The sequence below is a fragment of the Ruegeria sp. BHSC029 genome (assembly GCF_059613085.1).
Window position 1 is genome coordinate 509,220 of sequence record NZ_JBXWRU010000001.1, and the last position, 111,646, is coordinate 620,865.

The 111,646-nt window shown below is 60.2% G+C and carries 116 protein-coding genes and 3 tRNA genes (2 of these 119 only partly in view); 54 read left to right on the top strand and 65 right to left on the bottom strand.

From position 1 onward, the window contains the following. From AC2FML_RS02440 to rpsI, 3 genes are all read left to right on the top strand, one after another. A protein-coding gene (locus AC2FML_RS02440) for an aminotransferase-like domain-containing protein (RefSeq protein ID WP_496781827.1) crosses the window boundary here: on the top strand, positions 1–450 show its final stretch. It extends 954 nt beyond the left edge of the window; 450 of the gene's 1,404 nt are visible here — the last part of the coding sequence; the start codon falls outside the window, past its left edge; its stop codon occupies positions 448–450. 164 nt (positions 451–614) lie between these two features. Next, complete coding sequence (rplM, locus tag AC2FML_RS02445; protein WP_170339225.1) at positions 615–1,073, top strand: 50S ribosomal protein L13; 459 nt, start codon at positions 615–617, stop codon at positions 1,071–1,073. A gap of 6 nt (positions 1,074–1,079) precedes the next feature. Further along, positions 1,080–1,565 (top strand): 30S ribosomal protein S9, encoded by a 486-nt coding sequence (rpsI, locus tag AC2FML_RS02450; RefSeq protein WP_496781829.1) that lies wholly within the window; start codon positions 1,080–1,082, stop codon positions 1,563–1,565. 71 nt (positions 1,566–1,636) lie between these two features. On the opposite strand, the gene AC2FML_RS02455 is transcribed toward rpsI, so the two are convergent. The 9 genes from AC2FML_RS02455 to AC2FML_RS02495 all read right to left on the bottom strand — a co-directional run bounded on the left by AC2FML_RS02455 (position 1,637) and on the right by AC2FML_RS02495 (position 10,415). Next, positions 1,637–2,797: an ABC transporter substrate-binding protein gene (locus tag AC2FML_RS02455; RefSeq protein WP_496781831.1), complete on the bottom strand. Its 1,161-nt coding sequence runs from the start codon at positions 2,795–2,797 to the stop codon at positions 1,637–1,639. Between the two features lie 31 nt (positions 2,798–2,828). Then, a complete protein-coding gene (locus tag AC2FML_RS02460) occupies positions 2,829–4,715 on the bottom strand; it encodes an AMP-dependent synthetase/ligase (RefSeq protein WP_496781832.1) in 1,887 nt (628 codons plus the stop codon). 5 nt (positions 4,716–4,720) lie between these two features. Further along, entirely contained in the window at positions 4,721–5,494 is a 774-nt protein-coding gene (locus tag AC2FML_RS02465; RefSeq protein WP_170357796.1) for an ABC transporter ATP-binding protein, read from the bottom strand. After that, the gene (locus AC2FML_RS02470) at positions 5,491–6,255 is read right to left on the bottom strand and encodes an ABC transporter ATP-binding protein (protein ID WP_149775121.1); all 765 of its coding nucleotides are present in this window, start codon (positions 6,253–6,255) and stop codon (positions 5,491–5,493) included. The genes AC2FML_RS02465 and AC2FML_RS02470 overlap by 4 nt, the downstream gene beginning before the upstream one ends. Then, a complete protein-coding gene (locus AC2FML_RS02475; protein ID WP_496781834.1) occupies positions 6,252–7,349 on the bottom strand; it encodes a branched-chain amino acid ABC transporter permease in 1,098 nt (365 codons plus the stop codon). The genes AC2FML_RS02470 and AC2FML_RS02475 overlap by 4 nt, the downstream gene beginning before the upstream one ends. Before the next feature lie 4 nt (positions 7,350–7,353). Further along, positions 7,354–8,229: a branched-chain amino acid ABC transporter permease gene (locus tag AC2FML_RS02480; RefSeq protein WP_005983028.1), complete on the bottom strand. Its 876-nt coding sequence runs from the start codon at positions 8,227–8,229 to the stop codon at positions 7,354–7,356. A gap of 75 nt (positions 8,230–8,304) precedes the next feature. Beyond that, a complete protein-coding gene (locus AC2FML_RS02485) occupies positions 8,305–9,333 on the bottom strand; it encodes a zinc-binding dehydrogenase (RefSeq protein WP_170528548.1) in 1,029 nt (342 codons plus the stop codon). 232 nt (positions 9,334–9,565) lie between these two features. Next, positions 9,566–10,117, bottom strand: coding sequence for a hypothetical protein (locus AC2FML_RS02490; RefSeq protein WP_093962956.1), 552 nt, complete (start codon positions 10,115–10,117; stop codon positions 9,566–9,568). 208 nt (positions 10,118–10,325) lie between these two features. Beyond that, positions 10,326–10,415, bottom strand: a tRNA-Ser gene (locus AC2FML_RS02495). Between the two features lie 123 nt (positions 10,416–10,538). On the opposite strand from AC2FML_RS02495, the gene AC2FML_RS02500 reads away from it, so the two are divergent. From AC2FML_RS02500 to AC2FML_RS02540, 9 genes are all read left to right on the top strand, one after another. After that, on the top strand, positions 10,539–11,381 hold the full coding sequence (locus tag AC2FML_RS02500; protein WP_496781836.1) for a DUF2059 domain-containing protein: 843 nt from the start codon (positions 10,539–10,541) through the stop codon (positions 11,379–11,381). After that, positions 11,381–12,187, top strand: a complete 807-nt coding sequence (locus AC2FML_RS02505; RefSeq protein WP_496781837.1) for a DUF2059 domain-containing protein — start codon at positions 11,381–11,383, stop codon at positions 12,185–12,187. Before AC2FML_RS02500 ends, AC2FML_RS02505 begins: the two co-directional genes overlap by 1 nt. Before the next feature lie 208 nt (positions 12,188–12,395). Further along, entirely contained in the window at positions 12,396–13,010 is a 615-nt protein-coding gene (locus AC2FML_RS02510; RefSeq protein WP_170367097.1) for a 50S ribosomal protein L21, read from the top strand. A gap of 11 nt (positions 13,011–13,021) precedes the next feature. Next, positions 13,022–13,291 (top strand): 50S ribosomal protein L27, encoded by a 270-nt coding sequence (gene rpmA, locus AC2FML_RS02515; RefSeq protein ID WP_005983052.1) that lies wholly within the window; start codon positions 13,022–13,024, stop codon positions 13,289–13,291. Between the two features lie 96 nt (positions 13,292–13,387). Further along, on the top strand, positions 13,388–13,996 hold the full coding sequence (locus AC2FML_RS02520) for a LysE family translocator (protein WP_170363477.1): 609 nt from the start codon (positions 13,388–13,390) through the stop codon (positions 13,994–13,996). Next, a complete protein-coding gene (locus AC2FML_RS02525; protein WP_170339204.1) occupies positions 13,993–14,529 on the top strand; it encodes a GNAT family N-acetyltransferase in 537 nt (178 codons plus the stop codon). Before AC2FML_RS02520 ends, AC2FML_RS02525 begins: the two co-directional genes overlap by 4 nt. A 37-nt stretch (positions 14,530–14,566) precedes the next feature. Then, positions 14,567–15,601, top strand: a complete 1,035-nt coding sequence (obgE, locus tag AC2FML_RS02530) for a GTPase ObgE (RefSeq protein ID WP_496781840.1) — start codon at positions 14,567–14,569, stop codon at positions 15,599–15,601. Beyond that, on the top strand, positions 15,589–16,695 hold the full coding sequence (gene proB, locus AC2FML_RS02535; protein WP_170390083.1) for a glutamate 5-kinase: 1,107 nt from the start codon (positions 15,589–15,591) through the stop codon (positions 16,693–16,695). Before obgE ends, proB begins: the two co-directional genes overlap by 13 nt. A gap of 51 nt (positions 16,696–16,746) precedes the next feature. Continuing rightward, positions 16,747–18,009, top strand: a complete 1,263-nt coding sequence (locus tag AC2FML_RS02540; RefSeq protein ID WP_496781841.1) for a glutamate-5-semialdehyde dehydrogenase — start codon at positions 16,747–16,749, stop codon at positions 18,007–18,009. A gap of 9 nt (positions 18,010–18,018) precedes the next feature. Here the strand turns inward: AC2FML_RS02540 and AC2FML_RS02545 are convergent, their stop codons facing one another. Beyond that, entirely contained in the window at positions 18,019–18,615 is a 597-nt protein-coding gene (locus AC2FML_RS02545; RefSeq protein ID WP_496781843.1) for a histidine phosphotransferase family protein, read from the bottom strand. Between the two features lie 45 nt (positions 18,616–18,660). On the opposite strand from AC2FML_RS02545, the gene AC2FML_RS02550 reads away from it, so the two are divergent. The 5 genes from AC2FML_RS02550 to tsf all read left to right on the top strand — a co-directional run bounded on the left by AC2FML_RS02550 (position 18,661) and on the right by tsf (position 22,448). Beyond that, on the top strand, positions 18,661–18,843 hold the full coding sequence (locus AC2FML_RS02550) for a DUF3553 domain-containing protein (protein WP_170339192.1): 183 nt from the start codon (positions 18,661–18,663) through the stop codon (positions 18,841–18,843). Positions 18,844–18,951: 108 nt separating this feature from the next. After that, positions 18,952–19,707, top strand: coding sequence for an L-ornithine N(alpha)-acyltransferase (olsB, locus tag AC2FML_RS02555; RefSeq protein WP_170339190.1), 756 nt, complete (start codon positions 18,952–18,954; stop codon positions 19,705–19,707). Then, positions 19,694–20,548: a lyso-ornithine lipid O-acyltransferase gene (gene olsA / locus AC2FML_RS02560; protein WP_496781845.1), complete on the top strand. Its 855-nt coding sequence runs from the start codon at positions 19,694–19,696 to the stop codon at positions 20,546–20,548. The genes olsB and olsA overlap by 14 nt, the downstream gene beginning before the upstream one ends. Positions 20,549–20,716: 168 nt before the next feature. Further along, positions 20,717–21,496, top strand: a complete 780-nt coding sequence (gene rpsB / locus AC2FML_RS02565; RefSeq protein ID WP_093962056.1) for a 30S ribosomal protein S2 — start codon at positions 20,717–20,719, stop codon at positions 21,494–21,496. 76 nt (positions 21,497–21,572) lie between these two features. Next, entirely contained in the window at positions 21,573–22,448 is an 876-nt protein-coding gene (tsf, locus tag AC2FML_RS02570; protein ID WP_093962057.1) for a translation elongation factor Ts, read from the top strand. A 345-nt stretch (positions 22,449–22,793) separates the two neighbouring features. Here tsf and AC2FML_RS02575 read toward each other — a convergent pair whose 3' ends face one another. The 3 genes from AC2FML_RS02575 to AC2FML_RS02585 all read right to left on the bottom strand — a co-directional run bounded on the left by AC2FML_RS02575 (position 22,794) and on the right by AC2FML_RS02585 (position 25,121). Beyond that, complete coding sequence (locus tag AC2FML_RS02575) at positions 22,794–23,546, bottom strand: LuxR family transcriptional regulator (RefSeq protein WP_093962957.1); 753 nt, start codon at positions 23,544–23,546, stop codon at positions 22,794–22,796. Further along, entirely contained in the window at positions 23,546–23,995 is a 450-nt protein-coding gene (gene aroQ, locus AC2FML_RS02580) for a type II 3-dehydroquinate dehydratase (protein ID WP_170390094.1), read from the bottom strand. The genes AC2FML_RS02575 and aroQ overlap by 1 nt, the downstream gene beginning before the upstream one ends. A gap of 130 nt (positions 23,996–24,125) precedes the next feature. Continuing rightward, positions 24,126–25,121, bottom strand: coding sequence for an NADPH:quinone oxidoreductase family protein (locus tag AC2FML_RS02585; protein ID WP_496781848.1), 996 nt, complete (start codon positions 25,119–25,121; stop codon positions 24,126–24,128). 154 nt (positions 25,122–25,275) lie between these two features. Between AC2FML_RS02585 and AC2FML_RS02590 the strand changes: the two genes are divergently transcribed. From AC2FML_RS02590 to AC2FML_RS02600, 3 genes are read left to right on the top strand one after another with little or no spacing between them, the layout of a single operon-like run. Then, complete coding sequence (locus tag AC2FML_RS02590; protein WP_496781849.1) at positions 25,276–26,094, top strand: SDR family NAD(P)-dependent oxidoreductase; 819 nt, start codon at positions 25,276–25,278, stop codon at positions 26,092–26,094. Between the two features lie 32 nt (positions 26,095–26,126). Further along, entirely contained in the window at positions 26,127–27,152 is a 1,026-nt protein-coding gene (locus tag AC2FML_RS02595) for a phosphotransferase (protein ID WP_496781850.1), read from the top strand. Positions 27,153–27,162: 10 nt separating this feature from the next. After that, complete coding sequence (locus AC2FML_RS02600; protein WP_496781852.1) at positions 27,163–27,957, top strand: IclR family transcriptional regulator; 795 nt, start codon at positions 27,163–27,165, stop codon at positions 27,955–27,957. Between the two features lie 4 nt (positions 27,958–27,961). On the opposite strand, the gene AC2FML_RS02605 is transcribed toward AC2FML_RS02600, so the two are convergent. Continuing rightward, the gene (locus tag AC2FML_RS02605; protein WP_496781853.1) at positions 27,962–28,567 is read right to left on the bottom strand and encodes a 2-hydroxychromene-2-carboxylate isomerase; all 606 of its coding nucleotides are present in this window, start codon (positions 28,565–28,567) and stop codon (positions 27,962–27,964) included. Positions 28,568–28,785: 218 nt separating this feature from the next. On the opposite strand from AC2FML_RS02605, the gene AC2FML_RS02610 reads away from it, so the two are divergent. Both AC2FML_RS02610 and AC2FML_RS02615 read left to right on the top strand, forming a co-directional pair. Continuing rightward, on the top strand, positions 28,786–30,030 hold the full coding sequence (locus tag AC2FML_RS02610) for a serine hydrolase domain-containing protein (RefSeq protein ID WP_496781855.1): 1,245 nt from the start codon (positions 28,786–28,788) through the stop codon (positions 30,028–30,030). A 49-nt stretch (positions 30,031–30,079) separates the two neighbouring features. Continuing rightward, positions 30,080–30,949 carry an acyl-CoA thioesterase gene (locus AC2FML_RS02615; protein WP_170390108.1) on the top strand — a complete coding sequence of 290 codons (870 nt, stop codon included), beginning with the start codon at positions 30,080–30,082 and terminating at the stop codon, positions 30,947–30,949. Here AC2FML_RS02615 and AC2FML_RS02620 read toward each other — a convergent pair. Together AC2FML_RS02620 and AC2FML_RS02625 are read right to left on the bottom strand one after the other, a co-directional pair. Beyond that, positions 30,946–31,713, bottom strand: a complete 768-nt coding sequence (locus AC2FML_RS02620) for an SDR family oxidoreductase (RefSeq protein ID WP_496781857.1) — start codon at positions 31,711–31,713, stop codon at positions 30,946–30,948. The two genes, AC2FML_RS02615 and AC2FML_RS02620, sit on opposite strands and share 4 nt — an antisense overlap. Before the next feature lie 130 nt (positions 31,714–31,843). Beyond that, on the bottom strand, positions 31,844–33,073 hold the full coding sequence (locus AC2FML_RS02625; protein ID WP_496781859.1) for an acyl-CoA dehydrogenase: 1,230 nt from the start codon (positions 33,071–33,073) through the stop codon (positions 31,844–31,846). A 96-nt stretch (positions 33,074–33,169) separates the two neighbouring features. Here AC2FML_RS02625 and AC2FML_RS02630 point away from each other — a divergent pair, with 96 nt between their 5' ends. After that, the gene (locus tag AC2FML_RS02630) at positions 33,170–34,081 is read left to right on the top strand and encodes a LysR family transcriptional regulator (RefSeq protein WP_496781860.1); all 912 of its coding nucleotides are present in this window, start codon (positions 33,170–33,172) and stop codon (positions 34,079–34,081) included. A gap of 1 nt (position 34,082) precedes the next feature. On the opposite strand, the gene phoB is transcribed toward AC2FML_RS02630, so the two are convergent. The 7 genes from phoB to AC2FML_RS02665 form a co-directional block, all read right to left on the bottom strand. Next, positions 34,083–34,772 (bottom strand): phosphate regulon transcriptional regulator PhoB, encoded by a 690-nt coding sequence (gene phoB / locus AC2FML_RS02635; protein ID WP_170437530.1) that lies wholly within the window; start codon positions 34,770–34,772, stop codon positions 34,083–34,085. Between the two features lie 12 nt (positions 34,773–34,784). Further along, positions 34,785–35,486, bottom strand: coding sequence for a phosphate signaling complex protein PhoU (gene phoU / locus AC2FML_RS02640; RefSeq protein ID WP_093962068.1), 702 nt, complete (start codon positions 35,484–35,486; stop codon positions 34,785–34,787). A 16-nt stretch (positions 35,487–35,502) separates the two neighbouring features. After that, positions 35,503–36,282, bottom strand: a complete 780-nt coding sequence (pstB, locus tag AC2FML_RS02645) for a phosphate ABC transporter ATP-binding protein PstB (RefSeq protein WP_496781861.1) — start codon at positions 36,280–36,282, stop codon at positions 35,503–35,505. 70 nt (positions 36,283–36,352) lie between these two features. Then, positions 36,353–37,399, bottom strand: a complete 1,047-nt coding sequence (locus tag AC2FML_RS02650; RefSeq protein ID WP_170363459.1) for an ATP-binding protein — start codon at positions 37,397–37,399, stop codon at positions 36,353–36,355. Between the two features lie 16 nt (positions 37,400–37,415). Next, the gene (locus tag AC2FML_RS02655) at positions 37,416–37,949 is read right to left on the bottom strand and encodes a gamma carbonic anhydrase family protein (protein WP_170339158.1); all 534 of its coding nucleotides are present in this window, start codon (positions 37,947–37,949) and stop codon (positions 37,416–37,418) included. Beyond that, on the bottom strand, positions 37,946–38,587 hold the full coding sequence (gene gmk / locus AC2FML_RS02660) for a guanylate kinase (protein WP_170418868.1): 642 nt from the start codon (positions 38,585–38,587) through the stop codon (positions 37,946–37,948). Before gmk ends, AC2FML_RS02655 begins: the two co-directional genes overlap by 4 nt. A gap of 15 nt (positions 38,588–38,602) precedes the next feature. Further along, entirely contained in the window at positions 38,603–39,493 is an 891-nt protein-coding gene (locus AC2FML_RS02665) for a YicC/YloC family endoribonuclease (RefSeq protein ID WP_496781863.1), read from the bottom strand. Between the two features lie 237 nt (positions 39,494–39,730). On the opposite strand from AC2FML_RS02665, the gene AC2FML_RS02670 reads away from it, so the two are divergent. Beyond that, entirely contained in the window at positions 39,731–40,405 is a 675-nt protein-coding gene (locus AC2FML_RS02670) for a PAS domain-containing protein (RefSeq protein ID WP_496781865.1), read from the top strand. Between the two features lie 54 nt (positions 40,406–40,459). Here the strand turns inward: AC2FML_RS02670 and AC2FML_RS02675 are convergent, their stop codons facing one another. Further along, complete coding sequence (locus AC2FML_RS02675) at positions 40,460–41,830, bottom strand: class II 3-deoxy-7-phosphoheptulonate synthase (RefSeq protein WP_170339151.1); 1,371 nt, start codon at positions 41,828–41,830, stop codon at positions 40,460–40,462. A 169-nt stretch (positions 41,831–41,999) separates the two neighbouring features. Between AC2FML_RS02675 and AC2FML_RS02680 the strand changes: the two genes are divergently transcribed. After that, a complete protein-coding gene (locus tag AC2FML_RS02680) occupies positions 42,000–43,004 on the top strand; it encodes a GlxA family transcriptional regulator (protein WP_170338595.1) in 1,005 nt (334 codons plus the stop codon). A gap of 3 nt (positions 43,005–43,007) precedes the next feature. On the opposite strand, the gene AC2FML_RS02685 is transcribed toward AC2FML_RS02680, so the two are convergent. Next, positions 43,008–43,418 (bottom strand): hypothetical protein, encoded by a 411-nt coding sequence (locus AC2FML_RS02685; RefSeq protein ID WP_170418859.1) that lies wholly within the window; start codon positions 43,416–43,418, stop codon positions 43,008–43,010. A gap of 32 nt (positions 43,419–43,450) precedes the next feature. Continuing rightward, positions 43,451–44,548 (bottom strand): PQQ-dependent sugar dehydrogenase, encoded by a 1,098-nt coding sequence (locus tag AC2FML_RS02690; RefSeq protein WP_496781867.1) that lies wholly within the window; start codon positions 44,546–44,548, stop codon positions 43,451–43,453. Between the two features lie 167 nt (positions 44,549–44,715). On the opposite strand from AC2FML_RS02690, the gene AC2FML_RS02695 reads away from it, so the two are divergent. From AC2FML_RS02695 to AC2FML_RS02725, 7 genes are all read left to right on the top strand, one after another. After that, complete coding sequence (locus AC2FML_RS02695; RefSeq protein ID WP_170338589.1) at positions 44,716–45,897, top strand: ABC transporter substrate-binding protein; 1,182 nt, start codon at positions 44,716–44,718, stop codon at positions 45,895–45,897. Positions 45,898–46,028: 131 nt separating this feature from the next. Next, positions 46,029–46,817: an ABC transporter ATP-binding protein gene (locus AC2FML_RS02700; protein WP_093962961.1), complete on the top strand. Its 789-nt coding sequence runs from the start codon at positions 46,029–46,031 to the stop codon at positions 46,815–46,817. After that, positions 46,814–47,644 (top strand): ABC transporter ATP-binding protein, encoded by an 831-nt coding sequence (locus tag AC2FML_RS02705; protein WP_170338588.1) that lies wholly within the window; start codon positions 46,814–46,816, stop codon positions 47,642–47,644. The genes AC2FML_RS02700 and AC2FML_RS02705 overlap by 4 nt, the downstream gene beginning before the upstream one ends. Before the next feature lie 328 nt (positions 47,645–47,972). Then, positions 47,973–48,302: a hypothetical protein gene (locus AC2FML_RS02710; protein WP_170357867.1), complete on the top strand. Its 330-nt coding sequence runs from the start codon at positions 47,973–47,975 to the stop codon at positions 48,300–48,302. Positions 48,303–48,512: 210 nt separating this feature from the next. Beyond that, positions 48,513–49,523 carry a branched-chain amino acid ABC transporter permease gene (locus AC2FML_RS02715; protein WP_093962081.1) on the top strand — a complete coding sequence of 337 codons (1,011 nt, stop codon included), beginning with the start codon at positions 48,513–48,515 and terminating at the stop codon, positions 49,521–49,523. Continuing rightward, positions 49,520–50,833, top strand: a complete 1,314-nt coding sequence (locus AC2FML_RS02720) for a branched-chain amino acid ABC transporter permease (RefSeq protein WP_170357869.1) — start codon at positions 49,520–49,522, stop codon at positions 50,831–50,833. Before AC2FML_RS02715 ends, AC2FML_RS02720 begins: the two co-directional genes overlap by 4 nt. Positions 50,834–51,021: 188 nt before the next feature. After that, positions 51,022–51,276, top strand: a complete 255-nt coding sequence (locus AC2FML_RS02725) for a hypothetical protein (RefSeq protein WP_170371053.1) — start codon at positions 51,022–51,024, stop codon at positions 51,274–51,276. 42 nt (positions 51,277–51,318) lie between these two features. Here the strand turns inward: AC2FML_RS02725 and AC2FML_RS02730 are convergent, their stop codons facing one another. Continuing rightward, positions 51,319–52,866, bottom strand: a complete 1,548-nt coding sequence (locus tag AC2FML_RS02730) for a helicase HerA-like domain-containing protein (RefSeq protein WP_170403075.1) — start codon at positions 52,864–52,866, stop codon at positions 51,319–51,321. A gap of 468 nt (positions 52,867–53,334) precedes the next feature. On the opposite strand from AC2FML_RS02730, the gene AC2FML_RS02735 reads away from it, so the two are divergent. Beyond that, a complete protein-coding gene (locus AC2FML_RS02735) occupies positions 53,335–53,946 on the top strand; it encodes an invasion associated locus B family protein (protein ID WP_496781870.1) in 612 nt (203 codons plus the stop codon). 50 nt (positions 53,947–53,996) lie between these two features. Here AC2FML_RS02735 and AC2FML_RS02740 read toward each other — a convergent pair whose 3' ends face one another. From AC2FML_RS02740 to AC2FML_RS02755, 4 genes are read right to left on the bottom strand one after another with little or no spacing between them, the layout of a single operon-like run. After that, positions 53,997–55,205 (bottom strand): beta-ketoacyl-[acyl-carrier-protein] synthase family protein, encoded by a 1,209-nt coding sequence (locus AC2FML_RS02740; RefSeq protein WP_093962085.1) that lies wholly within the window; start codon positions 55,203–55,205, stop codon positions 53,997–53,999. A gap of 9 nt (positions 55,206–55,214) precedes the next feature. Next, entirely contained in the window at positions 55,215–55,472 is a 258-nt protein-coding gene (locus AC2FML_RS02745) for an acyl carrier protein (protein WP_093962086.1), read from the bottom strand. Between the two features lie 32 nt (positions 55,473–55,504). Beyond that, the gene (lpxD, locus tag AC2FML_RS02750) at positions 55,505–56,596 is read right to left on the bottom strand and encodes a UDP-3-O-(3-hydroxymyristoyl)glucosamine N-acyltransferase (RefSeq protein ID WP_170449969.1); all 1,092 of its coding nucleotides are present in this window, start codon (positions 56,594–56,596) and stop codon (positions 55,505–55,507) included. 37 nt (positions 56,597–56,633) lie between these two features. Then, positions 56,634–58,244, bottom strand: coding sequence for a L,D-transpeptidase family protein (locus tag AC2FML_RS02755; RefSeq protein WP_496737229.1), 1,611 nt, complete (start codon positions 58,242–58,244; stop codon positions 56,634–56,636). A gap of 354 nt (positions 58,245–58,598) precedes the next feature. Here AC2FML_RS02755 and mepK point away from each other — a divergent pair, with 354 nt between their 5' ends. Further along, positions 58,599–59,168: a peptidoglycan L,D-endopeptidase MepK gene (mepK, locus tag AC2FML_RS02760; RefSeq protein ID WP_170338571.1), complete on the top strand. Its 570-nt coding sequence runs from the start codon at positions 58,599–58,601 to the stop codon at positions 59,166–59,168. 131 nt (positions 59,169–59,299) lie between these two features. Here mepK and AC2FML_RS02765 read toward each other — a convergent pair. From AC2FML_RS02765 to iscR, 11 genes are all read right to left on the bottom strand, one after another. After that, positions 59,300–59,376: transfer RNA gene (locus tag AC2FML_RS02765), tRNA-Arg, on the bottom strand. 78 nt (positions 59,377–59,454) lie between these two features. Beyond that, entirely contained in the window at positions 59,455–60,675 is a 1,221-nt protein-coding gene (locus AC2FML_RS02770) for a cysteine desulfurase (RefSeq protein ID WP_496781872.1), read from the bottom strand. Between the two features lie 11 nt (positions 60,676–60,686). After that, positions 60,687–61,253: a Yip1 family protein gene (locus tag AC2FML_RS02775; protein ID WP_496781874.1), complete on the bottom strand. Its 567-nt coding sequence runs from the start codon at positions 61,251–61,253 to the stop codon at positions 60,687–60,689. Next, positions 61,250–61,735 (bottom strand): YIP1 family protein, encoded by a 486-nt coding sequence (locus AC2FML_RS02780; protein ID WP_496781876.1) that lies wholly within the window; start codon positions 61,733–61,735, stop codon positions 61,250–61,252. Before AC2FML_RS02780 ends, AC2FML_RS02775 begins: the two co-directional genes overlap by 4 nt. Then, the gene (gene sufD / locus AC2FML_RS02785) at positions 61,735–63,015 is read right to left on the bottom strand and encodes a Fe-S cluster assembly protein SufD (protein WP_496781877.1); all 1,281 of its coding nucleotides are present in this window, start codon (positions 63,013–63,015) and stop codon (positions 61,735–61,737) included. Before sufD ends, AC2FML_RS02780 begins: the two co-directional genes overlap by 1 nt. Beyond that, entirely contained in the window at positions 63,015–63,770 is a 756-nt protein-coding gene (gene sufC / locus AC2FML_RS02790) for a Fe-S cluster assembly ATPase SufC (protein ID WP_170357887.1), read from the bottom strand. The genes sufD and sufC overlap by 1 nt, the downstream gene beginning before the upstream one ends. A gap of 48 nt (positions 63,771–63,818) precedes the next feature. Further along, positions 63,819–64,022 (bottom strand): hypothetical protein, encoded by a 204-nt coding sequence (locus AC2FML_RS02795; RefSeq protein ID WP_496781878.1) that lies wholly within the window; start codon positions 64,020–64,022, stop codon positions 63,819–63,821. Beyond that, positions 64,022–64,291, bottom strand: a complete 270-nt coding sequence (locus AC2FML_RS02800) for a hypothetical protein (protein ID WP_170442732.1) — start codon at positions 64,289–64,291, stop codon at positions 64,022–64,024. The genes AC2FML_RS02795 and AC2FML_RS02800 overlap by 1 nt, the downstream gene beginning before the upstream one ends. Continuing rightward, positions 64,291–65,811 (bottom strand): Fe-S cluster assembly protein SufB, encoded by a 1,521-nt coding sequence (sufB, locus tag AC2FML_RS02805; protein ID WP_170455296.1) that lies wholly within the window; start codon positions 65,809–65,811, stop codon positions 64,291–64,293. The genes AC2FML_RS02800 and sufB overlap by 1 nt, the downstream gene beginning before the upstream one ends. An 18-nt stretch (positions 65,812–65,829) precedes the next feature. Further along, complete coding sequence (locus AC2FML_RS02810; protein WP_496781880.1) at positions 65,830–66,873, bottom strand: cysteine desulfurase family protein; 1,044 nt, start codon at positions 66,871–66,873, stop codon at positions 65,830–65,832. A 56-nt stretch (positions 66,874–66,929) separates the two neighbouring features. Then, positions 66,930–67,388 (bottom strand): Fe-S cluster assembly transcriptional regulator IscR, encoded by a 459-nt coding sequence (iscR, locus tag AC2FML_RS02815; protein ID WP_093962098.1) that lies wholly within the window; start codon positions 67,386–67,388, stop codon positions 66,930–66,932. Positions 67,389–67,566: 178 nt separating this feature from the next. On the opposite strand from iscR, the gene AC2FML_RS02820 reads away from it, so the two are divergent. The 5 genes from AC2FML_RS02820 to AC2FML_RS02840 all read left to right on the top strand — a co-directional run bounded on the left by AC2FML_RS02820 (position 67,567) and on the right by AC2FML_RS02840 (position 72,468). After that, on the top strand, positions 67,567–68,220 hold the full coding sequence (locus AC2FML_RS02820) for an alpha/beta hydrolase (protein ID WP_093962099.1): 654 nt from the start codon (positions 67,567–67,569) through the stop codon (positions 68,218–68,220). Next, on the top strand, positions 68,220–68,465 hold the full coding sequence (locus AC2FML_RS02825) for a hypothetical protein (RefSeq protein ID WP_093962100.1): 246 nt from the start codon (positions 68,220–68,222) through the stop codon (positions 68,463–68,465). The genes AC2FML_RS02820 and AC2FML_RS02825 overlap by 1 nt, the downstream gene beginning before the upstream one ends. Positions 68,466–68,831: 366 nt before the next feature. Next, complete coding sequence (locus tag AC2FML_RS02830; protein ID WP_170339109.1) at positions 68,832–69,167, top strand: DMT family transporter; 336 nt, start codon at positions 68,832–68,834, stop codon at positions 69,165–69,167. Between the two features lie 74 nt (positions 69,168–69,241). Beyond that, positions 69,242–71,059: a translational GTPase TypA gene (typA, locus tag AC2FML_RS02835; protein WP_170338557.1), complete on the top strand. Its 1,818-nt coding sequence runs from the start codon at positions 69,242–69,244 to the stop codon at positions 71,057–71,059. A gap of 437 nt (positions 71,060–71,496) precedes the next feature. Further along, complete coding sequence (locus tag AC2FML_RS02840; RefSeq protein ID WP_496781882.1) at positions 71,497–72,468, top strand: hypothetical protein; 972 nt, start codon at positions 71,497–71,499, stop codon at positions 72,466–72,468. A 119-nt stretch (positions 72,469–72,587) separates the two neighbouring features. Here AC2FML_RS02840 and AC2FML_RS02845 read toward each other — a convergent pair whose 3' ends face one another. From AC2FML_RS02845 to recA, 4 genes are all read right to left on the bottom strand, one after another. After that, the gene (locus AC2FML_RS02845) at positions 72,588–73,211 is read right to left on the bottom strand and encodes a transglutaminase-like cysteine peptidase (RefSeq protein ID WP_170339104.1); all 624 of its coding nucleotides are present in this window, start codon (positions 73,209–73,211) and stop codon (positions 72,588–72,590) included. 378 nt (positions 73,212–73,589) lie between these two features. Beyond that, positions 73,590–73,877 (bottom strand): DUF1330 domain-containing protein, encoded by a 288-nt coding sequence (locus AC2FML_RS02850; protein ID WP_093962104.1) that lies wholly within the window; start codon positions 73,875–73,877, stop codon positions 73,590–73,592. Between the two features lies 1 nt (position 73,878). Beyond that, on the bottom strand, positions 73,879–76,551 hold the full coding sequence (gene alaS, locus AC2FML_RS02855) for an alanine--tRNA ligase (protein ID WP_496781884.1): 2,673 nt from the start codon (positions 76,549–76,551) through the stop codon (positions 73,879–73,881). 141 nt (positions 76,552–76,692) lie between these two features. Continuing rightward, positions 76,693–77,757: a recombinase RecA gene (gene recA / locus AC2FML_RS02860; RefSeq protein ID WP_496781885.1), complete on the bottom strand. Its 1,065-nt coding sequence runs from the start codon at positions 77,755–77,757 to the stop codon at positions 76,693–76,695. 306 nt (positions 77,758–78,063) lie between these two features. Between recA and AC2FML_RS02865 the strand changes: the two genes are divergently transcribed. Beyond that, positions 78,064–78,657 carry a gamma-glutamyl kinase gene (locus AC2FML_RS02865; protein WP_496781887.1) on the top strand — a complete coding sequence of 198 codons (594 nt, stop codon included), beginning with the start codon at positions 78,064–78,066 and terminating at the stop codon, positions 78,655–78,657. Here the strand turns inward: AC2FML_RS02865 and AC2FML_RS02870 are convergent. From AC2FML_RS02870 to guaB, 3 genes are all read right to left on the bottom strand, one after another. Next, positions 78,654–80,945 (bottom strand): hybrid sensor histidine kinase/response regulator, encoded by a 2,292-nt coding sequence (locus AC2FML_RS02870; RefSeq protein WP_496781888.1) that lies wholly within the window; start codon positions 80,943–80,945, stop codon positions 78,654–78,656. The genes AC2FML_RS02865 and AC2FML_RS02870 overlap by 4 nt on opposite strands. 104 nt (positions 80,946–81,049) lie before the next feature. Then, positions 81,050–82,210 (bottom strand): RsmB/NOP family class I SAM-dependent RNA methyltransferase, encoded by a 1,161-nt coding sequence (locus AC2FML_RS02875; protein WP_496781890.1) that lies wholly within the window; start codon positions 82,208–82,210, stop codon positions 81,050–81,052. 28 nt (positions 82,211–82,238) lie between these two features. Then, positions 82,239–83,687, bottom strand: coding sequence for an IMP dehydrogenase (guaB, locus tag AC2FML_RS02880; protein ID WP_170359199.1), 1,449 nt, complete (start codon positions 83,685–83,687; stop codon positions 82,239–82,241). A gap of 215 nt (positions 83,688–83,902) precedes the next feature. On the opposite strand from guaB, the gene AC2FML_RS02885 reads away from it, so the two are divergent. From AC2FML_RS02885 to AC2FML_RS02900, 4 genes are all read left to right on the top strand, one after another. Next, positions 83,903–85,945 (top strand): ASKHA domain-containing protein, encoded by a 2,043-nt coding sequence (locus AC2FML_RS02885; RefSeq protein ID WP_496781892.1) that lies wholly within the window; start codon positions 83,903–83,905, stop codon positions 85,943–85,945. Between the two features lie 24 nt (positions 85,946–85,969). Next, positions 85,970–86,827, top strand: coding sequence for a class I SAM-dependent methyltransferase (locus tag AC2FML_RS02890; RefSeq protein WP_496781894.1), 858 nt, complete (start codon positions 85,970–85,972; stop codon positions 86,825–86,827). 78 nt (positions 86,828–86,905) lie between these two features. Beyond that, on the top strand, positions 86,906–87,934 hold the full coding sequence (locus AC2FML_RS02895) for a helix-turn-helix transcriptional regulator (protein WP_170600503.1): 1,029 nt from the start codon (positions 86,906–86,908) through the stop codon (positions 87,932–87,934). Then, entirely contained in the window at positions 87,931–88,425 is a 495-nt protein-coding gene (locus tag AC2FML_RS02900) for an A24 family peptidase (RefSeq protein ID WP_170600501.1), read from the top strand. Before AC2FML_RS02895 ends, AC2FML_RS02900 begins: the two co-directional genes overlap by 4 nt. A 75-nt stretch (positions 88,426–88,500) precedes the next feature. On the opposite strand, the gene AC2FML_RS02905 is transcribed toward AC2FML_RS02900, so the two are convergent. The 13 genes from AC2FML_RS02905 to AC2FML_RS02965 all read right to left on the bottom strand — a co-directional run bounded on the left by AC2FML_RS02905 (position 88,501) and on the right by AC2FML_RS02965 (position 99,738). Next, positions 88,501–89,487, bottom strand: coding sequence for a type II secretion system F family protein (locus tag AC2FML_RS02905; RefSeq protein ID WP_496781895.1), 987 nt, complete (start codon positions 89,485–89,487; stop codon positions 88,501–88,503). A 15-nt stretch (positions 89,488–89,502) separates the two neighbouring features. Further along, the gene (locus tag AC2FML_RS02910; protein WP_170359187.1) at positions 89,503–90,531 is read right to left on the bottom strand and encodes a type II secretion system F family protein; all 1,029 of its coding nucleotides are present in this window, start codon (positions 90,529–90,531) and stop codon (positions 89,503–89,505) included. 11 nt (positions 90,532–90,542) lie between these two features. Then, positions 90,543–91,937 carry a TadA family conjugal transfer-associated ATPase gene (locus AC2FML_RS02915; RefSeq protein ID WP_170338532.1) on the bottom strand — a complete coding sequence of 465 codons (1,395 nt, stop codon included), beginning with the start codon at positions 91,935–91,937 and terminating at the stop codon, positions 90,543–90,545. A 46-nt stretch (positions 91,938–91,983) separates the two neighbouring features. Beyond that, positions 91,984–93,189: a CpaE/TadZ family protein gene (locus AC2FML_RS02920; RefSeq protein WP_170359183.1), complete on the bottom strand. Its 1,206-nt coding sequence runs from the start codon at positions 93,187–93,189 to the stop codon at positions 91,984–91,986. Positions 93,190–93,200: 11 nt separating this feature from the next. Then, positions 93,201–93,839 (bottom strand): TadE/TadG family type IV pilus assembly protein, encoded by a 639-nt coding sequence (locus AC2FML_RS02925; protein ID WP_170437578.1) that lies wholly within the window; start codon positions 93,837–93,839, stop codon positions 93,201–93,203. Further along, positions 93,836–94,327, bottom strand: a complete 492-nt coding sequence (locus tag AC2FML_RS02930) for a TadE/TadG family type IV pilus assembly protein (RefSeq protein ID WP_170338526.1) — start codon at positions 94,325–94,327, stop codon at positions 93,836–93,838. The genes AC2FML_RS02925 and AC2FML_RS02930 overlap by 4 nt, the downstream gene beginning before the upstream one ends. Continuing rightward, entirely contained in the window at positions 94,324–95,844 is a 1,521-nt protein-coding gene (locus AC2FML_RS02935) for a pilus assembly protein TadG-related protein (RefSeq protein ID WP_496781896.1), read from the bottom strand. Before AC2FML_RS02935 ends, AC2FML_RS02930 begins: the two co-directional genes overlap by 4 nt. Beyond that, complete coding sequence (gene cpaB, locus AC2FML_RS02940) at positions 95,825–96,631, bottom strand: Flp pilus assembly protein CpaB (protein ID WP_254428886.1); 807 nt, start codon at positions 96,629–96,631, stop codon at positions 95,825–95,827. Before cpaB ends, AC2FML_RS02935 begins: the two co-directional genes overlap by 20 nt. A 180-nt stretch (positions 96,632–96,811) precedes the next feature. Next, a complete protein-coding gene (locus AC2FML_RS02945) occupies positions 96,812–96,994 on the bottom strand; it encodes a Flp family type IVb pilin (protein ID WP_093962121.1) in 183 nt (60 codons plus the stop codon). A gap of 237 nt (positions 96,995–97,231) precedes the next feature. Beyond that, positions 97,232–97,305: transfer RNA gene (locus AC2FML_RS02950), tRNA-Gly, on the bottom strand. Positions 97,306–97,414: 109 nt separating this feature from the next. After that, positions 97,415–98,479: a methyltetrahydrofolate cobalamin methyltransferase gene (locus tag AC2FML_RS02955; protein ID WP_496781897.1), complete on the bottom strand. Its 1,065-nt coding sequence runs from the start codon at positions 98,477–98,479 to the stop codon at positions 97,415–97,417. A gap of 9 nt (positions 98,480–98,488) precedes the next feature. After that, entirely contained in the window at positions 98,489–99,415 is a 927-nt protein-coding gene (locus AC2FML_RS02960; protein ID WP_496781898.1) for a methylenetetrahydrofolate reductase, read from the bottom strand. Between the two features lie 26 nt (positions 99,416–99,441). Beyond that, complete coding sequence (locus AC2FML_RS02965; protein ID WP_170359170.1) at positions 99,442–99,738, bottom strand: virulence factor; 297 nt, start codon at positions 99,736–99,738, stop codon at positions 99,442–99,444. A gap of 237 nt (positions 99,739–99,975) precedes the next feature. On the opposite strand from AC2FML_RS02965, the gene AC2FML_RS02970 reads away from it, so the two are divergent. Genes AC2FML_RS02970 through AC2FML_RS02980 form a run of 3 tightly spaced genes read left to right on the top strand, consistent with a single transcriptional unit; the run spans position 99,976 to position 102,209 of the window. After that, positions 99,976–101,088: a Ppx/GppA phosphatase family protein gene (locus AC2FML_RS02970; protein ID WP_170363420.1), complete on the top strand. Its 1,113-nt coding sequence runs from the start codon at positions 99,976–99,978 to the stop codon at positions 101,086–101,088. Further along, a complete protein-coding gene (locus AC2FML_RS02975) occupies positions 101,060–101,440 on the top strand; it encodes a hypothetical protein (protein WP_170442759.1) in 381 nt (126 codons plus the stop codon). Before AC2FML_RS02970 ends, AC2FML_RS02975 begins: the two co-directional genes overlap by 29 nt. 52 nt (positions 101,441–101,492) lie before the next feature. Beyond that, entirely contained in the window at positions 101,493–102,209 is a 717-nt protein-coding gene (locus AC2FML_RS02980) for an RlmE family RNA methyltransferase (protein WP_170339056.1), read from the top strand. Here the strand turns inward: AC2FML_RS02980 and AC2FML_RS02985 are convergent, their stop codons facing one another. From AC2FML_RS02985 to AC2FML_RS02995, 3 genes are all read right to left on the bottom strand, one after another. Continuing rightward, on the bottom strand, positions 102,210–102,416 hold the full coding sequence (locus tag AC2FML_RS02985; protein WP_496781899.1) for a hypothetical protein: 207 nt from the start codon (positions 102,414–102,416) through the stop codon (positions 102,210–102,212). A gap of 97 nt (positions 102,417–102,513) precedes the next feature. Then, positions 102,514–104,436 (bottom strand): multiheme c-type cytochrome, encoded by a 1,923-nt coding sequence (locus AC2FML_RS02990; RefSeq protein ID WP_496781900.1) that lies wholly within the window; start codon positions 104,434–104,436, stop codon positions 102,514–102,516. Continuing rightward, a complete protein-coding gene (locus tag AC2FML_RS02995; RefSeq protein ID WP_170339051.1) occupies positions 104,433–105,299 on the bottom strand; it encodes a YihY/virulence factor BrkB family protein in 867 nt (288 codons plus the stop codon). Before AC2FML_RS02995 ends, AC2FML_RS02990 begins: the two co-directional genes overlap by 4 nt. 171 nt (positions 105,300–105,470) lie before the next feature. Between AC2FML_RS02995 and AC2FML_RS03000 the strand changes: the two genes are divergently transcribed. The 7 genes from AC2FML_RS03000 to AC2FML_RS03030 all read left to right on the top strand — a co-directional run. Then, the gene (locus AC2FML_RS03000) at positions 105,471–106,547 is read left to right on the top strand and encodes an AI-2E family transporter (RefSeq protein WP_496781901.1); all 1,077 of its coding nucleotides are present in this window, start codon (positions 105,471–105,473) and stop codon (positions 106,545–106,547) included. A 141-nt stretch (positions 106,548–106,688) separates the two neighbouring features. Next, on the top strand, positions 106,689–107,666 hold the full coding sequence (locus AC2FML_RS03005; RefSeq protein ID WP_496781903.1) for an AAA family ATPase: 978 nt from the start codon (positions 106,689–106,691) through the stop codon (positions 107,664–107,666). A 20-nt stretch (positions 107,667–107,686) separates the two neighbouring features. Next, positions 107,687–108,634 (top strand): DUF58 domain-containing protein, encoded by a 948-nt coding sequence (locus AC2FML_RS03010; protein ID WP_170600486.1) that lies wholly within the window; start codon positions 107,687–107,689, stop codon positions 108,632–108,634. Beyond that, entirely contained in the window at positions 108,631–109,104 is a 474-nt protein-coding gene (locus AC2FML_RS03015; RefSeq protein ID WP_496781905.1) for a DUF4381 domain-containing protein, read from the top strand. Before AC2FML_RS03010 ends, AC2FML_RS03015 begins: the two co-directional genes overlap by 4 nt. Further along, positions 109,104–110,087, top strand: coding sequence for a vWA domain-containing protein (locus tag AC2FML_RS03020; RefSeq protein ID WP_496781907.1), 984 nt, complete (start codon positions 109,104–109,106; stop codon positions 110,085–110,087). Before AC2FML_RS03015 ends, AC2FML_RS03020 begins: the two co-directional genes overlap by 1 nt. Further along, on the top strand, positions 110,084–111,586 hold the full coding sequence (locus tag AC2FML_RS03025; protein WP_496781908.1) for a VWA domain-containing protein: 1,503 nt from the start codon (positions 110,084–110,086) through the stop codon (positions 111,584–111,586). The genes AC2FML_RS03020 and AC2FML_RS03025 overlap by 4 nt, the downstream gene beginning before the upstream one ends. Further along, positions 111,583–111,646: the 5' end (the start) of a hypothetical protein gene (locus AC2FML_RS03030; RefSeq protein ID WP_496781910.1), read on the top strand. 1,163 nt of this gene lie beyond the right edge of the window; the window shows 64 of its 1,227 coding nt (coding positions 1–64); it begins with the start codon at positions 111,583–111,585; the stop codon falls past the right edge of the window. The genes AC2FML_RS03025 and AC2FML_RS03030 overlap by 4 nt, the downstream gene beginning before the upstream one ends.

Here is a 111,646-nt window from a genome sequence, read left to right on the forward strand (position 1 = left end):
GCCATCGCTCCGCGGGAACGCAGCGGAGACCTGCGCCGATCGGCGGAATACGGGTACTTCGGGTTGGCGCAGCCATTGGCCGAACTGACCCGCTTGCTCCTCAGTCACCCTCAATCCCGGCAAATGGCGCGGGATGTTCGCGCGAAGATGGGTGAGTATGTACGGGTGGCCGTCAATGCACTGGGTGGCTTCAATCTGAACTGGGACGCCGACATTCCCTTTGTCTGGCTAAGCCTGCCCTCCGGCTGGCGTGCTGCAGCTTTCAGCAGAGCCGCCGAGCGGGAGGGCATTCAACTCCGATCGGCAGATGAATTCGCGCTGAGGGATGGACGAGCGCCAAATGCCGTGCGCATTGCCATGAACGGGCATGTCTCGCTGAAGCAGTTCGAATCCGCCATGCTGCGTCTGCGCGCCTTACTGGACAATCCGCCCGAACAAATCAGCGTTTGATTTGGGGTAAATAGATACCTATTTTATAAGCTGATGTTTTATAATAATTAATTGGACGCTACCATTCTTGACGTGCACTTACGGGCCGTCTAAATACCCATCCATCGAATTCGGGCCGGTCCACCTTTGGGGCGGCCTTTCACATCAAACAGGATTGTCCTGACATGAAAACCTTCTCTGCAACTCCTGCAGACATCGACAAGAAGTGGATCCTGATCGACGCCGAGGGCGTTGTTCTGGGCCGTCTTGCCTCGATCGTCGCCATGCGCCTGCGTGGCAAGCACAAGCCGTCGTTCACCCCGAACATGGACATGGGCGACAACGTCATCGTCATCAACGCCGACAAGATCCAGATGACCGGCAAGAAGCGAGACGAGCACTTCTACTGGCACACTGGCCACCCGGGCGGCATCAAGTCGCGCACCAAGCAACAGATCCTGGAAGGCGCGCACCCCGAGCGTGTGGTCTTTCAGGCCGTCAAGCGCATGCTGCCGGGCAACCGTCTGTCGCGTCAGCAGATGACCAATCTGCGCATCTATGCCGGTGCCGAGCACCCGCACGAAGCCCAGGCCCCCGAAGTTCTGGATGTCAAATCCATGAACAAGAAAAACACCCGGAGCTAATGACCGATGGCTGATCAGATCAATACTCTCGAAGAGCTGAGCGCCGTCGCAGGCGTTGCAACCGTGGCCGAAGAAGTTGTTGTGCGCGAGCCCGTGCGTGACGAACTGGGTCGTTCCTATGCAACCGGCAAGCGTAAAGACGCTGTTGCCCGCGTTTGGATCAAGCCGGGTTCCGGCAAGGTCACCGTGAACGGCAAGGACCAGGACGTGTATTTCGCACGCCCCGTTCTGCAGCTGATCCTGCGCCAGCCGTTCCAGGTTGCCGGTGTCGAAGGTGAATTCGACGTTGTGGCAACCGTCAAGGGCGGTGGCCTGACCGGTCAGGCCGGTGCGGTCAAGCACGGCATCTCGAAAGCGCTGCAGCTGTACGATCCCAGCCTGCGCGGTGCCCTGAAAGCCGCGGGCTTCCTGACCCGCGACAGCCGCGTCGTGGAACGCAAGAAATACGGCAAGCGCAAAGCCCGCCGTTCGTTCCAGTTCTCGAAGCGTTAATCGCTGCCGAGTTTTTCAAATGCAAAGGGCTCGCAACCGCGAGCCCTTTTTTTCGTTGAGTTTCTCTGGCCTTACTCTTCGTAGACCATTTTCCACGCGCCGTTTTCCACCACGTTGACGTAGACCGTATCGGCGCCCTGATGGTCATCGGGGCCAAAGGTCATGTGGTTGCCGACCAGTTCATCCTGATAGTCCAGCGTCTCCATTGCAGCGATAAAGCTTTCCTGGGTCAGGTCGGGGCCTGCCGCCTCCAGCGCCTTGACCATCATTTCGGCCGCGGCATAGCCCAGCATCGAAAAGCCCACCGGGTCTTCGCCGGTGGCGGCCTTGTATTCCTCGATGAAGGCCTTGGGGGCGGGTTCATCCGCGCGGGCCCAAAGGTCCTGCCACGAGGCAGCGGCGTAGAAACCGTCGGTCACGCCACCCGGCACCTGTGCCACCACGGTCAGGAAACTGGCCGAGGTGCCCAGGAACTTCATGTCGGTCAGGCCCATCTTCTTGGCGGTGCCGACCACGGTGATGGCCTGCCGCACACCCAAGGCGATTGTGACGATGTCGCAGCCTTCTTCCTTCAGCTTGCTGAGCGAGCCCACGAAATCGGTTTCGTCAGGTTTGTGAGTGGTTTCCGCGGCAAAGGTAATGCCAGCTTCCTTGGAGCCTTCCTGACTGCCTTCCAGGATTTCCTTGCCGAAATCGGTGGGCAGATACATCGTGCAGACCTTGTCGCCACCGAATTCCTGCGCCAGATATTTCACGCCCACGCGCGCCTGGTCGTAATAGCTGGAAAACGAGGTGAACTTGTTCTTCATCGGCTCCTGCAGCATCTGCCGCGCGGCCGACAGGGGGGCGACGTTGGGGATGCCTTTGGGATCCAGCAGTTTGAACCCGGCCAGGTTCATCGGCGTGCCCAGCGATTGCAGCATCGCAAACACCTTGTCGCGGTTCAGCAGCTTGTTGTAGCCCTGCATCGCGCGCGGCATCTGGTATCCGTTGTCCTCGACCACATAGCGGATCTTGCGGCCATGCACGCCGCCATTGGCGTTGACCCGGTCGAACACCACGTTCGCGCCCTTGGTGGCCGGAACCCCCACGGCGGCGAAAATGCCGCTGAGGTCATTGACCGAGCCGATGACGATTTCGTCGTCGGTCACGCCTTGCGTTTCGGCCCAGCCCATCGAGGCCAGGGCGGACAGGGCGGTTGCTGCCGCCAGCCGTCTGATTGCTTTGGTCATGTGTTTTCCTCCCTTGGGATTGATCCCTGTTCTATTTGTACATGTCTTCAATGAGATGCGCGTGTTTCTTTTCCACCAGGCTGCGTTTCAGTTTCATCGTCGCGGTCAGTTCGTCATCATCGGCGGTCAGCAGCACGTCGATCAGGCGGAAATCCTTGATCTGCTCGACCCGCGCGAATTCCTTGTTCACCGCGGCCACTTCCGCGCCGATCAATTCGCGCACCTCGGCCGCAGCGCAGAGCGAGGCGAAGTTCGAGAACGGCACCTTGCGGTCCTGCGCGAACTTCTCGACGTTTTCCTGATCTATCATCACCAGCGCCGTCAGGTACTTGCGGCGGTCGCCGATGATCACCGCGTCCGAGATGTAATGCGAGAACTTCAACCGGCTTTCGATCTCGGCCGGGGTTATGTTCTTGCCGCCGGCGGTGATGATGATGTCCTTGAGGCGGCCGGTGATCGTGACATAGCCGTCCGCGTCCACGTGCCCCATATCGCCGGTGCGCAGCCAGCCGTCGGCGGTGAAGGTCTCGGCGGTCTTGGCATTGTTGCGCCAATAGCCCTGGAACACGTTCAGGCCGCGGATCTGGATTTCGCCCTCGTCCGAGATGCGCAGGTCGATCCCCGGTGCGGGCTTGCCGATGGTACCGATGTGGTTGGCCTCGGGCGTGTTCAGCGTGGCGATGCCCGAGGTCTCGGTCATGCCGAAGCCCTCGACCAGCGGCACGCCGATGGCCCAGTACCATTTCAGCAGCTCGGGCGAGATCGGGGCCGCGCCCGACCCGCCGCGCCGCAGCCGGTCCATGCCCAGCATCCGGCGCAGGTTGCGTAGCACCAGCCGATCCCACAGCCAGAAATTCGCGGCCACCGCCGGCGGCACCGGTCTGCCCTGCAGGATGTATTCGGCACGCTTCATCCCGGCCTTCAGCGCCATGCCAAAGGCGGCGCGCCCGGCCGGGGTGGCCTCTTGCGCCATGATCAGCACCTGCGAATAGATCTTTTCCCACACGCGCGGGACGGCGGTGAAGGTCGAGGGCGACACTTCCTGCAGGTTGGCAAAGACCGTCTCGGGGCTTTCGGCGAAATTCACTGTGCATTTCGAAGCAAGCGGGAAATAGATCGACACGTCGCGTTCAAGGATATGACACAGCGGCAAAAAGCAAAGCTGTTCGTCCGTTTCCAGCGCGGGCAGGCAGCGAGCGCCGCATTCGATCGCGGCCATGATGTTTTCGTTGCTCAGCATCGCGCCCTTGGGCATGCCGGTGGTGCCCGAGGTATAGATCAGCAGCGCCGTGTCCTGCGGCGTGGCTTGCGCGATTTCCGCCTCGAACCGGCCTGGTTCTTCGCGCTCGACCTCCCGACCGAGGGCGTAAAGATCTTCGATCATCATGCAGCGGGGATGGGTCAGGTCGTGCAGGCCTTCGTCCTCGAGGATGATGACCTTCAACAGGCCGGGCACCTCGTCTTCGATGTCCAGGAATTTGTCCAGCTGCTCTTCGTCTTCGACGATCAGAAAGCGGCTGTCGCTGTCATTGACCAGGTATTTCAGCTGGCTGGCGGAATCGGTGGTGTAGACGCCCGAGGCGATTCCGCCGACGCATTGGATGCCAAGATCGAACCACGCCCATTCCTTGCGGTCCTCGGACAGGATCGAGACGACCTCGCCGCGCTGCAGCCCCAGTTTGCGCAGCGCCAGCCCGATCCACTTGGCGTGCTGCCAGTAGTCGGCCCAGGAATAGGATTTCCAGATGCCCAGATCCTTTTCCCGATGCGCGGTGCGGTCGCCCAGGGCGGCGCAGCGTTTCTGGAACAGCGCGGGGATGGTGACGCAGCCATCGACCCGCACGGGGCGCTGGCCGGGGGTGGCGTTGAACTGGACGCCGTTGATGGTGGTCTGCTGGGGCAGGGTGGTCATGTTCATCCGGCTCACCTCCACGTCTTCTTGCGTTTCCAGCGGCGGTTTTCCCGCGCGCCTTCCTCCTGCACGCCCAGATAGAAGTTCTGGATGTCCTCGGACCGCATCAGCACGTCGGCGGGGCCGTCCATCACGATGCGCCCGACCTCCATGACATAGCCATGATCGGCCAGTTCCAGCGCGGCGTTGGCGTTCTGCTCGACCAGCATCATGGTCATGTTCTGCTCGTCATTCAAACGTCTGAGGATGCCGAAGATCTCTTGGACCAGCAGCGGCGACAGGCCCAGCGAGGGTTCATCCAGCAGCATGATGCGCGGGTTGGCCATCAAACCGCGTCCGATGGCCAGCATCTGCTGCTGCCCGCCCGACAGGGTGCCGGCCTCTTGATTTCGGCGTTCCTTCAGAACCGGGAAGTAGGAAAACACCAACTCGCGGTCGCGCTCGATCTGGGCCTTGTCATGCAGGGTATAGGCCCCCAGGCTGAGGTTCTCGTTCACCGTCAACAGCGGGAACACCTCGCGCCCCTCGGGCACATGCACGATGCCCTTCTGGACGATCTTGTGCGGCTCCAGCCCCTGGATTTCCTCGCCGTCGAAGGTGATCGTGCCCTTTTCCGGGTCCATCACGCCCGAGACGGTCTTCATCAGCGTCGTCTTGCCCGCCCCGTTGGCGCCCAGGATCGAGACGATCTGACCCGGGCGCACGTCCAGCGACACGCCGCGGATCGCCATGATCGGGCCATAGAAGCTTTCGATGTTGCGGATGCTCAGGATCGGTGCGCTCATGAGGCTTTCCCCAGATAGGCTTCTACGACGGCGGGGTGCGATTGCACCTGCGCCGGTGTCCCAAGGGCCAGTTTCGCCCCGTCGGCCATGGCCAGCACCCGGTCGGACACGCCCGAGACCAGCCCCATGTCATGTTCGACCATCAGCACCGTGATCCCCATCTGCCGCCGGATGTCGTCGATCCACCAGCGCATGTCGGTTGTTTCCTCGACCGACAGCCCCGAGGCCGGTTCATCCAGCAGCAGCAGCTTGGGGTCGGTGGCCAGTGCGCGCGCGACCTCGACCACCTTGCGCACGCCATAGGGCAGGCCGGCGATCATCTTGTCGCGATAGGCCTGCAGGTCGAGGAAATCGATGATCTCTTCGACCTTCTCGCGGTTCTCCAGCTCTTGCCGGCGGGCCGAGGGGGTAAAGAACACCTCGGACAGCAGATTGGTACGCCGGTGGCGGTGCCGCCCGACCAGCAGGTTCTGCAACACGGTTGCATGTTCGAACAGCTCGATGTTCTGGAAGGTCCGCGCAACTCCATAGGCGGCCACACCCGAGGGCTTGACCTGAAGCAGATCGTGCCCGTCGAACCGGATCTGGCCCGCGTATGGGTCGTAGAAACGCGAGATCAGGTTGAACACCGTGGATTTGCCCGCCCCGTTCGGGCCGACGATGGCAAAGACCTCGCCTTCTTCGACCGAAAAGGACAGATCGTTCACCGCCGTCAGGCCACCGAATTTCAGGGTGACGTTCTCGAATTCCAGCAGGCTCATCTCAGGCGCTCCGTCTTGAGATAGGATTTCTGCCGCTTGAACATGTCCTTGCGGTAGAAGGGGAACAGCTCGAACCAGGTGCGGATTTTCAGCCATCGGCCGTAGATGCCCATCGGCTCGAACAGGATGAACCCGATCAGGATCATGCCGAAGATGCCGAATTCTAGCCCCGGAATGGCGACGGTTCCGCCACCGAACAGGGCGGCTGCGTATTCCTTGGCGATCGACAGGAACTGCGGCAGAAACCCGATGACGATGGCGCCCAGAAACGCGCCGTGGATCGAGCCCAGTCCGCCGATCACGATCATCATCAGCAGCTGGATCGAGATCACAACGCTGAAGGTTTCGTTGTTGAAGGCCCCGGCATAAAGGCCCATCAGCGCTCCCGCCCATCCGGTTACGGCGCAGGACAGGGCAAAGGACACGGTCTTGGTGCGCGCGATGTCGATGCCCATCGCCTGCGCGGACACTTCCGAGTCGCGCACCGCGATGAAGCTGCGCCCCAACGGCGTGCGCAAAAGGTTAATGTAGCCCAGCGTGACCAGAACCGTGACGACCAGCACCAGCCAGTAGAACTGCTCGGGCGTGCCCCAGCGATCGACCAGATGGCCGAAAATCTCGACCCCCCCCATGTACTTGCCCGCCACGCCGCCGGTGATCGGTTCCGCCAGAACGATGAGGTCGTCCATCAGGATCGACAAGGCCAGGGTGAAGATCGCAAGATAGATACCGTGCAGCCGCAGGGCAGGGATGGCAACCGTGACCCCGGCGATGCCGGTCAGAATGCCGGCAAGCGGAAAAGCCACCAGAAACGGCACGCCAGACTCGATCAGGATCACGTTGGCATAGCAGCCAAAGGCCAGAAACGCCGCGTGGCCCAGGCTGGCCTGGCCGGTATGCCCGGTCAGGATCATCAGCCCCAGCCCAGCGATGGCCCAGATCAGAACGTTGGTCAGCTCACCCAGATAAAACGCGTCCAGCCACCACGGCGCGGCAATGACCACCGCCAGCAGGATCAGGTAGAGTGACAACTGGTATCGGTCCTTCCACGGGCGGATGTCCTGCATGTAGTCGGTTTTGAAAACGATCCTCATGCGCTCAGACCTTCTTGACCCGGACCTGGCTGAACAGGCCGTGCGGACGGAAGATCAGCACCGCCAGCAACAGCGCATAGGGCGCGATCTGGCTGTAGCCCGCAGCGATGTAGCGGCTGGCGAAGGGTTCGATCACGCCGACGATCAGACCGCCCGCCAAGGCTCCGGGCAGGCTGCCAAACCCGCCGATGACCGCGGCCGCAAACGCCTTGATTCCCAGCAGCCCGGTGGTCGGATCGACCGAACCCTTGGCGGCGAACAGGATGCCCGCGATCCCGGCCACGACGCCGGCCAGACCCCAGATGAAACCCTGAACACGCTTGACCGGTACCCCCATGTAATAGGCCGCCAACTGGTTCTGCGAAGCGCCCTGCATCGCCAGCCCCAGCTTGGTCTTGCTGAAGAACACATAGAGCCCCCAGGTCAGCAGCACGGTCACGACGATGACCGCCACGTCCTCCATCCCCAGAACCAGCCCGCCAAAGCGGACCTCCTTGCCGGCAAGCGGGTTTTCCAGCGTCTGCGGCTCGTGACCCCAGATCAGCCCGGCGACAAAGCGGATCACGAAGCCCAAGGCAATGGTCAGGATGACCACGGCGGTCTGGCTTTCCCCGAACAGGCGGCGGATGATCAGCCTGTCCAGCAGGTACCCCAGCGCGCCCATGATCCCCAGCGAGATGGGCAGGGCCAGCCAGAAGGGCAGGCCCATATATTCGGTATTGGTCAGCCCGATGGTGACGAAGGCGCCCAGCATCATGAAATCGCCCTGGGCGAAGTTCACGGCCTCGGTCGCCTTGTAGATCAAAACGAAGCCAAGCGCGATCAGGCCGTAGACACAGCCATTCGCCAGCCCGCTGATCAGCAGCTGTGCGTTGTCCAAATTCTCCTCCCCATGCCGGTTTGCCCGGCGTCCTGACGCCCCGGATCTCCTCCAATCACCGGGGCGCCTGTTCTACTATGGCGTGATTATTACCTTACCGTCACTCTTTTTCAGTGCAACTGCCAGATCGGAAACGATTTTGTTCAGCGGGACATGCGCCGAGACATCCGTTTTCCACCGTCCGTCCGCAAAGCGGGCCTGCACCTCGGCAACCGCGCGCATCTGCTCTTCGGGCGGAGTGGACATCATCCATTTGGTCAGCCAGAAGCCCTCGATCCGTTTGCTCATAAAGATCAGCTGGCCCATCTGGGTCAGCTTCGGAGGCTCGCTGCTGAGTTTGCCATAAGACACCCAGCGCGCGCCGTTGGGCATGGCGCAGAAGACCTGCTCGGACAGCTGATCCGAGACCGCATCCAAAAACACCCGCGGCTTGAGCTGTGCGCTGATGGCAGCAAACTTGGAGACTGCATCGTCTTCGGTGGTTACGATGATCTCGGCCGCTCCGTGGCTTTTGAGCAGTCCGACCGTTTCAGGGCGCCGCACCATCGCAATCGGCTTCAGGCCAAGGTCTCGGCCCAGCCCGCACATCAGCTTGCCCAACTGGCTGGTGGCCGCGGAAACGACAAAGGCCTCTCCTTCGGAACGCGCGATCTCAACCATTGCCATCGCGGTCAGCGGATTGACGATCTGTGCGGCACCGTCATCGTCCGAGATCTCGGGCCGCAAAGGAATGCACATCTGCGCCTGTGTCAGGGCATACTCGGCCCATGCGCCGGACCCGGAGGCGACGAAGGCGACCCTTTGCCCCTTCAGCGCTTCGGCACCCGCGCCGGTGGCGACGACGTCCCCGCACCCTTCGAAACCGGCCGGGGCACCTTTGACCCGCGGCTGACCGTACTCACCCTTGATGAAATGGAGGTCCGAGGGGTTCACCGATGCGGTGCGCAATTTGATCAGCACCTGGCCGGGGCCAGGCGTGGGCACCGGGATCTCGGCATTCTCAACCCAGTCGGCGGCGTCCTCGATCGCCGGGCCCGTGGCGGTACCCGAGTATCCGTCAAATTTCTGGATCACGGCAAACATGGATTTGGGGAGGTCAGTCATTCTTTTTCCTTTGTTTCCGACACTTTCAAGCAAACGGGTCGATCCAAATGCACGCCCTGGGGCAGGGCGCACCGATGCCGACAATAGGTCGTCCCGACTTGATGCGACTGGTTGAGCCAAGCCAAACAAATGGCACCGGACACGTCAATCGACCAAAGGGTTAACGTTGGGGAATTGGGAAGCCGGTGCAGGTGTGACAAGGCCGGACAATTGCCGGCCTTGTCGAATGATCTTATTGCGTCAACAGGTTGCGCAGTTCCTGGATCTTGAGCGCAGCCGTTTCCGGCGCTTCCTTGATGCCATCGAGGATCTTGATCACCTGGTCCTGGATTTCCTGGCTCAGCTGGCTGTTTTTCACGGATTCAACCATCGCGTCATAGTCGAACTGCTCGGCCGACAGCATGCCTTCGTCAACCCAGGTATTCAGCAACTCCTGCCCTTGGGCAGTGAGGGCTGCAACCTGATCGCCTGCCTGGTTGGCCAGATCCGTCGCAGCATCGCCGGCCTGGTTAGCCAGATCCGTGGCTGTCTGACCGGCTTGCTCGGCGGCTTCACCGGCCTGTTCGACGGCGGCCGAGGCTGCGTCACCCGCTTGCTGCGTGGCCGTCGACAAAGCCTCGCTGGCAGCTTCCTGGGCTGCGGTTGCGGCCTCGCCAACGGCCTCGCCGGCTTCTTTGGCGGCAGATTGCAGTTTCTCGGCCGGGGTGGGCTCGGGCTGATTCAGGTAGAAATACGCGCCGGCACCCAATCCGGCGATGATAATCAGGATGATAATGCGGGACATTGGGGTCTCCTTTTCGGATGTGTGCCGCTGATGTGGGGAGAAACTACCTGAGATCAAAGGGGAAATCCCAAAGATTCGGCGCATGTTCGGGGTTTGGGCCACTCGGCGCTGATCAGTCAGACGATCGGCGGCAACAACACGCCACCGGCGAAAATGCACGCTTGCAACCATCAGGCGAACAAGAAAGGGGGGCGTCATTGGGAAGTAGTGGCGGAGAGACAGGGATTCGAACCCTGGGTGGGCTTGCACCCACAACGGTTTTCGAGACCGCCCCGTTCGACCACTCCGGCACCTCTCCGCGGGGGTCTGTGAGGGGGGGATTTAGTTGTGATCGCCGAGGGGTGCAAGCAGAAAATTCCCGAATTCGCCAAACCGTGGATTTTCCATTGCCAGTCCGACGAAATCTCCTAGGCTGACATGTATGAGACATCTTCTGCACCGCATTTCGCTTCTGCTCATCCTGCCCGTGTTCGCGTTCGCTCTGACGGCTCAGACCGCCTTGTCCGCCAGTCGGGATCGGATTGAGGCTTTTCTGACGACGACGGGTTTTGACGTGGCGCTGGAGAGCATCGCACTGGCCTCGGCTTCGGCGCCTCAGATGCTGGGGATCGACCCCGAGGGTTTTGGCTCACAATGGACGCGCCTGACGGAAGAGGTGTTCGACACCGATGACATGCATGAAACAGCGGTTGCGATTCTCGAACAGACGCTGAGCGACGAGGCCCTGGACCACGCGGTCGAGTTTTATGCCTCGGATCTGGGACAACGGCTTGTCGAGGCGGAAAATGCCTCGCACCTTGTCGAGGATGACGAAGCCAAGCAACTTGAGGGGCAGGAGATCATATCCGATCTGGTCAAGTCCGGTTCGAGCCGCATCGAAAGCCTGAAGCGGATGAACAGCGCCATCGATGCCAGCGAAACCTCGTTGCGGGCGCTGCAGGAGATCCAGCTGCGGTTCCTGCTGGCCGCCAGCGCCGCCGGAGTGATCGACCTGCAGTTGGACGCGGACGGGCTGCGCCAGATGATGAAGCTGAACGAACCCGAGATGCGGCAGTCATTGCAACTGTCCGCCTTGGCCAATGCGGCCTACACCTATCAGGATTTCTCTGACGCGGATGTCGACGCCTATACCAAAGCACTGGAACAGCCGCTGATGCAGGAAGTCTACGAACTGTTGAACGCAATTCAGTACGAGATCATGGCCATGCGGTTTGAAGTGCTGGCGGCGCGCATGGCCGAACTGCGTCCGGCTCAGGACATCTGATGCGGCTGTTTCTGGCTCTGTGGCTGGTTTTGGCCGGTTGGGCCAGTGCGGTCACGGCGGACCAGGTCGACCGTCTGACCAAGGCAATGCATTTGTCCGACGTGATGCAGATTCTGCGTGATGAGGGTGTCACGCAGGGGCGCGAACTGGACAAAAGCCTGCTGGACGGTGAGGGCGGATCGTTTTTCGAGGCCCAGGTTGAAGACTTGTACGACAAGGCGTGGATGCAGGCCAAGATTTATGACGCGCTGGCTGGCGGTATGTCCGAAGGGCAACTGGAGCAGGCTGCGCTGTTTTTCGAAAGCGATCTGGGCCGCGCCGTCGTGTCTCTGGAAAACTCGGCCCGTCGAACTTTTTCCGACGAAGCCATCGAAGAGATGGCCATGGCCGCCTATCGGGAGGCCGATCGTGATGCGGCCTATTTTCGTCTGATCGATGAGTATGTCGAGATCAACGACCTTGTTGATCGGAACGTGCGCGGGGCGTTGCAGGCCGACTACAATTTCTTCCGTGGGTTGGCGGACGGGCAGGGCATCACGGGCGACGACGGGGAAATGTTGGCCCAATTGCTGGCGCAGGGAGCGCAGTCCGAGCAACAAACCCGCGAGTGGCTGTACTCGTTTCTGCTGTTTGCGTACCAACCGCTCAGCGAGGCCCAGCTGCGCGAGAATATCGCCTTTTCACGTACCGAGGCAGGGCAGGCCTTGAACAACGCCTTGTTCGCAGGTCTGGACACCATGTTCAACGAGTTGTCATACCAGCTGGGCGTGACGGTGGCTCAGGTTCTGCAAGCGTCGGATCTTTAGGCCGGTTTGCTGTTGACTTTGCCGTGTGATCCGTGGATAAGCGCGCATCCCGGCCGGAACCTCCGCGCCGGGTATCGTTATTGTTGGCCTGACGGGTGCGCCCTGACGGTCGTTCATCCGCCCGAAAAGGGCGCGCTGTTCGAGGTGGCCTTGGCCGAAACACCCGTCTGACGGGGACCACAGAACGCGGTAGAAAAAGGAAAGACGCATGTTTGCAGTCCTCAAGACTGGCGGCAAGCAGTACAAGGTTCAGGCGGGCGACGTGCTCCGCGTTGAAAAGCTGGCTGCCGACGCAGGTGAAAAAGTCCAATTCAACGACGTTCTGATGCTGGGTGGCGACGCCCCGGTGGTCGGCGCGCCGTTCATCGATGGTGCGGCCGTTCAGGCGGAAGTGATCGAACAGATCAAAGGTGACAAGGTCATCAAATTCGTCAAGCGCCGCCGCAAGCACAGCTCGAAGCGCACCGTTGGCCACCGTCAGAAGCTGACCCTGGTCAAGATCACCGACATCCTGCCCTCGGGCGCGGACAAGTCGGGCGTCAAGGCCGCAACCGGTTCGGCTCCGGCAGGTGAAGTTGCGAAAGCAGCGAAACCCGCCAAGAAAGCCGCTGCCAAGGCAGAAGCCCCGGCCGCTGCTGCTGCCGCTGACGATCTGACCAAGATCACCGGTGTTGGTCCCGCAGCTGCCAAGAAACTGGCCGAAGCCGGTATCGAAAGCTTTGCCGCTCTGGCCGCCTTGTCGGACGAGCAGATTGCTGCTATCGAGACGGTCAAAGTGAAACCCGAATGGGTTGAGCAGGCCAAAGAGCTGGCCAAAGGCTAAGGAGAGAGAGAATGGCACATAAAAAAGCTGGCGGTTCCTCCCGTAACGGCCGCGACTCAGCGGGTCGTCGCCTTGGCGTGAAACTGTATGGTGGCCAGGCCGCCGTTGCAGGCAACATCATCGTGCGTCAGCGCGGCACCAAGTTCTGGCCGGGCGAAGGCGTGGGCATGGGCAAGGATCACACCATCTTTGCAACTGTCGATGGCGCCGTGAAGTTCCACAAGGGACTGAAAAACCGCACCTTCATTTCGGTCCTGCCAGTGGCGGAGGCCGCAGAGTAAGCCGAAACCCAGAAGGTTTAAGAAAAATTCATGGGGGACCGGCACAAAGTGCCGGTCCCCTTTCTCGTTTTGACGCAGATTTGATCGAAAGCCCCGATGCCCGTTGCAACCACCAGTTTCCTGATCTTTGCCGCCAGCCAGGTCGGCACGCCGGGACCGGCCAACATGGTCTTGTTGGGAACGGGTGCGCGCTATGGGTTCCGCGCTGCGCTGCCTTTCGTGGCAGGCGTGATTCTGGGCAAGCAGCTGATCATCTGGCCGTTGGGCTTTGGCCTTCTGCAACTGGCAGAACAAGCCCCCACCGCGTTTGCGGTTCTGAAATATGCTTCGGCGGCCTATATTTGCTGGCTTGCGTGGAAAATCGCCAACCTCCGCCTGTCCCATCAGGACGCGGGCGAGGCGGTTCCGGGTTTCTGGGCCGGGCTGGTGGTGCATCCGCTGAACCCCAAGGCCTGGGCGATGATCATCGCGGGATTCACCGGGTTCGTCGCGGCGGGAACGTCGGTGCTGAGTGCGACGCTCACGATCGCGCTCGTTTTGTTGACCTGCCAGTTGGTCCTGCACCCGATCTGGACCTTTGCGGGCGATAGAATTGCACGCGTGGTTGCGGGACGGCCGGCGGAAAAATATCTGATGTGGACTCTCGCGGGTCTGACTGTTGCATCCGTACTTTTCGTGTTGTTCGGAGGAGGAACACACCAATGAAACTTGAGGCAATCATAAATCAGCCGGTCATTGAAACCGAGCGGTTCGACCTGCGCCCGCTGCGCCGGTCGGACATGGGCCTGATCGAGCACTACGCCGGGGACGAGCGCGTGGCGCGCATGACCACGTCGATCCCGCACCCCTTGCCGCCCGGTTCGATCGAGGCTTTCGTGACCCGCGCCATGGCCGAGGACCGGGACGAGGACGTCTGGGCGATGGACGCCACCAAGGATGGCGGGCCCGAGTTGATCGGGGTGATCTCGCTCAAGCGGCTGGATCGCAACCAGTCCGAAGTGGGCTATTGGGTCGCGCCCTTGTATTGGAACACGGGCATCGCCTCGCTGGCGGTGGAAACGCTGGTTCAGGCGAATCCGTTGGAAAACGCCACGATGTTTGCCAGCGTGTTTCAGGACAATCCCGCCTCGGCACGGGTTCTGACCCATTGCGGGTTCCAGTATCTTGGCGATGCCGAAAGCTTCTCGGTGGCGCGCGACGCAAATGTGCCCACCTGGACGTACAGCAAAAAACTCTGACTTGTGGCCGATGGGGCCTTTGCAGTAGGGGACTGACATGAAATTTCTCGATCTTGCAAAGGTCTACATCCGGTCCGGGGCCGGCGGTAGCGGGTGCGTCAGCTTCCGACGCGAAAAGTACATCGAATACGGCGGCCCCGATGGCGGGGACGGCGGCAAGGGCGGGTCCGTCTGGGCCGAGGTCGTGGACGGGCTGAACACCCTGATCGACTTCCGTTATCAGCAGCATTTCTTTGCCAAGAACGGCCAGCCCGGCCGGGGCCAGCAACGCACCGGCAAGGATGGCGACGACATCATTCTGCGCTTGCCCGTCGGAACCGAGATTCTGGACGAGGATCAGGAGACGGTGGTCGCCGACCTGACCGAAGTGGGGCAACGTGTCCTGCTGGCGCGGGGTGGCAATGGCGGTTTCGGCAACCTGCATTTCAAATCGGCCACCAACCAGGCGCCGCGGCGGGCCAACCCTGGGCAGCCGGGTGTGGACCGTACGATATGGCTGCGTCTGAAGCTGATTGCCGATGTGGGTCTGCTGGGCATGCCGAACGCGGGCAAATCGACCTTTCTGGCCGCCACCTCGAACGCGCGGCCCAAGATCGCCGATTATCCGTTCACCACGCTGCATCCCAATCTGGGCGTCGTTGGCGTGGACAACGTGGAATTCGTTGTGGCCGACATTCCCGGCCTGATCGAAGGCGCGCATGAAGGCCGCGGCATCGGCGACCGTTTCCTGGGCCATGTCGAACGCTGCGCGGTGTTGCTGCATCTGGTCGATGGCACGTCGGAGACCATCGCGCAGGATTATCACACCATCATCCACGAGCTTGAGGCCTATGGCGGTGCGCTGGCTGACAAGCCCCGGATCACCGTGTTGAACAAGATTGACGCGCTGGACGAAGAACAGCTCGAACTGGCCAAGGCCGAGTTGAAAGAGGCCGTGAGCGGCCCTGTCATGACCATGTCGGGCGTGGCCCGGCAGGGCGTGACCGAAGTTTTGCGGGCCCTGCGCGCCCAGATCGACGAAAACCGCCTGCGTCAGAAACCCACTGAGGAGCGCGAGACGTGGCAGCCCTGACCGACGCAAAGCGCCTGGTGGTCAAGATCGGCTCGGCTTTGCTGGTCGATCGTGCGACCGGCAAGCTGCGTTCGGAGTGGTTGCATTCGCTGGCGCAGGACGTGGCGTGGCTCAAGGGGCAGGGGGCCGATGTGGTTCTGGTCTCGTCCGGTTCGATCGCGCTGGGGCGCGGCGTTCTGGGTCTGCCCGCAACCGCACTGTCGCTGGAGCAGTCCCAGGCCGCTGCCGCCGTCGGTCAGATCCGGCTGGCGCGGGCCTATGAAGAGGCGTTGGCCCCGCACGACATCACCACGGCGCAGGTTCTGGTGACGCTGGAAGACAGCGAGAACCGCCGCCGGTACCTGAACTCGCGCGCGACGCTGGAAACTCTGCTGGGGTTGGGCGTCGTGCCCATCGTGAACGAAAATGACACGGTGGCCACGGATGAAATCCGATACGGCGACAATGATCGACTGGCCGCGCAGATCGCCGTGACCGTCGGTGCGGATCAGTTGATCCTGCTGTCCGATGTCGATGGGTTCTACACCGGCAATCCAGCCGAAGACCCATCCGCCACCCGGTTTGACGTGATCGACGCGATCACGCCCGAGATCGAGGCGATGGCTGGTGACGCCGGTTCGGGGCTGTCCAAGGGCGGCATGAAGACCAAGCTGATGGCCGCGCAGATGGCGACGGCGGCGGGCTGTGACATGGCGATTACGGAAGGATCGCCTTTGAACCCGCTGAAACTGCTGAACAATGGCGCGAACAGCACTTGGTTCAAGGCCAAGCTGGACCCGCATGCGGCGCGCAAACGCTGGATCTCGGCGATGAAGCCGCGGGGCGAGATCACGGTCGATGCAGGGGCAGCGCAGGCGCTGGAGAATGGCAAAAGCCTGTTGCCGGCCGGCATCGTCGAAGTGACGGGCGATTTTGGACGGGGCGACCCGGTGGCCATCAAAGATCACGAAGGCCGGCGTTTGGGATTGGGCCTCAGCCGCTATACCGCGCACGAGGCCGACACCATCAAGGGGCGCAAATCCTCCGAGATCGAGGACGCACTCGGCTATCCCGGCCGTGCGGTGATGATCCACCGTGACGATCTGGCTTTGTAGCCGCGAAAACTGATAGATTTGGCTGGTCCGACGACCGGAAAGGCAGATGACATGAAGGACTTTGATAGCATTCCCGCCCTGATGGCCGATCTTGGCAAGCGCGCCAAGGATGCGTCTCGGGATCTGGCCTTTGCTTCGGCCGAGCGCAAACACGCCGCGTTGATTGCCGCCGCCGACGCTGTGTGGAAGAACCGTGCGCAGATCATCGAGGCCAACAAGAAAGACCTGGACTACGGCCGCGAAAAGGGTCTGAGCCCGGCTATGATGGACCGTCTGATGCTGGACGAGACGCGCATTCAGGGCATGGTCGACGGGTTGCGCGCCGTGGCTGAACAGGCCGATCCGGTGGGTGAGGTTCTGGCCGAATGGGACATGCCCTCGGGGCTGAACATCCGCCGCGTACGCACCCCGCTGGGCGTGATCGGCGTGATCTATGAAAGCCGCCCGAACGTGACCGCGGATGCCGGGGCGCTGTGCCTCAAGTCGGGCAATGCCGTGATCCTGCGCGGCGGGTCGGAAAGCTTTCATTCCTCGACCGCGATCCACGCTTGCCTGGTCGAGGGTCTGAAGGTCGCGAACCTGCCCGAGGATGCGATCCAGCTGGTCCCGACCCGTGACCGGGCGGCGGTGCAGGAATTGCTGACCATGACCGACTATGTCGACGTCATCGTGCCGCGCGGCGGCAAGGGGCTGGTCGGGTTGGTCCAGCGAGAGGCGCGGGTGCCGGTCTTTGCACATCTTGAAGGGATCGTGCACATTTATGTCGACAAGGCTGCGGATCCGCAGAAAACGCTGGACGTGGTGCTGAACGCCAAGACCCGCCGCACTGGCATCTGCGGGGCGGCCGAATGCCTGCTGGTGCATCAGGATATCGCGGAAACGCTAGGGCGCGACGTGATCGCGGCGCTGCTGGCCGCTGGCGTCGAGGTCCATGCCGCGGGTGCGCTGGCCATCGACGGCACCGTGCCGGCCACCGATGCCGACTGGGGCAAGGAGTTTCTGGACAGCATCATCGCCGCAAAACCGGTGACCGATATCGATGAAGCAATCGCGCATATCCGGCAATACGGATCGAACCATACCGATTGCATCATGACCGAGGATCAGTCCGCCGCCGACCGCTTCTTTGAACGGCTCGACAGTGCGATCCTGATGCACAACGCCTCGACCCAATTTGCCGACGGGGGTGAGTTCGGAATGGGCGCCGAGATCGGAATCGCCACGGGCAAGATGCACGCGCGCGGCCCGGTGGGGGCGGCGCAGCTGACCAGCTTCAAATACCTGGTGCGCGGCAACGGCACGACGCGCGCCTGAGGCGCTGCGTCAGAACCGCAGCACCACGCGGGTTGCGCCCGTCTCGGCCGAAACCCGGCGGCCCTGAGCGGCCGCCGTCTGCGGCAGCAGGGCGAACTGCACCTGCGCCGGCGTGACCTTGTTGGCGAATGTGCCGGTCGGGAGACCTTTCCACAGGTCGGGATCGACATTCATGCGGTCGGCCGTACCAGTGACCGTCCATTTGTCGCCCACGCTGTCGATCTTTACCTCGCCGCCCATCGGCATGGCGCTTTCGCAGCACATGATGGCCAGAAAGGCCAGTTTGATCTGATTGCGCGGCATCGCCTCGGTGACGTTCCAATGCACCCGGACACGGCCCGCGTGGTTGACATCGCGCAGCAGGTCCGTCACTTCGCCGCGGCCCAGCGGCTGATCGCTGGCCGCGCCAAAGGCCACGCGAAAGAACCGAATCCGCGCCCCGGCGCTGCCGACGCTGCCGGTGATCAGTTCCATCTCGGGGCCCTGGGTGCCGCCAACCATCTCCAACAGTTCCAGCCCATTGGTGATCGCGCCGATCGGGCTGATCAAATCGTGGCAGATCCGAGAGCCGATCAACTCGGCCAGGTTGACGTTGGTGTCGCCCATGCGTACCTCCTGTGGTATCCCCCATGCCCGACCCGGAGCCGTCGCATGACAGATCTGAATGCCATTCTTGCACCGGGCATGTTTGTCCGCCACCCAGATTTCCCTGACTGGGGCGTTGGACAGGTCCAGTCCAACATCGGGGGCAAGATCACCGTGAACTTTCGCGACCAGGGCAAAGTGGTGATTGACGGAACACGCATCGCCTTGATGCCGGTTCTTGATCCATGAAACTGGTTTAGGAAAGGTTAACGGGGCTCGCCACCCGGTTCGTGTTGCCATTCGCCGCGCAGCTGCGGTATCAGCGCTGGGATCGCAACAAGACGACGACCATTCCACATGCCGGATACGGGCCCTTCATTCACTGTCAAACTTGCCGAAACCGACGAGGAACTGCGCGCGGCGCAGCGGCTGCGTTATGACGTCTTCGTGCGTGAATTGGGCGGTGGCGGAGAGATGGTCGATCATGCAGAGGGCCTGGAACGCGACCAGTTCGACCCGTATTTTGATCACATGCTGGCCTATGACGACGTCACCGGAGAAGTGGTCGGAGTCTACCGCCTGTTGCCGGGTGACCGCGTAGCTGAAGTCGGACGGTTCTACTCTGAGGATGAATACGACCTTACCGTTCTGAAAAACAGCGGCCGCAAATTGCTGGAACTCGGCCGGTCCTGCCTGCATCCGGACTATCGCGGCGGAACCGCAATGTATCATTTGTGGAATGGCCTCGCGAAATATGTGTCCGAACGGGAGATCGAGGTTCTGTTCGGCGTTGCCAGTTTTCACGGCACAGACGTCAAGCACCTTGCCCAGCCTATGTCGATGCTGCATCACAACCACCTGGCTCCACCCGAACTGCGGGTGCGTGCGCAGCCGGATGTTTATCAGAACATGAACCTGGTTCCGAAAGATGCGCTGGATCGACGGAGTGCGATGTTGCAGGTTCCGGCCTTGATCAAGGCCTATCTTCGATTGGGCGGGTTTGTGGGCGAGGGGGCATTCATCGACCATGCATTCAACACCACCGACGTTTGCCTGATCCTCGACACCACTCGGATGAACGAAAGACAGAGACGCATCTATGGCGGAGCGTGACGTGCTAAACGGTGCTGTCTGGCACAGCTCGGACGACCCGGACCCGGTTGAGTTGGGCGTGTGGGGTTGGATTTTGGTGATCCTCCGGGGGCTTCCTCTGGCTGTGCTGGTGTTCGGTGGTCTGATCGTTCTTTTGCTTGTGCGCCTGGTCGAAAGACCCATCTTTGGCCTGCGTCGACCAGTAACGCCCTTCATTGCCCAATTCGTGTGTCGCAATGCGTTTCGAATTCTTGGGATCGGATTTTCAAGCTCGGGTGAGCTGATGCAGCATCGCGGAGCCGTCGTGGCCAACCACACGTCTTGGCTGGACATCTTCGCGCTCAACGCCCGCAAGCGTGTATACTTCGTGTCCAAGGCCGAGGTGGCGAATTGGCCCGGCATCGGTTGGCTGGCCCGTGCCACCGGAACCGTGTTCATCGAACGCAATCCCAAGAAAGCGCGCGAGCAGACCAGATTGTTCGAAGACCGTCTGAAGGCCGGGCACAAGCTGTTGTTTTTCCCAGAGGGCACATCGACGGACGGCCTACGGGTTTTGCCATTCAAAACAACGCTTTTTGCGGCATTCTTTGCAGATGAACTGCGTGATTTCATGTATGTTCAGCCGGTCTCGGTGGTCTACCACGCGCCCGATGGGCAGCCGGATCGGTTCTATGGCTGGTGGGGCGACATGGATTTTGCCCCGCATCTTCTGAAGACGCTGGGCGCGCGGCGGCAGGGGCGGGTCGAATTGATCTATCATTCTCCGGCGCGGGTCAGCGATTTCGACGACCGCAAGGCTTTGGCCGCGCATTGCGAGCAGGCCGTCCGTCACGGGCATGCCTTGGCGCGGCCAGAAAAATAGGGGCAAAAGCCCCTTGCACCATCAACAAACCTGCCGTATACGCGCGGCATTCAAATCCGCAGGCGGGGTTTGGTCGTTTTGAGGGAGACATCCTCATCAAGGCCGCCGGTTGGAGCAAATGCTTCTTTCACCCCCGCCAAGGCGAAAACCGGAAAAGGAAAACATAGCATGGCTCTTCCCGAGTTCACCATGCGTCAGCTGCTGGAAGCTGGCGTTCACTTTGGTCACCAGACACAGCGTTGGAACCCCCGCATGGCGCCGTTCATCTATGGCGCGCGCAACGGCATCCACATCATGGACCTGACCCAGACCGTTCCGATGCTGGATCAGGCGCTGCAGGCGGTACGTGACACCGTCGCCAAAGGTGGCCGCGTTCTGTTTGTCGGTACCAAGCGTCAGGCTGCACAGCCGATCGCTGAAGCCGCTGAAAAATCGGCCCAGTATTACATGAACCACCGCTGGCTGGGTGGCACGCTGACCAACTGGAAAACCGTTTCCCAGTCGATCAACCGTCTGAACCAGATCGACGAAGCCATGGAATCGGGCGCTGAAGGCCTGACCAAGAAAGAGCGTCTGGGCATGGAGCGTGACCAGGCCAAGCTTCAGGCTTCGCTGGGCGGCATCCGCGAGATGGGCGGCGTTCCTGACCTGCTGTTCGTCATCGACGTCAAGAAAGAAGCACTGGCCATCGCAGAAGCCAACAAACTGGGTATCCCGGTTGTGGCCGTCGTCGACACCAACTGCTCGCCGGATGGTGTGGACTACATCATCCCCGGCAACGACGATGCTGCCCGTGCAATCGCACTGTATTGCGACCTGGCCGCACGCGCTGCACTGGACGGCATGACGGCTCAGCTGGGCGCCGCCGGCGTCGACCTGGGCGAGTTCGAAGAAGCACCGGTTGAAGAAGCCGTTGCAGAAGAAGCCGAAGCGTCGGCCGAAGCGTAAGCTGCCCGTCACGTAAATGACATATGGGGCAGGGTAGACCTGCCCCAATTCCGTTTGAATTGAGGAGAGCCAAGAGATGGCAATCACTGCAGCAATGGTGAAAGAACTGCGCGACTCGACCGGCGCAGGCATGATGGACGCGAAAAAAGCGCTGACCGAAACCGGCGGCAACATGGACGAGGCCGTTGACTGGCTGCGCACCAAAGGTCTGGCGAAGGCCGCAAAGAAATCCGGCCGTACCGCAGCAGAAGGCCTGGTTGCCGTTCACGTCGAAGGTGGCAACGGTGTTGCTGTCGAAGTGAACTCGGAAACCGACTTTGTCGCGAAGAACGCCGAGTTCCAGGAAATGGTCGGCAAGATCACCTACGCAGCCCAGGGCGTTGACTCAGTTGAGGAACTGCTGGCTGCTGATCTGGGCGGCAAATCGGTTGCCGACACGCTGACCGACAAGATCGCCACCATCGGCGAAAACATGTCGGTCCGCCGCATGGCGAAACTGTCGGGCGACACCGTGGTCTCGTATGTCCACAACGCCGCAACCAACGGCATGGGCAAGATCGGTGTTCTGGTTGCTCTGTCGGGCGGCGATGAAGCCATCGGCAAGCAAGTCGCGATGCACATCGCAGCCGTGAACCCGGCTGCTCTGTCCGAAGCCGACCTGGATCCGGCCGTTGTCGAAAAAGAAAAGCAGGTCCAGATGGACATCGCGCGCGAGTCCGGCAAGCCCGAGCAGGTCATCGAAAAGATGATCGAGGGCCGCATGAAGAAATTCGTCGCGGAATCGACCCTGCTGAGCCAGCAGTTCGTTGTGAACCCCGACCTGACCGTGGAAGCAGCGGCCAAGGAAGCCGGCGCAACCATCACCGGTTTTGTTCGCCTGGAAGTTGGCGAAGGCATCGTGGTCGAAAAAGAAGACTTTGCTGCCGAAGTCGCCAAAGCGGCTCAGGGCTGACGTCTGTTCGGCCCGGGTTTTCCGGGCTGATCCAAAAACACCCGAAACCGGTTGCGCGACGCGCGACCGGTTTTTTTTTGGCGAATTTCCGATTGATCAGAGGAGTAATTGGAGGGCCCCGCAAGATGGGGATGGTCGAGGCCCCCCAAAATTTCCGACATCGGCACGCGGACGAATAAGCGCCCTTTGTCAGAGCGAACGGAGAGCCTTGGCAATACAAAGATCCGTCCAAATGTTCCTTGGCTAAAGCCACCACTCACGGAACAGGATCAATGTGCAATTTCTGCGCAGTTTTAGGAAGTCATGTATTCCTTACCTAAGGTCAACTGTCGCGCGACAGCGGCTTCAGACCTCCATGACGAACATCTGATTCTGCAGCGAAGCCTTCAAAACCGCCTGTGCAGTCGTCTCGACAGAGAGAGCCTCGCGCGCCAGCCTGAGGTGTTTTTCAACAGTCGCCGAAGTCAGTCCCATCAGCAGGGCAATGTCCTGGGTCGTTTTTCCGTCACCCACCCATTCCAGAGCCTCTCGCTGCCGCTTGGTCAAGGCGCGGTTCGGGGGATTGTAGGGCAGAGTCAGAATTTTGAGGTGGGCGATGTTGTTCATCAGCAGGATATCATCGCCGTGCTCAGCCCACATCTCGTCCATCTCGTCCTGGCTGCGGTTCAGAGCGGCCAGCGAAATTGCCCCCTTCGACCGCATGGACACCGAAGTGAAACTGATCGTGTAGCCGACGGTGATCCCTTTCGAGCGGTTGAACTCGTACACCTTGCGTTCTTCGTTGGTCATCGTGCCGCTGGACATCATCTCGCGGATCATGCTCCAGCTTGCGGCCCCTTCGTGATCCAGCGCCCATTTCAGCATGGGCGCATGGAAATAGAGACCATCCCGAAGGAAACCGTCCATGTATTCCTTGCAGTGATTGGTCAGGATCACGAAGTCTTCGGGGTCGCCCAAAGACGTTTGGGTGCGGTATTGTGTGTGTCCGTACAACAGGCGGTCAAAACCATACTTGGCCATCTGTTCGGTGTGCGCGGCCCAAAGCTCTTCGAGGGTTTTTACATAGCTCAGAAAGTTGAGGTATTCCTTGAGCGTCATCATGCGCCGCCACCCTCCTGAAGATGCGCGGCCAGCGCTTCCAGCGCCAGAACATAGCTTTGAGCGCCAAAGCCGCATATCTGCCCGATGGCGACGGCCGAGATGTAGGACTTGTGCCGAAATGCCTCGCGGGCGTGGATATTGGACAGGTGAACCTCGACCACCGGCAGTTGAGCCGACGAAATGGCGTCCATCAACGCTATTGACGTGTGGGTATACGCGCCGGCATTCAGGACGATCCCGTCATGGGTCCCGCGCGCGGCGTGGATGGCATCAATCAACATACCTTCATGGTTTGATTGAGCGCACTCCACACGCAACCCGATCGATGCGCCATGCGAAACGCACAAGTCTTCGATCATCTTCAAGGTGGTATGACCGTAAACCTCGGGCTGCCGTGTGCCCAAAAGGTTCAGGTTCGGTCCGTTCAATACAAGAATACTACGCATTATTTTTCTGTCCCCATACCTGTTTCATAGCCGCGAATTGAAAACGCGTCTACCGGCTTTGCTCTCATGAGGCGAGCGGGCGCAGGTCAGGTCTTGGGGACAGGCGGTGAAACGACCGTGAATGTCGTTCCTAGTCGATGGACACGACAACTTTGCCGAGAACCGACCGGTCGCCCAACATCTCCAAAGCTTCGGCGGCGCGGGGCAAGGAGAAGCGGGCGCTGATACGCGGCTTGATCTTGCCGCCATGATACATGGCAAACAGTTCCCGCAAGTTTTCGGCATGTCCGGCCGGATCGCGGAATACGGACGCGCCCCAGAACACGCCGACGATCTCACAGCCTTTGAGCAAAGGCAGATTCAACGGGATGTTGGGGATACCGGCCGCAAAACCAACGACCAGAAACCGCCCCTTCCAGGCCATCGCGCGCAATGCTGGCTCGGCGTAGTCGCCGCCAACCGCATCATAGACCACGTCAACGCCATCACCGCCCGCCAGCTTCTTGACTTCGGCCGAGAACGCTTTTTGCGCCTCTCGCGTCATCTCCTTGGAGTAGACGATCGTTTCATCAGCGCCCAAATCCTTGCAGAACTGAGCTTTGTCTTCCGTGGACACCGCAGCAATCACACGCGCGCCCATCGCTTTGCCCAACTCGACCGCAGCCGAGCCGACACCGCCGGCGGCCCCAAGCACCAACAGTGTCTCACCGCCCTTGAGCCCGGCGCGATCTTTCAGCGCATGGTAGGACGTTCCGTAGGTGAAAATGAAACAAGCCGCATCCTCGTACGGCATGGACTCCGGGATGGTAACGGCGCTGGCGACCGGAATGCACAGCTGTTCGGCGAAACCTCCGTGACCTGTCAGGGCCAGAACGCGGTCACCGACCTTCAGATCGGAAACACCATCTCCAACGGCGATCACATCGCCCGACACCTCCCCTCCGGGCGCGAAGGGGCGCGGTGGTTTCATCTGGTACAAATCGCGGATGATCAGCGTGTCCGGAAAATTCACGCCTGCCGCACGTACCCGGATCAGCACCTGACCCTTTTTGGGCGTTGGATCGGGCAGGGTGGTCAGTTCCAGTGTTTCCGGACCACCCGGGGCGACGCTGAGTAATGCTTGCATTTCGTTTTCCGATCCTCGCCATTTGTTGGCCCGAAGGTCGGGTCCTGACACCATGTTGTCAAGGCAGATGTGAAATGCAATTCTGCATAGTGAAACTGACCCGACCTGATATGGAACTCAGGACGCAACAAAAACGAATTATGGGGAGAGGCTGATGACACCGGAGAACTTATTTTTGCTAGCGGGCAAGACTGCTCTGGTCACGGGTGGTGCGACCGGCATTGGTCGGATGGCAGCCGAGGCTCTGCTGCACGCGGGAGCGCGGGTGCTGATCGCCTCGCGCAAGGGCGAAGCCTGCGAAGCTGTGGCCGCCGAACTGAACGCGCTGGGTGCGCCCGGAACCGCCGAAGGGTTTGCCGGTGACGTCAGCAGCGAGGCCGGTATTGATGCGCTGGTCGAAGAGGTGAACAACCGCACCCAAAAGCTTGATATCCTTATGAACAATGCCGGCGTTTCGTGGGGTGCTCCTATGGGACAGTTTCCCTATGACGCCTGGGACAAAGTCATGTCCGTGAATGTCGCCGGCATCTTTCATCTGACCCAGAAGCTGCTTCCTCTGCTGATGCAATCGGGCTCGGACGATGATCCTGCACGGGTAATCAACGTCGCATCGGTGATGGGAGAAGTTCCGATGGGTGATGGCGCCTACAGCTATTCCGCGTCCAAGGCGGCCGTCATCCATCTGACCAAGATCATGGCAAAGGAGCTGTCGCCCTACCGCGTGACTGTGAATGCTCTGGCACCGGGACCGTTCGTTTCGCGCATGACCGCCTTTGCCACGGCTGACGAGGAAAAACGCGAGAAAGTGGGCAAGTCGGTCCCGCTTGGCCGTGTCGGGCGCGACGAGGACATCGCAGGCTGTATGCTGTTCCTCAGCGGGCGCGGCGGCAGTTACGTGACCGGCGCCGTGATTCCGGTCTCGGGTGGTATCAACGTTCTGACCGGAGGAAACATCTTTGCCGATGCCCTGTGAACCCCGGCCCAGTATCAAGCGAGGCCGATCGCATGAGCGATGACCCGAACACCCTCGACCTTGTCGCCGTAGATGCCTATCTGCGCGCCAACCTGCAAGGCTATGCTGGTCCGCTTGAGGCGACGAAGTTCACGGTGGGTCAGTCCAATCCGACCTACGAACTGCGCACGCCCGGCAAATCCTATGTTCTGCGGCGCAAGCCGCCCGGAGTTCTGCTGAAATCCGCCCACGCGGTCGACCGCGAATTCCGTGTTCAGACAGCGTTGGCGCACAGCAAAGTACCGGTGCCTCGCATGTACGTGCTGTGCGAGGATGACAGCATCATCGGCTCTGCCTTCTATGTCATGGAGCGTCTTATCGGCCGGAATTTTCTGGAACCGACCATGAAGGGCGAAACCAACGAAACCCGCAGCGCTGTTCTGGATGAGATGAACCGGGTTCTGGCCGAATTGCACATGGTCGACATCGACGCTGTGGGCCTGTCCGACTACGGACCGACCGGCAACTACTTTGAACGCCAGATCGCGCGCTGGACCAAACAGTATCGCGCCTCGGAAACCGAAACGGTTGCCGACATGGATGCGTTGATCGACGCGCTGGAAAGCTCGATCCCGGCGGATGATGGCCAACGAACGCTGGTTCATGGCGACTATCGCATCGACAATCTGATGTTCGAGCGGGACGGCACCCGCTGCATCGGGGTCCTGGATTGGGAGTTGTCCACCATCGGCCATCCCTATGCCGATCTGGCGGCCGTAATCATGCAATGGCAGATGCCGCCGGGCAAAGAGGGGCGGGGGTTGGCTGGTGTTGACCGAAGCAGCCTTGGGCTGCCCAGCGATCAGCAGTTCATCGCCTCATACTGTCAGCGGCGCGGACTACCGGGCATCGACAATTTCGGCTTCTATCTCGCGTTCAACTTTTTCCGCATGGCCGGAATTCTCCAGGGCGTCTACAAACGCGCCCTGGACGGGAACGCCTCCGATCCGGCCCGGGCGCGTGCATTCGGAGCCTATGTGCCGATGTTCGCCAAACATGGTCTGGCAGCGCTGGGATAGAGGGGCAGGCGTGGTATCCGAGACATCATCAAGCGCCGACACTGGCAAGGATCGGAACTTCGTCACCGCACTGGCGCGGGGGCTTGAACTGCTGCGGTGCTTTCGCCACGGCGAAACGGCCCTGACCAACACGGATTTTGCGGAACGCACGGGTCTGCCCAAGCCAACGATCTCGCGGTTGACCCATACGCTGTGCCAACTGGGTTACCTTGTTCAGGATCACGCAGGCGGTTCGTATCGGCTTGGCGTCGGAGTGCTGCGGCTGGGATTCGGAGTTCTGGGTGCGGCGGACATATGCGAGCGTGCCGTCGAGGTGCTGAGGGAACTGCGCGATGGAGCCAATCCGTACCTGACGGCCGCCCTGGGCGAAGCACATCGGGCCGAGGTCGTATACGTCGCGGTCAGCAGGTCGACACAGAACGTGGCGCTTACCATGCATGTCGGATCCCGGCTGCCGTTGTTCTCCTCGGCCATGGGGCGGGCCATTCTGGTTGGCATGACCGAGGATCAAAGGGAAACGGCGATTTACGCTGCTCGACGCGATCTGAACCTGCCCGAAAATCACCTGCGCGACTCGATAAAAACCGCGTTGGATGAATACGATACACAAGGTTATTGTACCGGATATTCTCTGTGGCGGGACGACGTCCATGCCATTTCCGTTCCGGTGTCCACCGCCAGCGACGGGCGGGTATTTGGATTGAATATCGGCGGGCCCAGCTTTTACGTGACCCCGGAAGAGCTTGAAGGAGACCACGCGCACAAGCTGATAGATGCCGCCCGGCAATTGGGACTGCGTCCATGAAACCTCAGTGCGACGCCTCGAGTTCAAGTTCTACGTTGGCCAGGCTGTTCTTACCAAAAAACATCTCAGACCCGACAAACAGGCTGGGCACCCCAAAAACTCCGCGGCGAACGGCCGCCTTTGTCTGATCCTTCAAGGTCTGCTTGGCCAAATCGTCAGTGATCGCCTCACGGATTTTTCGTACGGGCAGGTCACGTTCCTGAATGATGTCGGTCAACACATTCAGGTCGTCAATCTTCTGCCCGTGCACCCATATTGCGTCAAAAACGGCGTCTACATATCTGTCTTCCCATGATTTTCCCATCGCCGCGACCGCCCCACGCATAGCGAATTTCGTGTTCAGCGGAAAATAGGGGCTCATATGAAAGTTCAGGCCGCGCCGCCGCGCAAAGCGGTGCAGGTCATGGGTCAGATACGCCGATTTCTTCCGATTTTCCGAGAACGCCCGAAATGGGCTCTGGTTGTTGGTAGCCTTGAAAACTGTGCTCAGAAGAACGGGCACAAAGCGAATCGCGGCCCCGTGGCGCGCGGCGAGATCTGGCAAAACCTTATGAGCGAGGTAAGCGTTCGGGCTGCAAAAGTCGTATACGAATTCCACGTTCTGCGTCATCTGGCACCTCCGGCCGGTGGCGAATTCAGGGGTAACGGCTGCAAATCACGAATCCAGAACGCCGTCAGTCTAGCAGTGTCGCGGGTCGTGGCCGAGAGCAGACTTGCAGATCGCCCGCCCGGCAGTTTTCGCCGGCTGTGTTTTTAGGGCTGTTTTTCTTTGCCACAGGACGGCAGGATTGCGCGCAGGTGAAAGAAAAAACGGGGAAATTTCGGCCAATGCAGTTTGATCGGACGAGGCTGAACCGCATTCAGACATGGATGCAAAGGTATGTGGACGAACGAAAATACCCCGGGTGCGCCTTTCTGTTGAAGCAGCACGGGCGCGAAGTTTTCTTTCACGATTGCGGATTGCGCAGTCTCGAGAGTGATTTGCCGTACGACCGCGAGACCTTGGTTCGCATCTACTCGATGACCAAGCCGGTGACCACGACAGCGCTGATGATCTTGGTAGAACAAGGTCTGATGCACCTTGAGGCGCCGGTATCCGAGTTTCTGCCGGAATTCGCCGAAATGAAGGCGTTGCGGAAAGACGCGCAATCCATTGAACAAACAGAAGACTCGACGCCGCCGACCCTGCATCAACTGCTGACCCACACCAGCGGGCTAAGCTATCCGTTCAATCCGGGCGTTCTTCCCGCCGCGATGGATGCTCAGGACCTGATGTTCAAACCGGACCAGGGTCCACTGGCCGATCAGGTTCGGGCCGTGGCTGCATTGCCGCTGGCGTTTCAACCCGGCAGCCGCTGGGAGTATTCGGTCGGCATCGACGTTATCGGACGGGTAGTCGAAGTCGTGTCCGGCAGGGGTTTGGACCAATTCTTTGCCGATGAGATCTTTGGGCCGCTTGGGATGGCCGAAACCGGGTTTTCGGTTCCCAAAGGGGCAGGGGACCGGTTCGCCTCGCTGTACACACCGCTCGAGGGAGACGCGATGGCCCTGAACGCGGCCAGGTCCGGCGGCGAAACGTTGCGATTGGTGGATCAGGCCGGAGACACGCCATTCGAAGCGGCCACGCTGTTTTCCGGCGGTGGTGGGCTGGTCAGCACGATCGACGATTTTGCCCGTTTCGCCGAGATGCTGCGCGCAAAAGGGAAAGTGGGTGATCAACGCGCAAAAGGGAAAGTGGGTGATCAACGACTGCTGGGCCCGAGCACGGTGGACTTCATGATGCGCAACCACTTGCCGGGCGACATCGCGTCCTTGGGGCCTCAAAGCTTTGCCGAACAGCCGATGGACGGCATGGGGTTCGGGCTTGGCGGCGCTGTGGTTTTGGACCCGGGCCGTGCACGTACCCCCGGATCGGTCGGAGATTTCAGTTGGGGCGGAATGGCGTCGACCTTTTTCTGGGTCGACCAAAAGAATGACATGTCGGCTGTTTTCTTTACGCAGCTATCGCCCTCCAGTTCTTACCCGTCACGCTCAGAACTCAAAGCCCTGGTTCACGCCGCCCTCATTGAATGACCCGCGCGGGCCTGCTAGGCCGATCACGAACAGAACCAGAGAGAGTCGAATGACCGAAGCCGAACGCATCCTGTTGGATTTGCTGGACATTGAACGCCTTGAGGTAGACTTGTTCCGAGGCACCGGGTCCGGCGGTGAAACGCCCACGCGGATATTTGGTGGTCAGGTCATTGCGCAGGCTCTGTCGGCGGCGTACCGAACGGTCGAAAACCGCCTTTGCCATTCACTGCATGCCTATTTCATCCGTCCGGGAGATCCGGAAATTCCGGTTATCTATCAGGTAGATCGCGCGCGGGATGGCGGGTCGTTCACCACACGGCGCGTGGTGGCAATCCAGCACGGCAAGCAGATCCTCAACATGTCGGCCTCGTTCCACATTCAGGATGAAGGCTGGAACCATCAGCACGCGATGCCTGATGTCCCATCGCCCGAAACGCAACCGTCCCGCGATGAATTGCGGCAGAAATACCTGAACCGCGTTCCCGATAGGCTGCGCGCCGAACTGCTGCGCGAACGTCCGATCGAGGTGCGCGAGATTGATCCCTTGGACATATTCCAGCCCGAGAAAAGCGACGACCGAAACCATCTGTGGTTCCGCATGGGAGCAGCGGAACAGGCTGATCACGTGACCCAACACCTGTTGCTGGCCTATGCCTCGGACATGGCGCTGCTGAGTTCCGGCATGCGGCCGCACGGGTTGAGCTGGTTCACGGGCGAAATCAATGGCGCGAGCCTGGATCACGCGATCTGGTTTCATGCACCGGTTCATTTCCAGAATTGGCATCTCTATTCCATGGAGTCGCCTTGGACAGGGCAGGGACGAAGCTTCAACCGCGGGTCAATCTATGCGCAGGACGGTACCTTGGTCGCCTCCGTCGCGCAGGAAGGCCTTCTGCGCCGCGCCCGCAAGAAAATCTAGGTATCGCCTGCAAACTGCTGATTCAACTTGTTCATTCCTGAAATCCAACGGTCGTAATCGGCGGTTTTCAAGCGCATGTAATCCAGAACCTGCGGATGCGGCAGAATCAGAAAGGTCTCGGTGCCAATGGCCTCGACACAAGCCTGTGCCACGTCCTCGGGTTCAAGCATGCCATCAATCGCGGCAACTGAGTCTTCAAACCCTTTGGTCATTTCCGATCGGACGGCCTGAGGACACAAGACCGAAACCCGGATGCCTTTGTCGGCATAGGTCAAAGCCAGCCATTCCGCGAAACCAACCACCGCATGTTTGGTGACTCCGTATGGCGCGGCTCCGGGCTGGTTGAGCAGCCCCGCAGCGGAAGCCGTGATCAATATGTAGCCGCCGCCGCGCGCAATCATCCGCGGCACCAGATGTCGTGCCGTCCACACATGAGACATGACGTTGATCTTCCAGATCCTGTCCCAATGCGCATCGGGAACATCGAGACCGCCAAGCGTCAGAATGCCGGCGTTGGCACAGAACAGATCAATGGGGCCGATCCTGGATTCAACGCTTTCGATCATTTGCTGGATATCGTGTTCGTCGGCCACATCGCATTTGAACGAATGCCCGCCAATGTCCTGGGCGACTGCTAGGGCGCCGGCTTCATCAATATCCGCACAGATCACACGCGCGCCGTCCGCCGCGAAGCGCGTCGCCATACCTTTGCCGATGCCTTGGGCTGCACCAGTAACAACTACGATTTTTCCTTGAAGGTCCATCAGCGCATCCTGTCTTGGGTTCACACAGGACCGTAACAGGTTGAAATAGCACCGCCAATGCGAACGTGGCGGTGCCAGGTCTCACAGTTTTATTTACATAATACCGATTACGCGAACTTTGGACTGCGGATCAGTAGAATGCCTGCAACCCGGTCTGCGCCCGCCCCAAGATCAACGCATGAACATCATGCGTGCCCTCGTAGGTATTGACGGTCTCAAGGTTGACCATGTGGCGAATGACTTGGAACTCCAACGAGATCCCGTTGCCACCATGCATGTCCCGCGCCATCCGCGCGATATCCAACGCCTTGCCGCAATTGTTCCGCTTGATGATCGAGATCATCTCAGGCGCTGCTTCGGCATTGTCCATCAACCGTCCGACTGTCAGGCTGGCCTGCAAGCCCAACGCGATTTCGGTCTGCATGTCCGCCAGTTTCTTTTGGAACAGCTGTGTCTGCGCCAAAGGACGATTGAACTGCTTGCGATCCAATCCATACTGGCGCGCCGCGTGCCAGCAGCATTCTGCGGCCCCCATGACACCCCAACTGATGCCATAGCGTGCTCGGTTCAGGCAGCCGAACGGCCCTTTCAGGCCCTGGACGTGCGGCAGCAAGGCACTTTCGTCGACCTCCACGCCATCCATCACGATTTCGCCGGTGATTGACGCGCGCAGGCTAAGCTTGTTTTGGATCTTGGGCGCGCTCAGACCTTTGGCGCCTTTTTCCAGTACGAAGCCGCGGATCTTTCCGTCATGCGCATCGGACTTGGCCCAGACAACAAACACATCGGCAATTGGCGCGTTGGAAATCCACATCTTGCTGCCGGTCAGACGGTAGCCGCCGTCGATCTTTTCCGCCCGGGTTTTCATGCCCGCCGGATCAGACCCCGCATCCGGTTCGGTCAGGCCAAAGCAACCGATCCATTCACCACAGGCCAGTTTCGGTAGGTATTTCCGGCGCTGCTCTTCACTGCCATAGGCATAGATCGGATACATCACCAGCGAGCTTTGCACCGACATCATCGAGCGATAGCCGGAATCCACACGTTCGACCTCGCGCGCGACGAGACCGTAGGTGACGTAACCGGCGCCAATCCCGCCGTATTCTTCGGGAATGGTGGTGCCCAGCAGGCCCATTTCGCCCATCTCACGGAAGATTTCAGGATCGGTCTCCTCGTTCTGAAACGCCTGAGTTACCCGAGGCTGCAGCTTTTCCTGCGCATACGCACGCGCGCTGTCGGCGATCAGGCGTTCATCCTCGGTCAGTTGATCAGACAGGCGGAACGGATCGTCCCAGGTAAAGCGGCCAAGATCAGGCGCATCCTTTGCGCGCAATGCAGGTTTGGTGTCGGGGGCGTTCATCTTCTGGCTCCAAACTGAAGTTCATACGCACCCTACCCTGCAATTTACGCAAAAAACAGCGAGACATTTGCAAGTTTTCATGAGTAAAACGCATAGATGGATACTCCTCGTCGACTTTTTCCGTCAATTTCTTCGCTTCGCGCGCTCGAAGCATTGGACAGGCTGGGGTCCGCCTCGGCCGCCGCGGAAGAGCTTGCGCTGACCCAGAGCGCCGTCAGCCGGCAACTGCAGACGCTCGAGACCCAACTGGGCGTGCAACTCATTCTGCGTGACAAAAAGCGATTGGCGTTGACGCCGGTGGCGCAGGACTATGTCGCGGAAATTCGACAAGGTCTGAACCAAATTGCGCAGGCTTCCCTGAAACTGCACGTCGCGCCAGTGGGTGGAACGCTGAATCTGGCAATCCTGCCGACATTCGGAATGCGTTGGCTGGTGCCACGGCTGCCGGATTTCGCCCGTTTGCATCCTGACATCACGATCAACATGTCCACGCGTCTGAGGCCGTTCAACTTCTCATCGGAACCCTTTGATGCCGCGTTACATTTCGGGGAACCGGATTGGCCCGGCACCGAGCGCTTGCTGCTGAAGGTGGAAAGGGTTCTGCCGGTATGCGCACCCTCGCTGCTGCCAGGAGGCGCGCCGGACGATCCGCGCGAATTGCTGAAACTGCCCCTGCTTCACATCCAGACCCGCCCGCGCGCCTGGCAAGACTGGTTCAAGCAAATGGGCGTTCCGCATACAGGCGCCCTGCCCGGCACGGTGCACGATCAATTCACGACCATCAATCAAGCCGCCCTGCATGGGCTGGGCGTCGCCCTGCTGCCCAACTATCTGATCGAGCAAGACCTGGCGACCGGCAGACTTGTTGCAGCCTGCAAGGATCCGGTTGAAACCATGGGGGCCTATTATCTGGTCTGGTCAAGCTCAAAGTCCGAAGATCCGACACTTCGGCACTTCCGTCACTGGTTGGCGTCTCAGGCCCAAAACGACGAAACTCTGCCCAGATAGGCTAATCCAGCGCGTATCCAGCACCTCGAACCGTTCGAAGGGGGTCGGCTCCGCCAAACGCCGTCAACGCCTTGCGCAGTCGACCAATATGGACATCCACGGTGCGGGAATCGACATAGACGTCGCGCCCCCAGGCACGGTCCAATAGCTGATCGCGACTGAACACGCGCCCCGGCTTCTCCATGAAGGTGCACAGCAGCCGGAATTCGGTTGGCCCCATCCGGAGCGGCTTGCCCGCCCGACTGGCCTTGTGGCTTTCGAGGTCCACGACGATGTCGTGATATTCCAGGGTTTCCGCAGCCGCCGCCGGGCGTACCCGACGCAGTTGAGCTCGGATTCGCGCCATCAGTTCCGCCATCGAATACGGTTTGGCCACATAATCATCGGCCCCCGTCTCCAAACCGCGCACCTTGTCCCGCTCATCGGACCGCGCCGACAGCATGATGATCGGAATCGCGCGGGTCTGCGGGCGTGCCTTTAGCTGACGACACAGCTCAATCCCACTGAGATTGGGCATCATCCAGTCAAGCACGATCAGATCAGGCGCCACCTCTTGGACCAGCACCAGGGCTTCTTCGCCGCTTGCCGCCTGAACCACTTCGTACCCGGCGGACTGCATGTTGTACGCCAGCACCTCGCGCAGTGCGGGCTCATCATCGACGATCAGGATAGTCGGCTGGCCCATTGGCATGCCGGCCACCACTTACAGAGATTGCGAGGTGTTGTCTGCTTTCGGGCGGGCTTCGGTCGGCCGTTCGCCGGTCACCAGATAGATCACCTGTTCGGCGATGGCAGTGACGTGGTCGCCCATCCGCTCGATGTTCTTGGCGATGAAATGCAGATGCATGCAGGCCGTGATGTTGCGCGGGTCTTCAGCCATGAAGGTCAGCAACTCGCGGAACAGGCCGTTGTACATCTGGTCCACCTCCTGGTCCCGATCGATAACGTCACGGGCCAGCTCAGCATCCCTTTGAATATAGGCGTCCAATGCGTCACGCAGCATCCGCTCAACCTCACGCGCCATGCGGCGCAGTGCGGCGGTGCTGCCGCCGATCTGGTTGGCCTCGACCAAAATGGTGGTGCGCTTGGCGATGTTCTTTGCGTAATCGCCGATGCGTTCCAGGTTGGCCGAAACCTTGAGAACGGACAGCACCAACCGCAGGTCGCCGGCGGTGGGCGCCCGCAGAGCGATTACCCGGGCGGTTTCCTCATTGATCAGGTCCTCAAGCGCATCGATGGCCTTGTCGCCCTGCCGCACCTGCTGCGCCAGTTCCTCGTCCCGCGTTTCCAGCGAACGGGCCGCACCTGTGATCGCGGCCTCGACCAGACCACCCATTTTCATGATGTGGGCTTGAACCGCCTCAAGATCGCGGTCGAAGGCAGATGCAATATGTTGTTCGCTCATGGTCTTTTACCTGTTCTCAGCCGATGCGGCCGGTGATGTAGCTTTCGGTACGCGGGTCTTCGGGGTTGGTGAAGATTTGGGCGGTATCACCGAACTCGACAAGATTGCCCAAGTGAAAAAACGCCGTTTTCTGGCTGACGCGCGCCGCCTGTTGCATCGAATGGGTGACGATCACGACCGAAAACCTCTCACGCAGTTCATCGATCAGCTCTTCGACCTGGGCGGTGGCAATCGGGTCCAGTGCCGAACAGGGCTCGTCCATCAACAGAACTTCGGGTGCCGTGGCGATGGCGCGTGCGATACACAGGCGCTGTTGTTGCCCTCCTGACAAACCAGTACCAGGGGCACCCAGGCGATCCTTCACCTCGTCCCAGATGGCGCCGCGGCGCAAGGATTTCTCGACGATCTCGTCAAGTTCGGCCTTTGTCTTGGCCAGACCATGAATGCGCGGGCCGTATGCGATGTTGTCATAGATCGACTTTGGAAAAGGGTTGGGTTTCTGAAACACCATGCCGACCTTGGCGCGCAGTTGCACGGGGTCGATCCGCTTGTCATAGATGTCTTCCCCATCCAGGCGGATTTCACCCTCGACCCGACAGATGTCGATGGTGTCGTTCATCCGGTTCAGACACCGCAAAAAGGTAGACTTGCCGCACCCCGAGGGCCCAATGAACGCCGTAACGGTCTTGTCCTGGATTTCTACATTCACGTCCTTGATGGCGTGCGTGTCACCATAGAACACGTTCACGTTCCTGGCTGAGACCTTGAGGGTTTCGGTTTCCAATGCGCTATCCACGGGTGGCGGGTCCTTCGTTTTTTGGTCCGAGTACTCGGCTTGACCGTTCCTAGCCTATCACGCGCCAGTCTTACATGGGCAAAATGACGGTGAACACCGCGCCCTTTCCCAAATCACTTTCCACCCGCAACCGACCGCGGTGGCGGTTGATGATGTGCTTGACGATAGCCAGGCCCAGCCCCGTCCCCCCCAACTCGCGCGAGCGGTGGCTGTCTGCGCGGTAAAACCGTTCGGTAAGTCGAGGCAGATGAACCGGATCGATGCCAGGGCCCTTGTCGATGACCCTCACCCGGGCGGCCGGTCCCCGGATCGCGGTATCCTGATCTGAAACCGTCACTTGCACATCGACACCGCCACCGCTGCCGCCATATTTGATCGCGTTTTCAATCAGGTTGGTGAAGACCTGCCGCAGCTGGTCATTGTCGCCCGGAAGGCGAACGGGGTTATCCGGGGCGCTCAGAGACAGGCAAACGCCCGCATCATCCGCCAAGGGGCGCAACGTCTCGAGCGTCACGCGCAGCAGCTCGATCAGTTCAATCTGCTGCCTTGGCCGAATGCGCTCTTCGCTCTCGACCCGATTCAAGGACAGCAGGTCACCGACCAGGCGATTCATCCGGTTGGCCTCGGCTGTCATGATCTTCAGGAATCTGTCCCGGGCCGCCGCGTCATCCTTCGCCGGTCCTTGCAAGGTCTCGATGAAGCCCATCAGAGCGGTCAGTGGGGTACGAAGTTCGTGGCTGACATTGGCAACGAAGTCACGGCGCATCTGGCTGGCCTGTTCAAGGTGGGTCACATCCATGAACGTTGCCAGAACCGCGCCACCGGAAACCGCGCCAACGCCCTGCATGTACCGACAGTGGACCTGAAACGCAGTGTCCTGTGCGCCGTCGTTCGCCAGATGCCGGCTGTTGGCCGGCCCCTTGCTCCGCAAGCTTTTCTCCATCGCTTCGATGACCTGCGGCTGTCGCAGGATCGTCGCAAAATGGCGACCGTCGATGTTTCGGCCCAACAGCGCACGCGCATCCGCGTTCGAGGCGATGATCCGCTCGGTCTGATCGACCATCAATGCGGGCATCGGCAAAGCAGAGACGACTTCGGCAAGCAGTTCGTTGCTCATGACCGGTTCACAGGACCTATGCGACGGGCGAAACGGGCGTCAGCGTTTCCCGGAACTTGCGCATGTTCTCTTGATAGTGGAGCGCGCTGAACGTGATCCGCCGGGCCGCCGCTTCGTCCAGTTGCCGGACCACCTTGCCAGGGGCTCCCATCACCAGCGAGTTGTCGGGGATCTCCTTGCCTTCCGTGATCAGGGCCCCTGCCCCGATCAGGCAGTTCCGGCCGATCTTCGCGCCGTTCAGGACGATGGCTCCCATACCAATCAGGCTGTTGTCACCGACGGTGCAGCCATGCAGCATCACTTTGTGGCCGATGGTGCAATTCTTTCCGATCGTCAGAGGAAAACCAGCGTCGATATGCATCACGCAGTTCTCCTGCACGTTGCTGCCCTCGCCAACGCGGATTTCTTCGTGATCGGCACGGACGGTGCACCCGAACCAGACGGATGCACCTCGCTCCAGGACGACTTTGCCGATCAGGTTCGCGTCCGGTGCAACCCAGCTGTCTTCGTGGATTTGCGGGACGTCCTGTCCCAATGCGTAAATGGTCATGACATGCTCTCGAATTCGTATTGAAGGGCGCGGACGTGATCCTGCAACCGGGGCTGCTGAATACGGCGCATCCGCTCGGCGCTGACGATCGTCTTCAGCTTTTCCTCGGTTGCGGCCAGATCGTCATTGATCAACACATAGTCGTAGTAGCCCCAATGGCTGATTTCGTCCCAGCTTTTCATCATGCGCTTGGAAATGACGTCGGCGCTGTCCTGACCACGGGTTTCAAGCCGGCGGCGCAGCTCTTTGATTGATGGCGGCAGAATGAAAATGGACAAAGCATGTTTGCCCAGCTCGGAATTCCGGATCTGCACTTCACCCTGCCAGTCCACGTCAAACAGCACGTCACGCCCGCTCTGGATCGCTTCGCGAACTGGACCAGCTGGTGAGCCGTAGAAATTGCCGAACACATGGGCATGTTCCAGCATCTGCCCATTTGATACCTGCTGGCGGAAATCATCTTCGGTGAGAAAATAGTATTCGCGTCCATGTTCCTCACCCGGGCGCGGGGCGCGGGTAGTGGCCGAGATCGAAAACTCGAGATCGGTGTCCCACTCCATCAGGCGACGGGCCAAAGTGGATTTTCCGGCACCCGAGGGCGACGAAAGGATGATGAGTAGACCGCGGCGATCCGCCATTACACTTTTCCTCGTTTATTCAACATTTTGCACCTGTTCTCTCAACTGATCGATCACCGCCTTCAACTCTAGGCCGATCGTTGTCAGGTCCGAATTCTGGGATTTGGAGCACAGCGTGTTGGCCTCGCGGTTGAACTCCTGCATCAGGAAATCCAACTTGCGGCCGACCGGGGCCTTCTGCTCCAGCAGAGCGCGCGCGGCTACGACATGGGCGGCCAAGCGGTCCAGTTCTTCGGTGATGTCCGCCTTGACCGCGATCAGGGCCAACTCCTGCGCCACCCGGTCGGGATCGGCGCCCTGGCTGTTTTCCATTACCCGCGCAAGGTTCTGGCGCAGAGTGTCGGCCATGGCTTCCTTGCGCCGCTCGGCCAGCTCGCTGGCCTGCTCGGTCAGGGTCTGGATCTGATCCAACTGGGCCGACAGGACGGAAGCCAGGGCTTGCCCCTCATCCCGGCGCATTGTCACAAACTCGGCCAGCAGACTGCCAAATTCGGATTTCAACGCCTCGACCAGCGGAGCGGGATCGTCGTCTTCGGCTGCCGCGTCCAGCATCCCCTTGAGCATCAGCAGATCGCTGGCCTTTGACGGAGCAAGCGCGACACCCTTGTTGACCGCCAATTCCTCGGCCTGCGCCAACGCCTCCAGCGCGGCGCTCATTGCGCCTTCGTTCAGCTTCAGTTCCGCGGCGGTTTCTTCGCGGGCGACGCGCAAGCTAAGCGTCACGTTGCCCCGGCTGATCTGTTTGGACATATCCGCGCGCAGTGCAGCCTCAAGTCCCGTCAGCCAGTCCGGCACCCGCAACCGCATGTCCAGACCCTTGCCGTTGACACTGCGCAGCTCCCAGCTCCAGCTGTGCGGCCCCAATGCGCCCTTTCCGGATGCGAAACCGGTCATGGATTTGATCATGCCTGCCCTTTCCCACTGCTGCGCAGCCTTGTTCTGCTGCACCTAAAGCCATCGTACCCCATAGGGCAAGACCTTGCCGGATGTGCAATTCATCGCAAGAAGTTAACCATTCCTTAAAGATTTGGTCCAAAATTGAATAAACCCGTGTCAATCTGTCAGTCGAAGGATGGGTCGGCCGCTATCGCTTTGCATGGCGCACGGACCGGATGGCCGCCAATCGACACGAGGTGCATGGTAATGAAAACCTTCTTCTGGAATGGTTCCGGGTCGAAAGCTGGAAAGATCATCGCAATGGATCGCTTTGACAGTGGGCGCAGTCTGTCCCCCATCCGTCAGGCTGAGGCGTATTGGACCGCGCTGCTGAGCGGCGACGGCGTTCCCAAGCGTTCCCAGATCGATCCACGCGGCCTCGAGAACATTCTGGAATACACATTCATTCTGGAACGCATCGCGCCCGGCCTCGCCCGGTTTCGACTGGCGGGAAGCCATCTGAACAAGATCGCGGGGATGGAGGTGCGCGGAATGCCTCTGACCGCCTTCTTTGATCCCAGCGCCCGTGATCAGGTGTCAGAGGCGCTGGAAGAGGTGTTCGCCGCTCCGGCGATCGGTGAGTTCAGCCTTGTTTCAAAAGGCAAGCTCGGCCGGACGCGGCTGCAGGCCCGCATGATCCTGTTGCCCCTCAGAAGTGATCTGGGGAATGTCAGCCGGGTGCTGGGTGTGATGGTCAGCGATGGCGCGATCGGCGCTACGCCGCGACGGTTCGGAATCGAGGACACTCGGATCCGCACACTGGTGAACATTCAGGATCAGGCCCACAACAGCCGGCCTTTCGAGGCGGGCTTTGCCGAGGATCAGGCCGATTTCCAGAGACCGGCGAAACACCTGCGGCTGGTCTTCTCTCGCGACGAGTGAAAAGCAGAACGGCGGACCCGAGGGCCCGCCGTTTGCGTTTCAATCCGACATGCCTCAGCTTGCCGCGCGGTCCTTTCGGTCACGGCGCAGGTTGGTCAGCTCTTCAGCCACCAGGAACGCCAGCTCCAGCGACTGCGATGCGTTCAAACGCGGGTCGCAGGCGGTGTGGTAGCGGTCCGACAGGTCCTCTTCGCTGACGGCGCGGACGCCGCCGGTGCATTCGGTCACGTCCAGTCCGGTCATCTCGAAATGCACGCCGCCGGGGATCGTGCCCTCGGCCTGATGCACGCCGAAGAAATCCCGCACCTCGCGCAGGACCGATTCGAACGGCCGGGTCTTGTAGCCGGTGGCCGACTTGATCGTGTTGCCGTGCATCGGGTCGCAGACCCAGGTCACCTTGGCGCCCTCTTCCTTGACGGCCTTGATCAGGCGCGGCAGGTGCTCGCCCGCTTTGCCCGCGCCGAAGCGCGCGATCAGGGTCAGACGGCCTTCTTCGTTGTCCGGGTTCAGCTTGGACATCAGAACCTTGAGGTCCTCGGCCGTGGTGGTCGGGCCGCATTTCAGGCCGATCGGGTTCAGCACGCCGCGGCAGAATTCGACATGCGCGCCGTCGGGCTGACGGGTGCGGTCGCCGATCCAGATCATATGGCCCGAGCCGGCCAGCCATTTGCCCGAAGTCGAATCCAGTCGCGTCAGCGCTTCTTCATACTCCAACAGCAGTCCTTCGTGGCTGGTGTAGAACTCGACGGTCGAGAATTCATGCGTGGTATCCGCGGTGATGCCGGCGGCCTCCATGAAGTCGATCGTGTCCTGAATGCGGTCGGCGATCTCGGAATACTTCTGCACGTCCTGTTCGTTGGTGAAGCCCAAGGTCCAGGAATGCACACGGCTCATGTCCGCGAAACCGCCGGTCGAGAACGCGCGCAGCAGGTTAAGAGTAGCCGCGGCCTGGGTATAGGCCTGCAGCATCTTTTCCGGGTTCGGGATACGCGCCTCGGGCGTGAAGGCCAGTTCGTTGATGATGTCACCACGGTAGCTGGGCAGTTCCACACCATCGATCACTTCGGTCGGCGCGCTGCGCGGCTTGGCGAACTGGCCAGCCATACGGCCCACCTTGACCACCGGAACCTTGGCACCATAGGTCAGAACCATCGCCATCTGCAGCATCACCTTGAAGGTGTCGCGGATCGCATCGGCGCTGAACTGGTCGAAGCTTTCGGCGCAGTCCCCACCCTGCAGCAGGAAGGCCTCGCCACGGCCGGCCGCGCCCAAGTGCTGTTTCAGACGCCGGGCCTCGCCCGCAAAAACCAGCGGGGGATACTGCGAAAGCTTGGCCTCGACTTTGGCCAGCGCGGCCGCGTCGGTATAGTCTGGCATCTGAACCCGCGGCTTGCTGCGCCAGTTCGTTTTTTGCCACTCGGTCATAGCTTTGATCTCCGCTGAGGTAATTCAGGTGGTCTCTATACAAAATCCATAGACCAGAGACCATATCCGATTTGCGCCTCTTGACGTCGGAAACAAGCTTTGAGCATGGTGTCGGTCAAATTCGCCGCAGGCCTCGGGCCTCGGCCCGCCGAATCAAGGACAGTTCGCCATGCAAGAGCAACGCCAAGTTGTCACTGTGGACAAGCGCGCGGCCAAGCCGCTCAATTTCGTATTCGTGTTGCTCGACAAGTTTTCGTTGCTGTCTTTTGCCTCGGCACTGGACAGCCTTCGGATTGCCAATCGGATGGCGGATCAGCAGATCTATACCTGGTCGCTGGCCGGTGAAGGCGGAGAGGTGGTCAGCTGCTCGGCCGGGACGACGTTCGAGCTTGACCGCGATCTGGACGAACTGCAGCGGGACGAGGTGATCCTTGTATGTGGCGGCGTCGATGTTCAGGCGGCGACCACCAAAAAAGTCCTGAACTGGCTGCGCCGCGAGGCCCGCAAAGGTCTGAAGATCGGTGGCTTGTGCACAGCCGCCTATACCCTTGCCAAGGCCGGCCTGCTGGACGGCAAACGCGCCACCATCCACTGGGAAAACGCCGACAGCTTTGCGGAAGAGTTCGAAAATGTCGAACTGACGAAATCCGTCTTTCTGATCGACGGCAACCGGATGACAACGGCTGGTGGCACCTCGTCAATCGACCTGATGCTGAAGCTGATTGCCGATGACTACGGTGAGGAGTTGGCCAATGCCGTTGCCGACCAGATGATCTATTCCTCTATCCGCACCGATCAGGACACCCAGCGCCTTTCGACGCCCACGCGGATCGGCGTGCGCCACCCCAAGCTGAGCCAGGTCATCCTGATGATGGAGAAGAACATCGAGGAGCCGATTTCGCCCTCGATCCTGGCCAAGGATGTTGGCATGTCGACTCGCCAGCTCGAGCGGCTGTTCCGCCGGTATCTGAGCCGTTCGCCTAAGCGCTATTACATGGAATTGCGGCTACACAAGGCGCGCAACCTGCTGATGCAGACCGACATGAGCGTGATTAACGTGGCCTTGGCCTGCGGTTTTGCCAGCCCCAGCCATTTCTCGAAATGCTACCGCGCGCATTACAACACCACGCCCTATCGCGAGCGTGGAACGCAGAGCGGACGGCTGTCGGTCTGACGCCTAGAACTTCGCCAGAATGGGCTCGGCGCTGGTGTTGATGCTGAACTGCAGAACCATCACGCCGTCGTCGCGTTGATGCAGAAGAGCGTAATAGTAGAGATAGCTGTTCTTGTCGTTCCAGAAGATCCGCATTTCCTGCGCGAACCCGTTCTCAAGCTCGACCCGTTTGGCCACGTCGGCATTGGTCAGGTAGTACGGAACAAGGTCACGCAGCTGCCCTTGCAGGACTTGCATCTGCTGCGGCGTGTATTCGTCGGCGCCGCCCAACCGGGTGATGACGTTCGAGAACTCGCGGTTCTTGATCTTGGTGTCGACGAAGGCTTCGTAATCGGCATAGGTCGCAAAAACCTCGTCGGCCGCGGCAGGAAGTGTCGAAAGGGACAAAAATATCGCTGCGAGAATGCGGAACATCTCAATCCTCTTAGAAGTGTATCGCTGCACTCCTAGGACGAACGGGAAATCCTGTAAACCGCACCCTGCCCGACCGAGATGAACCAGATCGCCCCATCCGGGGCCTGCACGATGTCACGGACCCGTTCGGTCTCGGGGCCTTTGATCTGCTCGACCTCGCGCAACGGGTTGCCGGACAGCCGTGCGATATAGTCGAATTTCAGCGAACCCACGAAGATGTCACCCCGCCATTCGGGAAACATCCCGCCGGAATAGACCATCAAGCCCGACGGCGCGATGGAGGGGTCCCAGTACAAGCGCGGCTGTTCCATTCCGTCTTTGCTGGTGCCTTCGCCAATCTTCTCTCCGGAATAATGCGTCCCGTAGGAAATGACCGGCCAACCGTAGTTGGCGCCGGGTTTCACAAGGTTCACCTCGTCCCCGCCCTTGGCGCCATGTTCCGAGACCCACAACCGGCCACTCGTATCAATATCAGCGCCTTGCGGATTGCGATGACCAAAGGACCAGATCTCGGGGCGGATGCCTTCTTGCGCGACAAACGGATTATCTGCCGGGATCGAGCCATCGCGGTTGATCCGAATAACCGTCCCCATGTGGTTCGAGCGGTCCTGTGCGGTCGGCCTGTCGCCACGATCCCCCAAAGTGATGAACAGCGTCCCGTCCTGCGCCTCGACCACGCGCGATCCGAAATGCCGGCCACCCGAGCCGCCGGGAACCGCTTCGAATATCACCTTCAAGTTGGTCAGCCGCTTGCCGTTCTCGGACAGGCGCGCCAAGGCAACCGCCGTACCGGCCCCGCCGCTCTGCGGCTTCGAGAATGTGAGGAACACCTCTCTGGTGCGGTCAAAATCGCGGGCTATGGTTACGTCCAGCAGACCGCCCTGCCCCTGCGCCGCGACTTTCGGAACGCCCCGGACCTTGGTGGCCTTGCCGTCACGTGCCAAAAGCAACTGGCCGTCGCGCTCGGTTACCAAAAAACTGCCATCGGGCAGCAGGCCGATCGCCCAGGGCGTATCGAGGCCGGCAAGCATGGTCGTGACCGAGACCTCGCCTGCGGATGTCTTCAATGACTCGCCCGACGCGACGCTGCCGCAAATCATCAGAATGAGAATCGTGAAAACCCTGATCATATCTATCGCTCCAATCCCGGTCAGAATGAGCCGCCCGGGAACCTAACCCTAGAAAACAAATAGAGTTGTTCAGCCAAAAGACACATTCCTGTTTGGACTTTTCTTTTCTGAACAGCTTGCCTAGGGTCTTGCTCAGAACGAATACGTTCCAACAAGGGAGTAACCTAATGAAAAAGCTGCTTACTGCGACTGCAGCAACCGCATTGCTGGCCGGTGCCGCAATGGCCGAAGACGTCAAACTGGGCGTTCTGTTCGGATTTACCGGGCCGATTGAATCACTGGCCCCGGCAATGGGTTCGGGCGCTGAACTGGCGATGGCCGAAGTGACCGAATCCGGCAAGCTGCTGGGCGGCGCCACCGTCACCCCGTCGCGCGCCGATACCGGCTGCATCGACAACGGTCTGGCCACCTCGAACGGCGAACGCATGATCGCCGATGGCGTTGCCGGCATCATCGGCGGCGACTGTTCGGGTGTGACTGGCGCAATCCTGCAGAACGTCGCCATTCCGAATGGCATGGTCATGATCTCGCCGTCGGCGACCTCGCCCGGCCTCTCGACGATGGAAGACAACGGGCTGTTCTTCCGCACCGCCCCGTCGGATGCGCGTGAAGGTCAGGTTATGGCCGACATTCTGAAAGACCGCGGCATCAATTCGATCGCTCTGACCTATACCAACAACGACTACGGCAAAGGTCTGGCCGACGCGATCCAGTCGTCGTTCGAGGCCGTGGGCGGTGAAGTGACCATCGTTGCAGCACATGAAGACGGCAAAGCGGACTATTCGGCCGAAGTCGGCGCACTGGCCTCGGCGGGTGGGGACATCCTCGTGGTTGCCGGTTACCTGGATCAGGGTGGTCTGGGCATCATCCAGTCCGCTCTGGACAGCGGCGCGTTCGACACGTTCGGTCTGCCGGGCGGCATGATCGGTGACTCGCTGCCTGCGAATGTCGGCCCCGATCTGGACGGCTCGTTTGGTCAGATCGCCGGTTCCGGCGGTGAAGGCGCCGAGAAATATTTCGCGATGGCCGAAGCCGCGGGCTTTGACGGCTCGTCGCCCTACTCGCCCGAAAGCTATGACGCTGCCGCGCTGTTCATGCTGGCCATGCAGGCCGCAGGGTCGGCCGATCCGGCCCAGTACGGTGGCAAGATCCTGGATGTGGCCAACGCCCCCGGCGAGAAGATCTACCCGGGTGAACTGGCCAAGGGTCTGGAACTGCTGGCCGCTGGTCAGGACATCGACTATGTCGGCGCTTCGGGTGTCGAACTGATCGGTCCGGGCGAAAGCGCTGGGTCCTACCGCGAGATCGAAGTGAAAGACGGCAAGAACGAGACCGTCAAGTTCCGTTGATCCGTCAGCTGACCGCATGATACCAAGCAGCCCGGGCCTTGTGCCCGGGCTGTTTCAATGACAAAAGGCGCCACCTTATCTTTGGGATGGGGCAACACGAAGAACCGCGAAAGCCGCGGACAGGGGAACACATGATCGTCGTCGAGGACGTGCACAAGCATTTCGGCGGTTTCCATGCGGTGGACGGGGCATCGCTGGAGATCGAAAAGGGCTCGATTACTGGCCTGATCGGTCCAAACGGGGCCGGAAAAACCACTCTTTTCAATGTGATCGCGGGTGTTCTGCCTCCGACCAGCGGCAAGGTCTGGATGGATGGCGAAGACATCACCGGCCTGCCGCCCCATGATCTGTTTCACAAGGGGCTGTTGCGCACGTTCCAGATCGCGCACGAGTTCTCGTCGATGACATGCCGCGAAAACCTGATGATGGTCCCCGGTGGCCAATCCGGTGAATCGCTGTGGAACACATGGTTCGGCCGCAAGCGGATTGCGGATGAGGAACGCGCCCTGCGCGCCAAGGCCGACGAGGTGCTGGAGTTCCTGACCATCGAACACTTGGCCGACCACAAGGCGGGTCAGGTCTCGGGCGGCCAGAAAAAGCTGCTGGAACTGGGCCGCACGATGATGGTGGACGCCAAGATCGTGTTCCTGGACGAGGTCGGCGCAGGCGTGAACCGCACCCTGCTGATGACCATCGCCGATACGATCCTGCGTCTGAACAAGGAACGCGGCTATACCTTCGTCGTGATCGAACACGACATGGATTTCATCGGCAAGATCTGCGATCCGGTGATCTGCATGGCCGAGGGCAAGGTTCTGGCGCAAGGAACGCTGGACGAGATCAAGGCCAACGAGCACGTCATCGAGGCCTATCTGGGCACTGGGCTCAAGAACAAAGACCAGTTGGAGGCCGGGGCATGAGCGACAATCCCTATCAGGACGACAAGGGCAACAAGGACGCCTCGATTACCAACACGCATGGCATCGGCACAATGACGCCGGCCCATCGGGTCAGCGGCAAGACCCACCGGGTAGAAGGCGGTCCATTCCTGATCGGTGACACCATGACCGGCGGGTACGGCAAAGGCCCCGACATTCTGCACGATTGCACGATCGCCGTGGACAAGGGCGAAATCGCCGTGATCGTCGGCCCCAACGGCGCTGGCAAATCCACTGCGATGAAGGCCGTCTTCGGCATGCTGGACGTGCGCGCCGGATCGGTGCGGTTGGATGGAGAGGACATCACCAACCTCAGCCCGCAGGACCGGGTGATCAAAGGCATGGGCTTTGTGCCCCAAACGCAGAACATTTTCACCTCGATGACGGTTCAGGAAAATCTGGAAATGGGCGCGTTCATCCGCACGGATGATTTCTCGGACACGATGGAACAGGTGTTCGAGCTGTTCCCGATCCTGCGAGACAAACGCAACCAGGCGGCGGGTGAGCTCTCGGGCGGACAGCGCCAACAAGTGGCCGTCGGCCGCGCGCTTATGACCAAGCCCAAAGTGCTGATGCTGGACGAACCGACTGCGGGCGTTTCGCCGATCGTGATGGACGAGCTGTTCGACCGCATCATCGAAGTGTCGCGCACCGGCCTTCCGATCCTGATGGTGGAACAGAATGCTCGCCAGGCGCTTGAGATCGCGGACAAGGGTTATGTACTGGTCCAGGGGCGCAACGCATACACCGGAACCGGCAAGGAACTGCTGGCGGACGAGGAAGTGCGCAAGTCGTTTTTGGGCGGCTAACCGACGCTTTTCAGAATTCGGTTTTTTCATGGGGCCGGTCGGGATTCTCGACTGGCCTTTTTGCTTGATCGCTTTGCGCAAAATTGAAGGCCAGAAGATGGCAATCGGTGTTTCCGGCCACACCCTTCTTCCTGAGAACCCTTATTAGGCATCTGAAAAATATAAATTATTTCCTGGCAGTGCACCGCTTCAAAAAGCCTGTGGAAATTCCCGGAATGCCTATCTGCTGCTTTAATCAGGTCAAATTTCAAAAATATCGCTGCGCCTGAACCACTACACCAATCCCCGAAACGCGCCCCGGTTGGGGGCACAGAAATTGGAAGTCTAAATGAAGAAATGGATGATCGCCGCACTGGTCGCACACTTGGCAACTGGCGCTGTGGCTCAGCAACGCGAATTTGTCTGCATATCGGATATTGATGGAACCGAGTACCGGCTGACACGGCTTGAAGGCGAGCAAAAGGGATCGGTCAAATTCGGTGACACGACCGGGGATGCTCAGGTGTTTCCTGGACTGAACAACATGACGTTCATCCTGGCGACCGAACAGCATGTCATGACCTTCTTCGTCAAAAGCCCTGATCTGTCCTACAACCTGTCCATTCGCCGTCCGGTCCTTCAGAATGACCGCGGCCAATGCATGGAAACCGGAGCCTAGTCCCGCAATCATCTGCGATTTCAGGCCGCGTCCCACATGGTGGCGCGGTCTTTTTCTTTCGGGGATCGGCAGACGGTCGGAGCGCACGTGATCAATGTCCGCCAAACCGCATAAAAACATGCACAAAGCCGCAAAAATCATGCTCCAAATTGTTGTGTCTTTTGTCGGCGTCATGCCATAAAGCCGCACCCGGACAGTGAGAAGAACATAATGGACCTACTGAATGCGCTTGTTGCGCTTGCGAACTTTGTGATCGTGCCTGCGGTTGCCTATGGCAGCCAGTTGGCACTTGGGGCGCTGGGGGTCACCCTGATCTACGGCATCCTGCGGTTTTCCAACTTTGCCCACGGGGATACGATGGCCTTCGGCGCAATGATTGCCGTGCTGGTCACCTGGGGTCTTCAGGCCGCAGGGATCGGGTTCGGGCCCCTGCCGACGGCGCTTCTGGCGCTTCCGTTTGCGATCCTGGGGTGCATCCTTCTGGTGCTGATCACCGACAGGCTGGTCTATCGGTTCTACCGCGAGCAAAAGGCCAAACCTGTGATCCTTGTGATCGTGTCCATGGGTGTGATGTTCATCATGAATGGGCTGGTGCGCTTCATCATCGGCCCCGATGACCAAAGGTTCTCGGATGGGGCACGGTTCCTGATTTCTGCGCGGGATTTCAAAAAGATGACCGGGCTGGATGAGGGGCTTGCGATCAAGACCTCGCAGGGTATCACCGTGATAGTCGCCGTCGTTGCCGTCGCCTTGCTGTTCTGGTTCCTCAACAAGACCCGCACCGGTAAGTCGATGCGCGCTTATTCCGACAACGAGGATCTGGCCTTGTTGTCCGGCATCAACCCGGAACGTGTGGTGATGATCACCTGGATCATCGTTGCGGCACTGGCCACGACGGCCGGGGTTCTCTATGGGCTGGACAAGAGCTTCAAGCCATTCGTCTATTTCCAGCTGCTTCTGCCGATCTTTGCCTCTGCCATCGTGGGCGGATTGGGCAACCCGATTGGGGCGATCGCAGGCGGATTCATCATCGCCTTTTCCGAAGTCACGATCACCTATGCCTGGAAGAAGGTGCTGACTTACCTTGCCCCGGAAAGCCTCGAACCTTCGGGCCTGGTGCAGTTCCTGTCCACCGATTACAAATTCGCCGTCAGCTTCGTCATTCTGCTGATCGTGCTTCTGTTCAAGCCAACGGGTCTGTTCAAGGGGAAAGCGGTATGAACGAAGCAGTCAAAAACACCCTGCTTTTCGTGATTGTCGGCGGGCTGATCCTGCTGACCGGTTTCGTTCAAAGCTGGAACACGGCGATCTTGATTCTGAACATGGGTCTGATTTCCGCGATCATGGCGATCGGTGTGAACCTGCAATGGGGCTTTGCCGGACTGTTCAATGTCGGCGTCATGGGTTTTGTTGCGCTGGGCGGACTTGCGGTTGTGCTGGTCTCTACCCCTCCGACACCCGGAGCCTGGTCCGCGGGCGGATACGGGATCGTGCTGGCGCTTCTGCTGGGGGCGGCGACCGTTGTCGCAGCCGTGATGGCCGCGCAAAAAATGCCCAAGGGCCGGGCACGAACGCTGGCGATCATCGCAATCCTCGTCGTCGGGTTCTTCGTCTATCGCGCTGTGTTCGACCCGAGCATCGCTGCCGTCGAAGCCATCGACCCAGCCATTGCGGGAAATATCGGCGGGCTGAATCTTCCGGTGCTGCTTGCGTGGCCGGCGGGTGGGCTATTGGCCGCGGGCGCTGCCTGGCTGATTGGCAAGACGGCGTTGGGTCTGCGCTCGGACTACCTTGCGATTGCTACGCTGGGCATCGCCGAGATCATCATTGCGATCATGAAAAACGAGGACTGGCTGGCCCGTGGGGTCAAGAACGTCTACGGCATCCCCCGCCCCTCACCTATCGTGGGCTATGAGATTGACCTGCAGAGCGACCCGTCCTTCGTCGAACGTGCAGCCTCATTCGGGCTGGACCCGGTGACCGCTTCGACCCTGTGGGTGAAACTGGGTTATGCATTCCTGTTCCTGATCGTGCTTCTCATCCTGCTCTGGATGGCTCAGATGGCGCTCAAAAGCCCGTGGGGCCGCATGATGCGCGCGATCCGCGACAACGAGGTCGCCGCCGAAGCCATGGGCAAGGACGTCACCCGCCGTCATCTGCAGATCTTCGTTCTGGGCTCGGCCATCTGTGGCATTGCCGGGGCGATGATGACGACGCTGGACGGCCAGCTGACACCCAGCGCCTACCAACCGCTCCGGTTCACCTTCCTTGTCTGGGTGATGGTGATCGTCGGCGGTTCCGGCAACAATTTCGGCTCGGTCCTGGGGGCCTTTCTGATCTGGTTCCTGTGGGTCGAGGTCGAACCGATCGGTCTGTGGCTTATGAACCTGATCACCTCCAGCATGCCGGACGGCAGCGCGCTTAAGGCCCACCTGATCGAAAGCACGGCACATATGCGCCTGTTCACGATGGGGCTTATCCTGCTGATTGTTCTCAGATTCAGCCCAAGGGGCCTGATCCCCGAGAAGTAGACATCTTTCATCACGAAACCGTCAGGCCGCGCCATGCGAATGGCGCGGTTTCTTGATTGCGGCTTGAAAAATCAATAGACGGCTTCACACTCTATGAACCATATCGGCGCATATTGTTCGAAACACCACTCACCTGATGCGCCGATCTTAACGAGTAAACTCTGACCCAGAAGAAAAGTTCTTGCACCATGAAGACTTCCACAAAGAAAATTGCCCTTATGGTTCCGGTCCTGGCTGTTGTGGCCGGATGTATCCCAAGCCCCCGTGAACTGGAAACCACACCCGTCCAGGTACAGACGCCCAAGGGCGTCGTGACCTGCCAACTGTATCGCCAGGATCGGGTTGACTGGGATCGCGCGATTGATTTCCCAGCCACCAAGATGTCGGTTCCCGAAGCTGACGCCTATTGCCAGCAGGAAGGACAGCGGCGCCTCAACCGCTGACGCGGCACGCCCCGCCAGTTCCGGCTGGCAGCGCGATGAAATTCAACGGTTGCGAAACAGCCCGCCTAGGATGCCGCGAACGATGCGGCGTCCTGTGGTTCCTTTCAGCTCTTTGATGACTGCCTCGCTCATGGCAGAGGCAAAGCTGTCTTGCTTTCGGACCGATCGTGCAGACGATCGCCCTACTCTGCTGCCGCTGTATCTGCGCGCCGCCGAATACTCCCGCTCGGACACCGACCGGGTGTCGTCTTGCTCCTCTGGTTCGGCCTCCTCGGCCTCGGCCGCGGCCTTGGCCGCGCGGGCCTGCAGGATTTCGAATGCCGATTTGCGATCCAGAAGCGTTTCGTATTTTCCGGCCATCGGAGACGCCTCAATCACAGCCTTGCGCTCGGCGTCGGTAATCGGGCCCAGTTGTGAACCCGGCGGACGTATCAATGTCCGCTCGACCATACCCGGCGCGCCCTTTCGTTCGAGCATCGAGGTCAACGCCTCGCCCACTCCGACCTCCCGGATCGCGGTTTCCGTGTCGAAGGCCGGGTTTTCCCGATAGGTTTCCGCGGCCAGCCGCAAATTCTTGCGATCCCGCGCGGTGAAGGCGCGCAAGGCATGTTGGACGCGATTGCCCAACTGCCCGAGGATATCTTCGGGAATGTCGGCCGGGTTCTGAGTAATGAAGTAAACCCCAACGCCTTTGGATCGGATCAATCGCGCGACCTGCTCGACCTTGTCCACCAGAACCTTGGGCGCATCGTCGAACAGCAGATGGGCTTCGTCGAAGAAAAAGACCAGCTTGGGCTTGTCGGGATCGCCGACTTCGGGAAGTTCCTCGAACAGTTCGCTCAGCAGCCACAAAAGAAACGTGGCATACAGCCCGGGCGCGCCCATCAGCTTGTCAGAAGCAAGGATGTTGACCATCCCGTGGCCGTTTTCATCCAGGCGCATCAAATCCGACAGTTCGAGCGCGGGCTCACCGAATAGCCGTGCGCCGCCTTGGTTTTCTAACACCAGCAATCGTCGCTGTATGGCACCGATCGAAGCGGTCGAGACATTTCCGTAGCGCAGGGACAGCTGCGACCGGTTTTCACCAATCCAGACCAGAAGAGCCTGCAAGTCCTTGAGATCCAGCAGCGGCATTCCCTCTTCATCCGCAACCCGGAAGGCGATGTTCAGCACACCTTCCTGCGCTTCGCTCAGGTCCAGAAGCCGGGAAAACAGCAGCGGCCCCATCTCGGTAACCGTTGTCCGGACAGGGTGGCCCTGCTCACCAAACAGATCCCAGAACGTGACCGGGCACGCGGCATAGGAGTAATCGGCAAACCCGATACGCTGGGCACGGTCCATGAAGGCCTGATGCAACTTGTGATCGGGGCTGCCGGGACGCGCCAGTCCGGACAGGTCACCTTTGACGTCAGATAGGAAAACAGGAACACCCTGCTGCGAGAACCCTTCGGCCAGGATTTGCAGGGTCACGGTCTTGCCCGTCCCCGTTGCACCGGCAATCAAGCCGTGCCTGTTTGAATATTTCAGCGTCAAACCCTGCGGCTGCTTGTAATCAACACCGCCACCGCCGACAAAAACGTTTTCCGTCATATTGATACGTCCCAAAACTTAGCGTCCCGGCACCACCATACAAACTTAACCTTTGACTGCGATAGTGATTTTGCCCGCCTCGCAATTCCCTCGTGTGGTGGGCAAACTTCCTCCCTGTCGACTGGCTGTGCTTTCGGGCACAGCCCTTTTTTTGAAATTGCCAAGTTTCTGCTTGTGGAAACATTAAATTTCGCTGTTAGCAGTTGACCACTGGGTTCGCCTCTCGTAACGTTCGGGCATAACTAAGTCGGCCAGTCCGACGGGGAGATACATTGATTGAAGGGAGCCGCACGTACGGCTCCCTTTGTCGTTTGTACTCAAAGGCTTCCCGGCGTCACTTCAGGTGACCTATGATGGGTCGGCGAAAATCCGTCCAATCCCTTGTGCAGCGCGCGCTTTGCGACTGACATGGCGGAGCAGGAATGCTAGAGACGTTTGAAAAAGCTGTATCAGCACAATGAGGCACTGATGATCACCAAACTTGTTCCAGCCACCCTGGTAACGGCTGCATTGCTGGGCTCAGGCGCGTTCGCCCAGGAAACCACGACTGAAACTCAAGAGCAGACCCAAACCGGTCAGACCACGGATACCGGCTCCGACTTGGATCTGGGTCAAAGCGGCCCGCGTGTCGGCGAGCAATATGTCCGCGAGAAGTCAGGCGACTGGGAGATCTCCTGCATCAAGGCGCAATCCGGAGATGACCCCTGCGCGATGGTTCAGATTCTCAACGGTGCGCAGAATGAACCTCTGGCCGAGATTACCGTTGGCAAGCTGCCCGCCGGTGGTGCCGCCGCAGCCTGGGCAAACGTCATTGTTCCGCTGGAAACCCTGCTGCAGGCACAACTGGCTATCTCGATCGATGGCGCACCGCGCAAGCTGTACAACTATCACCACTGTGTTCCGGTCGGTTGCGTTGCACAGCTGGGTCTGACGCAGGGCGACATTGACGCGATGAAAGCAGGAACGAAGGCTACCATTTCACTGGTGCCCGCACGCGCGCCCGATCAGGTTATCAACATGGATCTGTCGCTGAGCGGATTTACCGCTGCCTTTGACGGCCTGCTGGTCAACACCAACTGATCACGCCAAAATGAATGACCAAAGCCGCCATCATCCGATGGCGGCTTTTTTCATACCTTCTTGAGGGCCAAGACCGCGTTCAGACCGCCAAACGCAAAGGCGTTGCTCAGTGCGACATTTACTTCGGCCTCGCGCGCCTCGTTTGGTACGACGTCCAAAGCGCATTCCGGGTCGGGTTCTTCATACCCGATGGTCGGAGCAATCACGCCGTCACGGACGGCCATGATACAGGCCAACAGTTCAACCGCGCCGGTTCCGCCGATAAGGTGGCCGTGCATGGATTTGGTCGACGAGATCATCAGATCGTCGGCATGGCGTCCAAATACATCCGCGACCGCTGCGCACTCGGTCTTGTCATTGGCGGCGGTTCCCGTGCCGTGGGCGTTGATATAGCCCACGTCACTTGCGTTCAGCCCCGCGTCCTTCAAGGCCCCGGCCATGGCGCGGGCCGCGCCCTGTTTGCTGGGCATCACGATATCCGTCGCGTCCGAAGACATCGCATAGCCCGCAACCTCACACAGGATTTCCGCGCCGCGAGCACGCGCATGTTCGTATTCCTCGAATACGAACACACCGGCGCCCTCGCCCTGAACCATGCCATTGCGATTTGCGCTGAACGGCCGGCACGCGTCCTTCGACATAACCCGAAGGCCTTCCCAAGCCTTGACCCCGCCAAAACACAACATGGACTCCGACCCACCGGTAATCATCGCCGGGGCGGCGCCACTGCGCACCATCTGGAACGCCAGCGCCATCGCGTGGTTGGACGATGCACAGGCCGTCGAAACGGTAAAACTGGGGCCTTTGAGGTTGTGCTCCATCGAAATGTGGCTTGCGGCCGCGTTGTTCATCAGCTTCGGCACGACGAACGGATGGACCCGGTTCTTCCCGTCTTCGTAGACCGAGCGGTAGTTGTCATCCCAAGTCGAAACACCACCACCGGCCGTTCCCAGAACGACCCCCGACCGAACGGCCAATTCGCCGTGAAACTCCAGCCCCGACTGGTCGATCGCCTCTTTGGCCGCAGTCAGAGTGAATTGCGTGAAACGGTCATACAGCGCCATCTGCTGACGATTGAACCGGCCCTCGGCCTCGAACCCGCGGACCTGGCCGCCAATTTTGATGCTCAGTCGGTCGACGTCACGAAATTCAAGCTCGGAAATGCCGCAACGGCCTTCGCGCATCGCTTCCAGGGTGTCGGGCACGGAATGGCCCAGCGAATTGATCGTGCCAGCGCCGGTAATGACAACCCGTTTCATGACCGCGGATCAGACCTTTTCCGCGACCAGTTTTTCGATCCCGGCAATGATCGCTGCAACATTCGAGATGTCGAAATCACTTGCCGTCGGTTCGTTGGCGTTGAAGGGGATCGAGATGTCGAATTCTTCCTCGATAGCAAAGATGCTTTCAACCAGGCCCATGCTATCGATTCCGAGATCTTCCAGAGAGCTTTCGGGCGTCACGTCGGACGGCTCCAGCACGGCCTGCTCTGCAATGATTGCGATGACGCGGTCGCTGATGCTCATGTCGTTCCCCTGATTGTCGCGTTGCGGTTGATTTAATCGCTCGACGAGGGTTTGAAAACCGTCTTTTTAAGCGCCTCTACGTCACGGGCCATGCGAGGAAGCCGACGCTGCGCCTTGTAGATTTCGGTGTGCGTTTCCATTTTCACGCCCGGATAGCCCATGATCACACGACCTGCCGGGACATTCGAAAGTATCTTGGTTCCGCCGCCCGCGATCACGCCGTCACCAATGAAGATATTGTCGACGACTCCGGTCTGGCCACCCAAAACCACGTTGTTGCCGATCTCGACCGAACCGGACACGCCGGTTTGACCGCACAGCAAACAGTCCCTGCCGACCTGGGTGTTGTGCCCGACATGAACAAGATTGTCCAACTTGGAGCCGTCTCCGATTACGGTGTTGCGGATCGTACCATTGTCGATGGTGCAGTTCGCGCCAACCTCGACATCATTGCCGATCTGGACCGCACCCAGAGAATGGATACGCAACCAGCTCTGCGCTTTGGCGTCTCCGGCGTCGCCCATGGTCTTGCGCACGTTTTCCACGCCCGACACCTCCGGCGTGACAAAGCTGAACCCATCCCCGCCGATCCTGGCTCCGGGTTGCGCAATAAAGCGATCGCCGATGATGGCACGCGCGCCGATGCTGACCATCTCGCGCAACAGGCAGTTCTGGCCCAACACGACATCCATACCAACGTGGCACTGGGCGCCGATCACCGTTCCGGACCCGATGCGGGCCCGGGGGCCGACAACGGCCAGAGGCCCGATGGACACATCTCCGGCGATCTCGGCCGTCGGGTCCACGACCGCCGAAGGATGGATCCCAAGTGCGACGCCCTGCCCCCGGTCCAGCATCGTGGTAATTCCGGCCATTGCCATACGGGGGCGGCCAACGAACACGGCGCCCTCCAGACCCAGTGCGCGCCAGTCGGCACCCTCCCACAGAACGGCACAGCGCGCCTGACCCTCAGCAAGCGCCTCGGCGTATTTCGGAGCCATCGCCATAGCCAAATCGGTCGGACCAGCATCCTTGGGCTCGGCCGCCCTCAGAATCGTCAGGCTGGTGTTTCCCTCGGCCGGCGCCCCCAGAGCATCGGCGATTTGCTGTAAGGTGAACTGCATCGCGGGCTTCCTTGTCGCAGGATTTTGCGCCCTGTGCTTACCCCTGAACGTTCGGCAGGGCCACCCCTGCTTTTTGCAGGGCATCCCAAATCTTCTGGTCCCGACCATAGACATCGCGCCGATACTGCACGTCGCCCTTCGGCCCGACGAATGCGGTGCGGTAAATCAGATGAACCGGAACCGGCTGTTTGAGGTCAACCTTGGTTTCACGTCCGGTACCCAGCACCCTGTGGAAAAAGGCCTTGGGGTCCTCTTCCTGTTTTGCCAGCAAAGCATAGGCGAAATCAAAAGGTTGCGCCAAACGAATGCACCCGTGAGAGAAGGCGCGCACTTCGCGTGCGAACAGGCTCTTCTGCGGGGTGTCGTGCAGATAGATGTTGTACTTGTTGGGGAACATGAACTTGACCAGCCCCAAAGCGTTGCTCTGCCCCGGAGGCTGGCGCATCGCAAACGGGAAGCTGCGAGCCGTGAACTGGTTGAAGTCCACCGCATTGCGGTTCACCTGGCGCCCGCGCCGATCGGTGATCTCAAGATGCCGGACGGCATTGGGGTTGGCCCGCAACTTCGGCAGGTATTCCTTGGTGATGATCGAGCGCGGCACATGCCAGCTGGGATTGATCACCATGTGCTCCATCACATCCGAAAATTCGGGGCTTTGACGATCGCTGGTGTTTTTGCCTATCACTGCACGTGTTTCAAATGTCACCCGACCATCGTCGACGATTTTCGCGGAAAAGTCGGCCTGATTGACCAGAACATGCCGTGCCCCCCTCTCGCGAGGGAGCCAGCGTTCACGTTCCATCGCAACCATCACCGCCTTGAGCCGGTCAGAAGGTGACCGGTTGATTTCGGCAATCGTTCCCTGGCCGGCGACACCATCTGGTTCAAGTCCATGGGCGCGTTGGAAGGCTTGCACCGCTGCCACCATGGAGTCGTCATATTCCGGGCTGGCCGTGGGCTTGAGGAACCCCATCGCAACCAAACGATTACGCAGTTTTATGACGCTCGGCCCCGTATCGCCGCGTTCGTATTTTCCGGTTGGAACGGTCGGCCCCCATTCACCATGTTCGTTCAGTGACTGCAGCGCCATCTTCTGCTTGAGAAGCGCCCGGTACTGGCTGGACTGCGGCGGAAGCTGCGCGAGATAAGAGCCGTCGGTGGATTTCATCATCGCCGCAAGATGTTCCGAGGCTGGCTTCCGTTCGACCGCACGCACGAGGCCGGCATCGATCTGAGCCGGGCGCAGCAGCCCGGACTGAATATCCTGCGCATAGCGGACAAACGCCTCGCTCAGCGCTGCCTCAAGCGCTCCGAGATCGCGGTTTGACCGAGCGCTTTCCATCTTCGCCATCAGGCCATCGACGTCATATCGTTCGGCCGGAAGCCCGTGCATCTGAGCATGGGACAATGCTTTGATAAGTGCCGACCGACGCGCCGCGTGATCAGAGGTAGGACCCACCCAAATCGGCGCGAATTCCTGTTCTCGATAGAAGGACGCGATATCCGGGGTTGTCCCTGCGCTTTCCGCCACAGCCATCCGAAACGCGAAACTCTCAGCCTGGGTCGGAGCCGCCTGAACGGATGTGGCCGACACGGCGATGCTTGCGGCAAACAGAAAAATCGTACAGGTCCGACGGACAGAATTCATGGGATAGCCTTGGTTTTCAATAACTTGGAACACTAGTTTTTGCGCCCGACAATTATGTTTCACGCCTCGGGGGATTGTCCACTCACATTTCCAACAGCACGTCACACCGCTGGCCCCCTGATGCGCGATTGCATCGTCTGGAAAAAAACGAAAGGGATTCAGGTCTGTTCGCCACATTTTTTGTCACTTGCGCAGATTTTCGCCGAAAATTCCCCGTAAGAAAGCACAAGACCAAAAGATCACTTGGCGCAAGAATCCCTCTGTGGCATAAAATCCGCATCTGGGATGGAAAAGAATTAAGAAAGCGCACGTAACATCGTGTGCAGGCAGGAACTGTACGGGACGAAACACGCTATGACCAAGAGCAGTACCTCGGGGATGACCCGGCGTGCCCTATTGGGCGCATTCGCGGCAACGGCAGTTGTTGCAGCACCAACCTACTCAAACGCAGCAGGCTTCCTTCGCGGGGGTGGAGACATCCGCAGGATCCGTATGTATTCGGGCCGTACCGGCGAGCGCTTGGACATGATCTACTGGGTCGATGGTAAATACGTCAAAGACGCGGTCAAGGAAATCAACCACTTCATGCGTGACTGGCGCACCGATCAGTCAAAGGACATGGATCTGCGCACGATCGACATCATGGCCGCAGCCCACAACCTGCTGGATGTGAACGAGCCCTACATGCTGTTGTCGGGCTACCGCTCTCCGCAGACCAACGCCATGCTGCGCCGTCGGTCGCGCGGTGTCGCCAAGAACTCTCTCCACGTCAAAGGTCAGGCTGCGGACCTGCGGCTTGCCTCCCGCTCGGTCTCACAGATGGCCAAGGCAGCCATTTCGTGCCGTGCCGGCGGTGTCGGCCAATACTATGGATCAAATTTCGTGCACATGGATTGCGGCGACGTTCGCTCCTGGCGCGGCTAATACACTACCACTCACCAACCCCGCAAAAAGCCCCGGCGCATCACTGCCCGGGGCTTTTTGCTGCGCAGCGCCCATCTGGCAATGACGGACACAGGCGCAGAAGCGCTACGCCTTGAAACTCTGGAAGAAAGTGGCGCACCTGAGAGGATTCGAACCTCTGGCCTCTGCCTTCGGAGGGCAGCGCTCTATCCAGCTGAGCTACAGGTGCGTTGGCCGTTAGCTAACCTTGTTCCGATCCGGGTGCAACTGGATTTTGCATGTCGGAACTCGGTTTAGAGACGAACAATCAGGCAAACAATTCGTGCGCCAGTTCCAGCGCATCGATCAGTGTGTCGACCTCATCGGTTGTGTTGTACAGACCAAAACTGGCGCGGCAGGTGGCCGTAACCCCGAGATGATCCATCAACGGACCGGCGCAATGGTGCCCCGCCCGAACGGCGACGCCCTTCTTGTCGAGAATGGTGGATACATCGTGCGCGTGGCCCGCACCATCCAGCGTAAAGCTGAAGATAGCGGCCTTGTCGGGCGTCGTCCCCTGAACCTGCAGCCAGTTCAGCCCGGTCAGGCGCTGCATTGCATAGTCGCGCAAGCCCGCCTCATGGGCCGCGATGTTGTCCATCCCCAAACTCATCATGTAGTCCAGCGCAACGCCCATGCCGATTGTCTGGACGATACCCGGAGTGCCGGCTTCGAATTTCATCGGCGGATCGTTGTAGATCACCCTGTCTTTCGACACTTCCTTGATCATATCGCCTCCTCCGATGAAGGGGCGCATCTCGGCCATGCGTTCCGATTTGATAAAGATCGCGCCGGATCCCGACGGGCCGTACAGCTTGTGTCCGGTAATAGCATAGAAATCGCACCCGATATCCTGCAGATCCACCGGCATGTGAACCGCGCCCTGGCTTCCGTCGACCAGCACAGGCACGCCTTTGGCATGGGCGCCTTCGGTGATCGCCTTCACGTCAACCACGGTACCCAGAACGTTGGAACACTGGGTCACCGCCACCAGTTTGGTCTTGGGCCCGATGGCGTCGATCACGGCCTGCGGATCCAGCGCACCACTTGCATCCACGTCCACCCATTTCAAAACGACGCCCTGTCGTTCGCGCAGAAAATGCCAGGGTACGATGTTGGCATGATGCTCCATGACGCTCAGAACAATTTCGTCGCCGGCCTGCATCCGCGGCATGGCCCACCCATAGGCGACTAGGTTGATCCCCTCGGTCGTCCCGGAATTCAGGATGATCTCATCCTCATTCGCGACATTCAAAAACCGGGCGACGGTTCCGCGCACGGATTCGTACTTTTCGGTCGCCAGGTTCGACAGGTAGTGCAATCCGCGATGCACGTTCGAATACTCGTGCGCATAGGCATTGGTGACTGCATCTATCACCACCTGAGGTTTCTGCGCCGAGGCCCCATTGTCGAGATACGTCAACGGCTTCCCGTTCACCTCACGCGAGAGGATCGGGAAATCGGCGCGGATTTTCTGGACGTCATACATGAACGAATTCCCTAAACAGGCCCGCTTGGGGTCATCAACAGGACGAAGGGTATCGCCAGCAATCCCGAGATGAGGATGACCACGAAGGATTTGCCCAGCGAGTGGAACTGGTGCGCCTGATTGATGAAATGCAGGCTGATATAGAGGCTGTACAGGCTCATCCCCAATACGAGGATCAGGAACATCGTCGGCGCAACCATCACCATGACGAAGATGATCAATTGGCCCAGAATCTGCAGAAATTGCAGCCAGACCATCAGCAGCATCATGCCTTCCAGGCTACCGGTGCCGCCAAGCATCCTGCCGACAAAATGGAACGCGAAGATGCCCAAGAGAACGGCCCCGGCCGAAGTCGCCAACGACTGCACAACCGGTTCAAACGCCATATCCAGCGATGGATCAAGCGCCGGAAACACAAGGGTCGACAGTGATTGAGACAAAGCGTTCAGGACAACGACCAATGCCAGCGCTGTCCAAAGCACATCCCGACCGGGTACACTGGTCAACAGACGCCTTGCCGCCTCGGCCGGATTTGCCAGTGTCAGAACGGCCAGATGTCCCAGAAATGCGGCGTTCATGCCGGCGCCCTTCGTGTTTGAGAAAACCCGGAAAACCAGAACCAGACGAATACGGAAACCCACAGGGCCCCGGTCAGCGTCTGGACAGGGCCCGGACCGATGAAACCCGCCACCAGCCCGTTCAACAACACCAGCGGCGATGAGGCGAGCAGAGCCCAGAACAGCGCAAGCCGCGCCTGATAGGACGTGGTTGCACCGCCGAACATGCGAGAAATCAGATAAGTCCCCCAGGCAAGGACGTAAAGCAGTAACGGCAGAATGAAGACCGACCCCAGCAAGGCCCCACCCATCAGCATGTTCAGGTCCAACCCCTCAAGATGGGCACGGCGCGCGAGGCCCGGCAACTGTGCGATAAAGCCAATCACACAGAACGCCATGACAAAGGCCAGCGCGCGGTCTTCGCGCGGGCCCATGTCCAGCAGTCGACGCACCACCCGACCGGGCCCGCGATACGAGGCGACGATATCGGAGGTCACCGGCATCAGCTGTGCCGCGCCAACCAGCCTTCCAGCCGCGAGACGATGTCCTCGGCCAGCGCTTCGTCTTCGATCTCTTCCACGGCTTCGGCCAAAAAGGCCAGCGTCAGCATGTTGGTCGCCTCCTTTGCCGGAACCCCGCGCGAGCGCAGGTAGAACAGCGCGGTCTCGTCGATCGCACCCGAGGTCGACCCATGCGAACAGGCCACGTCGTCGGCATAGATCTCAAGCTCGGGCTTGGCCAGGAACTGACTGTCGTCATCCAGCAGCAAAGACTGGCTGATCTGGTAGCCATCGGTCTTCTGAGCGCCTTCCTTGACCAAAATCTTGCCCTGGAACACGCCGGTCGCGCCGTTGCGCAGAACCTTCTTGAACACCTGACGGCTTTCGCAGTTCACCGCGTCATGGGTGATGAACACCGTGTCGTCATGGTGGAAGTCGCCATCGCCCACACAGGCACCGGCCACATGCGCCACCGCATCGTCGCCGGTCAGCTCGACCACCTGTTCGTTGCGCGTCAGCACACCATTCACGGTCAGGGTGAAGGATTTGTAGACGGAGTCCTTGCCCAACCGGGTGAACATATGCGTCGCGGCACGGCGCTGATGGTCCCTGCCCTGCGCCCGGACATGGTGCAGCGTGCCGCCATCGGCGATGTCGATCTCGATGCACTTGTTGAACCGCGAGGCCGCCGGACCGTTCTCGAGAATCGTAACCTCAGCGCCGCTTTCCACGCGGATCACGTGGTGCAGGATCGCGTCCGAGCTTTCGGAGTCGTGGCGATAGATCAGGCTGATCGGCTTGGACGGCTTGCCGGTCACGTGGATCGCCACGCCGTCCTGCGCAAAGGCGGTGTTCAGCGCCGCCAGCGGGCGTTGAACCGGGGTCTGGCCCCGCTCCTCGAGCACGCCGTACAGTTGCTTGGCCCAGTGGATGTCCTTGCAGCAGATATCCTCAAGCCGGTCGATGCTCACGCCTTCCAGCGTCAGGTCATCGCTGTCCTCGGGGCTGAACACGCCATCGACGAAGACGATTTTAAGGCGGTCGAACCCGTCAAAGACCATCGGCTCGTCGGTGTGGAACACCTCGGCCGCCGCGGCCTCGGGCGAAATAAGCGTATCGGGACGCGTGTATTTCCAATACTCGTCGCGCCGCCCGGGCAGACCCATGGCGCGCAGCCGGGCCAGAGCCGCCTCGCGCGCATCGCGGGTGCAGCCAGCTTCGGGCATGCGCAGCGTGGCCAGCCGCGCCTCGGTCGCGGATTGTTTCACGTCGGGCAAGGCCATCAGTTCACCTCGGCAAGAATGTCGGCGTAACCGTTGTTTTCGACTTCCAGCGCCAGCTCGGGCCCGCCGGTCTTGACGATCCGGCCATCGGCCATGATGTGCACCACGTCGGGTTTGATGTGGTCCAGCAGGCGCTGATAGTGGGTGATCACCAGGAATCCACGGCCTTCGTCGCGCAGCGCGTTCACGCCCTCGGCAACCAGCTTCATCGCATCCACGTCAAGGCCCGAGTCGGTCTCGTCCAGGATGCACATCTTGGGCTCGAGCATCGCCATCTGCAGGATTTCGTTGCGCTTCTTCTCACCGCCCGAGAAACCCACGTTCACCGGGCGTTTCAGCATGTCGGCGTCGATTTTCAGCGACTTGGCCTTTTCGCGCACCAGTTTGAGGAAATCCGCAGCCGAGAGTTCTTCCTCGCCACGCGCCTTGCGCTGGGCGTTCACGGCGGTGCGCAGGAAGGTCATGTTGCCCACGCCCGGGATCTCGACCGGGTACTGGAACGCCAGGAACACGCCGGCGGCGGCACGCTCTTCCGGCTCCATCTCCAGCAGGTCGGCGCCATCCAGCGTCGCCGAACCCTCGGTGACCTCATACCCGTCACGGCCCGAAAGCACATAGCTGAGCGTCGACTTGCCCGAGCCGTTCGGCCCCATGATCGCGTGTACCTTGCCGGCCTCGACCGTCAGGTCCACGCCCTTGAGGATCTGCTTTTCCTCTTCCTCAAGTTTGACGTGCAGGTTCTTGATTTCCAGCATGTTTTGTCCTTTTGCGTATCTTCGGGACGCGCCGGCCCCGGTCTGTTCCTATCCCAGCACCCTGCGCAGCAGCCGCGCCGCGATCCATCCCAGGACCGCCCCGCCGCCGATTGCCCAGACCGGGTTGATGAAATCGGTGTAGTTGACGTTGACATAGGCCACGCCCAGCAAGCCGCCCAGAACCGGCAGCGCATAGCCAAGCCAAGTCAGCAAATTATCCTTGCGGATGCCGTCTTGGTGATTTCGCGCCATCAACTTCTCCAATACTTCCATATCTTCTGAAACTGACGCCACCAGAGCCTCCAAACCACGATCAACAGCGGCACGAAAATCAGAAGACTCAGACTTCCGGCCATCGGTCCATTTTTGACGAATGCCGCAACAATGAGTCCCACACAAATCAACACAATCGGCAACACGGCCCGACGTGACAACCAACAGAAAGCCTTCGAGCGTGCGCCTTCCTTGGCATTGGTTTCGAAGACCTTAGCCTCTTGGCTGATTTGGCTGGCACGCGCCATCAGCCGACCGAGCCTTCCAGCGAGATCGCGACCAGCTGCTGGGCTTCCATGGCGAACTCCATCGGCAGCGCCTGCAGCACGTCCTTGCAGAACCCGTTGACCACCAGCGCCACGGCCTCTTCCTCGTCCATGCCGCGCTGGCGGCAATAGAACAGCTGATCGTCATCGACCTTCGAGGTTGTGGCCTCGTGCTCGACCCGGCTGCTGTTGTTCTTGACCTCGATATACGGAACGGTGTGCGCCCCGCATTTGTCGCCGATCAGCAGGCTGTCGCATTGGGTGTAGTTCCGGCTGTTCTTGGCCTTGGGGTGCATCGACACCAGCCCGCGATAGGTGTTCTGGGCCTTGCCCGCGCTGATGCCCTTGGACACGATGCGCGACTTGGTGTTCTTGCCCAAATGGATCATCTTGGTGCCGGTATCGGCCTGCTGCATGTTGTTGGTGATGGCGATCGAGTAGAACTCGCCTTGGCTGTCATCGCCCCGCAGGATGCAGGACGGGTATTTCCAGGTCACGGCACTGCCGGTCTCGACCTGCGTCCACATCACCTTGGACCGGTCGCCCCGACAATCGGCACGCTTGGTCACGAAGTTGTAGATGCCGCCCTTGCCGTTCTCGTCACCCGGGAACCAGTTCTGGACGGTCGAGTATTTCACCTCGGCGTCTTCTTCGACGATGATCTCGACCACTGCGGCGTGCAGCTGCGCGGTATCACGCTGCGGCGCGGTGCAGCCTTCCAGATAGGACACGTACGAGCCCTTGTCGGCGATGATCAGAGTCCGCTCGAATTGGCCCGTGTTTTCCGCGTTGATGCGGAAATAGGTGCTCAACTCCATCGGGCAGCGCACGCCGGGCGGCACATAGACGAACGAGCCGTCCGAGAACACAGCCGAGTTCAGCGTGGCATAGAAATTGTCCGACACCGGAACCACCGAGCCCAGATACTTCTTGACCAGTTCGGGGTGTTCCTTGATCGCCTCGGAGATCGAGCAGAAGATGACGCCGGCCTTCTTCAGCTCGGCCTGGAAGGTCGTGCCCACCGAAACCGAGTCGAACACAGCATCCACGGCGACCTTGCGGCCCTCGGCCGGGGCATCCTCGGCGCCTTCGACGCCTGCCAGAATCATCTGCTCTTTCAGCGGGATACCCAGCTTTTCGTAAGTGGCAAGCAGTTTGGGGTCGACCTCGTCCAGAGACTTGGGCTTGGTCTCCATCGACTTGGGCCGGGCATAGTAATACTGGTCCTGAAAGTCGATTTCAGGATAGTTGACCATGGCCCATTTGGGCTCTTCCATCTGGGTCCAGCGCTCGAAGGCCTTCAGACGCCATTCGGTCATCCACTCGGGTTCTTCGTTCTTTTCCGAGATCAGCTTGACGATATCGGGGTTCACGCCCTTGGGCGCGTACTCCATCTCGATATCGGTATCCCACCCGTATTTGTAGGTTCCGACCTCGCGCACCGCGTCAACGGTTTCCTGATCGACACCTTCTTTTACCTGGGTCTGGTCCAAAGCGGCCATGTTCCACCCTCCGTCAGATCACGCGGCCCGCGCGCGATGCTTTTTCTCTTTTTCCAGCCACGTCTCGGCGAAACGCAGCACGTCTTCTTCACTCGTCTCGGGGCCCAGCGAAACGCGTACCGCGCTGGCCGCCGTGGCCTCGTCATATCCCATCGCGGTCAGTACCGCGCTTGCCCTCACCTTGCCGCTGGAGCAGGCCGAACCGGCGCTGATCGCAAAGCCCGACAGATCCATCTGCATCACCTGCGTTTCGCCCTTCCAGCCGGGCGTCGCAAAGCACAGGGTGTTGGGCAACCGATCCTGATCTTTTCCGACAAAAATAGTAGATTTAGAACCAGCCTCAAGGGCCTTTTCTAGAATATTTCTAAGCTCTGCAACCTTTTCCCAAACTCCGTTTGCCAGATCCCGCGCCGCCGCTTCAGCCGCAGCGCCGAACCCAGCGATTCCAATGACATTTTCCGTCCCCGACCGGCGCCCCATTTCCTGGCCACCGCCCTTGATCCGGGCCTCCAGATCCGTGCCGCGTTTCATCACCACGGCACCCACACCCTTTGGCCCGCCCAGCTTGTGCGCCGAGACCAACGCCATCTGCACATCCAGCCAGTTGAAGGCGATCGGCAGTTTCCCGAACGCCTGCGTGGCATCGGTGACGGCTAGACCCTTGGGCAAGGCCTGAATGATCCCGGTTTCAGAATTGGCGAGTTGCAACGTGGACCGGTCCGGGTCGGCTACGGCGACAACGCCTTGGTGCGAAACCGGCAAATCCTCGACAGTCCAGGCCCTTACGGCATCATGTTCGATCGCCGCGCCATGCAGGTTGCGCCCTTCCAAGGCCAGCGCCGCGCCTTCGGTCGACCCGGATGTGAACACGATATCGGCCCCATCCGCCCCAAAGGCCGCGGCCACCTGCGCACGCGCCTTTTCGATGACAGCCTTGGCCGCTCGCCCCTCAGCATGGACCGAGGAGGGGTTGCCGCAGACCTCCATCGCCGCGATCATCGCGTCGCGCACCTCGGGGCGCAGCCGGGTCGTGGCGTTGTGATCCAGGTAAACACGTCTCATGGACTCACCTTTTCATCCACGGCCACGCCCCTCGAGATTCCCAATCCACTCACCGGTCAATCATCCACGACCGAGAACAGCCCCGGCACCGCCGGACACGGCGCAAGGTCGTTCTGGATCACATCGGACAAGCGTGTCTGGTGCAGGAATACGTAGACATGCGCGCTGAGACTTTCCCACAGGCGGTTGGTCAGCGACTGCGCCCGGCTGCCCGAGGATCCCCCCGACGCCCCGGCCCCCTTGTGCATGGCATCAACTGTTTCATCCACGGCTGACAGAATCTCGACCACGCGGATCTCCGACGCCGGCCGCGCCAAACGATAGCCGCCGCCCGGCCCGCGCACGGATGCAACCAGATCGGCACGGCGCAGCTTGACGAACAGCTGCTCCAGATAGGGCAGCGAAATGTCCTGACGCTCGGAAATCTCTCCCAGGGTCACCAGCGTGTCGGCGGGTTGAAGCGCGATGTCCGCCAACGCCACCATCGCGTAACGGCCCTTGGTTGACAGCTTCATTCTTCGATCCTCGTGGCTTGAACCGCGTGAAAACATTGACGTCGCCGCGGTCAGTGCGTATCTCCGACTGACAGCGTGCTCACGCTGCGATACTCAATTAGAACCGTTCTAAGGTGCCTGACGATAACCGTCAAGTATATCCCGGCGCCCGCGAGAAAAAGACAGGACAACCGCACACATGCCCGAGGTGATTTTTCCCGGACCTGAAGGCCGACTGGAAGGCCGTTACCACCCCCAAAAGGAAAAAGACGCACCGATCGCCATCGTGCTGCACCCGCACCCCCAGTTCGGCGGGACCATGAACAACAAGGTCGTCTACAACCTGCACTACGCGTTCTACAACATGGGTTTTACGGTCCTGCGCTTCAATTTCCGGGGCGTCGGCCGCAGCCAGGGCGAGTATGACCAGGGAGTCGGAGAACTCAGCGACGCGGCATCGGCGTTGGACTATCTGCAGTCGATGAACAACAACTCGAAACATTGCTGGGTTGCAGGCTTTTCGTTCGGAGCCTGGATCGGCATGCAGTTGCTGATGCGTCGCCCCGAGATCACCGGCTTCATCAGCGTGTCGCCGCCCGCGAACATGTATGATTTTTCGTTCCTTGCCCCCTGCCCCTCGTCCGGGCTGATCATCAACGGAACGGCTGACCGGGTGGCACCGCCGGCGGACACCACCGCACTGGTCGGAAAGCTGCACGAGCAGAAGGGTATCACCATCACCCACACCGAGGTTGAAGGAGCCGACCACTTCTTCCAGGGTGAGCACATGGATACGCTGATGACCAACGTGACCGACTACGTCAAACGCCGCCTGACCGAGAACACACGCTGATGTCCGACACCATCACCATTCTCGCGGCGAAACTGGCCGAGGATACGATGAAGGTCATGGACGAAACCGGCCAGGATCGGTTCTACGTCGAAGTCGGTGACGTGCTGGGCGCAGCCTCCCAATCGCTTGAGGAGGCTTTCCTTACCGAAATCCGCGTCCGGTTGGCCGAGCGCAAGGCGCGGCAATTCCTGATCAAGAGGCTGTCGGATCACCGGTCCAAGGTGAAGGCGATCGAAAAGCAATAGGCGCAAAAAAAAGGAGCCCGCGGGCTCCTTTTTCGTTTCATTCGTGGCGTTCAAACTGTTGTTGCGCTTGACCTATCAACCAATTTGGCTGCGTCAGTATCGACGGACCCCCCGTCAGCAAGCCACCCAATCGCCACGATAATTGCCGAAGCAAACACGACCGTTTTTGCAAATGTCGTCATGAAACACACTCGTTAAAAAAGTAATCGAAAACGTGCAGTAGTTTACACACTTTCCGGCCTTGCCATAGTCGGGTTTACCTGACCCCAGATGAACCAACGAAAGGGGCGGCTGCCTGAATTTCCTTGCGCCGTTTCTGAATTCTGTGCTCAACGTCCCAGCAGCTGCATCAAGGGTTCAAGAACCATGCCCCACGCCTACCTGATCCTCCTTCTCGCCGTTATTGCCGAGACAATCGGAACGACCGCACTGCAGGCCAGCCAGCAATTCACCCGGTTCTGGCCCTCGGTTCTGGTGGTGGTGGGCTATGGCTTTGCCTTTTACCTGATGGCGCTGACGCTGAAGGTAATGCCCGTCGGCATCGTTTACGCGATCTGGTCCGGGCTTGGCATCGCTCTGATCGCGCTGATCGGCTTTGTGGTTTTCGGCCAACGGCTGGACTGGCCGGCGGTTCTGGGCCTTGCGATGATTCTGGGCGGTATTCTGGTCATCCACCTCTTTTCGCAGACTGCGGGCCACTGATCGCGCGTTAGGGCTGGTAACTTGTGCCGCGCCGCGTTATGCGCGCGGCAACTTCCCGTTCAAAGGCTGACCTCATGGACCTGCGCAACATCGCAATCATCGCTCACGTGGACCACGGTAAAACGACCCTAGTTGACGAGCTTCTGAAACAATCCGGTGCATTCCGGGAAAACCAGGCCGTGGCCGAGCGCGCCATGGACAGCAACGATCTCGAACGTGAACGCGGCATCACCATTCTGGCCAAGGCCACCAGTGTCGAGTGGAAAGGCACGCGCATCAACATCGTTGACACCCCCGGCCACGCCGATTTCGGCGGCGAGGTCGAGCGTATCCTCAGCATGGTCGACGGTGTTGTGCTTCTGGTCGATGCCGCCGAAGGCCCGATGCCCCAGACGAAATTCGTGACCTCGAAGGCGCTGGCACTGGGTCTGCGTCCAATCGTGGTGCTGAACAAGGTCGACAAGCCCGATGCCGAGCCCGACCGCGCGCTGGACGAATGCTTTGACCTGTTCGCCAACCTCGGCGCCGACGACGACCAGCTGGATTTCCCTGCCATGTACGCCTCGGGGCGGTCCGGCTGGGCCGATATGGAACTGGACGGCCCACGCAAGGACCTGTCCGCCCTGTTCGACCTCGTAGTCGACCACGTTCCCGCCCCCAAACAAGCTGAGCGCAAGGATGAACCCTTCCGCATGTTGGCGACCACTCTGGGCAGCGACCCGTTCATCGGTCGCATCCTGACCGGCCGTGTGGAAAGCGGTACGCTCAAAGCGGGTGACAGCCTCAAAGCGCTCAGCCGTGACGGCAAGCTGATCGAGAATTTCCGGGCCACCAAGATCCTGGCCTTCCGCGGCCTCAGCCAGCAACCGATCGACGTTGCCGAAGCGGGCGACATCGTAACCATCGCAGGCATGAGCAAGGCCACCGTTGCGGATTCGCTGGTGGCGCCTCAGGTGGACGAGGCCCTGCCCGCCCAGCCGATCGACCCGCCGACCATCACCGTCACTTTTGGCATCAACGACTCGCCGCTGGCGGGGCGTGACGGCAAGAAAGTCCAGTCGCGCGTCATTCGCGACCGCCTGATGAAAGAGGCCGAATCGAACGTGGCGATCCAGATCACGGACACCCCCGGCGGCGAAGCCTTCGAGGTCGCGGGCCGCGGTGAATTGCAGATGGGCGTTCTGATCGAGAACATGCGTCGCGAAGGGTTCGAGCTCAGCATCTCGCGCCCGCAGGTTCTGTTCCGCGAGGAAGACGGCCAACGCCTGGAGCCCATCGAGGAAGTCACCATCGACGTGGACGACGAATTCTCGGGCGCAGTCATCGAAAAGGTGACAGGCGCGCGCAAGGGCGAGTTGGTTGAGATGCGCCCCGCCGGAGTTGGCAAAACCCGCATCATCGCGCACGTACCGTCGCGTGGCCTGATCGGCTATCACGGTGAATTCCTGACCGACACCCGCGGCACCGGCGTTCTGAACCGCGTGTTCCACGGCTGGGCACCGCACAAGGGCCCGATCCCCGGGCGGCGCGCCGGCGTTCTGATCTCGATGGAGAACGGCCAGGCCGTCGCATACGCGCTGTGGAACCTGGAAGAGCGTGGGCGGATGTTCGTCGGCCCCCAGACCGATGTGTATCAGGGCATGATTATCGGCGAACATTCGCGGGACAATGACCTTGAGGTGAACCCGCTGAAAGGCAAGAAACTGACCAACGTGCGGGCCAGCGGTTCGGACGATGCCGTTCGCCTGACACCGCATGTCCAGTTCTCGCTGGAGGAGGCCATTGCTTACATCGACGACGATGAGCTGGTCGAAGTAACTCCGAACGCGATCCGACTGCGAAAGCGGTTCCTTGACCCGCACGAACGCAAGCGTATGGCCAAGTCAGCCTGACCCCCGGTCCGTTCGATTTTGGACGGGTCGGAAACAATGGCGCGAATGTGACATTTTTGCGTCCATCTGAAACAGTGTTTTCTCAGGGAAGCCATGAATGGATCATGGCTTCCCTTTTGTTTTGCCTGCAATTTCATCCATAAGATGAGTTAATTCCGTATTGCTATCGCGGTGTTGCCCTTGAAAATGCGGCGTGATAGGGGTGTAATTGTGTTCAAAGTATGTCATCGCCAGGTTGTTCGGTGATGAGTTTAACGAGTTTAAGGAGGCGCGATATGCGCATCAAATCCCGTCTACTGACAATAGTATTTGCTTCAGCTTCATTGCCGCTGATGTCCGGCGGACCTGTTGTCGCCGCGGACAAATGTACGATCCAGACAGCCCGGCAGTCGGTTTCCACAGAAACCCTGTGTGCCTGTACGGTCGTGGATGCACGGATGCTGCGTTACATCCAGCGTCGTGCCGATTTTGAAGACATTCTTGCCCGCACTTTGCAGACCTGCCCGGCTTTTGCAGCCGTACTGACGGATTTCCCTACCGCGTCGATCGGGACGGTTGATCAAAGATCCGGCGACGGCCCTTCGGACCCGGGTGGCAGTTCTTCGGGCGGCAGCTCGAGCGGTGGTAGCTCGAGCGGCGGCAGTTCCTCTGGCGGAAGCGGAGTTACCCCAACTGGTGGCGGCAGCTCCAGTGGTGGCAGCTCAAGCGGCGGTAGCTCTAGCGGTGGCAGTTCCAGCGGTGGGTCCGGTGATGGCGGTGGCAGCTCAAGCGGCGGTAGCTCAAGCGGCGGTAGCTCCAGTGGCGGTTCCGGTGACGGTGGCAGTTCCAGTGGCGGTAGCTCCAGTGGCGGGTCCGGCGATGGTGGTGGCAGCTCAAGCGGTGGCAGCTCTAGCGGTGGGTCCGGTGATGGCGGCAGCTCAAGCGGTGGCAGCTCCAGCGGTGGGTCCGGTGATGGCGGCAGCTCAAGCGGTGGCAGCTCCAGCGGTGGGTCCGGTGATGGCGGCAGCTCAAGCGGCGGTAGCTCTAGCGGTGGGTCCGGTGATGGCGGCAGCTCAAGCGGCGGTAGCTCCAGCGGTGGGTCCGGTGATGGCGGCAGCTCAAGCGGCGGTAGCTCCAGCGGTGGGTCCGGTGATGGCGGCTCGGGCGGTGGCGACGGCGGTGACGGCGGCGGCTCGGGTGATGGCGGCTCGGGCGGTGGCGACGGCGGTGACGGCGGCGGCTCGGGTGATGGCGGCTCGGGCGGCGGCGACGGTGGCAGCTCAAGCGGCGGCAACGGTAACGGCGGCGGCAACGGTAACGGCGGCGGCAACGGTAACGGCGGCGGCGTCAACGGTAATAATGGCGGCGGAAATGGACCGGAAGGCGCAAGCCCTGGTCAGGGCAACAACGCCAACAATGACGAGGACTAACCACCTTTGGTCGTGATGCCACGTTTCAGTGGCAATCTGGCATACAAATGAAAAAGGGCGATGAATTCATCGCCCTTTTTTTGCTGGAGCCTTCAAGAAACTCAAATCGCTGTGGCTTCTTAGCTTCGCCCGTAAATCCCAACCCAACGCTGGGGCTGTTTCGGATCCTGCATCCGCAGGAACAAATAGCGTGTGGCCGACCAGGGTTTGATCCGATTGGTCAGGTTGTCCAGCACGAGATCACCTTGATTGGAGCGGTAAACCAGAACCGCGTGAGGGCCGCGGCGGGTGTCCAAAACGGTCGCCAGCAAAAGCTTGTTGGGATCAATTCCAGCCTTGATCAGGTCACGCTTTTTCAGCAGCGCAAAATCCTCGCAATCACCGCCGCGCGATGTTGGCAGGGCCCAACGCTCCCGCGTCTTGTACTGCACTTGGTCCGTGACCTCACGCGTTGTCGCATTGACCTGGGCATTGATTTGCTTGACCAGTCGCAGTTCCTGATGGCTGGGCAGCGAAACCGACTTCTTGTTCGCACAAGCCCAAGCATACTGGCGGCACAAGGTCCGTGCGCCCGACGGCGGTGGCGAAGCCGAAAACCCCGAAATGAAAGCTGTCTCTGAAGCGCTGGCTTGTCCTGTCGCAAGAACGGCACCGCCGATCACTCCCAACACACCCAGAGCCAATGTGGCCTTGCTGGCCGCGCGACTTGCCACTGTGTTGAGCCTGTCCAAAACCCGTTTCATGCCTGTCCCTCGATCCCATACGTTCGACTGACTGCCGCTTCTGAGGACCATATTCTGCTTTTGGAAACTATCCGTTAACAGACTGGCTCTGGCAATCCTCGGTCAGGTTGTCGGCAAAAAACGGCGGAAATTTGTAACTCAATATGACCTTTTCCGCGCAAGAAAATGGCGAAGCCTGACACATTTAGAGGTAGAGTGTCATAGTTTCGCCGCCACAAAAAATCTCAACCCACTGAAAGTATGAGGGAAATTTTGTTGCGAGACGTGATCACCGGAACACTATCGGCCCAATTCCAGGATCGGCGTCGCAACTTTGGCTGACGTAGCGTCACCCAAAGCGGGTTCCGGAGCCAATCCAAGACCGGCTCCGGTTGATTCTCACTCGGTCGTTTCGACGACCAGCAATTCGCGCTCGCTTGCGCCCCGGGCGTGGCTCAGGGCTTCTTGGTATTCAGCCGAGTTGTAACAGGCGACGGCGGCTTCAACCGACGGGAACTTCGCCACGACATTGCGGGGCCGCTCTTTGCCTTCCAGTTGGACATAGCGTCCTGCACGGGCAATGAACGTGCCCCCATGTTTGGAAATGGCCGGGCCGGCAAGCTCGGCGTATTTGCCATAAGCTTCGGCATCAGTAACCGTGACATGTGCAATCCAGAGTGCTGGCATCCTATCCTCCCAAAACCTCTTCCGCGGCCTTGATGGCCGCCGCGGCGTTGGCGGCATCGCGACCACCGCCCTGCGCCATGTCGGGACGCCCGCCGCCGCCCTTGCCGCCCAGTTCCTGCACGGCGGCCTTGACCAGATCGACGGCCGATATCGACTGCGTCAGGTCGCTTGTGACACCGGCAGCAACTGCAGCCTTGCCGCCCGTGTCGGCGATCAGAAGAACGGCGCCCGATCCCAGCCGCGCTTTGTGCTCATCAATGAGGGCCGGCAGATCCTTGCCCGACACACCATTCAGAGCCTGTGCCAGGAACTTGACGCCGTTGATCTCTTTGGCTTCCGCGCCGCCGCCTTGACCGGCTCCACCGGCCATCGCCAGATCGCGGCGCAGTTGCGCCACTTCGTTCTGCAACGACTTGCGCTCGTCCAGCAGAGCTTTGATGCGATCGACGACATCATCCGGCTGCGCCTTCAACTCGGCAGCAATCTGGCCAAGCCGCCGATCCTGCTCGGTCAAGTACCGCAATGCAGAGTCCCCGGTCAGAGCCTCGATCCGCCGCACGCCCGCGCTGCTTGCACTGTCACCCAGAATGACAAAGGTCCCGATATCTCCTGTCTGGCGCACATGCGTACCGCCACACAGTTCGATCGACCAGGTTTGGCCGTCATGGCCCTTGCCGGTCTGGGCCTTGCCCATCGAGACGACCCGGACTTCGTCGCCGTATTTCTCACCGAACAACGCCTGTGCCCCCAAGGCGCGGGCATCGTCCGGGGTCATGATACGGGTTTCGACCGTCGAGTTCTGACGAATGAACTCATTCACCTCGCGTTCCACGGTCTGCAACTCAGCCTGTGTCAGCGCTTTGGCGTGGCTGAAATCAAACCGCAGACGGTCGGCAGCATTCAACGATCCGCGCTGTGCAACATGATCGCCAAGCGTTTCTCGCAGCGCTTCGTGCAGTAGGTGGGTCGCCGAGTGGTTCGCTCGGATGGCCGAGCGCCGGGCGTGATCAACTTCGAGCTCTACGGCATCACCTTTGGCGATCGCACCGCTGTCCACGACGATCTTGTGTGCATAGACCTTGCCATCCGCGAATTTCCGGGTGTCTTCGACCGTCGCGCTCTGGGTGCGGTCTTCAAGACGCCGGATGCTGCCGGAATCGCCAACTTGGCCACCGGCCTCGCCGTAGAAGGGTGTCTGGTTTACGACCACCCAGCCGGATCCGCCCTGCTCGATACGGTCCACAAGGTCACCGTCGACCACCAGAGCCACAACCTGACCCTCAGCCATTTCGGTTTCGTAGCCCAGGAAATCGGTCGCACCGCTTGCGTCCAGTATGTCGAACCAGACCGCCTGATCTGCTGCCTCGCCCGAACCAGCCCAGGCGGCGCGCGCCTTCGCCTTCTGCTCGGCCATGGCGGTGTCGAACCCGGCGGTATCAACCGTCCGACCTTTTTCGCGCAGGGCATCCTGGGTCAGGTCAATCGGGAAGCCATAGGTGTCATACAGCTTGAAGGCGGCATCCCCGGGCAGTGGCGCCCCGTCCGGCAGGCCCGCCACTTCGTCATCCAGCAGCTTGAGCCCCCGGTCCAAAGTCTGCTTGAACCGGGTTTCCTCCAACAACAACGTCTCTTCGATCAGAGCCTGAGCACGACCCAGCTCGGAATACTGCGCGCCCATCAATTGAACCAGTGTCGGAACAAGTTTGTGCATGACCGGATCCTTGGCGCCCAGAAGATGCGCGTGGCGCATGGCCCGGCGCATGATCCGGCGCAGGACATAACCGCGACCATCATTCGAGGGCATGACCCCGTCGGCAATCAGGAAAGAGGTCGACCGCAAGTGGTCGGCAATTACCCGATGGTGCACATTCTGATCGCCGTAGGGGTCCACATGCGTGACTTCGGCCGAGGCCTCGATCAGTGTCTTGAAAAGGTCGGTGTCATAGTTGTCATGGCTGCCCTGCAGCAACGCGCCGATCCGTTCCAGACCCATGCCGGTATCGATCGACTGCATGTCCAGTTCACGCATCGAGCCGTCTTCGAACTGCTCGTTCTGCATGAAAACGATGTTCCAGATCTCGATGAACCGGTCACCGTCTTCCTCGGCCGATCCCGGAGGTCCGCCCCAGATGTGGTCGCCGTGATCATAGAAGATCTCGGTACAGGGGCCGCAGGGACCGGTCGGGCCCATTTGCCAGAAATTGTCGCTGGTGGCGATGCGGATGATCCGGTCTTCGGGAACGCCGACTTTCTTCCAGATCTCGAACGCCTCGTCATCGGTATGATAGACGGTCGTCAGCAGACGGTTCTTGTCGATCCCGAACTCCTTGGTGATCAACTCCCAAGCGAACGGAATCGCTTCCGATTTGAAATAATCGCCGAACGAGAAGTTGCCCAGCATCTCGAAGAACGTGTGGTGGCGGGCCGTGTAACCGACATTGTCCAGGTCGTTATGCTTGCCGCCGGCGCGCACGCATTTCTGCGCCGTGGTGGCACGTGTGTAGTCGCGGGTCTCAAGGCCGGTGAACAGGTTCTTGAACTGCACCATGCCCGAGTTAACGAACATCAGCGTCGGGTCGTTGCGCGGCACAAGCGGGCTCGACGCGACCACTTCGTGCCCTTGTTTGGCAAAGTAGTTCAGAAAGGTTGAGCGGATATCGTTCAGCGTGGGCATTGGGCTCTCTCAGCGCGCATTCATGATCTATCGCGACGGTTTAGCCCCCTGCCCGCCGATAGTCCACAGGATTGCTGCACCGCAAACGAAACAAGGTGAACCCGAAGGCTCACCTTGCCAGTGTTCTCTCGGATCTTCCGATCAGGCTTCGAGGATATCATCCTCATCCGCCGCAGGCGGCATGTCGAAATCAAGTCCGTGCGCGGCACGGATCTTATCCTCGATTTCCAGCGCAACCCGACTGTTGTCCCGCAGGTATTGCTTGGTGTTTTCACGCCCCTGCCCGATCCGCTCATCCCCATAGCTGAACCACGAGCCGGACTTTTCGACCACACCGGCTTTGACGCCAAGATCCAGCAGTTCGCCCATCTTGCTGATGCCCTCGCCATACATGATGTCGAATTCCACCTGCTTGAACGGCGGGGCCACCTTGTTCTTGACCACCTTCACGCGGGTCTGGTTGCCGACCACCTCATCGCGGTCTTTGATCGCGCCGATCCGGCGGATGTCCAGACGGACCGAGCTGTAGAATTTCAGGGCGTTGCCCCCGGTCGTAGTTTCCGGGCTTCCGAACATGACGCCGATCTTCATGCGGATCTGGTTGATGAAAATCACCATGCAGTTGCTGCGGGCGATCGAGCCGGTCAGTTTGCGCATCGCCTGGCTCATCAGCCGGGCCTGCACACCCACATTGCTGTCGCCCATGTCGCCTTCCAGCTCGGATTTCGGCGTCAAAGCCGCCACCGAGTCCACCACGACCATGTTGACCGCCCCGGAACGCACCAGCGTATCGGTGATTTCCAGCGCCTGTTCACCCGTATCGGGCTGCGAGATCAGAAGCTCGTCCAGATCCACCCCAAGCTTGCGGGCGTATTGCGGGTCCAGCGCGTGTTCCGCATCGACGAATGCACAGACGCCGCCGCGTTTCTGCTGCTCTGCGATACAATGCAGGGTCAGGGTCGTCTTGCCCGAGCTTTCCGGGCCGTAGATTTCGACAATCCGACCCATCGGAAGTCCGCCGATGCCAAGAGCGATATCCAGCCCAAGTGACCCGGTCGAACTGGCTTCGATCTCCTGCCGGGCACCATCGCCCAGCTTCATGATCGAGCCCTTGCCGAACTGCCGCTCGATCTGCGCCAACGCGCTGTCCAGCGCCTTTTGCTTGTCAGGGTTTTTCTTGTCGTTCATTGTCAGAAGATCCGCCATTGTCCTGTCGCCTTCCCTTTTGTCACACCCATCACCGGGCGGCAATCGCTGCTTCGTTCGCCTCTTGTTCCTTATGAGATCAAAAAGGGAACATTTCAACAAAAACTTTCATTCCTTACCTTTCGATGAAGAGGTTAAAGAGTCGTTTACTCTGATCTCGAAACTGCTCAATCATGCCCAAGGCTCTGTCTTTTCAATGAAACTTTGCTTGCGCAGGCTGGCGATTTTGTGCGGAAGCAATTGACCTTGGCTGCCGGGGCGGACAATCATGTGGCACGACAGCCTTCGGCGCAGGAAAGACATGAAATGCTGATCTTCTTCAAGGAACGCCTTGCGCTTTTGTCCCTGCCCAAAACCGGAAGCACCGCCTATCAGGTCGCGTTGCGGGATCGGGCGGATATCGTGGTGTCGGGTCCACCGGATCTGAAACATGCGCCGGTGCGTCGTTACGACCGTTTCTTCCAGAACATTTTCCGCAAGATGTACGACACGGAAATGGAAATCATGGCCGTAGTGCGCGAACCCGTCGATTGGCTGGGCAGCTGGTACCGGTACAGGACGCGCACCGAATTGACGGGCCACCCGCATTCGACCGACGGCATGTCTTTCGACAAGTTTGTCCAAGCTTATACGCAGTCGCCCCGTCCCGCGTTTGCCGATGTCGGCAGCCAAACTGAATTCTTCCGGACCCGCAGCAACGGCGCCGGTGCTTCGCACATCTTTCGCTACGAACACCAGGACGAGATTCTGGACTTCCTTCAAGATCGACTGAACGCCCGGATCGATCTGACCCGCGAAAATGTATCGCCCAAGCGGGAACTGATACTTTCGGACCAGACCCTGGATACATTCCGCAAGGCTCATGCCGCCGAGTTTCGTCTGCATCAGCAGGCGCGTTAGTTGAGGTTTTGAAACACCGCCTCGGTTAATTGTGTCAGTGAAAAAGGCTTGGGCAGGAAGGTCGAGTGTCTGATCTCCGGCCCAGCGTCCCCAAACGCGCCTTCGGTATAGCCCGACATGAAGACCACCCGCACATCGGGCCGGCTTTCCAGCGCCTTGGCGACCCAGGTTGGACCATCCATTCCGGGCATGACCACGTCCGTAACGAAGACGTCGACGTGCAGGTTCTGATCCTCGAGAATGCGCAACGCGTCATCGGCCGAGCCCGCCTCAAAGACGGTATAACCCTTGAGGCGCAAGGCACGGGTTGCAAAGGCGCGTACCGGCGCCTCATCCTCGACCAGCAAAACGACACCTTCGCCTTGATGCGCGTTCGGTTCCGGTTGTGCCGGCGGTTCGATCGCAACCTCGGTGTCCCGTGCCAAGCAGACCGGCAGCATGACGTTGAACTCGGTCCCACGCCCTTCGGTGCTGTCCACGAAGATGAAGCCGCCGGTTTGCTTGACGATGCCATAGACCGTCGACAAACCCAGCCCGGTCCCCTCGCCTGTCCGTTTCGTCGTATAGAAGGGTTCGAAGATCTTCTGCAGCTTGTCTGACGGAATACCGAAGCCACTGTCGATGACCTTGACCGAAACATATTCACCCACCGGAACGGTCGCCCTGTCCCGCATCAGCGGCTCGGTCAAAGAAAACACCTCGGTTTCGATACGGATTTCTCCGCCGTCTGGCATCGCATCGCGCGCGTTCACCACGAGGTTCATGATGACCTGTTCCAACTGCCTTTTGTCTGCGCGAACGGGCTTGAGAACCGGATCATGACTGAGGATCAGCTTGACCTTCTCGCCCACCAGGCGGTTCAACAAGTGGATCAGGTCGGAAATGGTATCGCGCAGATCCAGCACTTCGGGTCGCAGAGTCTGTTTTCGGGAAAAGGCCAGCAACTGGCTGACCAACGCAGCGGCCCGGTTGGCATTCTGGTTTATCTGGACGAGATCGCCGTAGTTCGGGTCACTTTGATCATGGCGCAGCAGCAGCAGGTCGCAATGTCCGGAAATGGCGGTCAGCAGGTTGTTGAAATCATGCGCCACGCCGCCCGCCAACTGCCCGACCGCCTGCATCTTTTGCCCTTGGACGAACTGAGCCTCCAGCGTCTTGAGTTCGGTCGCGTCGTTCAGCACGGCAACAAGGCGCACCTCACCGTTCTTGACGATGCGGGTCAGGGTCAGTTGCACGAAGACCTCTCGGTCCTTTCCACCCAGCCGCAGGAATTCGGAACGTGGTGGCCCATCGCACGCGGCGACCTGAAGCAGCCAGTCCCGCAAGGGATGCCCCAATCCGCTCAGAACCGTGTCGATATTGGTCTGACCAAATTCAACATCACCGATCAGCTTGCGCGCCAGTCGATTGGCATCCAGAATCTCACCGCCCGGAGCGATGTGCATCATGGGCACCGGGACGTCAGCGAAAGTCGTGGTCCACTGATCTACAGGCACGTCGTCAAGCACGACCAGCGCTATGTCCCGGCCCGCGCTGGTTTTTTGAACCTCGCACACGAATACCCGCCGCGAACTTTCTTGAGCAGGCAGGCGCAGAACCGTTTTACCGGATATGACCTCCGGCGTCAGAGCCTCGGCCGCGCCAACCTCGCTGCCTCGGAGCATCGCCTCGGCCGCAGCATTCATGTTCAAGACCACGTCATTTCGCCCGAGCGTCACGATCGGAAGCGAAGTATACGCCCAAGGTTGCCGACCCGAGGCCTTGATCCGCCACAGGTACAGATCATCGCCAAGGTCGATCGCCAGAACTGGAATTGTCGTACCCTTTGTCACGATGTCTTCTGCCGCGCGCCCTTCGGCTTGCGCCAATGACTGCATCCGAACCAGTATTGCCGCAGGATTGGCGAAAACGGACCGCAAACACATGTCCAGCCTTGCGCCTGTTGAGGCGTTGAACCTGTCCCGCGCTGCGGAATTCACGATCAGCACCCGCCCGTTGGCATCCGTGATGAAACCCGGAGCGGGCTCTTTTTCCAGAAACGACGCGAGAATGGTCTGCGCCTGTTTGTCAACGCGATACGAGAACCATCCGCGCAACAGAACAAACGCGCCAACGGCCAGAAAAGACCCTCCGACCGCCAGCAGGCCCGAAACCAACTGAGGTGAGAACGGAAAGAGTTGGGCGAGAATGACCAACAAAAGCGCGACACCGACCAGAGAAATGGCCCGCGACCAGCTCGGAAAATGTCGCCCGGTCAAGCTTGGCGTAAATTGAGCGACTTCGGTCATCAACAACTCGATTCAAAATCAATCCACGGCATATCGTGGTACAAAGAGTTAATATCCGCTTAAGAAATCCAGCGGACATTCTCCTTTAAGTTGTTTTCAACGTATCAGCGTCGCGTCAAGTGGGCGGAATAGAAGCCGTCGGTGCCGTGTACAACCTGCCACAATCGGCTGAACGTGCATTGCCATTCCGGATGCGCCGACAGGAACGTGTCTATGACGCCTCTGTTTTCGACATCCAGCATCGAACAGGTGGCGTAGGCCAATACACCGTCATCACAGATGAGGGGTGCGGCCGCGTCCAGAATGGACAATTGTGTCTGAGGCAACTGGGCCAATTGCTCGGGCGTCAATGCCCATTTGCCCGCAGGTGCGCGCCGCCACGAGCCGCTCCCGGAACAGGGGGCATCAGTCAGCACCAGGTCAAACGGGCCGTGTTCTTCCAAGTCATCCGTAGACAGGATGGAAATGCGCGCTCCCGCCCGTCGTGCTCGGTCAGGAAGGTCACGCATGCGCCCGGGGTTGGCGTCATTGGCGAAGACTTCGACACCGCCAGAGGCGGCCATGGCCAACGCCTTGCCGCCACCCCCGGCACAATAGTCCAGAACCCTCATGCCGGGTCTTAGGTTCAATGCAGCAACGACAGCCTGGCTCGCCGCATCCTGCAACTCGACCAAGCCGTCACGATAGCTTTGGGATTGCGAAACCTTCCGGGCACCATCGACGACTTCAAGCGCCGTCTCGCAGGCCGGGTGCGGCGCAGTGGAAATCCCTTCCCGCGTCAGTGCATCCACCGCCTCTTGCATGCTCGTGCGGGCCAGATTGACCCGCAGGTGAACCGGAGCGCGTGATTGCAGCGCGGCGGCGGCCTCTCTGGCACTTTCACCAAGCGACCGCTCGAACACCGGCCAAAGCCACTCGGGTATGTCAAACTGTTCGGCTTCCGTATCGAATGGACGTCCGACCTCGTCCGCCGTGACGGGGTCTGGGGCGTGACCAACTCCGTTGAACAGATCGACCGGGTCCTGGCCCCGGGACCGCAGAGCGCCCAACATCAGGCCTCGCCCGGTCCTTGCACCGCCGATCGCAGCGTAAGACCGAAGATGCCGAAGCGCGTCAAAGACATGGTCGCGGATCGCCGCCCTGTCTTTCGATCCCGCAAAACGGCTGCGCCGCGCCCATCCCGTCAACGCTTTCTCGGCGGGGGTTCCGCCCAGAAAATCGTCTAGGATTTCGATAGCGGCCTGAACGCGCGCGCCTGGGGTCATGTCGAGGTCCTGAGTCCGACGGAAACCATCACATCACGCGGTAGTTGGGGCTTTCGCGTGTGATCTGCACGTCATGCACGTGGCTTTCCTTCAGACCCGCTCCGGTGATCTTCACGAACTGACAATTGCGGCGCATTTCATCAACAGTCGCGCAGCCGGTATAGCCCATGGCCGCACGCAGACCGCCGACCAGTTGATGAACGACGGCGCTGGCCGAGCCCTTGTAGGGCACCTGTCCCTCGATCCCCTCGGGCACCAACTTGTCATTCGCGGCGTCTTTCTGGAAATAACGATCGGCCGAGCCGCGCGCCATCGCGCCTAGGCTGCCCATGCCGCGATAGGATTTGAAAGAGCGGCCCTGATACAGGATCACCTCGCCCGGGCTTTCGTCGGTGCCGGCGATCATCGAGCCAACCATAGCGCAGGACGCGCCCGCCGCGATGGCCTTGGCGAAATCGCCCGAGAACTTGATACCACCATCGGCGATGACCGGCACGTCGCCAGCCGCAGCCGAGCAATCCATGATTGCCGTCAACTGGGGCACGCCGACACCGGCCACCATGCGCGTGGTGCAGATCGAGCCCGGCCCGATCCCGACCTTGACCGCATCGGCGCCAGCGTCGATCAGGGCCTTGGTTGCGTCGCCCGTTGCGACGTTGCCCGCGATGATCTGCACTTCGTTCGACAGGGCCTTGATCCGCTTCACCGCGTCCAGCACCCCTTGGGAATGGCCGTGCGCCGTGTCGACCACGATGATGTCGACGCCAGAGTCGACCAATTGCTCGGATCGTTCAAAGCCGGCATCGCCAACCGACGTGGCCGCCGCAACCCGCAGCCGACCCAGATGGTCTTTGCAGGCCGTGGGGTTCAGCACCGCTTGTTCCGTATCCTTCAAGGTCAGCAGACCGGTCAGTTTGCCCGATCCGTCGACGACCAGCAGCTTTTCAATCCGGCGAGCCTTCATCAGGCTCTTTGCCTCTTCCAGGTCGGCCGGCTCCTGCAGCATCGCCAGATTATCCGTGGTCATCATCGCGCGGATCGGCTGGTCGTCCGACGTGGCAAAACGCATGTCGCGGTTGGTCACGATGCCCACGACGCGGCCTTCGTCATCCACCACCGGGAACCCCGTGAAGTTGTAGCGTTCAACCAGGGCCTTGGCATCGGCCAGCGTTTGATTGGCGCGCAGGGTGACGGGGTTGTAGACGATGCCGGATTCGAAGCGTTTGACCCGGCGCACCTCACGCGACTGCTCCTCGACGGTCAGGTTCTTGTGGATGACCCCGATGCCCCCGGCCTGCGCCATTGCGATGGCCATCCGCGCCTCGGTCACCGTGTCCATGGCCGAGCTGAGCAGCGGTATGTTCATGGTGATCGCGCGCGTCACGCGCGTGGACGTGTCCGCCGTTGCCGGCAGCACCGACGAGGCCGCCGGAACCAAAAGAACGTCATCAAAGGTGAGTGCCTCACGAATCTGCATCTGCTAACCCCATGCAAAACCCCGTTTGGCGGTGACCCTATTGCATGGTTTCGACCAAAGGAAAAGCCCCTGCCCCAACTTGTTCGCCCACAAACCGCCGTGATGGCGCGGAAAACGACGCAAGCCGCGCAAAACCTGCCGCGGATTGGCCTTTCCCTTTGCCGCGAAACCCATATCTTGCCGCCATACGCGCGAACACCAAAAAGGCATCCGTCATGACCACCGATCCCCTTGTCGTCTTTACCCCTTCGGGCAAACGCGGACATTTCCCCGTTGGCACTCCGATCCTGACGGCGGCCCGGCAACTGGGGGTCGATCTGGATTCGGTCTGCGGTGGGCGCGGGATCTGCTCGAAATGCCAGATCACGCCCAGCTATGGCGAGTTTCCCAAACACGGCGTCACGGTCCGCGAAGACGCGTTGAGCGAATGGAACGCGGTCGAGCAGCGCTATGACGACAAGCGCGGTCTGAAACCGGGCCGGCGGCTGGGCTGTCAGGCCACCGTTCAAGGCGACGTGGTGATCGACGTTCCACCCGAAAGCCAGGTTCACCGCCAGGTGGTGCGCAAGGCCGCCGCCGCGCGGGCCATCACCATGGACCCGGCCACGCGCCTTTATTTCGTGGTGGTCGAAGAACCCGATATGCACTCGCCCACCGGCGATCTGGAACGTCTGGAGCGCGCCCTGCGCGAGCAGTGGCAGATCGACGCCATCACCGCCGACCTGTCGCTTCTGTCCAAACTGCAGCCGACCCTGCGCAAAGGCAAGTGGGAGGTCACGGTCGCCCTGCACAAGGGCCACAAGGACAGCGTGGCGCGCATCGTCGAAATCTGGCCCGGACTGCACGAAAACGGGCTGTACGGGCTGGCCATCGACTTGGGCTCGACCACCATCGCCGCGCATCTGACCGATCTGGAAACCGGCGAGGTGAAGGCCTCCTCGGGCCTGATGAACCCGCAGATCCGGTTCGGCGAAGACCTCATGAGCCGTGTGTCGTACGCGATGATGAACCCCGGCGGTGATCAGGAGATGACCAGGGCCGTGCGCGAGGCGATCAACGATCTGGTCACCTCGATCGCCGACGAGGCCGGGATTGACCCGGCCCTGATCGTGGAAACCGTGTTCGTCTGCAACCCGGTCATGCACCATCTTCTGCTGGGTCTGGACCCGGTTGAACTGGGCCAGGCGCCGTTTGCGCTGGCCACGTCGGAAAGCGTCACGCTGCCCGCACGCGAGATGGATCTGACCACGATGAACCCCCGTGCGCAGGTCTACATCCTGCCCTGCATCGCGGGCCATGTGGGGGCCGACTGCGCCGCCGTGGCGCTGAGCGAAGAGCCGGGCAAGTCGCAGGACCTGGTTTTGATCGTGGACGTCGGCACCAATGCCGAGATCCTGCTGGGCAACACGACCCGCGTGCTGGCCTGTTCCTCGCCCACCGGACCGGCCTTCGAAGGTGCGCAGATCAGCTCGGGCCAGCGTGCCGCGCCCGGCGCGATCGAGCGCATTCAGATCGACCCGGTGACCAAGGAACCCCGGTTCCGCGTGATCGGCTCGGACAAGTGGTCCGACGAAGACGGATTCGAGACCGATATCGCCACTACCGGCATCACCGGCATCTGCGGGTCGGGCATCATCGAGGCGGTGGCCGAACTGCGCATGGCCGGCCTGCTGGACGAGAGCGGCCTGATCGGCTCGGCCGAGCAGACCGGCAACAGCCGCTGCATCCCCGAGGGCCGAACCCATTCCTATCTGATCCATGACGCCAGCGCCGAGGGCGGCCCGCGCATCACCGTGACACAGGGCGACATCCGGGCGATCCAGCTGGCGAAGTCCGCGCTCTATGCCGGGGCGCGGCTGCTGATGGACGAGATGGGCGTGGACCGTGTGGATCGCGTAGTGCTGGCCGGGGCGTTCGGCGCCCATATCTCGACCAAACACGCGATGGTTCTGGGCATGATCCCCGACGCGCCGCTGGACAAGGTCCAAAGCGCGGGCAACGCCGCCGGCACCGGCGCACGCATCGCGCTGTGCAACATCGCCGCCCGGGCCGAGATCGAACGCGTGGTGCGCGAGATCACCAAGGTCGAAACCGCGATCGAGCCGAAATTCCAGGAGCATTTCGTCGCCGCGAACGCGATTCCGCACAAGACCGACCCGTTCCCGGAACTGGTTAAGATCGTCACCCTGCCCGCTCCGTCCTTCAACACCGGAGGCGATGCGGAAAAAACTGGCCGCCGTCGCCGCAGAAAGGCATAGTCCGAAAAACTGCGGAGGACCCCCATGCAAACAGCAAACGAAGATCAGGCTGAATACTGGGGCAACTCCGAATCCGGCACCAAGTGGCTGACTTTTGAGGACAAACTGGACCACATGCTGGCCCCGGTTCTGGACCTCGTTCTGGATCAGGCCGAACTGGAACCCGGAATGCGCGTGCTGGACATCGGCTGCGGGACCGGCGCCAGCACCATCGCGGCCGCCCAGCGTGTCGGACCGCAGGGCCATGTTCTTGGCGGCGACATTTCTGAGCCGTTCCTAAGCCGAGCGCAGGAAAGGGCCTTTTCCGCGGGTGTTGAAAACGTCGATTTCCAATGCGTCGACGCTCAGGTCGCCCGGTTCCCCGATGGCGCGTTCGACGCTGCGATATCGCGGTTCGGTGTCATGTTCTTTCAGGATTCGGTTGCGGCGTTCGCCAACATCGCCGAGGCTCTGGCCCCCGGCGGACAAATGACTTTTGCCGCATGGGGACCTCTGGCTGACAATCCCTGGTTCAGGATTCCCCACATGGCCGCCACATCGCATCTGGGCCACCCACCAAAATATGGTCGGTACACACCGGGACCACTGGCCTTTCATGACATCGACCATGTGACCGGCATGATGGCAACGGCGGGTTTGGATGACATCTTCGCCAACCCCGTAAGCCTCCGACTACCGGGGCTTGGATCGGTGGAGGCCACCGCTGAGCTTTGCACCCGGGTCGGGCCGGCCGCGCGCGTGATAGCGCATTTTAAAGGCGATGAGGCCGACGAACGAAAAATCCAGAGCGCCGTGGCCCAGGAGTTTTCGAGTTTTCAAACGGCAGATGGGTTTGGCATCCCGGCAGTCATCAACGTCTTTCAGGCCCGTAAGCCCTCCTGAAATACCAGAGCGTGTCGCCCTTGGCCAATCACACCCGCTGACTGTTATTGTTTCTGATCGTCAACTCTTTTCAGCCCTTTGAGCCTAATTGTCTGCGTTTTTGCCAGTGTTTTTCTCACCATCCGGAAACTTAATAAGATTCTTGGTGATTTTTGCGTAAAAATCGTAAAATATGAATGTATTGGGCAGAGTAATTCAAATCTACAGAAGCCGCTGAACCGGCTCGCTTTAGTGAGTAAGACGTTTACCAGTTGGTGCTATATGGACAGGGGGATGGGCCGTGCAGGTGCGTGGCTACCGAACACGCAACACACACGCGCATTGATCAGTTTCATTCAATGGAGCCAGGGCGGAGTGGTTCTGGACGCTGCGTTGACCGAAGTTGTCAACGCGTTTGGAGCCGATTGTGGTACCCTCAGCCGTGTCTGGCTCAATAAAGGTGGCAGCCGAGTAGCTGCGCGCGCAGATACCCGTGACCAGACAATAAGTCGGCCGCTTTTCCTTTCCTTCACGAACGACGTGATTGGTCCGTTTGCGAGCAAGCCAAAGAAAGGCGTCGTCTTCAGTCTCAAGGATCACGGGAAACCCGTAAACGAGTTTTCTGCCGTTGTTCTGGACTGGATCTCGCACCGCAAGCTGCACGATATCCTGTTCGTCTGTCTCGACAACCAAGGCTGCGAAATCGATTTTCTGGAGCTGCATTTCGCCAAAGGCCTCGAACCCGGCTGGCGCGAAGCGATAGAGACAATCGCACCCGAAATCTCCGAGATCTACCGCAACAGACGCGCCGGTCTGATTACCGAAGCACTGTCCCGCCAATCCGTAACAACCATCCAAAGGGCGGTGAATGACGCGCCGCTGATGAGCCTCGAAAACCCAGCGGGCCTGACACGGGCCGAATGGCGGGTCTGCGTTCTGATTTCCCGGGGACTGTCGCAACAGTCCATTGGAACCGAGCTCGAGATTGGTCCCGCGACTGTAAGAACGCATCTCAAGCATATCTACGGCAAGACAGGAATGGAGAACTTCCACATGTTGGCCAGACGGCTGGTTTCGATCGAAGAACGCGAAGCCTTGCACGGCAGACACAATCAGGCGCGCGCATGATGATTGATCTGCCTTGGCATATCTGGGTACCTCTGTGGTTGATGGTGCCGCTGTTTGTGGCGGTGGCGTGGACGGACCTAACCGAATACCGGATACCGAACCTGTACTGCCTGATAGGGGTTGCCTTGTTTCTGGTCGGGTTCCCTGCCCTCGGCTTGCATGAAGTTGGATTGCGATTGATCGCCGCCGGGCTTTGCTTTGGGATCTGTTTTGCCCTTTTCGCCGCCGGTTGGCTGGGGGGCGGAGACGCCAAAATGCTACCGGTGGTTTTTCTGGCGATACCGACCCAAGCCCTTTCGACATACATGCTGCTGCTTTCTGCCGCGATGGCGTTTGGACTGACCAGCTTGACCCTGCTGCGCCTGTTCGTCCGACAACCGACAGGAAAGCTTGCAGCAACGCTCAGCGGACGCGAGTTTCCTCTTGGGATTGCCATAGGCCTTTCGGGCCTGATCCTGGCCGGCTGGTCGATGCTGCTTTACAGCGCCTGAAAGAACGCGGCCCAAGTCGGGGACGCACAGTTGACCTCGTGTGGACCCGGGAGCGCCGCACCCACAAAAACAACGTCATTTCACGAAGGTTTCGACGTATCGAATGATGATCGGTGCAAGGATCAGCCCCGCGATCGAGGGCAACATCAGGCTCGCCATGACCGCGGACATCTGCACCGGCAACTTGTTGGCTTTCTCCTGCGCGCGAAGCTCTCTCAGTTCGCGCATTTCTTCGGAATACGTAGTCAAGGCGGCCGACAACGGGACGCCGAACCGGGACGACTGGAGGACGACGCTCACGAACGAACTCATTTCGTCGATCCCCGTCCGGCGCGCCATTCTCATCAACGCAACTTCACGGTCGCGCCCGGCCTGAATCTCGCTCAGGGCAATCAGAATTTCCTCGGACATTTCGGGCGATACAGTCTGCAGTTCCACTGCAACTTTGAGAAGCGCCTGGTCAAAGCCCATTCCCGCCTCGATCCCAATCTGGAGCAAGTCCAGCATGTTCGGGAACGCATTCTCCATCCGACGTTTACGCTCCTTGATCCGAGCGCTCATCCAAAGCTGGGGGATGAAGAACCCGATGCCGCAGAGGATGCCAAGGTTCCGCAAGATCTGAAATGAATTCAGACCAGACACATAATCGTTGATCGTGGCGCCGATACTGGACGCAGGCTGCCAAGACATGAGGACAAGAAAGACAAGCGGCAGAAACGTCGCCAAGCCCAAACGGATCAGATAGAAATTGGCGATTGCATTCCGGCCGCGAAACCCTGAGCGCGCAAGCACTTGGCCAACTTCGAACCTGACACTTGCATCGCTGGGGATAAGTGCGGCGCTCAGCCCGGTCGGTGTATCGCCCTCCACCTTTTCCGGCACAAGACGTGCAAGGCTCTGGCCCCTTGTTCGTTTGGGCAGCATCCGTTCGGCTGCTGTAGACCGATCGCCGAGCGACGATGATATCCCAAAGAATGCAACGATCGCGCCCGCGGCAACAACGCCCAGGATCATGAGTTGGGAAAAAAGACCAGTGTCGAGTAGCGAGTTCACGATTTCCATTTCGACAACCCTCCCTCAGATCCGGAAATTGACAAGCTTGAACAAAACGATGGCGTTCAGAACGATGGCCGCTGAAATGACGCTCATGACGGGCCAGAAAATCGGGTATTGCACAACGCTTCCGTAATAGTCCGGCGTCATGACCGTCATCACGAGGGCAATCCCGACAGGAATGAACGACAGGATATAGGCGGTCATCCGACCCTCGGCAGAAATGGCCTTGATCTTGCGCCGCAGAGACATGCGGGCACGGATGACGCGCGCCAATGTTCGCAGAATGCCGGCCAGATCGCCACCAGTGCCATGCTGCATCGTCAGCGCGACCGAGAGGTACTGGATATCCTCTTCATCTACCCGGTCTGCCATGTTGCGAATGGCGGTCGTCAACTCTTCCCCATAAGCGACTTGGTCCACGACCAGACCGAATTCAGTTCCGATCGGATCGGGCATTTCGTTTGCCACGCTCTGCAAGGTCGTGTTCAACGGATGTCCGACCTTCAACCCACGCGACATCAGGTCCAACGCATCCGGCAATTGCTTGATCAGCGCGGCCTTGCGCCGTCTGAGGTTGGCGCCAAGGTAGACCAACGGGGCCAACAGGAAGCACACAGCGCTTACAGGTATGACCGTCAGTGGGTTGGCCACCAGTGAGCCTCCGATCGCCGAAACCAGAAAAGCACCCCCACATCCCAACAGGAACATTTCCGGCACCATGTGCAGGCCCGATGCCGCAAGGGCACCCGGCAAGTCGCCGACCAGCGGAAACGACTTCATGAGTGGTTTGCTCTCCCGCGGTTTGAGCAATTCCAGAACGTCCTCGCCAGTCTTTCCCTGGTTCAGCATCTGGATGCGCCGGTTTATCGCCTCTTCCCGGTTTTCTCCGCGCTTCAAAAGCTGACGGACCCCTTCGAAAGCAATCAGGGCGCCGAGAAATATCAAGAGTGACAGAACAAAGCGGACATCGTAACCGCCCACTTCCATCTCTGGTCCGATCAACGAGTCTATGCTGTGCGTCGAAAAGAAGGATCTGAGATCTTCCAACATGGCCGGGTCCCTCAGTTGAACTTGATCGATGAAAGGTCGACACCCGCCGCCGCCAGCGCATCGCTGGATTTCGGTCGGATACCGGTCGGCATGAAGCGCCCGAGGATGTTGCCGGCCTCGTCCTTGCCTTCACGTTTGAAGACGAAGATGTCCTGCATGGTCACGATATCGCCCTCCATGCCGGTGATCTCGGCAATCGAGGTGACACGGCGGGTACCATCAGACAGGCGGTTCAATTGCAGAACAAAGTGAATTGCCGAAGCGATAGTCGCGCGGATTGCTGCATGCGGCAGCTCCAGCCCGCCCATTTGCACCATCTGCTCGACCCGGGAAAGTGCATCGCGTGGGCTGTTGGCGTGTACCGTCGTCATCGACCCGTCATGGCCGGTATTCATCGCCTGCAACATATCGAATGCTTCGGAGCCGCGCACCTCGCCGATGATGATCCGATCCGGACGCATCCGCAGCGCGTTTCGCACAAGGTCTCGTTGGGCAACGGCGCCAGTACCGTCGAGGCCAGCAGGCCGCGTTTCCATGCGCAAGACATGTTCCTGCTGAAGCTGAAGTTCGGCCGCGTCTTCAATCGTGACGATCCGCTCCCGAGGGCTGATATACGACGACAATGCATTCAGCATCGTGGTCTTGCCCGATCCGGTTCCGCCCGAGATCAGCACGTTCATCTTGGCTTCAACCAATCCCCGCAGCAGTTTGGCCGCGCTTTCGTTCAAGGCCTCATTCTTGATCAGGCGTTCCATCGTCAGCGGAACCCGCGAGAATTTTCGAATGGAAAGCGCCGGCCCGTCCAGTGCGCAGGGCCGAATGATCGCGTTGACGCGGCTGCCATCTTCCAACCGCGCATCCACCCACGGTTGCCGTTCATCAATACGGCGACCGATCCGGCTGACGATCTTGTCGATGATCCGCAGCAGATGACGTTCGTCACGGAAACGTGCCGATGTCTTTTCGAGGATGCCCGAGCGCTCGACAAAAATCTGCGTGTGGCCGTTCACGAGGATATCGTTGATCGTGGGGTCGGCCAACAACGGTTCCAGCGGGCCCAGGCCAAGCACCTCGTGCATCAGCTCTTCGACAAGCTGCTTGACCTCCTCGCTGCGCATCGCACGGCCTTCGGCGCGCAGCAGTTCGGTGACATGTCGCCCAATTTCACCCCGCAGTGTTTCTTCCTCGACCTTTTCGATAACGGCGAGGTTCAGCTTGTCCAGCAACGAGTTATGCAGTCGTGCCTTGAGATCTATCCGATCGTTCTGGATGTCATGCATCAATACGAGGTCATCGCCGGAGCCATGAACCGGCTTGCCGATCTGAGCAAACTGCTTGGTGTCCAACGGCACAACTTTCGAAGCGTCCGGTTTTTCCTGGCCTGGTCGGTCGAATTCTCGAAACATCTACTTAACCTTCTGCAAATATTTAACTATTCCGAAACACTCTGCCTCAGTGCTGGCCGACCCGAGGCGGCAAAGACAGGCATGTCTCGTGTGCCAGCTTTCGGATTGCGCGTGTCATCGGTGCGCGGGATGAAACATCTTCCAACGGCACGCCCCGATCGACCGACTCGCGTACTGTGCGCTCGTCGCGAGGCACCCAAAATGCAAAGTCCTTTTCAAGGAGTTTTGCCGCCGCTCTGTGGTGCGCCGCCGGAATGATGGGTTTCTTTTCAAGGTTGGCGACCAGTTGAATTTCCAGTGCTGGATTTTCCGCTTGGTAGAAATCCATCAGCTTGCGGGCCGAGCGAACGGACGGAACGGCAACGTCCGTCACCAAATATAGACGGTCCGCTTGCGTCAGGACGGGCGTAATCCATTCCACCAGCGCCCGCGGCAAATCTACCACGACGTAGTCATGGGTACGTTTGAGGGAATCCAGAATGGCCGAAATCTGCTCTTCCTTGATTGCAGTCAACGGACCATAGCGCGACGGAGCCGCCAGGATATCGACCCCGCAGGGCGACTTGACCATCGCCTGTTCCAAAAAGGCACTGTCGGGAATGCTGCCTTCCATGGCCATGCGCCACATCGCGTCGCTTTCGGCGACATCCATCAAGGCAGCAATCGAGCCGAACTGAAAGTCCAGATCCACCAGCGCAACCGAGTTCGACGCCGTCTTTTTCAGGAAGCCGGCCTTGGATTGAAGCTCGTTCGCCATATTGGCGGCAACCAAGGACGATCCGACGCCACCGCGAGATTTGCCAACCGCGATCAACTTGCCAAGTGTGGCTTGTCCACCCCAAACGGCGGGAAGCTGCGCCTGCCGTCGGGCACGGATCGCATCCACCTGCGGAATGATCTCCTCATGGATTGCATTGCGCGGCAGCACGTCATCAACTCCAAGCTTTTTGAGCTGTCGGGCCTTCTCAAGCGGCAGATCTTCAGACGCCAGGGCGATAATGATCGCATTGGGCATGCGCGCATCACAAATCTGCTTTGCGGTCTGCAACAGCTCTGGCGAACTGTCATCCACATCGAACAGAACCACGTCATGACGCGCTGACAAGGCAACGGCCGTCCCGTTGACCCGCGCGACAGTGTCCTTGCGGCCCGTAAAGCGGCAATTGCTCAGCCCCTCCAACGACGTTTCGATTGCCGCGAAAATCTCTTCGTCCGGTGAAATCAACAGCACTGAAATCTGCTTGGCACTCATGACTCTTCTCCTTACTCAACGGCACCGATGGCAAGATCCTCGGCCGGGACGGATGTGCTCATCGTTGGGATTGAAATGGTGTTGGGGCTGCTGGCGGATATGGCAGGGTTGCCAGCAGCAAGGGCGACCAACGGCCCAATTGGCAGCGCGAAATCGTAGTCCAGGTTTACCAGTTCGGCTGTAACCACCGGCGTATAGGGTCCACCAAGAAAACCAAGACGAGGATCGTGCGAATAGGTGATTTGCACATTTGCCGCGGTGGCTCCGGGTGGCAGCAGCATTTCGATCTCGTCCCAGATCCGGCTGCCATAGGTGCTTGATGCGTCAAGCTGACACGGCGCCGGCAGGTTCGGAGTGGCGCAGATGCTGCCGCTGCGGCACAGCGCGCCGAACTTGGTTGTTGCGGGGGCGCCACCGGCCAGCGTGTGCGTGTTTGGCATCGCGCCACACAGTGGCGGCCCGACCGTGGCAAGCCGAGAGGCTTTTTGCATCGCTTTCTGCGCCATCGTCGTGGACCAGTAGAGCCGTCCGTACTCGAGAATTCCAAACACGAGCACCAGGAACAACGGAACGACCATGCCCAGCTCGACCAGTGCCGACCCGTTTTCACGTCGCCAGAAAGCGCGCGCCATATGCAGGTTACCGGTCATACCCCAAACACCCGGCTCTGATCCGAGATTTCGGTGTCGAGAGGCCCCAGCGCTGCCCCGAAAAGGCTAAAAACGTTTCCAAACAGGTACTCAATCCGGATCTGAGCCGTGACCTCGACCACCGAAGTCGGATTGATCCGGTACACGCCAGCCCGCGAGATACAGCGCGGCGTGACGTCGATAACGGTTGTGCCATGCGGCATGATCGACGAACCGCCCAACTGGTTTTGGACGATGTCCGTGGCCAGAGCGTCATAGCTGCCGACTCCGCCCGCTGCGCACAAGTCCAACGGTGCGATCCGCGCGATCATACGCGAGGCATCGCGCACCCCGGCCGATGTTGCCTGATGAATCCAGGTGATACGCCCACCTTCGATGATCACGGCAAAGAACAGCAGGATCAACGGAAGTACGATCCCGAACTCGACCATCGGGGCGCCGGCCTCGCACGACCGCAACCGTCGGATATGCCGAACGAGCCGAGTCATCGATACAACCTCACGACATCGCGAAAGATTCCATCATCGCTGCTGCCACCGACTCCACCGCCGACCTGCTCGACCACCTCGACATAGATGTCAAAATCAGTCCCCGAGGATTCTTCGAGCGGCTGGATCAGGAAAACCTTTACAAACTCCTGCACCGGAACGTTCTCCGCGCGTCCCGCGACCGGATTGGCACCGCAGTTTATGGCGGCTGCGATAAATGTGCGGCGGTCAGGGTCGTCCAGCGTTGTGCTCGCGCATTGCGGGCGGCCGGACTCGCTGCGCCCAAACAGCACATCACCCGTACCAGCCCTGGTGATCTCGTCGAGATACATTTCGTATCGCGTGTTACCCGTCGGGTTACCCAGCGGGTGCGGCGTCAGATCATTGGCCGGACCGTCGCCATAGTTCATGTCCAAATAAGCCGCTTTGCCGGAGGTCCAGACACCGTTTCCAAAACGGCCGCCATGCGCGCAGGTGCCGGCGGCGAAGCAATCGTCGGGCGGAAACGGCATCGAGTCGGTCGAAACCTCGGGATTGTTCTTCAGACAGCTTCCGCCAGAGTTTTCCCAGCCCGCGATGACCTGCGGTCCGGGCGCATAGTCTTCATCATTCTTGAGGTTGCTCATCGTCGAGTGGAAAATATCGAACCGTGAATTGTAGATTGCGCTGCCAATGCCATTGCGCTGACCGGGCTCGGTATCAACACCGCGCTGAGACACGCATTGCGTCAGGTTTCCATGCGCCGCGATCAGGCAGATATAGAGTTTTGATCCGGTCTGCCCCGCGCAAGGACCGTTGGGGTTTATGCCGATGTCCGTCGGGTCGAGGAAACCAAAATTCCCCGGCCCCCAAGCGGCACCGTTACCTCCAGTGCGCAACTTGATGGTTGACCCTTTGTTCGCATTCGCTGTCCAGCCGGAAGGGATGCAGAACATCAACGGCGTCACATCACAGGCATATTGGGTGTAACCCGCAATCGCGACGGCCTCGACATCCTCATCCGGGCGCGTCACCCCCAACAGATCCGAGAGGGCCCGACCGAACGGAAGGAAAACGGTTCTAGGGGTCGCGGTCACCTCAACCAGAACGGCAAGAGCGGGATCGGTCGTCACAAACCCATCGACTGGATCATTGTCATCCGGATCGGCGGCAGGATCGGGCAGTCCCGACAGAAACCGCAGCGAATAATCTGCGGCCGTCCCCAGATCTTGGCTGCCTTCGGCAAAGAACTGGGAGTCTTCGATCATTCCGGCTGCAGCGGCCGTGGCGCGTGTGATCGCGTCACTCCCGCCATCCAGTTCTCCGGCGGCGGCCAGAGCCACGTGATCGGTATAAGCCTGCAGGTCGGTCTGTGTAGAAGCCAGTCGCCCAAGATCAAAGGTCAACGCCGCCATGCCAACGATCACGGTCATGCAAATTCCGACGAAAACCAGAATGGTCCCCTGTTCGTCGTCCTTTATGTTGCGCAACGTGGGCATGAACAGACCTCGCGAGCGATCAGTTGGACACGGTTGCATTCGAGGGGTTGCCGGCAACAGGAACTTCCTGGACGTCCGTGGTGCCCCGACGCACCTTCACGATCGGCTTGGGCGCGCCCTCTGCAACCGGCGACTTTTCAAGCAGAATGTCGCTGAGGCGGATGGCCTCCAAGGGCTTGTCTTCCTGGATTTGCAGGGACCGCAGCGACAGGCTGAGTTGCCCGGCTTTCTGAGCCAATGCCAACCGCTGTCCCTGGTCCGGCGTGACTTCGACAGTCACCGTTCGGGCAATCCCGGGCTGGTCGACATCTTCATCAGCCGTCTGATCAACCCCAATGACACGGATGTTTTGCAGGATCGTCACCGCCCGCAGCGACTCGTTCTTGCCCTGCGTCAGCACGATATCAACAAAGTCACCTGGTGTGACGAACCCGCCAACACCAGTCTGCGCATCCACATTGATGGCCATTGCACGATTGTTCTCGCCCAAGGTCTGAACAATGGTGACCTTCTCACCGAAGTCAGAAACCTTTGATGCCAAGAGGATTTCACCCTGCGCCAACGCGCGCTTGGCGCGTCGCGGATCGACACCTGCTGTGGGCAGAACATCTTCGAAACTTGTAAATACACCTGCCGGCACAGAATCCGCCGGCCAGTCGATGGCGGTCAACTTGTGACCTTCAATCGGAGATCCGAACGGGATCTCTTCTGCTGCGGCGACCACGCGAACGATCGTCGGATCAGCGGCGGCCTGGCTCCGTCTCAGCTGCTCCTGCGCGATCATCACGGCGCCACCCGCCAGACCCACGCCAAGAATAGTTATCATCAAGGATTTCAATCGCATAGGTCCCTCCAAATAGCCGGGCCGGTCATTCTGAAAACGTGGGGCCAGTCCTCGGCCGAAACTGTTTCACGCGGGGCGCAGTATGCCGAGACTGGTCTGGTTCTGGCTTCCCGCCGTCCTCGCGGCGGAAAACCAGTTGCTTTTCAGGCCAAAACAGCAGGATTACGGCCGTGTTGCAGCCGTGTTGGCGTCATTGAAGTTGGTGTTGGTTGTGCCGCCCAGACCGGTCAGCAGGGTCCCGCCAACAGCGATCGCGATGAACAGTGCGATACCGTATTCGACAAGAGTGGCGCCACGCTCGTCACGGCGCAGACGAATAAATAGACTACGAATTGCCTTTGACATGATTTGAACTCCAGTTTGTACTCATTAATGTGCGAATTTCGCACAGGAACGAGGGTTCCCCCGTCAGTTCAAATCGTATCGAGCCCGTATCTGGCAAACCTCCCCACAAACGAAAAGGATTTCCCGTTTAACGCGAGAATTCGTTCATTTTGGCTTTTTTTGTGGCAGGATTTCGGCGCGAAATAGTCCGAGTCCAGCTCAGCTTTTGAGCTTCAAGCGGGCCAATATCAAAGTGCTTGGAGCGGGTAGCGGGAATCGAACCCGCGCGTTCAGCTTGGGAAGCTGACAGGCTACCATTACATCATACCCGCCGCTCGGTGCTGAATATCACCCGTCCTTTGCAGAGTTCAAGATGCTTCGATCAGCGCGGCAAACAAAAAGGCCGGGCAGATTGCCCGGCCCGTTGACAAAGCAGCCTGCTCAGGCCCGACGACGTCGAGCACCGCCCCGGCGGCCACGTGCGCTCTCGCCTTCGGTGCCTGCAGCATCGGCAGGTTTGTTGTACTTGATCCACTCGCCGCCATGCGGGTCGTTGTTGGTCAGCAGGTTGGCGGCCCGAATGGCCTCCATCTCTTTGCCGGCGCGCGGCTTGGTCGAGCCCAGCCCGAACATCTGAACGAAGGTTTCGTCGTCCATTCCCTCGGGCAGGATGATGCCCGCCGCCGCAACCTCGGCCTTTTTCTCGGCGATCTTCTTCTGCGTCACCGGCAACGCCACCGGGTTCATGATGGCCGAGGTCATGCCCGCGCCCATCGCCATCGGCAGGAAGGCGTTGTTGATGCCGTGACGGTTCGGCAGACCGAACGAGATGTTGGACGCACCGCAGGTGGTGTTCACGCCCAGCTCCTCGCGCAGGCGGCGTACCAGGGCAAAGACCTGCTGGCCGGCAGTAGCCATCGCGCCAATCGGCATCACCAGCGGGTCCACAACGATGTCGTGGGCCGGAATGCCATAGTCAGCCGCGCGCTGAACGATCTTCTTGGCAACTTCAAAGCGCACGTCGGGGTCTTCGGAAATGCCCGTGTCGTCGTTAGAGATCGCCACGACCGGCACGTTGTATTTCTTGACCAGCGGCAGAACCAGTTCCAGGCGGTCCTCCTCACCGGTGACCGAGTTCAGCAGCGGACGGCCTTCGGCGGCCTCCAGCCCGGCCTCCAACGCACCCGGAACCGAGCTGTCGATGCACAGCGGCACGTCGACCAGACCCTGCACCAGCTGGACGATCTGTCGCATCAGCGGCGGTTCAGTCTCATTGGGGTTGGGGTTCGAGTTGTAGACCACACCCGCGTTGATATCGAGCACGGTCGCCCCGGCCGCGACCTGCGCCAGCGCGTCCTGCTTGACGGTCGAGAAATCGCCCGCTTCCAGCTCGGCTGCCAGCTTCTTGCGGCCGGTGGGGTTGATCCGCTCGCCGATCACGCAGAACGGCTGATCGAAGCCGATGATCGCGGTTTTGGTCTTTGATTCTACGACTGTACGGGTCATGTCCGGTCCTTAGGAGTTTGCAGGCTTCGCCGAGGCGCCGCCGTTTTCGATGGCCCAGTTGGCATTGGTCTTGATGCCGCCAAGCGGGAAGAAGTGCACGTTGGTGATGTTGAAGTCGGGGTTGGCCGCCTTGTGCTCGGCCAGCGCGGTGATCACGTCGGTCGGCTCGTAGGGCAGCAGCAGCTTGGACACGTCCATGGCGCGCTTCTGCAGCACCTTCAGCGACGGGCCCACACCGCAGGCGATCGCGAATTTGATCAGGGTCTGCAGCTTGGCCGGACCGGCGATGCCGATGTGGATCGGCAGTTCGATCCCGGCCGCCTTCAGGCCGTCGGCCCAAGCGATGATCGGCTTGGCGTCAAAGGCAAACTGGGTGGCCAGCGCCATTTCAGCGTCAGTGGTTTCGCTGAATTTCTGCTTCCAGCGCAACGCCTCGTCCACGTTTTTGGTCGAACCGTCCGGGTCGATATCCTTGTTGCCCTCGGGGTGGCCTGCGACGTGCAGACGCTTGAAGCCCGCCTTGTCGAACAGACCCGTTTCCAGCAACTGCATCGAGCTGTCGAACTGGCCATGCGGCTTGTCCACGCCCCCGGCCAGCAGCAAGGCCTGCTCGACACCCGCCTCGCCCTGATACATGGCGATCCAGTTCTCCAACGTCGCCGCGTCCTTGATGATGCGGGCCGGGAAATGCGGCATGACAGGATATCCCTCGGCCGCGATCCGCTTGGCGGTCTTGACCATGTCCTCGATGGGCGTGCCCTCGATATGGGCGATGTACACGCGCGTGCCTTCGGGCAGCAGGTCGCGGAAATCCTCGACCTTATCGGCAGTACGCGGCATGACTTCGATCGAATAACCCTGCAAGAAGGCTTCGACGGTCGGGTTCACCGGGGCCTTATCGGCCGCATCACGTTTCTTGAAGTTCAGCAAAGCCATTGCGGCCTCCCATAAAGATCTGGGGCTCATGCCCAACCGTCATTTGCGATCAGGGCCTTGATGCGGTCCTGATCGTATTCCGTTTCCAGGCGTAGCGCTTCAGCCTCGGCGATCTCGGTCGGGTCACCCTCAACCTCGAACGGCTCGGCTTTGCGCCACTCGGCCAGATAGGCATCACTGTCCTTGGCGTTCACCTTCATGGCGGCGCGGTCGATGGCTTGCTCGAACCGCATATCCAACTGTCGCTTTGCGCCACGGCGGCCCTTGCCCACGATGACCTGAGCGGGGATGTCGCGCCAGTAAACGATGGTGACGTCAGGCATTGATCTTGATTCCTCCTAACCAGATGGTCCGGTTCTAAACGGCTATGTGGGGCCGGGTCGGTCGGATTTCGACACCCGGGGCTTTTACAGCGACGTTTTGCAGTTCGGGATACAGGCCCTGCACCGGTTTCTCCAGTCTCGGGGCCCATCAAAATCCTCATGACTTTAATGAGCGTCTTGCACGACGCGCGCCCGCAACCTAAGGTCGGGGTAACTCGAAAATCGGAGGGCGTGACGATGGCGCCCAAGCGTCCCAAAGGTGCGGGCGCGTTCCCGAAGGTGGTCGAAAGCCCCGCGCCGGCAAGACCCGATCCAGATGCCCTGTATGCCGCGCTGGATTTGGGGACTAACAGTTGTCGCATGCTGATCGCCCAGCCCAAGGGCAGCGGCTTTCATGTGGTCGACAGCTTCTCGAAGTCCGTGCAGCTTGGTGCCGGGCTTGAAAGGACCGGACGGCTGTCGCGGTCCTCGATGGCGCGCACCATCCAAGCCCTTCGGATTTGCCAGCAAAAGCTGAAACGGAACAAGGTCAAGCGTATGCGGCTTGTGGCGACCGAAGCCTGCCGCCGCGCCCGAAACTCACGCGACTTCATACGTCAGGTGAAGCGTGAGACCGGCCTGACCCTTGAAATCATCCAACCCGAGGAAGAAGCCCGTCTGGCGGTCATTTCCTGTGCTCCGCTGGTCAGCACCAAGACCGAGCAGTTGCTGGTCGTCGATATCGGCGGCGGCTCGACCGAGCTGGTCTGGATCGACCTGTCCTCGGTGCCGCGACGCGACCGTTCAACGGCGATCATGCGGCTGCACAACGGGTTTCACACGGTCGACAGTCCCTTTCCGGCGGCCAAGGTGGTGGATTGGATCAGCGTTCCACTGGGCGTCGCCACACTGCGCGATCAGTTCCACGATGTCGAAGACGATGCTGCCCGCTTTGCCCTGATGAGTTGGTTTTTTGAAGAAAACTTGGCCGATTTTGCGCCCTATAAGGACGAACAGGCCCGCGAGGGGTTTCAGATCGTTGGCACCAGTGGCACCGTCACAACCGTCGCTGCCTCTCATCTGGGCCTGAAGCGCTATGACCGAACCAAGGTGGACGGCCTGCGCATGACCAGCGATCAGATCGACAAGGTCATTCGCGGCTATCTGGAGCTTGGCCCTCAAGGCCGCCGTCGCGATCCGCGCATTGGCGAGGACCGGCAGGCCCTGATCATGTCCGGATCTGCCATCTTGCAGGCGCTGTTGCGCTGCTGGCCGACCGACCGCCTATCGGTGGCGGACCGCGGGCTGCGCGAGGGTTTGCTTTATGCACAGATGAGCGCCGATGGCGTCCTGGAAGACGGGCCGTTTTGAGAAAGCTCTGCGCTGCATGCCGCTTGCGACCATAGCGATCGCCTACCGGGTTTCGACGGCTGCAACCACGATCTGTGCGCTTGAGGCTGCTGGGTTCAAGGTATTCAGCCCGAGTTTTCACATCGCCAACACCGTTCCGCACTATGCTTTGGCGATTGGCGGCATTGGGATCGCCGTGCCAGCGGTCGACTCGGCAGAGGCGCTAGAACTGCTGCACAGTTTTTCGGCTTCACCGCCGATATCTGGCGACCTCGGCGGGAAGCTCTTGAACGGTCTGGGATGGGCGGCATTTGGTGTTTCTACGCCCTGGCCCGATCTGCTATTGATGGAGCGGTCGATATCATCGGCTTGATGCCACATGAACAAGCGGGTAAAGGCCTCGCAGTCTTCAGGAGACCTTTTTTATGGCCAAGAAACCCAGCGGCAAAAACACTTCGGGACGCGGGCAGCGTGACCTGAAGGTCAAGGTCAAGACCGCGCGCGGACGCAAGCTCAGTTCGACCCGCTGGCTCGAGCGGCAGCTGAATGATCCGTATGTCAAGCGTGCGCAGGCCGAGGGGTATCGGGGTCGCGCGGCCTACAAGATTCTGGAGTTGGACGACAAGTTCCGCTTTCTGGTTCCGGGCGCACGCGTGGTCGACCTTGGCTGCGCGCCCGGTGGCTGGTGCCAGGTCGCGGTCAAACGCGTGAATGCGCTGGGCGAGAAATCGGGCAAACGGATCGGGACGGTTCTGGGCGTCGACCTGCAAGAGGTCGAGCCCGTGGCGGGTGCCGAAACCCACGTTCTGGACTTCATGGAAGACGATGCCGACGAGAAGGTAAAACAGTGGCTTGGCGGCAAGGCCGACGTTGTCATGTCGGACATGGCCGCCGCGTCCTCCGGGCACAAGCAGACCGACCACCTGCGGATCATGGCGCTGTGCGAAACCGCCGCCTACTTCGCCTTTGACGTGCTGGAGGTCGGAGGAACCTTTGTCGCAAAAGTTCTGGCCGGTGGCGCCGAGGGCGATCTGCAGAAACTGCTGAAGCAGAAGTTCGAGAAAGTGGCAAATGTCAAACCGCCAGCTTCACGGTCGGACAGTTCGGAAAAATTCGTGGTGGCAACCGGTTTTCGGGGCTGATCAGTCGTCGTCCAGCGCGATTTTGTCGGCTACAATCCGCTGCGGCCGCAACGACGCCGCCGCGATCCCCTGCAGCAGCAACGCCTCGCCATGGTTGAGATACGTGGCCGGCTTGTTGCGCAACTCTTCGATCCGCTGATCCAGCGAGACCCGGCGCGTGGCCACAGGTTGATCGAGCTTTGTTGATGGGCGTTTCAAATACAACATGGATTACCACATCCTGAACTGGTCAATGCCTTGTCCATGGATGTTGGCCGGTAAATGGGACTGCAAAATGGCGCAACTGCGTCGCTTCGATGCCGGTTTACCGGCCCAGTTGCCGCGCAAGATCCTGAAGCGCTGGGCTGTCGGGCAGAGTCCGAAGACCCTCGTCCAATACCTGACGGGCTGCATCCGTGCCGCGGTTGATTTGGGCCAGCTGGATCAGCATTGGCCAAGCATCCTCGCGCTGGGGATCCATGGATACCACCTGACGAAAGGCCTGTTCGGCGGCGACAGGGTTTCTCAGCGTCAGCGCCATCCCCCCAAGGACCAGGTGGGTTTCCGGGAAATCCAGACGGTTGGACAACGAGCGCTGCCAATCCGCCATGTTCTCACGCGCGTTGTTGCGCTGCAGGGGCGTCAAAGCCGCGGCGGGAATGGGCAGGAACTCCTTGGCAGCGGCAAGGCGTACACTTCGCACTGGGTCGGACAAAAGCGGCGACAACCGGGCCACCCTGTCGTCCAGTTCCGCCGCCCGCTGCAACACTGCTGCGTTGGCGCGAACCAATGGGTCTTCGTCCGTCAGCATCGCTGCTGTTTGCTCGGCCATTTCGGAGGTCGCGAAGGGTTGCAGCAGATAGGCGGCCGTCGCCCGCACGATGCCGGGTTGCGCACCGTCCTGAGCAACAGCCAGCAACGCGGCCGGGTCCTCGACCTCTCCGGCAAATGCGGGGGCGAAAGCAGTCCCGAAATGGGGCGTACGATGATCGGAGTTCGGGAACCAGTCATTTATGGCGGCGGCGGCCCATGGCTGATCCTGATCCGTGTGGCAATCAGTGCAGGCATCCTCTCCCAAGCCCAGATCGGGGCGCGGCACACGAAAACTGTGATCGCGCCGGCCATCGACGCCCATATAGAGGCGTTCGATCATGTGGCAGCTTTTGCACTGCGCCCCCTCGCCTCCCTCCGGGTGGTGATGGTGTGAGGGATCGTCGTATTGCGCTTTTTGCAGTGACGGAAAATCGGGATCGCCAGCCGGGGAATGGCACTGCGTACAGACCGCATTGCCCTCGGCCTTCAGAGTTGCGCTGTGCGCCTCATGGCAATTCAGGCAGCCGACGCCTTGCGCATACATTTTGGACTGCAAAAAAGATCCATAGACATAGACCTCGTCCAGTATCTGGCCGTCGGAGTGGTAGAGACCCGGACGCAGAAGCGCCAGATTGTAGGCATCGTGGAATGGCGTGCCGGGCAGCGGGTTTCCGTCCTCCAGCGCTTCGCGGCGGGAATGACAGCCGGCGCATTGCTGAATCTCGATCTCGGTGTCGCCCGTACCCCAGATGGCAGGAAACCCAAACTCGTTCAGCCCGGCAGGCGCGGGCTGACCTTTTGTCCAATCCAGATGAGCCGAGCCGGGGCCATGGCAAGCCTCACAGCCCACGCCGATCTCAACCTGCTCGGAAGCAAAGGACTGGGTCTGCGGCTGAAAGTTCTTTTCGAACCCTGTCGCGTGACACTCCGCGCAGCGGCCGTTCCAATTCTTGTATGGGCCGGTCCAGTGCAACCCATCGTCTGGCGGCAAGTCCTGATCCGGATACAGGTGGTACCAGCGCCCGGCCTGCGTGTCCCAGACTACATCAAAGCTCTGCAATCGGCCGGGCTCGGTTTCAAACAGATATTGCTGCAACGGCTCGATCCCAGCGACGGAATGAACCCTGTATTGCTGACTTTGGCCGTCCTTCTCGGTCACGTCGGCAAGATAGTCCGACCCCTCCCGCCGAAACGTGACGGTCATGCCGTCATGAGAAAAGGTCGTATCACCGAAATTGGCCACAACGGTGTCTGGCGCGGGCTCTGTCCAAGCCAGGGCGTGGTGGGATCCTGCCCAGGCTTGCACCTGTTCGTCATGACAATCGCGACAAGCGTCCGAGCCGACATAGTCCTGCGCCCAAGCCCAACCGCCGTTTTGCAAAAGGGCGCATCCGGAAAACGCGATGATCCGGGCGATGCGGTGCCAATTTCTCATGAAGCTCCGACCTCGCCCTGATTGTCGATGTCCATCAGCGCGCCGTTGAACTCTGCGCCGAAAATTAGGATGGCAGCGCACAGATACATGAAAATCAACGCGGCCATGGCCCCCGCCAGGCCAGCATAGGTGGCGCTGTAGGTCGCGAATTGCGCGATATAGACCGAGAACCCCCACCCTCCGGCCGCCCACAACAGAAGGGTCAGCGCCACTCCGGGCAGGATTTGCATGATGCGGTGACGCTTGGTCGGCAGGATCAGATGGGCCAGTAAGACCGTTCCCGCCGGCACCGCCACCGTGAAGGTCCACCGCAAACGGTCAACCGACAGCCACTCGCCCACGTCCACGGCCGTATTCTCGGACACCAGACGTGTATAGACCGGCAGCACCAGTTCAACCGCCGCGATCAGCAGGATCGCGGCTCCGCCCAAAATGACTAACCCGAGGCAAAGCAGGCGCGTCTTCCAGAATGGCCAGCTGTCATTGTCATGATAGGCCTGATTCATGGCGGCACGTACGGCCGCCACTCCGTTCGAGGCAAAGTAGACGGCCAGCAGACCGCCCAGCGTGATCACACCCGAACCCGACCCGTCCAGAACCGCGCGCAGTTCGGCCACGATGGGTTGGGCCACGTCTTGTGGCCACGCACCGAATATCAACTCGATCAGTTCGTCCGTCACATATCCCTGCGACAACGACCCGGCCAAAGCGACGGTGAAAAGAACAAACGGAAACAGCGCCAGCATCAGCGACATCGCCACATGGCTGCTCATGACGAAACCGTTTTTGTCGCCAAAGCGTTGGACCGCCAGCCACAGCGCCCGGCCAAACCGGCCAAAAACGGGAATCGAAAGACGTGTCATTGGGAAACTCTAGCCTGCAATCCGCGTTGGAAGAACCGGCCAATGTGCCAATTGCACGAGATTCTACCGAATAACTGTCTGGCCCGATTGCATAAAGCCCGCTGCCTGTGCAGGATTGCCCCACAAAACTCCAATCGCTGCCGGCTTGCACCGGTATAGCCGAGGCCCCGCATGACGCCATCAGAGTCCCCCACCCGCACACCGCTGAGGTTGAGTGTCGTTCGCGACGTCACCATCGTGCTGACGCTTGTGGTTCTGGGGCTTTACGCAGGCGCCAGCTTTCTGGTTCCGCTGACCATGGCCTTGCTGATCAACGTTCTGATCATCGCACTCAGCGATCGGGTGATCGCACTGACCCGCGCTCCGGTCTGGCTTGCCAACCTGGCCGCAGTCACAGTGGTTCTGGCAGGCCTGTTCATGATCACCTACATCCTCGGCAGTCAGGCCACGCAGTTCGCGCGAACCGCGGGCACCTATGAAAGCCAGTTCGACGGCGTGATCAACCGCGTCACCGGTCTGGTCGGGAATGATGTCACCGCTTTTGTCCGGGACAACCTGATCAGCATCGACATGACCTCGGTCGCGCGGATTTTGCTGGGCAGCGCCACCTCGATGCTAAACCAGTTCTTCCTGATCAGCCTTTATGTGGCCTTCCTGATGGCCGAACGGCTGGCCTTCCGCAAAAAGCTGCGGATTGCAGCCGGCAATCCCGTCACAGGAGCCGAGCTTTCCTCGGTTCTGGATGCGATTACCTTCAGCTTGCAGCGCTACGTCGGGGTCAAAACCTTCATCAGCCTCGTTACCGCTGGAATCAGCTATTCGGTTTTTCGCGTGTTGGGTCTGGAATACGCGGAAACCTGGGCCGTTCTGACGTTTGCCCTGAACTTCATCCCATCAATCGGGTCGATCATCGCGGTGATCTTTCCCGCGATGATCGCCCTTGTTCAGTTCGAGACGATCGGCCCGTTCCTGATCATCGTCTTCGGGTGCGGCACGATCCAGTTCCTGATCGGCAACTTCCTTGACCCGGCCCTGCTGGGCCGTTCGCTGAACATGTCGACATTTCTGGTCATCCTCGCACTGACCTTCTGGACCACGGTCTGGGGCCTGATCGGCGCGTTTCTCAGCGTTCCGTTGACCGTGTGCATTCTGATCATCTTCAGTCACATTCCGGCCCTGCGCCCGATCGCCGTCCTGATGTCGCTGGATGGACGTTTGGCCGACGACGTCAAGTCGGCACGGCCCTGATCAGGGTTGAACACCCTGAAATCGGGGGTGGATCGGTCACGAGTGCGCTGCTAATTTTCAAATATTGCAATGGATTGACCGAAAAGATCCAGCGGGTCCGGCGCAAACGCATGATTGACCGTTTCTGATGATTGGACTGCCATGACACCGCTTGAACAAATCAACGATCTGAAAGCCCGGATGGCCCAATCGATCATCGGACAGACTCAGGTCATCGACTGCCTTCTGATCGGGCTGCTGGCCAACGGTAACCTGCTGATCGAAGGTTTGCCGGGCCTGGCCAAAACCCGTGCCGTCAAGGCGATGGCGCGCAATCTTGATGCCGAGTTCAGCCGCATCCAGTTCACGCCCGACCTGCTGCCGTCCGACGTGACCGGGACCGAGGTCTATACCCAGACCGAAGCGGGCGGCACCTTTCGGTTCGAGCCCGGCCCGATCTTTGCCAACATCGTCCTGGCGGACGAGATCAACCGCGCGCCGGCCAAGGTTCAAGCCGCACTGCTTGAGGCAATGGAGGAACGGCAGGTCACCGTATCCGGCACCACCCATAAGATGGAGCCGCTGTTCATCGTGATGGCCACTCAGAACCCCATCGAGCAGGAAGGGACCTATCCGCTGCCCGAGGCACAGATGGACAGGTTCCTGATGCATGTGCAGATCACTTACCCCCCGGTCGAAGACGAGGTGCTGGTGATCCGTCTGGTCCGCGGCGAGGATACCGCCGCCAATTCCGGAACCGCCGCCGAGAAACCCTCACCAATCCCCCAAGATGCCGTTTTTGCCGCCCGGCAGGAGATCGGGCAGATCCATGTCTCGGATGCGATGGATCGGTACATGGCCGATCTGGTTCAGGCCACCCGGACGCCGTCCGCGCTCAGCGATGAGCTCGCCGCGTGGATCGAGATCGGCGCCAGCCCGCGGGCGTCGCTGGCGCTGGACAAATGCGGCCGGGCCCATGCCTGGATGAATGGGCGCGATTATGTCGACCCGGCCGACATCCGTGCCATTGCCCATGACGTGTTCCGCCACCGCATCACGTTGAGTTTCGAAGCGCAGGGGGACGCCAAGACCGCCGATGACGTGATCGACGAGATCCTGAAGCTCGTCGCCCTGCCCTGATCGCAATAAAGGAGAGCCGCGTGTCCCCGACCGCAGCGACATCCCGCGACCCACGCATCCACGTCGATGCCCGCCACCTGCTGAGTCTCGGCGGGCGCAGCGGCGCGCTCAGCCTTCTGCCCCGACAGCCTGCCCGTTCGGTGCTGAACGGCCGCCATGCCTCGCGCCTGCGGGGGCGCGGCCTGAATTTCGAGGAACTGCGCACCTATCTGCCCGGCGACGACATCCGCACGATCGACTGGAAAGTGACAGCCCGAACCGGCGAGCCGCATGTGCGCGTCTATACCGAAGAGCGTGACCGCCCGGCGCTGCTGCTGGTGGATCAGCGGGTCTCGATGTTCTTCGGCACAAAAGTCTACATGAAATCGGTGGTGGCGGCCGAGGCTGCGGCCATCGCCGCCCATCGGGTTCTGGCGCAAGGCGACCGCGTCGGCGGGATCGTGTTCGGCGATACCGACCTAGCCGAACATCGGCCACAGCGCCGCCCGGCGGCCTTGCGGAGATTTCTGTCCTCGCTCGGCGCGCTCAATTGCAGCCTGCACGCTGGGTTGCGCCCACAGACCACGGTCTCGCTAAACCAGGTGCTGCAACAGGCTGCCCGCATCGCGCATACCAATGCCTTGGTCTGCGTGTTCTCGGACTTTGACGGCCTGACCGACGGGTCCGAACGGCTGCTGCGCCGCCTGGCCCATTCCAATGACCTGATCCTGTTCGACATCTCCGACCCGATCTCGCGCCACATGCCGCCCGAGCTTCGCCTGACGGTCTCGGACGGCGACCAGCAAATCGAACTGGACGCGTCAGACCGCCAGATGTCGGACCGCGTGACACAGGCGATGGAGCAACGGCTGGCGCAGCTGCAATCCTGGTCGCGCCGATACGGGTTTCCCGTCGTCCCGCTGACCACCGCCGAGCCCGCTCTGGCCCAGATCCTGAGACTGTTCGGCCACCAACGGGGGCGGTCATGACCCCGGACACCGAAGGCAAATCGCTGGTCGAGCTGCTGGACATGCTGAAACCCGCGCCCGAGCCGGCTCCGATTTCCATGGTACCGCAGACCTGGGGCTGGGTTGTTCTGGCAGTGGCACTGTTGCTCGTGGTTGGTCTGATCCTCGTGGCGATCCTGCGGCACCGGCAGTCAAATGCCTATCGGCGGTATGCACTGAAGGAATTGGACCGGTGTCAGAATGACCCGGCCAAAGCCGCCGAGATCGTGCGCCGCGCGGCGCTTGTCGCCTTTCCCCGGTCTCAGGTGGCCGGTTTGACCGGTGACGACTGGACGAATTTTCTTGGCCAAACCGCTGACCTGTCCGGGTTTTCCGGCTCGGCCCTCGGCAATCTGGCGGCCGCCCCATACCGCAAGGGGGTCACCGACCCGGATGCCGCCGAACTGGCGCGGCAATGGATCAAGTCGCATCGGTCCAAGGGGGCGGTCTGATGTTCAGTTTCGCCACGCCTTGGGTGTTTCTTCTGCTGCCACTGCCGGCACTGGTCTATTTCTTTGCTCCGCCACACCGGCAACGGGTCGATGCCATTCGCATCCCGTTCTTTCGCCACGTCGCCCAAGCGGCCGGGGCCGAGCCGCAATCCGGCTCGGTAACCCTGAGACGGACGCGGATGCAAGCCGGTCTGGCGATCCTGATCTGGGTGCTTCTGGTTCTGGCAATGGCCCGGCCCGAACGGTTGGGCGACCCGATCGTCATCGAGAAATCCGCCCGCGACGTGGTGCTGGCCGTGGACATCTCGGGTTCGATGGACCAGCGCGATTTCAAGGCCGCAGATGGCACGCCCAAGCAGCGGCTGGAGGCCGTCAAGGACGTTCTGCGCGCCTTCATCGCCGCGCGCGACGGTGATCGGATGGCGCTGATCATCTTCGGCACCCGCGCTTTCATTCAGGCCCCGTTCACCGAGGATTTGCAAAGCCTCAACGGCTTTCTGGACCAGACTGCCGTCGGCATGGCAGGTCCGAACACGGCGCTGGGCGATGCGATCGGGCTGGGCATCCGCACCTTCGAGTCGAGCGAGGTGGACCAACGTCTGATGATCGTGCTGTCGGACGGTGCCGACACCTCAAGCCGCATGACGCCGGTCAATGCCGCGTCGATTGCGGCGGACAAGGGGGTCGTGATCTACACGATTGGCGTCGGCGACCCGAATGCCACGGGCGAAGACCGGGTCGATCTGGATGCGCTCAAGGACATCGCCAGCAAAACCCAAGGCCAGTATTTCTTTGCCGATGATGAGGCCGCCCTGACAGAGGTTTACCAACAGATCGACGCCCAGAACCCCCGCGTGGTGGAAACCCAAAGCTACCGCCCGAGGGTCAGCCTTGCGCACTATCCGCTGGCGGCAGCGCTGCTCCTCATCTTCGCCAGCACCCTAGGCTTTCGCCTTTCAATGGGTCGGAGGCGCGCGGCATGATTGACGCTCTGGCCCAGTTCCATTTCCTGCGCCCCTATTGGCTGTTGCTGTTGCTGCCTATAGCCGCTGTCTGGTGGCTGACCCGGCCGCGCAGATCGGGCAATTCGGACCTGCCTGCGGGCATTGCACCCCACCTCGCGCAGGCACTGCGTCTGGGGGCCGAAGATCAACGGCGGGTCGGTCCGCTGGACCTCGCCGCGCTCGCCGCTAGCCTTCTGACCCTTGCCGTGGCAGGGCCGACATGGTCACGGGCGCCGAACCCTCTGATCGCGGACACCGCGCCGCTGGTGATCGCGCTCAAGGTCACAGACAGCATGGAGGAGGCAGACCTCGCGCCGTCACGTCTGGACCGTGCCAAGTTGAAGATCACCGATCTGATCAACACCCGCGCAGGTGCGCCCACCGCCCTGATCGCCTATGCCGGAACGGCGCACCGGGTCGCGCCGCTGACCGAAGACGCCAACATCCTGCGCCCCTTGCTCGAAGGGTTGACCCCGGCGGTCATGCCGGTGGCGGGCGATGCAGCCGGTGACGCGCTGACGCTGGCGCAGGACATTCTGGGCGATCAGATGGGCACGGGTGCGGTTCTCTTTGTGCTAGACGATATCGATCCGCAACAGGTTTCCGCGTTGGGACAATCTGATACCCCTTTGTTTTTTCTGACCACGCTTCCGAATGGCCGCCAGATTCCGCAACTGGACGGCCTGCGCAACGCCACGATCGTTCCCTTCTCGGGCGACGACCGTGACATCACCCGGCTGAACCGCGGGATCACCCGCAGTTATTCGGCGGCCTTGGGCGAGGATGATCGCGTCGACTGGCAGGACCGCGCCTGGATCCTGGCCTGGCCGGTCGCCTTGATCGCGCTGCTGTGGTTCAGACGTGGCTGGGTGATCCGCTGGGGATTTGTGGCAATGCTGTTTCTGCCGCCGACCGGAGCGCGGGCCGAGGGTTGGCGGGACTGGTTCCTGACCCCGGATCAGCAGGGCCAGATCGCCATGAACCGCAAGGACTACGCCGCCGCCAGCACGCTGTTTCAAGATCCGTATCACCGAGGCTACGCCCAGTTGAAAGCCGGGCAATATGCCGAAGCCTCCGAGACCTTTGCCCAGCTTTCCACGCCCGAAGCAGCGTTTGCCGAAGGCATGGCCCGCATCCGAAATCGAGAGTATCGTCCGGCCATCGCAGCCTTTGAAACCGCGCTGGAGCGCCGCCCGGATTGGCCGGAGGCCGCGTACAACCTGACCGTCGCCCAGGCCATTCTGGCCGAGGTCGAATCCACCCGCGAGCAATCCGATACCGGCGAGGAGGCGGGCATCGGGGCGGATGACGTGGTGTTCGACAACGAAGCCGGTTTGGGCGCGGACACCACGCAACAGGCCGAGACCGGGGACGCCGCGCCCTTGTCGGCCGACCAGTGGATCAGCGCCATCGATACCGACATGCAGGACTTCCTGCGCAGCCGGTTTGTTCTTGAAAATCAGGAGCGTTCCCAATGAGGTACTTCGCGCTCTTGATGCTGCTTCTGTGGCCCGCCCAGGCTTCGGCGCAAGCACCAG

Excerpts from the sequence above, each read along its gene's own strand:
- AC2FML_RS02650 (WP_170363459.1), bottom strand. The coding sequence starts at position 37,399 with ATGAGCAACGAACTGCTTGCCGAAGTCGTCTCTGCTTTGCCGATGCCC.
- AC2FML_RS02505 (WP_496781837.1), top strand. The coding sequence starts at position 11,381 with ATGCGGCTGTTTCTGGCTCTGTGGCTGGTTTTGGCCGGTTGGGCCAGT.
- AC2FML_RS02770 (WP_496781872.1), bottom strand. The coding sequence starts at position 60,675 with ATGTATGACGTCCAGAAAATCCGCGCCGATTTCCCGATCCTCTCGCGT.
- typA (WP_170338557.1), top strand. The coding sequence starts at position 69,242 with ATGGACCTGCGCAACATCGCAATCATCGCTCACGTGGACCACGGTAAA.
- rpsI (WP_496781829.1), top strand. The coding sequence starts at position 1,080 with ATGGCTGATCAGATCAATACTCTCGAAGAGCTGAGCGCCGTCGCAGGC.
- AC2FML_RS02510 (WP_170367097.1), top strand. The coding sequence starts at position 12,396 with ATGTTTGCAGTCCTCAAGACTGGCGGCAAGCAGTACAAGGTTCAGGCG.
- AC2FML_RS02960 (WP_496781898.1), bottom strand. The coding sequence starts at position 99,415 with ATGGCTTTGCTGAACTTCAAGAAACGTGATGCGGCCGATAAGGCCCCG.
- phoB (WP_170437530.1), bottom strand. The coding sequence starts at position 34,772 with ATGCCAATGGGCCAGCCGACTATCCTGATCGTCGATGATGAGCCCGCA.
- AC2FML_RS02590 (WP_496781849.1), top strand. The coding sequence starts at position 25,276 with ATGACACCGGAGAACTTATTTTTGCTAGCGGGCAAGACTGCTCTGGTC.
- AC2FML_RS02475 (WP_496781834.1), bottom strand. The coding sequence starts at position 7,349 with ATGAGGATCGTTTTCAAAACCGACTACATGCAGGACATCCGCCCGTGG.
- recA (WP_496781885.1), bottom strand. The coding sequence starts at position 77,757 with ATGGCGGATCTTCTGACAATGAACGACAAGAAAAACCCTGACAAGCAA.
- AC2FML_RS02665 (WP_496781863.1), bottom strand. The coding sequence starts at position 39,493 with ATGATCAAATCCATGACCGGTTTCGCATCCGGAAAGGGCGCATTGGGG.
- AC2FML_RS02800 (WP_170442732.1), bottom strand. The coding sequence starts at position 64,291 with ATGGCGCGTGCCAGCCAAATCAGCCAAGAGGCTAAGGTCTTCGAAACC.
- AC2FML_RS02685 (WP_170418859.1), bottom strand. The coding sequence starts at position 43,418 with ATGTTCCGCATTCTCGCAGCGATATTTTTGTCCCTTTCGACACTTCCT.
- AC2FML_RS02595 (WP_496781850.1), top strand. The coding sequence starts at position 26,127 with ATGAGCGATGACCCGAACACCCTCGACCTTGTCGCCGTAGATGCCTAT.
- AC2FML_RS02525 (WP_170339204.1), top strand. The coding sequence starts at position 13,993 with ATGAAACTTGAGGCAATCATAAATCAGCCGGTCATTGAAACCGAGCGG.
- sufD (WP_496781877.1), bottom strand. The coding sequence starts at position 63,015 with ATGGCCTTGCCCGACGTGAAACAATCCGCGACCGAGGCGCGGCTGGCC.
- AC2FML_RS03025 (WP_496781908.1), top strand. The coding sequence starts at position 110,084 with ATGATTGACGCTCTGGCCCAGTTCCATTTCCTGCGCCCCTATTGGCTG.
- AC2FML_RS02615 (WP_170390108.1), top strand. The coding sequence starts at position 30,080 with ATGACCGAAGCCGAACGCATCCTGTTGGATTTGCTGGACATTGAACGC.
- AC2FML_RS02985 (WP_496781899.1), bottom strand. The coding sequence starts at position 102,416 with ATGTTGTATTTGAAACGCCCATCAACAAAGCTCGATCAACCTGTGGCC.
- AC2FML_RS02945 (WP_093962121.1), bottom strand. The coding sequence starts at position 96,994 with ATGTCAAAGGCAATTCGTAGTCTATTTATTCGTCTGCGCCGTGACGAG.
- AC2FML_RS02700 (WP_093962961.1), top strand. The coding sequence starts at position 46,029 with ATGATCGTCGTCGAGGACGTGCACAAGCATTTCGGCGGTTTCCATGCG.
- AC2FML_RS02540 (WP_496781841.1), top strand. The coding sequence starts at position 16,747 with ATGAAGGACTTTGATAGCATTCCCGCCCTGATGGCCGATCTTGGCAAG.
- guaB (WP_170359199.1), bottom strand. The coding sequence starts at position 83,687 with ATGCAGATTCGTGAGGCACTCACCTTTGATGACGTTCTTTTGGTTCCG.
- AC2FML_RS02725 (WP_170371053.1), top strand. The coding sequence starts at position 51,022 with ATGAAGACTTCCACAAAGAAAATTGCCCTTATGGTTCCGGTCCTGGCT.
- AC2FML_RS02930 (WP_170338526.1), bottom strand. The coding sequence starts at position 94,327 with ATGACTCGGCTCGTTCGGCATATCCGACGGTTGCGGTCGTGCGAGGCC.
- AC2FML_RS02820 (WP_093962099.1), top strand. The coding sequence starts at position 67,567 with ATGCCCGAGGTGATTTTTCCCGGACCTGAAGGCCGACTGGAAGGCCGT.
- lpxD (WP_170449969.1), bottom strand. The coding sequence starts at position 56,596 with ATGCAGTTCACCTTACAGCAAATCGCCGATGCTCTGGGGGCGCCGGCC.
- AC2FML_RS03005 (WP_496781903.1), top strand. The coding sequence starts at position 106,689 with ATGACACCGCTTGAACAAATCAACGATCTGAAAGCCCGGATGGCCCAA.
- AC2FML_RS02500 (WP_496781836.1), top strand. The coding sequence starts at position 10,539 with ATGAGACATCTTCTGCACCGCATTTCGCTTCTGCTCATCCTGCCCGTG.
- AC2FML_RS02710 (WP_170357867.1), top strand. The coding sequence starts at position 47,973 with ATGAAGAAATGGATGATCGCCGCACTGGTCGCACACTTGGCAACTGGC.
- AC2FML_RS02520 (WP_170363477.1), top strand. The coding sequence starts at position 13,388 with ATGCCCGTTGCAACCACCAGTTTCCTGATCTTTGCCGCCAGCCAGGTC.
- AC2FML_RS02720 (WP_170357869.1), top strand. The coding sequence starts at position 49,520 with ATGAACGAAGCAGTCAAAAACACCCTGCTTTTCGTGATTGTCGGCGGG.
- AC2FML_RS02605 (WP_496781853.1), bottom strand. The coding sequence starts at position 28,567 with ATGACGCAGAACGTGGAATTCGTATACGACTTTTGCAGCCCGAACGCT.
- AC2FML_RS02620 (WP_496781857.1), bottom strand. The coding sequence starts at position 31,713 with ATGGACCTTCAAGGAAAAATCGTAGTTGTTACTGGTGCAGCCCAAGGC.
- AC2FML_RS02490 (WP_093962956.1), bottom strand. The coding sequence starts at position 10,117 with ATGTCCCGCATTATCATCCTGATTATCATCGCCGGATTGGGTGCCGGC.
- AC2FML_RS02830 (WP_170339109.1), top strand. The coding sequence starts at position 68,832 with ATGCCCCACGCCTACCTGATCCTCCTTCTCGCCGTTATTGCCGAGACA.
- AC2FML_RS02825 (WP_093962100.1), top strand. The coding sequence starts at position 68,220 with ATGTCCGACACCATCACCATTCTCGCGGCGAAACTGGCCGAGGATACG.
- AC2FML_RS02610 (WP_496781855.1), top strand. The coding sequence starts at position 28,786 with ATGCAGTTTGATCGGACGAGGCTGAACCGCATTCAGACATGGATGCAA.
- sufC (WP_170357887.1), bottom strand. The coding sequence starts at position 63,770 with ATGCTGGAAATCAAGAACCTGCACGTCAAACTTGAGGAAGAGGAAAAG.
- gmk (WP_170418868.1), bottom strand. The coding sequence starts at position 38,587 with ATGGCGGATCGCCGCGGTCTACTCATCATCCTTTCGTCGCCCTCGGGT.
- iscR (WP_093962098.1), bottom strand. The coding sequence starts at position 67,388 with ATGAAGCTGTCAACCAAGGGCCGTTACGCGATGGTGGCGTTGGCGGAC.
- phoU (WP_093962068.1), bottom strand. The coding sequence starts at position 35,486 with ATGAGCGAACAACATATTGCATCTGCCTTCGACCGCGATCTTGAGGCG.
- AC2FML_RS02935 (WP_496781896.1), bottom strand. The coding sequence starts at position 95,844 with ATGCAACCGTGTCCAACTGATCGCTCGCGAGGTCTGTTCATGCCCACG.
- AC2FML_RS03015 (WP_496781905.1), top strand. The coding sequence starts at position 108,631 with ATGACCCCGGACACCGAAGGCAAATCGCTGGTCGAGCTGCTGGACATG.
- AC2FML_RS02905 (WP_496781895.1), bottom strand. The coding sequence starts at position 89,487 with ATGGAAATCGTGAACTCGCTACTCGACACTGGTCTTTTTTCCCAACTC.
- AC2FML_RS02810 (WP_496781880.1), bottom strand. The coding sequence starts at position 66,873 with ATGAGACGTGTTTACCTGGATCACAACGCCACGACCCGGCTGCGCCCC.
- alaS (WP_496781884.1), bottom strand. The coding sequence starts at position 76,551 with ATGCCCACGCTGAACGATATCCGCTCAACCTTTCTGAACTACTTTGCC.
- AC2FML_RS02965 (WP_170359170.1), bottom strand. The coding sequence starts at position 99,738 with ATGCCTGACGTCACCATCGTTTACTGGCGCGACATCCCCGCTCAGGTC.
- aroQ (WP_170390094.1), bottom strand. The coding sequence starts at position 23,995 with ATGCGTAGTATTCTTGTATTGAACGGACCGAACCTGAACCTTTTGGGC.
- AC2FML_RS02575 (WP_093962957.1), bottom strand. The coding sequence starts at position 23,546 with ATGACGCTCAAGGAATACCTCAACTTTCTGAGCTATGTAAAAACCCTC.
- AC2FML_RS02730 (WP_170403075.1), bottom strand. The coding sequence starts at position 52,866 with ATGACGGAAAACGTTTTTGTCGGCGGTGGCGGTGTTGATTACAAGCAG.
- AC2FML_RS02715 (WP_093962081.1), top strand. The coding sequence starts at position 48,513 with ATGGACCTACTGAATGCGCTTGTTGCGCTTGCGAACTTTGTGATCGTG.
- obgE (WP_496781840.1), top strand. The coding sequence starts at position 14,567 with ATGAAATTTCTCGATCTTGCAAAGGTCTACATCCGGTCCGGGGCCGGC.
- olsA (WP_496781845.1), top strand. The coding sequence starts at position 19,694 with ATGGCGGAGCGTGACGTGCTAAACGGTGCTGTCTGGCACAGCTCGGAC.
- AC2FML_RS02460 (WP_496781832.1), bottom strand. The coding sequence starts at position 4,715 with ATGAACATGACCACCCTGCCCCAGCAGACCACCATCAACGGCGTCCAG.
- AC2FML_RS02995 (WP_170339051.1), bottom strand. The coding sequence starts at position 105,299 with ATGACACGTCTTTCGATTCCCGTTTTTGGCCGGTTTGGCCGGGCGCTG.
- AC2FML_RS02470 (WP_149775121.1), bottom strand. The coding sequence starts at position 6,255 with ATGAGCCTGCTGGAATTCGAGAACGTCACCCTGAAATTCGGTGGCCTG.
- AC2FML_RS02670 (WP_496781865.1), top strand. The coding sequence starts at position 39,731 with ATGAAAACCTTCTTCTGGAATGGTTCCGGGTCGAAAGCTGGAAAGATC.
- AC2FML_RS02675 (WP_170339151.1), bottom strand. The coding sequence starts at position 41,830 with ATGACCGAGTGGCAAAAAACGAACTGGCGCAGCAAGCCGCGGGTTCAG.
- AC2FML_RS02925 (WP_170437578.1), bottom strand. The coding sequence starts at position 93,839 with ATGACCGGTAACCTGCATATGGCGCGCGCTTTCTGGCGACGTGAAAAC.
- AC2FML_RS02795 (WP_496781878.1), bottom strand. The coding sequence starts at position 64,022 with ATGGCGCGAAATCACCAAGACGGCATCCGCAAGGATAATTTGCTGACT.
- AC2FML_RS02550 (WP_170339192.1), top strand. The coding sequence starts at position 18,661 with ATGACAGATCTGAATGCCATTCTTGCACCGGGCATGTTTGTCCGCCAC.
- AC2FML_RS02680 (WP_170338595.1), top strand. The coding sequence starts at position 42,000 with ATGCAAGAGCAACGCCAAGTTGTCACTGTGGACAAGCGCGCGGCCAAG.
- AC2FML_RS02840 (WP_496781882.1), top strand. The coding sequence starts at position 71,497 with ATGCTGCGTTACATCCAGCGTCGTGCCGATTTTGAAGACATTCTTGCC.
- AC2FML_RS02485 (WP_170528548.1), bottom strand. The coding sequence starts at position 9,333 with ATGACTGACCTCCCCAAATCCATGTTTGCCGTGATCCAGAAATTTGAC.
- AC2FML_RS02850 (WP_093962104.1), bottom strand. The coding sequence starts at position 73,877 with ATGCCAGCACTCTGGATTGCACATGTCACGGTTACTGATGCCGAAGCT.
- AC2FML_RS02980 (WP_170339056.1), top strand. The coding sequence starts at position 101,493 with ATGGCCAAGAAACCCAGCGGCAAAAACACTTCGGGACGCGGGCAGCGT.
- AC2FML_RS02955 (WP_496781897.1), bottom strand. The coding sequence starts at position 98,479 with ATGACCCGTACAGTCGTAGAATCAAAGACCAAAACCGCGATCATCGGC.
- AC2FML_RS02455 (WP_496781831.1), bottom strand. The coding sequence starts at position 2,797 with ATGACCAAAGCAATCAGACGGCTGGCGGCAGCAACCGCCCTGTCCGCC.
- AC2FML_RS02755 (WP_496737229.1), bottom strand. The coding sequence starts at position 58,244 with ATGAATTCTGTCCGTCGGACCTGTACGATTTTTCTGTTTGCCGCAAGC.
- mepK (WP_170338571.1), top strand. The coding sequence starts at position 58,599 with ATGACCAAGAGCAGTACCTCGGGGATGACCCGGCGTGCCCTATTGGGC.
- AC2FML_RS02975 (WP_170442759.1), top strand. The coding sequence starts at position 101,060 with ATGGCGTCCTGGAAGACGGGCCGTTTTGAGAAAGCTCTGCGCTGCATG.
- AC2FML_RS03000 (WP_496781901.1), top strand. The coding sequence starts at position 105,471 with ATGACGCCATCAGAGTCCCCCACCCGCACACCGCTGAGGTTGAGTGTC.
- AC2FML_RS02970 (WP_170363420.1), top strand. The coding sequence starts at position 99,976 with ATGGCGCCCAAGCGTCCCAAAGGTGCGGGCGCGTTCCCGAAGGTGGTC.
- AC2FML_RS02780 (WP_496781876.1), bottom strand. The coding sequence starts at position 61,735 with ATGCCGGTGACCTCCGATATCGTCGCCTCGTATCGCGGGCCCGGTCGG.
- AC2FML_RS02705 (WP_170338588.1), top strand. The coding sequence starts at position 46,814 with ATGAGCGACAATCCCTATCAGGACGACAAGGGCAACAAGGACGCCTCG.
- AC2FML_RS02910 (WP_170359187.1), bottom strand. The coding sequence starts at position 90,531 with ATGTTGGAAGATCTCAGATCCTTCTTTTCGACGCACAGCATAGACTCG.
- AC2FML_RS02920 (WP_170359183.1), bottom strand. The coding sequence starts at position 93,189 with ATGAGTGCCAAGCAGATTTCAGTGCTGTTGATTTCACCGGACGAAGAG.
- AC2FML_RS02740 (WP_093962085.1), bottom strand. The coding sequence starts at position 55,205 with ATGAAACGGGTTGTCATTACCGGCGCTGGCACGATCAATTCGCTGGGC.
- rplM (WP_170339225.1), top strand. The coding sequence starts at position 615 with ATGAAAACCTTCTCTGCAACTCCTGCAGACATCGACAAGAAGTGGATC.
- AC2FML_RS02990 (WP_496781900.1), bottom strand. The coding sequence starts at position 104,436 with ATGAGAAATTGGCACCGCATCGCCCGGATCATCGCGTTTTCCGGATGC.
- AC2FML_RS02875 (WP_496781890.1), bottom strand. The coding sequence starts at position 82,210 with ATGACCCCAGGCGCGCGCGTTCAGGCCGCTATCGAAATCCTAGACGAT.
- AC2FML_RS02465 (WP_170357796.1), bottom strand. The coding sequence starts at position 5,494 with ATGAGCGCACCGATCCTGAGCATCCGCAACATCGAAAGCTTCTATGGC.
- AC2FML_RS02845 (WP_170339104.1), bottom strand. The coding sequence starts at position 73,211 with ATGAAACGGGTTTTGGACAGGCTCAACACAGTGGCAAGTCGCGCGGCC.
- tsf (WP_093962057.1), top strand. The coding sequence starts at position 21,573 with ATGGCAATCACTGCAGCAATGGTGAAAGAACTGCGCGACTCGACCGGC.
- AC2FML_RS02625 (WP_496781859.1), bottom strand. The coding sequence starts at position 33,073 with ATGAACGCCCCCGACACCAAACCTGCATTGCGCGCAAAGGATGCGCCT.
- AC2FML_RS02545 (WP_496781843.1), bottom strand. The coding sequence starts at position 18,615 with ATGGGCGACACCAACGTCAACCTGGCCGAGTTGATCGGCTCTCGGATC.
- AC2FML_RS02870 (WP_496781888.1), bottom strand. The coding sequence starts at position 80,945 with ATGACCGAAGTCGCTCAATTTACGCCAAGCTTGACCGGGCGACATTTT.
- AC2FML_RS02890 (WP_496781894.1), top strand. The coding sequence starts at position 85,970 with ATGCAAACAGCAAACGAAGATCAGGCTGAATACTGGGGCAACTCCGAA.
- AC2FML_RS02900 (WP_170600501.1), top strand. The coding sequence starts at position 87,931 with ATGATGATTGATCTGCCTTGGCATATCTGGGTACCTCTGTGGTTGATG.
- sufB (WP_170455296.1), bottom strand. The coding sequence starts at position 65,811 with ATGGCCGCTTTGGACCAGACCCAGGTAAAAGAAGGTGTCGATCAGGAA.
- AC2FML_RS03020 (WP_496781907.1), top strand. The coding sequence starts at position 109,104 with ATGTTCAGTTTCGCCACGCCTTGGGTGTTTCTTCTGCTGCCACTGCCG.
- AC2FML_RS02885 (WP_496781892.1), top strand. The coding sequence starts at position 83,903 with ATGACCACCGATCCCCTTGTCGTCTTTACCCCTTCGGGCAAACGCGGA.
- AC2FML_RS02865 (WP_496781887.1), top strand. The coding sequence starts at position 78,064 with ATGCTGATCTTCTTCAAGGAACGCCTTGCGCTTTTGTCCCTGCCCAAA.
- olsB (WP_170339190.1), top strand. The coding sequence starts at position 18,952 with ATGCCGGATACGGGCCCTTCATTCACTGTCAAACTTGCCGAAACCGAC.
- rpsB (WP_093962056.1), top strand. The coding sequence starts at position 20,717 with ATGGCTCTTCCCGAGTTCACCATGCGTCAGCTGCTGGAAGCTGGCGTT.
- rpmA (WP_005983052.1), top strand. The coding sequence starts at position 13,022 with ATGGCACATAAAAAAGCTGGCGGTTCCTCCCGTAACGGCCGCGACTCA.
- AC2FML_RS02915 (WP_170338532.1), bottom strand. The coding sequence starts at position 91,937 with ATGTTTCGAGAATTCGACCGACCAGGCCAGGAAAAACCGGACGCTTCG.
- AC2FML_RS02655 (WP_170339158.1), bottom strand. The coding sequence starts at position 37,949 with ATGACCATTTACGCATTGGGACAGGACGTCCCGCAAATCCACGAAGAC.
- AC2FML_RS02745 (WP_093962086.1), bottom strand. The coding sequence starts at position 55,472 with ATGAGCATCAGCGACCGCGTCATCGCAATCATTGCAGAGCAGGCCGTG.
- AC2FML_RS02630 (WP_496781860.1), top strand. The coding sequence starts at position 33,170 with ATGGATACTCCTCGTCGACTTTTTCCGTCAATTTCTTCGCTTCGCGCG.
- AC2FML_RS02775 (WP_496781874.1), bottom strand. The coding sequence starts at position 61,253 with ATGAACGCCGCATTTCTGGGACATCTGGCCGTTCTGACACTGGCAAAT.
- AC2FML_RS02690 (WP_496781867.1), bottom strand. The coding sequence starts at position 44,548 with ATGATCAGGGTTTTCACGATTCTCATTCTGATGATTTGCGGCAGCGTC.
- AC2FML_RS02585 (WP_496781848.1), bottom strand. The coding sequence starts at position 25,121 with ATGCAAGCATTACTCAGCGTCGCCCCGGGTGGTCCGGAAACACTGGAA.
- AC2FML_RS02735 (WP_496781870.1), top strand. The coding sequence starts at position 53,335 with ATGATCACCAAACTTGTTCCAGCCACCCTGGTAACGGCTGCATTGCTG.
- AC2FML_RS02695 (WP_170338589.1), top strand. The coding sequence starts at position 44,716 with ATGAAAAAGCTGCTTACTGCGACTGCAGCAACCGCATTGCTGGCCGGT.
- cpaB (WP_254428886.1), bottom strand. The coding sequence starts at position 96,631 with ATGATAACTATTCTTGGCGTGGGTCTGGCGGGTGGCGCCGTGATGATC.